This window comes from Nonomuraea sp. NPDC051298 (genome assembly GCF_055586305.1).
The window spans coordinates 519,406-634,748 of sequence record NZ_JBVJIM010000004.1; the positions used below are offsets into that span (position 1 = coordinate 519,406).

A 115,343-nucleotide genomic window follows, 5' to 3' on the forward strand; every position below is an offset into this window, starting at 1 on the left:
CCCTGGTCGTCACCTCCGACAAGGACGGCGACGGCACCCCCGGCGGCTCCGCCTTCGACCGTGAGCTGGCCGACGCCGACGTGGTCATCTCCCAGCCGTTCTGGCCCGCGTACCTGACCGCCGAGCGCATCGCCCGCGCGCCCCGGCTCAAACTGGCCATCACCGCCGGAATCGGGTCAGACCACGTCGACCTCGACGCCGCCATCTCCCGTGGCGTCACCGTCGCCGAGGTCACCTACTGCAACAGCATCAGCGTCTCCGAGCACGTGGTGATGATGATCCTGTCGCTGGTGCGCAACTATCTGCCGTCCCACCAGACGGTGCTGGACGGCGGCTGGAACATCGCCGACAGCGTCGCCCGCTCGTACGACCTGGAGGGCATGCACGTCGGCACCGTCGCCGCCGGACGCATCGGGCTGGCCGTGCTGCGCCGGCTCAAGCCGTTCGACGTCCACCTGCACTACACCGACCGGCACCGGCTGCCGGAGGAGGTGGAGGCCGAACTCGGGCTCACCTGGCACCCCGACACCGCCTCCATGGTCCCGCACTGCGACGTGGTCACCGTCAACGCCCCGCTCCACCCGGAGACCGAGGGCCTGTTCAACGACCGGCTGCTGGCCACCATGAAGCGCGGCGCGTACCTGATCAACACCGCCCGCGCCCGGATCGCCGACCGCGACTCCATCGTCCGCGCGCTGGAGAGCGGGCAGCTCGCCGGTTACGCCGGAGACGTCTGGTACCCCCAGCCCGCCCCCGCCGACCACCCCTGGCGGACCATGCCCCACCACGGCATGACCCCGCACATCTCCGGCTCCTCGCTGTCCGCGCAGGCCCGCTACGCCGCCGGCACCCGCGAGATCCTCGAAGCCTGGCTGGACGACAAGCCCATCCGCGACGAGTACCTCATCGTCGACGGCGGCGCCCTGGCCGGAACCGGAGCCCACTCCTACAGCACCAGGACGTGACCGAACTTGTCCCTTCGGTCCCGGCCGTTGCCTCCGGGACCGAGGGGACAGCCCATGCGTTTGCGTGCGCCCGGCCGCCCTCGACCTCCATGGAGTAGCAGTGGTCACCAAGCAGGAAGCAGCCCAGGCCGTCCGCCATGCCAAGGAGGTGACCGGCGTGACCTGGGAACAGCTCGCCCAGGCCGTCGGCCGGCCCCTGGCGTGGACCACGGCGGCCCTGCTCGGCCAGCACCCGATGAGCAAGGACGAGGCGGCGACGGCGGCGGCCCTGCTCGAACTCGGCGACGACGTCGCACTCGCCCTCAGGATGCAGCCCACCCGTGGCGGGCTGGAGTCCGCCGTCCCGGTCGATCCGACCATCTACCGGCTCTACGAGGTGATCCAGGTCTATGGACCGGCCATCAAGGAGCTGATCCACGAGCAGTGCGGCGACGGCATCATGAGCGCCATCAACTTCCGTCTCGACGTCAGGCGGGTCCCCGACCCGGCGGGCGACCGGGTCGTCATCACCCTCGACGGCAAGTACCTGCCCTACCAGTGGTGACCGTCCCGGCTGTCGCGGGGGGCGGGCGGGCCCTGGCGGATCAGACGCCGTCGGGGGCCGGTGGTGGCGTCCCTTCTGCGGTGCCGTCCTCGTCCTCGTCCTCGCCCTCGTTCTCGGCGTCGTGCGGGGTGAAGGCGTCGAACGGGGTCGTCGCCGGGGGGATGACGATGCGTTCGAAGGGACCGGTGTCGACGAGCGACTCGAACGACTCGGTGGGGGTGACGACCTCCAGCGGCTCGGTCAGTGCGTCCTCCTCCTGGGCGGCCGATTCCGAGTCGGGGTTCTCCTGCTGGGCGTGGGGCGGGTCGTCGTCCTCCTGACCGGGCGCGGTGGTGTCGAGCGGCAGGACGGCGGCGGCCTCGATGGCCTCCAGCAGCTCCCGCCGCCACATCGAGCCCTCGTCGGGCTCGGCAACCCCGTGACGTGGGGCCAGGGTCGGGGCCGGGGTCGGGATGGACGGGCTCGGCGCCGGGTACGCGGTGGCGGCCGAGCGGGCGCCCGCACGGGTCTTGAGCACGGCGAACACCGCGAACAGAGCCAGCACGGCCACCACCGCCGTGGTGACCAACGTCGGGGTGGACATGCCCGGCAGCGGGCCGGAAGCCGAGGCTTGGAGCTGTGTGGGGAAGGCGGTCGCGGACGTGGTGCCGGTCACCTTCGCCGCCGTCCCGGCGTCCTCATCCTCGACCGAGGAGAGAGTGGAGGCGGCCGTCGGCTCGGACTTGGACGTGGCCGCCGCCTCCGACGGAGAGGCGGTCGGCTCGGGTTCGGGGGAGGCGGCGGGCTCGGTCGACTCGGTCGCCTCCGTCGGCTCGGCCGACTCGGTGGCGGTGTCGGTCGGCGAGGCGGCGGTGGTTTCCGGAGCTGTGGTTTCCGGTGCCGACGTCTCCGGAACAGCGGTCTCTGGAGCCGTGGTCTCCGGCGACGTCTGCGGCACGGAGGCGGTGGCCGTGGCCGAGGGCGTCTCGGAGGTCGGGCTCGCGGTGGCTGTGGGTGAAGTCGTCTCGGAAGGGGTTGGCGTGGTGCTGTCCGTGGGGGACGCCGTCTCCGAAGGGGTTGGCGTAGAGGTGTCCGTGGGGGACGGCGTTTCGGAGGTCGGGGTTTCTGTGGGTGTGGGGCTGGTGGTCGGCGTCCCGGTGCTCTCGGTGGCGGTGGGGGTCGGGGTGGTCGGCGCTTCGGAGGTCGGGGTGGAGGTGGGGGTCGATGTGTCGGACGACGGGGTGGCGGCCGGGCTCTCGCCGGAACTCGGAGCCGGAACCGCCGTAGCAGCCGGAACGTCGCCGGAACTCGGAGCCGGGACAGCCGCCGACGGGACGTCAGCGGAGCCCGGAACCGGGACGGCCGTGGCGGACGGGACGTCACCGGAGCTTGGGGCCGGGGCGACCGTGGCGGGCAGGTGGTCTTCGGTGCTCGGGGCTGGGGCGGGCGCGCTCGGCGGGGCTTCCGAAGCCTGAGCCGGTGCGTGGGTGGGGCGTGCGTCGGTGGAGTGGGAGTCGTCCCGCGCGCTGTCCGAGCCCGGAGAGTCGGCCGGCTCTCCTTGGGAGGGCGGTCCGTCTGCGGCGTCCGTACCCGGGCGGTCGGCGGTGGGCCGGTCGCCCGTTTGCGTCGGGTGGTCGTCGGTCGCCTGAGAGTTCTGGTCGCGAGTTCCCTGGACGGTGTTGTCGCCGGGCTGGCGGTCCTCGCCCGTACGGCCGCCGGACGGCTGGCGGGGTGCCCGGTCGGTGGGCTGTTCGCCGGTCGTGTACGCGTCGGACCGCGTGTCGGAGGGGCCTTGGCCGGGTTGTCCCTGGGTCATGTGGCTGTCAGAGGTCTGGTCGGCGGGTCGGTCTCGGGACGTGTCCTGGCCGGGCCCCGCTTCGCCCGGCCGGTCGTCGGCCTGCTGCCGGGGCGCCTGAGGGCCGGACCCCGCCTGGACGGGGCTGCTCTCGGACCCCGCCTGGACAGGCTGGGTGCCGGACCCTGCCTGGACGGACTGGGTGCCGGGCTCGGCCTGGTCGCCGGATCTCGCCTGGACCGCCTGGATGTTGGCCTGGGTCTCGTCCTGGCGGGACTTGACCAGCTCCGGGTAGCCGTAGCCGACGACGCTGCTCGTGTCGCGTTCCCTGCGCTGTACGACGCCGCCGCCGGTGTTGCCCTCGATGGTGAGGATCTTGTCGCCCTTCACCTTCGTCACGACGCCGACGTGGTCGATGTTGTCGATCTGACCGGTGTCACTCCAGTCGAAGAAGACGAGCGCGCCGGGCTCCGGGGTCTTCCCCCAGGCATGCTGTTGCCGGAACCACTTCGCGTGGTCCACCGTCCACGCGAACTGCCCGATCCACTCCTGGTAGCCGAGCTTGTGCGCCGCCCACGAGAGGTACATGTCGCACCACGGGGCCGAGTTGTACTCGGCGTCGAACCCGACGTTGTTGCCGTACCATTCGCCGAACTTGGTGGACGAGCCCTTGTCGGCATAGCCGACCTGGCTCTGGAGCAGTTCGATGAACCTCTGAATCTCTGGCGTCATGGAAGTGAGGGGACCTCCCGAACAAGACCGGATTTATGCACATAGATCCTGACAAAATTGGTAATCAGGTGACCTATGTGAATAAACCGGAAATCTGCGATAGGGCGAGGGTAGCCTGATGTTTCCGCAGGTCAAGTGCACCCCAAGAGCGGTTCAACAGCCCTTTGGAAGGTAAAAACGCCAGGTCAGAGGGCATGTCCGATGTGTCCCATCGTGGGCGATTCCGGGAAAAGATCTACCAAAATTCAGGCGCCCGACGCCGCCGACCAACCCCTGCCCAAGGCTCCGGAACCACCACTCCACGGCGACCTTCACTACTTGACATGAAGCAGCAAGTACTTGCTATCGTTCGTCAAGTGAGTACGCGCGAGCACGTCGCCCTGGTCCGCGAGCTGGTCGATCTCGTGGAACGCCGGATCACCGACCCCCTGGAGATCCTGCTCGGGTCGGACGACGAGGTGACCCCCGTCCGGCGGCGGTTGCGGATCGAGGCCGAGGTGTGGGCCGCACAACTCCTGGGGCCCGACGACCGGCTCGCCGTCCACATGGCGGCGCGGCTGGTCGCGGCGCTCTTCCCCGGGGACGGCCCGTTCGATCCGCCCGACGAGTGGTGGGGCACGGCCTTCGGCAGGGCGGTGGCCAGGAGCGCCGGCCACCCCGGCAAGGAGGCGGTGCCGTTCGCCACGGCGGGGGCCATGCTCGGCATCACCCGGCAGGGAGTCCACGACCTCGTCAAACGCGCCAAGCTCGACCGCCATCAGGACGGCGGGGTGACCACGGCCTCCGTCCACGCCCGGCTGAACCAACCACAGGAGCCTCATGCCACACGACGTGATCGTCACTGACCACGAGATCGCCCTCGCCGTACGCGACCATGGCGGCGACGGCGAGCCCGTACTCCTCCTGCACGGGCTCGGCGGCACCCTGGAAGCCTGGGACGCGCTGCGCCTCGACGGCCACCGCGCCGTGGCGATGGACCTGCGCGGCCACGGCCTGTCCGGCGACGGCCCGTGGGAGTGGGCGCGGGTGCTGGACGACGTCGAGGCCGTGGTACGCCACCTCGGCCTCGGCAACCCGGCGATCGCCGGGCACTCACTCGGCGGCATGCTGGCCGTCCAGTGGGCGCTGCGCCATCCCGAGTGCCCCGCCGTCGTCAACCTCGACGGGCTGCGCTCGGCCGAGAGCGACCCGGCCAACTACCCGGGGATGGACCCCGCCCTGCGGGACGAGGCGCTGGGGAAGCTCAAGGCCGCGTTCGACGCCCAGGCCGCGGCCATGGGGCAGCCCCTGCCCGCGGAGCTGCGGGCGATGTTCCCCCGGCGGGCCCTCGCGGAGCGCGGCGGGCAGACGTACGCCAGGCCCGGCGCGGACCTCCTCGATGCCGTCAGGTACACGCCCGAGTTCCGCGACACGATCCCGCTGCTGCGCCGGGTGACCTGCCGCGCGCTGGTGGTGATCCCGACCCAGGACCCGCCGGGCATGCCGGGCGGGGAGCTGATGGCGGCGTTCCGGCGAGGAGTGCGCCGCGACCTGGCCGACCTGCCGCCCACCGTCGAGGTCAAGGAACTGGACGGCAGTCACGACCTGCTCGCCGAGCAACCGGCGACGGTCTCCGCGCTCGTCACCGGTTTCCTGCGCGCCCGGTAACCGATCGAGACGTCCGGCCCGGTCATGGGGGGTCGGCTGTCGGGCGGGAGGTTCGTCGCATCCACCCGCTAGGGGCCGCCCTCGTCAGCCCTGGTCCGCGCGTCGCAGGTGGCGCAGGGTGCCGATTTCGGCGGCGTTCTTCATGAGTTCGATGTTCGCCCACGCGAGCACGTGGCCCAGGGAGAGCGTTCCGTCGGCGAACCAGCGGCTGCGTTCGGTGGAGTCCAGGTCCTCCTGGCTCAGCGACTCCACCGCGCCGCTCCACCGATCGCGGCACTCGTTCAGCCATTTGACCGCCGACGCGACGTCCCCGGGCCACGGCGTCAGCGACGCGGCCTGCGACCAGTCGATCCCCGCGGCCGCCGCCTCGGGGTCCCCGAAGCACCGCGTGTGAGCGTGGCTCCACCAGAAGCCGATGTGCCACATCACCCAGCCGACCGTGAGAGCCGGGATGGGCTCGGGCTCCGGCACGGCCCAGTCGGCCGCCCACGTCCCGTCGGGCTGCCGCCGGACGTTCCAGCAGTTCGCGGCGGGCTCCCACAGGGCGTCTTCGTCGGTCACCCGGTCCAGGTGCAGGGACAACAGCGACCAGGACACATCGAGTTGCCAGCGCAACCGTGCCAGTTCGGACATGTACGGATCCTAGTGTCCGAGTCAGGACGATCAATCGAATTACCCGCCGGTCACCCCGGCTGGATCTGGGCCGTCATCGGCTGCCAGGGCGAGGCGTCGAACAGCAGCAGGATCGAGACGATCTTGTCGCCGTCCAGGCGGAAGTGTTCGGCGGTGCGCTGCGTGCCGACCGGTGTGGCGGTGTGCACGTCGTAGACGAGCGTCGCCTCGGCCTCGCCGTACAGCTCGCTGATGAGCTCGACCCCGGTCACGATCGACACGAAGCCCGGCAACGTGGCCAGATGTCCCGTGCGATCCTCGGAGCTGATGAACGGGCTCTGGAACCGGAACGGCTCCCCGAGGTGCGCCGCGGCAGCGGGCACGTCGCCACGGAAGCGGGCCTCGTGATAGCCGCGTACGGCGCGGCGCGTCCGGTCCTGCGCGGTCGTGGTCACGGCTGGGATCCGATCTGGCGAAGGTGGTCGGCGAGACGGTGTTGATTGGCGGCCAGCCGCAGGCACAGGTCACGGAAGGCGAGCAGGTCCTCCGGCGTGAAGCCCGCGAACATCGCCCGCATCGCGAGCCGCGACGGCTCACGGAATGCCGCGATCCACTCCCGCCCGCCGGAGGTGATCTCGGCCAGGACCGACCGCCGGTCCTGGGGATCGGGAACGCGGCGGGCCAGCCCGTCGCGCTCCAGGGTGTCCACCAGCCCGGTGACGTTGCGAGAACTGACCCCGCAGGCGCGGGCCAGGTCGCCGATGCTGATGCCCCGGTCGGCCGTGCTGAGCCGGATCAGCACGTCGAGAGCGCCCGCGCTGACGCCCCTGCCCTCGGAGCCGTGGGCACGCATGCGCTCGACGGCGTGATAGGCGGTGCGGACGGCGGCGCCCGCCTCGAAGGCGAGCAGGTCGCCATCCGCGAGCTGGGCCATCGCCGCCCTGACCCGAGGGTCGTAGAGGAACCCGTCCTGATCGCGTTCATAGATGTGTACGTCCTTCATAATAAAAAAAGAGACTAGTACATACTTCCCGACCATGCCAGCCAACGCCACACATCGAACAGCCGAGGAAGCACAGTGCCCACCTTTGATCTTCTTCTCCGCGGCGGCATCGTCTACGACGGCACCGGCGGCCCAGGGCGGCCCGCCGACGTGGGCGTCCTGGACGACCGGATCGCCGCAGTCCTTCCCTCCGGCGGCGACACCGAGGCCGCGGAGGTCCTGGACTGTGCCGGCCTGGCCGTCGCGCCCGGGTTCATCGACCTCCACTCGCACGCCGACCTCAGCATCACCCACAGCCCGGCCGCCGAGTCCTGCCTGCGCCAGGGAGTCACCACCCTGGTCACCGGCAACTGCGGAATCTCGCCCTTCCCGACCGTCGCCGACGCACCCGGGAGCCAGGGCGGCGGGGCCTCCGCCACCGGCCCGTGGCCGGACTTCGACGCCTTCGCCGCGGCCGTCGAGGCGTCCGGCCCTGCGGTCAACCTCGCCGCCCTGGTCGGGCACGGCGCGCTACGCGGTGCGGTGGTCGGCGCCGAGCGGCGGGAGGCGACCGGCGAGGAGGTGGCGCGGATGCGGCGGCTGCTGGCCGAGGCCGCCGACCAGGGTGTCTTCGGCCTCTCCACGGGGCTGGTCTACGCTCCGGGGTCGTTCGCCGGTGCCGACGAGATCACCGCCCTGGTCGCCGAGACCCGGCAGCACGGCCTCCTCTACAGCACCCACATGCGCGACGAGGGCGACCGGCTGATCGAGGCGGTCGAGGAGGCGCTGACCACGGCCGCGAGCACCGGCGTACGCCTGCAGATCTCGCATCTCAAGGCGATGGCCCCGGCCAACCACGGCAAGGTCCGCGAGGCGCTGCGGCTGATCGACGCCGCCCGCGCCGAGGGGCTCGACGTGGCCTGCGACGTCTATCCGTACACCGCCTCCTCCACCTGGCTGACCGCGCGGCTGCCGGACTGGGCGATGGACGGCGGCCCGCAGGCCCTCCTCGAACGCCTGCGCGACCCGGAGGCCCGGCAGGCGATCGCCGCCGACCTGCGCGCCCGCGCCGGACGCACCTTCCGCCCCGAGGCGACCGTGCTGGCCACGATGCCCGAGGGCCGCTACAGCCGCTGGACCGGCGAGACCCTCCAGCGCCTCGCCGACGCCGAGGGCATCGACCCGGCGGAGGCGGTGCTCGCCGTGCTGGAGGAGCATCGGGCCGATGTTGTGATCGTGAACCACGCCATGGCCCAGGACGACGTCGACACGGTGCTCCGCCATCCCACCAGCGCGGTGGTCAGCGACGGCTGGACGCTGGACGTGTCCGCCGGCGGATATCACCACCCGCGCAACTTCGGCGCCTTCGCCCGCGCGCTGGCCCTCGGCCGCGATCGCGGGCTGCTCCGACTCCCGGAGGTGGTGCGGAAGATGACCGCGCTGCCCGCCGCCCGGCTGGGCCTCGCCGACCGGGGCGTCCTCACCGAGTCCGCCCGCGCCGACCTGGCCGTCTTCGACCCGGCGACGGTCGCCGACACCGCGACCTACGCCGCTCCCCTCTCCTACGCGACGGGCGTGCGGCACGTGGTGGTCAACGGCCGCCCGGTCGTCCGCGACTCCGTCGTCACCGGGGAGCGTCCTGGGCGGGTTCTTCGACGCGTCCGGACGGCCGCGTCCGCCGCCCGGTGAGCCCTGCCGGGTGAGCCTGCTCCTGCGCGTCTCGCCGCCTCTCGAAATGATGGGTGATGTACGCACATAGGCGTAGGTGTCCGAGTAATTGAGCCGATGAGGAGACTCACCATGGGAACCGCCCGTGGATGACGAACGGCTGGCCAAGTTCGAGGCCGCCTACGCCCTGGCCTACGGCCAGATCACGGCCTACGCCGTACGCCGCTGCGACTCGCCGCAGGACGCCGCCGACGTGGTCGCCGAGACCTTCACCGTCGCCTGGCGCCGGGTGGACGAGCTGCCCGAGGGCGCCGAGGCCACGCTCTGGCTGTACGGCGTGGCACGCAAGGTCCTGGCCAACCACTTCCGTGGCGACAACCGGCGCCGGGCGCGTACGGCCGAACTGGACGCCGAACTGGCCGACCTGTACGGGCACTCCCCGGACACCGAGGTCGAGCTGGACGCGATCGGCCGGGCGTTCAGGAGCCTGCCCGACGACGACCGGGAGCTGCTGTCCCTGGTCGCCTGGGAGGGCCTGGAGCGCGAGGAGATCGCCAAGGCGCTGGGGCTGTCGCGCAACGCCGTACGCATCAGGCTGCACCGCGCCCGCAGGCGCCTGTCCCGTGCGCTCGCCGCGGCGGGTGTGCACGTCCACGCGGAGAGCCGGCTGGTCCCGGCGGAGAGACCACTGTGAGGAGCACCGTGAAGAACAGCGACGAGATCGACGCGATCAGGCCGCTGGCCCGGGTCGAACCCGGTGGTCGCGGAGGTGAGCCGTCCGGCGCGGGGGCACGGGCGCTGCTGGCCGAGATCACCGCGCAGGAGCCCGCCCCGGCGGCCACCACGGCGCAGGGGCCCCGCCGCCGCCGGTACACGCGCGGGCGGCTGGCGTTCGGGATGGCGACCGCGGTCGCGCTCGCCGCGGGCATCGTGGCCGTCCCCATCGTGTTGCAGGACGGGGTGCCCAGCTCGTACGCCGTCAACCTGGACGACGGGATGGTGACGATCCAGATCCGCGACTTCGACGACGCCGAGGGGCTGGAGAAGCGGCTGCGGGAGTTGAACGTGCCCGCGATAGTGGACCACGTCCCCGAGGGCATGATGTGCCGGGAGCCGCGCGGGAAGCACGTGGAGAACATCCCGCGCGGTCTGTACAGCGTGCCGGAGAACATCCCCGGCGAGTCCGAGGGCTGGCAGATGCGCATCAACACCACGCTGTTCCGCCCGGACCAGACGTTCGTCTGGTCCATCAGCGGCAAGAACGGAGCGACCACCTCGTATCTGATGGAGGGCCCGATCGCGCCCTGCGAGCCGGTGCCGGAACCCCCGCCGGTCAAGTACGAGCCGGAGTTCCGCCCCGCGACCTTCAAGGGCGGCTCGCTGGAGGGGTTGCGCGTGGACGAGAAGACCGTCGGCGAGGTGCTGCCCGAGCTGAGACGCCGTGACAAGAAGGTGGTCTTCGCGGTCATCGCCGTCCCGCCGGGGAACCCCGGTGGGTACGGCATCAGCTACACGCAGGATGAGCCCGTCGGCGACCACTGGGTCGTCTGGGAGGCGCAGGAGAACGCCAAGGGCGTGATCCAACTGCTCGTGACAGAGCAGCGCCTGGACAAGAACCCCGTCTACGGCGGCCCCCGCGACGCGATCATCAAGGACTGAGCGGCCCCGCACAGGCTGCCGTCCGGGAGGAGGTGAGGACGCGGGCGGGCGCGATGGCCGTGGCCGCCCGGCGACGTGGCCCTACGCCGCGTAGACGGGCGCCAGGTCGACGAAGATGCGGTAGTCCGTGATCAACCCGTCCTCGCCCGTCTGCCAGATGGACACGGCCACGACGCTCGCGTCCTTGCCGTCGAGGCGCTGGTAGGTCACTTCGGTCTCGGCCACGGTGTCGGCCTCGACCTGCCAGCTCCTGACGATCCGGTGCCGGAGCCCGGCGATGGTGGCGTAGAACGCCCGCAGCCCGGCGGTGATGGCCTCGTGCCCCACCAGGGGCTCGGCGTTGCCGAACACCATCCTGGCGTCCTCGGCCAGCAGTCGGACGAACTCGTCCGGCTCGAACGTGTCGACCGCCTGGAAAACGCGCTGTGCTGCCTCGTCGGCCATGACCGATCACTCCTCACGTGGCGGGTACCGCTGCTCGGGGGACGATGCCGACAACCATGATCCACGACCGTGGATCATGGTTGACCACCGGCTGCTCTCCTTCTGAGAGCGCTGGTCCGCGTCGAGATACGCGCCACGAACCTGGGGAGGGCGAGCAGCCGCGCGAGGGAGGTCAGTCCCCGTGGACGGGGTTCTTCGCCACCCGCTTCTCCGACACCAGCAGACGTACCGCACCCTCCCGGGACGGCTCGGCCGCCCAGACGATCCAGTGGTCGCCCACCTTGGCGGACTGCGCCTCAGGGCTCGCCGAGAAGCCGTCCCCGCCGGGGCGGGGTTCGATGATCTGGAACGTCACCTCGAGCCCGCGCCTGCGCGTCTCGGCCAGGACCTCGGCGACCGTGCGCCCGTTCGGGTCGTAACCCTCCAGAGACTCGCCCTTCTTTCTGGCGTCCGCGTTGTTCTGGTACGCCTCCCCCGGTTTGGCCGGGCGGCCCAGGTAGATCGTGCCCTTGCCGCTGAAACCCTTGGACACGGTGACGGTGAGGGCGCAGCCGGGCTGCCCGGGAGTGCAGCCTTCCGGCTCCAGGCCGCCGCCGATGCGGTCCTCCCTGGTGGTGCCGTCGAAGCCGAGCCGGAAGATCTGGCCGACCTTCGTCGGGGAGGCGGGCCGCAGGTCCAGGGCCACGTTCAGGCCCATCGCCTGGAACGCCTCCGTGTAGAGCGCGTGGTCGGCGAACGGGTCCTTGATCGTGGCGACGTAGTCGTCGCCACGCAGTTCGATGTCGATGGCGGAGTTGGCGTAGGCGGTGGGGCCGGATTCCTGGCCGACCAGTATCGGGCCCAGGACGGCCGCGGCGGCGAGCGCGGCGGTGGCGACCAGACCGGCGAACACGAAGCGGCCACGAGACCTGGGCCGGGGAGAGGGGGCGGTGGCCAGCGCGTTCATGAGGCGGGTCTCCTGGGCGGTCAGGGCGTCCTGGGTGGGCGAGGGCACTGCGGAGCGGAAGCGTTCCAGCTCGGTCAGCTCATTCATGGACGGGCTCCTCACTGATGACGGCCATGGGATTGACTCCTCCGAGTTCTTTGCGCAGCCTTTCTCTGGCCCGGTTGATGCGTGAACGCACGGTTCCGAGGCGTACGTCCAGCGCCTCCGCGATCTCCGGATACGTGAGACCGGCCCAGGCGACCAGGAGCAGCGCGTCACGGTGCCCCTTGGGCAGCGTCGCCAGCGCCCCGGCCAGGCGGCGGCGGGAGGACTCGGCGCTCACCCGGTCGTCGCTGTGGTCGGTGAAGGGGGCCGTCACCGGGTCGGCGCCGGTCCGTTCGAGCACGCGTAGCTGGTGCACCTCCGTACGCACGTGGCGGCCGATGAGGTTGGTGGCGATGCCGTACAGCCAGGGGCGGGCGTTCGGACGGGACAGGTCGTAGCGATCGCGCTGCCGGAACGCCGTGAGGAACGTCTCCATCACCACGTCGTCGGCGGCGTCCGGCCCGAGTCTTCTGGTGACGTAACGGGTGAGATCGGCGGCGTACCTGCGAAAGACCTCGGCGAAGGCTTCCGGTTCGCGCCGGGAGCGTTCGAGATGAGCGGCGTCATCGCCCTCCGCTCGGTGAGTTTCGCGCATGTTGTGGCCTTTCGGCGATAAGTCAGGACAGCAGTTGTTGCCAAGTCGGCGGCGAACGGTTCCCGACTCCCCATGGCAGGGGTCGCACTATGGCCGGCGCGGGGTCATGGCGTGGCTCCCGTCGATGCCGGGCAGCACGGTGATCTGCGGCAGGCCCGTACGGGGATGGGCGGTCACGTCGGCCTCCACCTGGTAGACCTCGGCCAGCAGCGCGGGCGTGAGGACGTGGTCGGGCGGCCCGTCGGCGACGATGCGGCCGGCGTTCATGACGCAGATCCGGTCGCAGAAGGCGGCGGCCAGGTTGAGGTCGTGCAGCGCGAGCACGGCGGTCAGGCCCAGGCCGCGCACCAGCCGCAGCACGTCGAGCTGGTGGCGCAGGTCGAGGTGGTTGGTCGGCTCGTCGAGCACGATGGTCCCGGTCCGCTGGGTCAGGGCGCGGGCGATCAGGACCCGCTGCTTCTCCCCTCCCGACAACCGGTCGAACGGCGCCCGCGCCAGCCCGGTGACGTCGAGCGCGGCCAGGGCGTCCAGGATGATCTGCCGGTCGTCGGGGTCGTCGCCCTGGAAGGCCCGCTTGTACGGGCTGCGTCCCATGGCCACGACCTCGTACACGGTCAGCTCGAACTCCCCCGGCGACTCCTGCAGGACGGCGGCCAGCCGCCGGGCGAGCCGTCTGCCGCTCATCCGCCAGACGTCCTCGCCGTCCAGCAGCACCCGCCCCGACGTGGGCCGCCGGGCATGGTAGAGGGTGCGTAACAGGGTGGACTTGCCCGCCCCGTTCGGCCCGACCAGAGACACCACCTCGCCGGGCGCCACGTCCAGGCAGGCGTCACGCACCAGGGCCCGACCGGCGACGGCCACGCCCACGTTCTCGACGCGCAGCGCGCCCGGGGTCATCGGGCCGCCCTCCGTCTCATCAGCCACAGGAAGAACGGTCCGCCCGCCAGCGCCGTCAGGATGCCGATCGGGATCTCCTGCGGAGCGACGAGCGTCCTGGCCGCCAGGTCGGCGGCGATCATGAAGGCCGCGCCCAGCAGCGCCGCGGCCGGGAGAGCGCGCCGGTGCTCGGCGCCGACCAGCAGGCGGACGACGTGCGGGAGCATCAGCCCGACGAACCCGATGGCGCCGCTGACCGCGACGACCGCCCCGACCACCAGGGCGACGAGGACGAACAGCCAGCCGCGGAAGCGGTGCACGTTCAGCCCCATCGAGGCGGCGGCCTCCTCGCCCGCCAGGAGCAGGTTCAGCGGGCGTGACACGCCGAGCAGCGTCACCGTGCCGAGCAGTACGGCCGCCGCGGGGATCGGCACCAGGTCCCAGGTGGTGCCGCCGAAGCCGCCCAGCATCCAGCGCAGCGCCGACTCGGTCTTGCGCGGGTCGCCCGAGGTGATGACGAGGTAGCTGGCCACCGCGGAGAGCACCTCGGCGGTCGCCACCCCCGCCAGGACGAGCCGTACGGTGGTCATCCGCCCGCCGGAGCGGGCCAGGAAGTACACCAGCGTCAGCGCGCCCAGCGCCCCGGCGAACGCGGCCAGCGGCAAGGAGAACGCCCCCAGCAGCGAGACGTTCAGCACCAGGACGAGCACCGCGCCCACGGTCGCCCCCGAGGAGACGCCCAGCAGCATCGGGTCGGCCAGCGGGTTGCGCACCAGCGCCTGGAGCGCCATCCCGCACACCGACAGTCCCGCCCCGACGACGCCGCACAGCAGCACGCGCGGCACCCGTACGTCCATCACGATCGTCTCCCTGACCGGCGGCCAGGTGGGCTCGACGAGCGCGGGCGCGAGCCGGTGCAGCACGATCCCCCACACGTCACCGGCGGCCAGCGCGACGGACCCGGCCGCGATCCCGGCCGTGGCCGCGACGCCGACCACCGCCGCGAGCAGGGCCAGGACCAGCCAGTACGACAGGCGCGCACGGGCCCGCGGCGCCGCCGTGCCGATCACGCGAAGTGGTCCGGGTGAAGCTGGCGGGCCAGCGACTCGACCGCCTCCGGCGCGCGTACGCCGAGCACCGTGGACGACAGCGGCAGCACCGCGAACCGTTGCTCCTTGACGGCGGGCACGTCCTTGAGCGCCGGGTTGGCCAGCAGGAACCTCTTCTTCTCCGCCGCCGTCTGGTCGCCGTAGTCGTAGATGACGATCACGTCGGGCGCGCGCTCGGCGACCTGCTCGAACGACACGTCGCCGAACGCCTTGGCCAGGTCGGCGAAGAGGTTCACGCCACCGGCCCGGCCGATCAGGTCGTTGCCGATGCCCGCGCCGCCCGCGGTGAAGGCGGTCTTGTCGCCGCTGTCGTAGACGAACACCTTGACCGGCTCGACCCCGCCCAGCTTCTCCTTCACGCCCTCCAGCACGCCACGCTGCTCGGCGACGAGTTGCTCGGCGCGCTCGCGCACGCCGAAGACCCGGCCGATCGTGCGGATCTCCTCCTCCAGGAGGTCCATGGTCACCGGGCCGGACGGGCACGCCTCCAGGCTGAGATAGGAGTCGATCCCGGCCTCGGCCAGCGCCTTGCGGCCGCGTCCTTCCTGGTCGTCGAAGGCGCTGGTGAAGCCGCCGTAGACGAAGTCGGGCTCGGCCGACAGCAGCGCCTCGTACGACGGGTACTCCTCGGCGAGCACCTTGACGCTGCGGTAGGCGGCCTCGTACCGGGGCGGGATGCGGTCGTCGAGGTACGCGGTGCCGGCCATCGACCTCTCCAGCCCGAGCGCCAGCATGATCTCGGTCACGTGCTGGTTCATGGTGACCGCCCGCCGCGGCGCCTGCCGGTAGGTGGTGGTGACGCCGCAGTTGGTCACGGTGACGGGGAAGCCAGCGCCGGTCGACGGGGTGCCGGTCGACGGGGTGCCGGTCGACGGGGTGGCCAGGGGCGGGGAGGCGCCGGGCCGGGCATCGCCGCACCCGGCGACCAGCCCGAAGATCAACAGCAGTGCGAGCGGGAGCGAGCGTCGGCTCGTCATGGGCGGTACCCTTCCTGACCGGCCTGACGGAGCGGGATCGTTGGAGAACGCCCCGCCCCGGCTGAGCCGGGGCGGCGGGCAGCGGGAAAGGCGTCACGCCGAGCGCGCGGCATGCCGACCACCGTCCTCTCTTGGGGAGATCCGCCCCAATTTCCACGAGGAGGCGACCGCGTGAGTCTCCTGGCTCTCGGGTCGACGCTCACCCCGGCCTTCCCACCCATGGGCAGTGGCCTTGTCGGGGCTCGCTCACCGATCACAGTGGCGGGACCGCGCCGGATTCACACCGGCTTCCTCGTTCCGCCGTCGCCTACGTCCGGCATCGTCTCATATGCGGGCCAGCTCCAGATGTCACCGGGGGTCCGTTGACGCGAACGGGAGGAAAGGATACGTTCCGGTAGATTTCACGGTTGTCCAAGGGAAATCCGGTGAGATGCCGGTGCGGACGCGCCACTGTATCCGGGACGTTGATCCCGGGAGCCAGGTCGCTTGGCCACCGTGACCTCGCGAAATGGGACGCGTCACCCTGAGGAGGCTCACATGAGCGGGTTGTCCAGCCCGTCCACGATTCCCTTTCCGCGCCTGCGGCCCTGGCTGCTCGCCGTACCGGTGCTGCTGCTCGTGGCGTACCTGGTCCTGATGGACAACGGCGCCGTCTCCCAGACGGGCGCCTTCCTGCACGAGCTGATGCACGACGGGCGGCACCTGCTCGGCGTGCCCTGCCACTAGGGGGCGGGGTGGTACGCACTCTCCTGGCCAGAGGTCTGCTCGTGGGACTGCTGGCCGGACTGATCGCGGGCGGCTTCGCCTTCGTCTTCGGGGAGCCTCGCGTGGACCACGCGATCGCCCTCGAAGAGGCGGCGGCGCCTGCCGCCGAGCAGGCCGCGCACAGCCACGGCGAGGAGGCCGAGGTCAGCAGGCCGGTGCAGAAGGCCGGGCTCTTCCTGGCCACCGGGCTCTACGGGCTCGCGGTGGGCGGCGTGTTCGCCCTCGTCTTCGCGGGGCTGCGGGGGCGGGTGGGGCCGCGTTCTGACGGGCGGCTGGCGCTGGCCGCCGCCGGCACGGCGTTCGCCGCGGTCATCCTCGTGCCCTTCGTGAAGTATCCCGCCAACCCGCCCGCCGTGGGCGATCCCGCGACGATCAACAGCCGCACACTGCTCTACGTGGTGCTGATCCTCGTCGGGCTGGCGGCGACGGCGGTCGCCGTGGCCACGGCCCGCCGGATCACCGGGGATCCCTGGGCGCGCGGGCTGTCGGCGGTGGCGGCCTTCCTCGTGCCCGTGGTCGCCGCGTGGTGGCTGCTGCCGCCGGTCGACGAGGTGCCCGACGGGTTCCCCGCGACGCTGCTGTGGGAGTTCAGGCTCGCCTCGATCGGCACGCAGCTCGTGTTCTGGACGGCGTTCGGCGTGCTGTTCGGCTGGGCGAGCGACCGGGCGGCGCGGCGTACGGCGGCTCCGGCGCGAGTGGCGGCGCCGGGCTGAGCGAGATGCTGTTCGTACGGCACGCCACGACGCCGGGGATGCGGGCCGCGTTCTTTCCCGTCGACGAGGACGCCGACGCGGCCGGTCTGACCAGGGCCGCCGCGTTGCGGCCCGCCACGGGGGCGGCCTGGGTCGCTCCCACCAGGGCCGCCCGGCAGACCGCCGCCGCCATGGGGCTGGCGGCCCGCGAGACGCCCGCCCTGGCGGAGGCGGACTGCGGGCGGTGGCGCGGCCTGCCGTACGAGCGGGTCGCGCTGGAGGAACCGGAGGCGCTGGCGAGCTGGCTGGCCGACCCGAACGCCGCCCCGCACGGCGGCGAGTCCCTGGCCGCGCTCGCCGCCAGGGTGGCGGGCTGGCTCGACGCGACGCGCGGCGAGCCCGAGCGCGTCGCCGTCTGCGACGCGGGCGCCATCAGGGCGGCGCTCGCCCACGCGCTGGGCGTCGGCCCGCTGACCACCGCCCGCTTCGACCTGGCGCCCCTGTCCACCACCGAGCTTGCCACCACTGGGCTTGCCACCACCGGGCCGACCGGCTGGCGGGTGGCTCACGTCAACCGGAAGGTCTGAGTTTTGATCGTCACGTATCCGTTCAGCGCCGTCGTCGGCCTCGGCGACCTGAAGCTGGCGCTGGTGCTGAACGCGGTCTCGCCCCGGGTGGGCGGGGTGCTCGTACGCGGGGAGAAGGGCACGGCGAAGTCCACGATCGTCCGCGCGCTGGCGGCCCAGTTGCCCGCGGTCGCGGTGGTGCCCGGCTGCCGGTTCGCCTGCGACCCCGCCGCGTCCGACCCGGGATGCCCGGACGGGCCGCACGAACCCGGCGTCCAGGGCACGGAACGACCGGCCGCCCTGGTCGAGCTGCCCGTCGGCGCGTCGGAGGATCGGCTGGTCGGCTCGCTCGACGTGGAACGGGCGCTGACGGAAGGCGTGAAGGCGTTCGAGCCGGGCCTGCTGGCCGCCGCCCACCGCGGCGTCCTGTACGTCGACGAGGTGAACCTGCTGCACGACCACCTCGTGGACCTCCTGCTCGACGCGGCCGCCCTGGGCACCTGCTACGTCGAACGCGAGTCGGTGTCGGTACGCCACGCCGCCCGCTTCCTGCTGGTCGGCACCATGAACCCGGAGGAGGGCGAGCTGCGCCCGCAGCTCCTGGACAGGTTCGGGCTGACGGTCGAGGTCAGGGCGTCCCGAGACCCCGGCGAACGGGCCGAGGTGGTGCGGCGGCGGCTGGCCTTCGAGTCGGACGCCGCGGCGTTCGCGGCCCGCTGGGCGCGCGAGGAGTCGGCGCTGGCGGCCCGGATCGCCGTCGCCCGCTCCAGGGTGCCCGGCGTGCGGTTGCCGGACGCGCGCCTGCGGCAGATCGCGACCGTCTGCGCGGCCTTCGAGGTGGACGGCCTGCGCGCCGACCTGGTGACGGCGAACGCGGCCATCGCGCACGCCGCCTGGCAGGGGCGCGACGTGGTGACCACCGAGGACGTACGCGCCGCGGCCCGGCTGTCGCTGCCCCATCGCAGGCGGCGCGACCCGTTCGACGCGCCGGGGCTGGACGAGAGGCTGCTCGAGGAGCTGCTGGAGCGTACGGCGGAGGACGACGACCAGCACGACCCTGAGGACGACCGCCCGAGCGGCGACCCCGACGATGACGGCCCTGACGGTGACGGCCCTGACAGCGGCGGCCCTGACGGCGGCTCGGGCGGCGGCGGGCCTGGCGGTCTCCAGCCCGACGTCTCCGGCTCCGACGGCGACGGCGGACCGGCGCGGACGCCGCCCCCGGCCGAAGGCGCCGACCCTGCCAAGCGCACCCGGCCGGGTGGCGCCGGGCCGACGCCGGACGACGCGAATGGCCCCGAGCCCTCGTCCAACGGCGGACAGCCGGGGGAAGGCGGTGAGGAGGCGGCCGGCACAGTGGCGGGGGTGACGGCGCCGTACCGGGTGCCGCTGCTGGAGGTGCCGGGGATCGGCGAGGGAGCGGTCGGCCGCCGGTCGCGGTCGCGGACCCGGCGCGGCCGGAGCACCGGCGCACGCCGCCCGTCCGGCCCGGTGCGCGACCTGCACGTGCCGGCGACGCTGCTGGCGGCGGCTCCGTACCAGCGGGAACGCGGTCGCCGCGGCCCCGGGCTGGTGCTGCGCGGCGACGACCTGCGCGAGGTGGTGCGCGAGGGCCGGGAGGGCAACCTCGTGCTGTTCGTGGTGGACGCGAGCGGCTCGATGGCGGCCCGCAGGCGGATGACCGCCGTCAAGACCGCGGTGCTGAGCCTGCTGCTCGACGCCTACCAGCGGCGGGACAAGATCGGGCTGATCACCTTCAGGGGCGCGGGCGCGGAGGTGGCGCTGCCGCCCACGTCGTCGGTGGAGGCGGGCGCGGCCCGGCTGCGTTCCCTGCCGACCGGCGGGCGTACGCCGCTGGCGGCGGGGCTGGTGCGCGCGGCCGAGGTGCTGCGCGTGGAACGGCTGCGCGACCCGGCCAGGCGTCCGCTGCTGGTGCTGGTGACCGACGGCCGCGCGACGGCGGGCGGCGACGTGGACCGGGCCGCCGCGCTGCTCCAGGGCACGGCGGGGGTCGTGGTGGACTGCGAGAGCGGGCCGGTGCGGCTCGGCCTGGCCGTCCGGCTGGCCTCCCGGCTGCGGGCCCGGCTGCTCCCCCTCGACTCGCTCACCGACCTCGGCACGGCCGTCCGCGACCACAGAACCGGCCACGGGAGCCTCCAGCACCACGGGAACCCGCACCACCACAGGAAGGCGGTCTGAGCATGCCGCAGGGGAAACCGGCCGTGGTGCCCGACGACGGGCTCACCACGCGCCAGCGGCGCACCCGTCCGCTGCTGATGGTCCACACCGGTCCGGGAAAGGGCAAGTCCACGGCCGCCTTCGGGATGGCGTTGCGGGCCTGGAACCAGGGCTGGCCGATCGGGGTGTTCCAGTTCGTGAAGTCGGCCAAGTGGCGCATCGGCGAGGAGCGGGCGCTGAGGGTGCTCGGCGACTCGGGCGAGGGCGGCGCGGTGGCCTGGCACAAGATGGGCGAGGGCTGGTCGTGGATCCAGCGGCCCGGCGCCGAGGAGGACCACGCGGCCGACGCGCGTGAGGGCTGGGAGCAGATCAAGCGCGATCTGGCGGCCGAGACGTACCGGTTCTACGTACTGGACGAGTTCACGTACCCGCTGAAGTGGGGGTGGCTGGACCTGGACGACGTGCTGGCGGCGCTCACGAGCCGGCCGGGGAGCCAGCACGTCGTGATCACCGGACGGGACGCGCCCGAGCGGCTGGTCGAGGCCGCGGACCTGGTGACGGAGATGGGCAAGGTACGCCACCCCATGGACGCCGGGCAGAAGGGCCAGAAGGGCATCGAGTGGTAGTCCCCCGGCTGGTGATCGCCGCCCCGTCGTCGGGCAGCGGCAAGACGACGGTGGCCACCGGGCTCATGGCGGCGCTGCGGGCGCGCGGGCTGCGGGTGTCGCCCCACAAGGTGGGCCCCGACTACATCGACCCGGGCTACCACGCGCTGGCCGCGGGACGTCCTGGGCGCAACCTGGATCCGTGGCTCGTCGGGGAGTCGCTCGTCGCCCCGCTGTTCCTGCACGGCGCGGCGGGATGCGACGTGGCGGTGGTCGAGGGCGTGATGGGCCTGTTCGACGGCAAGGGGGTGACGGACTTCGCCTCGACCGCGCACGTCGCGAGGCTGCTGGACGCGCCGGTGGTCCTCGTCGTGGACGCGGCCAGGCAGAGCAGGTCGGTGGCGGCGGTGGTGCACGGGTTCGCCACGTTCGACCCGCGCGTACGGGTGGGCGGGGTGGTGCTCAACCGCGTGGGCTCCGACCGGCACGAGGAGCTGTGCAGGGCGGCGCTGGCCGCGGCGGGGGTTGCGGTGCTGGGCGCGATCCGCCGGGACGACGCGGTGTCCACGCCGTCCCGGCACCTGGGGCTGGTGCCCGCGGCGGAACGGGAGGCCGAGGCGGTCGCCGCCGTGGACCGGCTGGGCGCGCTGGTGTCCCGCTCGTGCGATCTCGACGCGCTGCTGCGGCTGGCGCGGTCGGCTCCCGCTCTGGACGCGTCCGCCTGGGAGCCGCCGCACCGTGAGGCCCGCGTCAGGCCGGTGGTCGCGGTGGCGGGCGGCGCCGCGTTCACCTTCGGGTACGCCGAGCACGTCGAACTGTTGCGGGCGGCGGGCGCGGAGGTGGCCGTCTTCGACCCGCTGCGCGACGAGCGGCTGCCCGGCGGGACAGGCGCGCTCGTGATCGGCGGCGGGTTCCCCGAGGTTTACGCCGCCGAACTCGCCGCCAACGAACCCCTGCGCGAACAGGTCGCCGCCTTCCCCGGCCCGATCGCGGCCGAGTGCGCCGGGCTGCTGTACCTGTGCGACGAACTCGACGGCCGGCGCATGTGCGGGCGCGTCCCCGGCCGGGCACGGATGACGTCCCGGCTGACGCTCGGCTACCGGGACGCCGTCGCGCTGCGCCGTACGCCGCTCACGAGGGCGGGCGAGCGGCTGCGCGGGCACGAGTTCCACCGCACCGCCACGGAGTACGCGGGCGAGCCGCTGTTCCGCTGGGACAGCGGCCACGACGGCTACGGCGACCCCGGCGTGACCGCGTCCTACCTGCACCTGCACTGGGCCGGTGCGCCCCACCTGGCTCAGCGGCTGGTGTCGTCCTCCAGGTCGCCTTCGGTCTTGAGGTAGACCTCCTGCAGGCCACGCAGGATCTCGGGGTCGGGGTGCTGCCACATGCCGCGCTCGGCGGCCTCCAGCAGGCGTTCGGCGATGCCGTGCAGGGCCCAGGGGTTGGCGCGGGCCATGAACTCCTGGTTCTCGGGGTCGAGCACGTAGGTCTCGGTGAGCTTGTCGTACATCCAGTCGGCGACCACGCCGGTGGTGGCGTCGTAGCCGAACAGGTAGTCGACGGTGGCGGCCAGCTCGAAGGCGCCCTTGTAGCCGTGGCGGCGCATGGCGGCCAGCCAGCGCGGGTTGACCACCCGCGCCCGGAAGATCCGCGAGGTCTCCTCCGACAGCGTACGGGTGCGTACGGCGTCGGGGCGGGTGCTGTCACCGACGTACGCGGCCGGGGCCTTGCCCGTGAGCGCGCGGACGGTGGCGACCATGCCGCCGTGGTACTGGAAGTAGTCGTCGGAGTCCGCGATGTCGTGCTCGCGGGTGTCGACGTTCTTGGCGGCGACGGCGATGCGGCGGTAGGCGTCCTCCATCTGCGGGCGGGCGGCGACGCCGTCGAGGTCGCGGCCGTAGGCGTAGCCGCCCCACACCGCGTACACCTCGGCCAGGTCGGCGTCGTCGCGCCAGTTGCGGCTGTCGATGAGGGGCAGCAGCCCGGCGCCGTACGCGCCGGGGGCCGAGCCGAAGATCCGCATGGTGGCCCGGCGCTCGTCGCCGCCGGTCGCGCTCACGTGGGCGCGTACGTAGTTGTCCTCGTCCGGCTCGTCCAGGCTCGCGGCGAGCCGTACGGCGTCGTCGAGCATGCCCACCACGTGCGGGAACGCGTCGCGGAAGAACCCGCTGATGCGAACCGTCACGTCGATGCGCGGGCGGCCCAGCTCGGCGAGGGGGATCGGCTCCAGGCGGGTGACCCGGCGCGACGCCTCGTCCCATTCAGGGCGGATGCCGAGCAGCGCCAGGACCTCGGCCACGTCGTCGCCCGCCGTACGCATGGCGCTGGTGCCCCAGACCGACAGCCCGACCGAGCGCGGCCACTCGCCGGTGTCGGCGCGGTAGCGCGTCAGCAGGGAGTCGGCCATGGCCTGGCCGGTCTCCCAAGCCAGGCGGCTGGGCACCGCGCGGGGGTCGACGGAGTAGAAGTTGCGGCCGGTCGGCAGCACGTTGACCAGGCCGCGCAGCGGGGAGCCGCTGGGTCCGGCCGGGACGTAGCCGCCGTCCAGGGCGTGCAGGACGTGGTCCAGCTCGTCGGTGGTGCGGGCCAGGCGCGGCACCATCTCGGTGGCGGCGAAGCGGAGCACCCGCTCGACCCTCTCCTGAGGCAGGTCCCCGCGCTCCTGAGGCAGGTCCCCGTGTTCCCGCGGAAGGTCCCCGCGGTCCTGAGGCAGGTCCCCGTGTTCCCACGGAAGGTCCCCAAGGACGGCGCGGGCCACCTCCGCCGCCGCGTCCACCGCCCAGCCGCGCTCCTCCATGCCCTCCACCAGCGCCCGCGCCGTGGCCTCCGCCCGGTCGACCGCCCCCAGGGCCGCCGTGCCGTCCTCGGCCAGCCCCAGGGCTTCGCGCAACCCGGGCAGCGTCTCCCTGCCCGACCACATCTGCCGGGCCCGCAGCATCGCCAGCACCAGATCCACCCGTACCTGCCCGACCGGCGCCTGCCCGAGCACGTGCAGCCCGTCGCGGATCTGCATGTCCTTCACCTCGCACAGCCAGCCGTCCACGTGCAGGATGAGGTCGTCGAACTCGCTGTCGTGCGGCCGGTCGGTCAGCCCGAGGTCGTGGTCCAGTCGGGCGGCCTGGATCAGCGTCCAGATCTGGGCCCTGATCGCGGGCAGCTTGGCCGGGTCCATGGCGGCGATCGTGGCATGCTCGTCCAGGAGCTGTTCCAGCCGGGCGATGTCGCCGTAGGTGTCGGCGCGGGCCATCGGCGGCACCAGGTGGTCCACCAGGACGGCGTGCGCCCGCCGCTTGGCCTGCGTGCCCTCTCCCGGGTCGTTCACGAGGAAGGGGTAGATCAGCGGCAGGTCGCCGAGTGCGGCGTCCGTGCCGCAGGCGGCCGACATGCCCGCCGACTTGCCGGGCAGCCACTCCAGGTTGCCGTGCTTGCCGACGTGCACCATCGCGTGCGCGCCGAAGTCGGCCGACAGCCAGCGGTAGGCGGCCAGGTAGTGGTGGCTGGGCGGCAGGTCGGGGTCGTGGTAGATGGCGATCGGGTTCTCGCCGAAGCCGCGCGGCGGCTGCACCATCACGACCAGGTTTCCGGCCCGCAGCGCGGCCAGCACGATGTCCTTCCCACGGTCCTTTCCGTGGTCGCTCTCGTGGACGAACAGCTCCCCCGGCGGCGGCCCCCAGTGCCGCTCCACCTGCTCGCGCAGCTCCGCGGGCAGCGTACGGTACCAGCGCTCGTAGGAGGCGGCGGAGATGCGCACCGGGTTGCCCGCCAGGTGCTCCTCGGTCAGCCAGTCCTGGTCCTGCCCGCCGGCCGCGATCAGGGCGTGGATGAGCGCGTCGCCGTCCTGCTCGGCCGCGCCGGGGAACACGCCGGGGAACCCGTCGCCCAGGTCGTAGCCCGCCTCGGCGAGCCGGGCCAGCAGCCGGACGGTGCTGGCCGGCGTGTCCAGCCCGACGGCGTTGCCGACCCGCGAGTGCTTGGTCGGGTACGCCGACAGCATCACGACCAGCCGCCGCCGTTCCGGAGGGGTGTGCCGGAGCAGGCCGTGGCGTACGGCGATGCCCGCCACCCTGGCGGCCCGCTCGGGGTCGGCGACGTAGACGGTCAGCCCGTCCCTGTCGACCTCCTTGAACGAGAACGGCACCGTGATGATCCGCCCGTCGAACTCCGGGATCGCCACCTGCGAGGCGGCGTCCAGCGGCGACAGCCCGTCGTCGTTCTCCTCCCACGCCCGCCTGGAGGTGGTCAGGCAGAGGCCCTGCAGAATGGGCACGTCGAGGGCCGCCAGCGCGCCCACGTCCCATGCCTCGTCGTCGCCGCCCGCGCCGGCGGTGGCCGGGCGCGAGCCGCCCGCCGCGAGCACGGTGACCACCAGCGCGTCCACCGTGCGCAGGGTGTCGAGCAGCTCCGGCTCCGCCGTGCGCAGGGAGGAGCAGAAGATCGGCAGCGCCTGCCCGCCCGCGTCCTCGACGGCGGCGCACAGCGTCTCGACGAACGCGGTGTTGCCCGCCATGTGGTGCGCCCGGTAGTAGAGCACCCCCACCACCGGACCGCTCCGCGACCGGGCGGGCCGCTCCAGCCGTCCCCAGGAGGGCGCCGCCGCGGGCGGCTCGAACCCATGACCGGTCAGCAGGACCGTGTCGGACAGGAACGCGTGCAACTGCGCCAGGTTGCCCGCTCCGCCGTGCGCCAGGTAGGCGTGCGCCTCGGCGCAGACCCCGCCGCTGACCGTCGACAGCTCCATCAGCTCGGCGTCGGGCGCCTGCTCCCCGCCCAGCACCACCACCGGGCGCGGCCCGGCCAGCAGCGCGTCGAGGCCCTCCTCCCAGGCCCTGCGCCCGCCCAGCAGGCGTACGACGACGAGGTCCGCTCCGGCCACCAGACCGGGGACGTCCTCGGCCGTCAGCCGGGCCGGATTGCCCAGCCGGTAGCCCGCGCCACTGGCGCGCGCGCTCAGCAGGTCGGTGTCGGAGGTGGAGAGCAGCAGGACGGTACAGCGGTCGCCAGGCACGACGCATTCCTCCCTCGGGGTCCTCGCCCCGGTCGTGGGTGACGCGACGGCCGGAGTCTCCTGGCTCCCGGATCGACGCTCACCCCGGCCTTCCCACCCGTCGCCGGGCAGTGACCTCGTGGTGGGGTTCGCTCCCCGGTCACAGTGGCGGGACCGCGCCGGTTTCGCACCGGCTTCCTCCCATTGCCATCGCCTACTGCGAAGCTTACGGCAGGAGCGACGCCCCCATAAGTGGCGTTACGCTCCTCATCGTGCCCATAGCTGACTTTTCCGGACGCATGCGTCCCGACGCCTGTCCGGGGGCGCTCCAGGTGCACGAGGCCGCCGACGGGCCGCTGGCCCGCGTCCGCCTGCCCGGCGGCGCGGTCTCCGCCGCGCAGCTCCACGAGCTGGCCTCGTGCGCGGCCGAGCTGGGCATCGGCGTGCTCGAATTGACCTCGCGAGCGAACGTGCAGGTGAGAGGGTTGAGTCGGCCCGAGGTCTTCGCCGGGCGGATCGCCTCGGTGGGCCTGCTGCCGTCGCCCGCGCACGAGCGGGTGCGCAACATCGTGGCCTCCCCGCTCAGCGGGCGCGGACCGGCCGGGGTGCTGGACGTGCTCGCGTCGGCGGACGCCCTCGACCGTGCGCTGTGCGCGCGGCCCCGGCTGGCCGGGTTACCGGGGCGGTTCCTGTTCGCCCTGGACGACGGCACGGGCGACGTGCTCGGGCTCGGCGCGGACGTCACGTTCGCGGCGACGGGGCCGCGCGACGGGCGGTTGCTGCTGGCGGGGACGGACACCGGGCTGACGGCCGGGACGGACACCGGGCTGACCGCAGATCCCGGCTCGGCGATCCCGCTCATGATCCGCGCCGCCGAGGCGTTCCTCGACGAGCGGCCCGGCGACGCTCCCCGCGCCTGGCGCGTCCACGAGCTGGCGAACGGCCCCGCCCGGATCACCGCCCGCCTGCGCGACTACCCACCGCCCCCGGCGAACGGCCACACCTCCGAACCCCGGCAATCACCAACCCCAACGGACGACTCCGCCTCCGAACCCCGGCCCGCACCGCCCACGGCAGGCCGTCTCCCCGGTCCGCGGCCGCCCGCCGCCATCGGCGGGCGGCGGGCTGGGCGGGTCGCCCAGCGGGACGGCCGGGTGGCGGTCGAGGCCGTGGTGCCGCTCGGCCGGTTGACGCCCGCCCAGGCCAGGACGCTCGCGGACGCCGGTCACCCCGTCCGCCTGACCCCTTGGCGGACCACCGTGCTGCTGGACCTCTCCCCCGCCGAGGCGGACCGGGCCACGAAGGCACTCGACGCCGCGGGCCTCGTCACCGACCCGGACTCCCCGTGGTCCGCGGTCACCGCCTGCACCGGACGTCCCGGCTGCGCGAAGGCGCTCGCGGACGTGCGGGAGGACGCGCGGCGCTGGGTGGAGAGCCTGGCGGGCGCCCCCGGGACGCCCGTTCACTGGGCCGGTTGCGAGCGGCGCTGCGGTCTGCCGCGCGGCCGGGTCGTCCAGATGATCGCTACCACAGACGGATACGAGGAACGCCAGGAGTGACCGACTACCTCCGCGACGGCGCCGAGATCTACCGGCGTTCGTTCGCGACCATCCGCGCCGAGACCGACCTCACGGGCATGCCGCCCGAGGTGGCCCAGGTGGCGGTGCGCATGATCCACGCCTGCGGCATGACCGACCTGGTCACCGACCTGGCCTGGTCCCCGTCGGTGGTCGCGCGGGCCCGCGCGGCCCTGCGCGGCGGGGCCCCGGTGCTGTGCGACGCCATGATGGTCGCCTCGGGCGTGACCAGGCGCAGGCTGCCCGCGGCCAACGAGGTGCTGTGCACGCTGGGCGACCCCCGCGTGCCCGAGCTGGCCGAACGGCTCGGAACCACCCGCAGCGCCGCCGCCCTGGAGCTGTGGCGCGACCGGCTCGACGGCGCGGTGGTGGCGATCGGGAACGCGCCGACCGCCCTGTTCCGGCTCCTGGAGCTGGTCGCCGCGGGGTCGGGACGGCCGGCCGCCGTGCTCGGCATCCCCGTCGGGTTCATCGGGGCGGCCGAGTCCAAGCAGGCGCTGGCGGACAGCGACCTGGAGTACCTGGTGGTGCACGGCCGTCGCGGCGGCAGTGCGATGACGGCGGCGGCGGTCAACGCCATCGCCAGCGAGACGGAGTGAGCGCGATGACAGGACGCCTGTACGGAGTCGGCCTCGGCCCCGGTGACCCCGAGCTGGTCACGGTCAGGACGGCCCGGCTGATCGGCGAGGCCGACGTGATCGCGTACCACGCCGCCAGGCACGGCCGCAGCATCGCCCGTTCGATCGCCCTGCCGTACATGCGCGCGGGGCAGGTCGAGGAGCTGCTGCTCTACCCGCTGACCACGGAGACCACCGACCACCCCGGCGGCTACCAGGGCGCGCTCGACGACTTCTACGCCGACTGCGCCGAGCGGCTGGCCGCCCACCTGGACGCCGGCCGGACGGTGGTCGTGCTGGCAGAGGGCGATCCGCTCTTCTACGGCTCGTACATGCACCTGCACAAGCGCCTGGCCCATCGCTACCCGACCGAGGTGGTGCCCGGCGTCACCTCGGTCAGCGCCGCCTCCGCCGTGCTGGGGCGTCCGCTGGTGGAGCGGGACGAGGTGCTGACGGTCCTGCCCGGTACGCTGCCCGCGCAGGCGCTGGCGGAACGGCTGCGCGACACCGACTCCGCCGCCGTGCTCAAGCTGGGCAGGACCTTCGAGAAGGTCCGCGACGCCCTGGCCGAGGCGGGCCGCCTCGACGACGCCTGGTACGTCGAGCGCGCCACCATGGACGCCGAGCGGGTCGCGCCGCTCAAGGACGTCGACCCGGGCGGGGTCCCGTACTTCTCGCTGGCCCTGCTCGCCAGCCCGGCCGAGCGCACGTTCGTCCCCGAACGGCCGGCGGCCGAGGGGCGGGGTGAGGTGGCCGTGGTCGGCCTGGGCCCGGCCGGGCGGCCGTGGCTGACCCCGGAGGCGCAGGAGGCGCTGGCGGCCGCGACGGACCTCGTCGGGTACGGCCCGTACGTGGACCGCGTGGCCCCCAACCCGCGCCAGCGCCGCCACCGTACCGACAACAGGGTCGAGGCCGAACGCGCCAGGCACGCGCTGGAGCTGGCCCGCGACGGCGCTCGCGTGGCGGTGGTGTCGTCGGGCGATCCGGGCGTGTTCGCCATGGCCAGCGCCGTGCTCGAAGCCGCGGCCGACTTCCCCGGGGTGCCGGTCCGGGTCGTACCCGGGCTGACCGCCGCCCAGGCGGTGGCCGCCAAGGCGGGCGCGCCGCTCGGCCACGACTACTGCGTGCTGTCGCTGTCCGACCTGCTCAAGCCGTGGGACGTGGTGGCCGGCCGGCTCACCGCCGCCGCGCGGGCGGACCTGGTGCTGGCGATCTACAACCCGGCCTCGCGCAGCCGTACGTGGCAGGTCGCCGCAGCTCGGGACCTGCTGCTGGAGCACCGGGCACCGGCCACCCCCGTGGTGATCGGCCGCGACGTCGGCGGCCCTGAGGAGAGCGTCACCGTCACCACGCTCGGCGAGCTGGACCCGGCCCAGGTGGACATGCGCTGCCTGCTGATCGTCGGCTCGTCCACGACCCGCGTCGCGGAGAACGGCGTCGTCTACACCCCTCGCCGCTACCCCTGAACCCAGGACACCGCCGCCGCCACGTCGTGGGCCACTCGAACGCCCGGGTGCGGCGGCGGCCGGTCCACCATGATCACCGGCAGCCCGGCCTCGCGGGCCGCGACGAGCTTGGCCGTGGTCAGGCGACCGCCGCTGTCCTTGGTCACCAGCGCCTCCAAGCGGTGCTCCCGGATGAGGGCGCGCTCGCCCTCGACGGTGTACGGCCCGCGGTCGAGCAGGACCCGCACGTTCGCGGGCACGGGCGGCTCTGGCGGGTCCACCGACCTGGCCAGCAGCCACACGCCGGGCAACGAGGTGAAGACCGGCAGGCTCCGGCGACCGGTGGTGAGAAAGACCCGCACCGCACCCGCCAGCCCGGCCCCGCGATCGCCGGTCGACCGCGGCTCGCCGCCCTGGCCGGGGCCGGGACCGCCGGTCGGCCACGGCTCGCGATCGAATCCCTGGCCGGGATCGCCGGTCCGATCAGGGCCGCGGGCGCCCGTTCGCCAGCCGCCGGTCGCGAGGAGGTCGGCCGCCGCCCGCAGGGAGCCGACGCGCAGCCAGGAATCGCCCGGCTCCTCCCGCCACCCCGGCCGCCGCAGGACGAGCAGCGGCACCCCGACCGCCTCGGCGGCCGTGACCGCCGACGCGGTCATCCGCTCCGCGAACGGATGCGTGGCGTCCACCAGCGCGTCGATCCGCTCGCTCACCAGCCAGCCCGCCAGCCCTTCCGGCCCGCCGAACCCGCCCTCGCGCACCTCGCCCACCGGCAGGCGCGGGTTGCTGACCCGTCCCGCCAGCGAGGACACGACGCGCAGCCCCGGGTCGGCGACGAGTTCGGCGGCCAGGGCCCGCGCCTCGGCCGTGCCGCCCAGGATCAGGACCCGCCGCACGCCCGCTCCCTGTCCGCCCGCTCCCTGGCCGCGCTGTAGAGATGGCTGTCGGGGAACTGCGTCGCCGACAGCACCCGCCCGACGACGATCACCGCCGTCCGCCTGATCCCGGCCTCGTGCACGCGCCCGGCGATGTCGGCCAGCGTCCCACGCAGGATCACCTCGTCGGGCCTGCTCGCCCGCGCCACCACCGCCACCGGGCAGTCCGCTCCGTACGAGGGCAGCAGCTCGGCCACCACCGCGTCGATCCGCTGCACGGCCAGGTGCAACACCATCGTGGCCCGGCTCACACCGAGCGTCGCGAGGTCCTCGCCGTCCGGCATGGGCGTGGCACGGGCGGACGTACGCGTCAGGACGACCGTCTGGCCGACGCCGGGCACCGTCAACTCCCGGCCGAGCGCGGCCGCCGCCGCCGCGAACGCGGGCACCCCCGGCACCACCTCGTACGGCACGCCGAGCGCGTCCAGCCGGCGCATCTGCTCGGCCACGGCGCTGAAGACGGACGGGTCGCCCGAGTGCAGCCGCGTCACGTCGAGGCCGTCGCGGTGGGCGGCGGCCAGCTCGGCGACGATCTCGTCGAGGGTCAGCTCGGCCGTGTCCACCAGCCTGGCCCCGGGCGGGCAGGCGTCGAGCAGTTCGCGCGGCACCAGCGAGCCCGCGTACAGGCACACCGGCGACGCCTCCAGCCGCCGCAGGCCGCGCAGCGTGATCAGGTCGGGGGCGCCGGGCCCCGCGCCGACGAAGTACACGGTCACGGTCGGTCCCTCTGCTCGGTAGTTTGCTTGGTGACCGACCACACGGTCACCGGCATGGCCGCCCGCCACCCGGTGAACCCGCCCACGGGCGCGGCCCGCTGAACGGCCAGGCGTACCAGGTCGCCGCCGAGCCTGGCGTACCAGTGCGCGAGGACGGTCTCGGACTCCAGGGTGACCGCGTTCGCGACGAGCCTGCCGCCGGGGCGCAGGGCGGACCAGCAGCGTTCCAGCAGGCCCGGCGCGGTCGCGCCGCCGCCGACGAACACCGCGTCCGGCTCCGGCAGCCCCTCCAGCGCGCCGGGGGCCCTGCCCTCCACCACGCGCAGCGCCGGCACGCCGAGCCGCTCGGCGTTGCGCCGGATGGCGGCGGCCCGGTCGGCCCTGTGCTCGATCGCCACGGCCGCGCACGACGGGTGGCCGCGCAGCCATTCGATGGCGACGCTGCCCGCCCCGGCTCCCACGTCCCACAGCAGTTCGCCGGGGATCGGGGCCAGGCGGGACAGGCTCACGGCGCGGACCTCCCGCTTGGTGAGCTGCCCGTCGTGCTCGTACGCGCCGTCCGGCAGCCCCGGCACCCTGGCCAGCGGTTCGGCGTCCCTGGCGAGGACGCACTCGACGGCGATCACGTGCAGCGGGGACACTTCGGGGGCCGTCCAGCCGTCGGCCGTGCCCCGCCGCTCCGACTCCGACGGGGCGCCCAGGTCCGACAGCACGGTCATCGGGCTGGGGCCGTACCCGTGCCCGGCGAGCAGCTCGGCGACCACGGACGGGGAGTCTGGGCCCGCGCCGAGCACGATGACCCGGCGGCCGGGCAGGAGGGCGGCGGCCAGGGCCGCGGGCGGGCGGCCGACCAGGCTGACCACGTCGACGTGCTCGACCGGCCAGCCGAGCCGGGCGCAGGCCAGCGACAGGGAGGACACGTGCGGCAGCACCCGGACGCGGTCCGCGCCCAGCAGCCGTACCAGGGTCGAGCCGATGCCGTGGAACATGGGGTCGCCGCTGGCCAGCACGCACACCTCGCGGGCGGCGTGGGAATCCATGAGCGCGGGCAGGGCGGGCAGCAGCGGGGACGGCCAGGCCACCCGTTCGGCGGCGGGGGCGGGCACGAGGTCGAGCTGCCGTACGCCGCCCATGAGCACCTCGGCGCCCTCCACCGCCCGCCGCGCGGCCGGGGTCAGACCGTCCCAGCCGTCCGCCCCGATCCCGACGACGGTGATCACACGTTGCCCAGCACGCGGGTCACCTGGATCTCCACGACCACCCGCGACGGGTTGACCCGGGGTGGTTTGTAGCGGGCGGCGTAGCGGCGCTCCGCGTCGGCCACCTGCTCCGGCTCGGCGCGTACGACGGCCCGGCCCTCCAGGGTCGACCAGCGGCGGCCGTCCACCTGGCAGAGCGCGACCTGCGCGCCCGAGGCACCGATGAGCCCGGCCTTGTGGGACGAACCCGAGGTGATCACCCTGGCGATGCCGGTGGCCAGGTCGAGCGTCGCGCCCACGGGCACGACGTGCGGCGGGCCGTCGGAGCGGGCGGTGGCGAGCGTGCACAGGTGCCGCTCCTGCCAGAAGGCGGCGAACGCGTCGCCCTGCGCGGCCAGGTCCACGATCCTCCTCGGGCCTATGGGGTCTTTCGGCTGGCGGGTAGCTAGCGGGGTAAATCGTATATCCGGCGTTCTGGCAGACTTTTCCGGGTGAAGCGGCTACTCGTCATCGGGATCGGCGCTGGCGATCCCGACCATCTCACCCTGCAGGCGGTCAAGGCCATCGCCGCCACGGACGTGTTCTTCATCGTCGACAAGGGCGAGACCAAGCACGAACTGGTCCAGCTCCGCCTCGACCTGATCGCCGAGCACGGCCGCGGGCCGTACCGGATCGCCGAGGCCCGCGATCCGGAGCGCGACCGCGTCTCTCCCGCCTACACCGCCGCCGTCGAGGACTGGCGCTCGCGCCGCGCGCTGGCGTGCGAGGCCCTCATCCGCGACGAGCTGGGCGCGGACGAGACCGGCGCGTTCCTGGTGTGGGGCGACCCGGCCGTGTACGACAGCACGCTCGCCATCCTCGACGAGATCCTCCTGCGCGGGAACGTCGCCTTCGACGTCGAGGCCGTCCCCGGCATCAGCAGCGTGGCCGCGCTCACCGCCCGCCACCGCGTCGGCCTCACCCAGGTGGGGCGGCCCACCCACCTCACCACCGGCCGCCGCCTGGCCGAGCGGGGACCCACCGCCGACGACGTGGTGGTCATGCTCGACGCCCACTGCTCGTTCGCCGGGCTGGACGACTTCCACATCTACTGGGGCGCCTACCTGGGGACGCCGGACGAGATCCTCGCGTCGGGGCCGGTCGCCGAGGTCGGCGACCGGATCCGCGAGCTGCGCGACGAGGCCCGTGCCCGCAAGGGCTGGATCATGGACACGTACCTGCTGCGCCGCATCCCGGCGGCGGACCACTGACCTGGCCCACCCGGGCGCGCATGTTTGCAAGTTTGCGCAATTATCTGGCAATGTGGCTGGGTACGTCGTCACCGCAGATGAGTTCCGAGCCGGACGGTCCCGGCCACCTCGTGGGTGCGGTCAGCGGGAGAGGGGCCGCGCGATGGGCCTGCTGCGGTGGCCGACGGGCTCCGACCGGCCGGGAGAGGGCACCGCGCGCCGGCGTACGCGCTGGTCGTGGCCCGACCTCGTGGTGGCGCTCGGCATGCTGGTGGCCCTGTATGTGGTGATCAGGGTCGGTGAGGGCACCACGACGTCCTTCACCCCGTCCAGGACCCCGGAGATCGACACCGACCCGGCCAACCTGCCCTACTACGCGGCGCGCAGCCTGCTGCGGATGTTCGCCGCACTGGCCCTGTCGCTGGCCTTCACCCTGGTGTACGCGTACGTGGCGGCGCATTCGCGCAGGCTGGAGCGGGTCCTGATCCCGGCGCTCGACATCCTGCAGTCGGTGCCGATCCTCGGCTTCCTGACGGTCGCGGTCTCCGCCCTGCTGGCGTTGTTCCCCGGCTCGATGCTCGCACTGGAATGCGCGGCGGTGTTCGCGATCTTCACCTCGCAGGCGTGGAACATGACGTTCGCCTTCTACCACGCGCTGCTCACGGTGCCCAGGGAACTGGACGAGCTGTCGCGGGATCTGCGCCTGACCCGGTGGCTGCGGTTCTGGCGGATCGAGCTGCCGTCGGGGGCGATCCCCCTGGTGTGGAACGCGATGATGAGCTTCGGCGGCGGCTGGTTCTTCCTCGTCGCCTCCGAGCTGATCACGGTGTCGGGCACCGACTACACGCTGCCCGGAGTCGGCTCGTTCGCGGGTGCGGCCATCGCCGAGGGGAACCTGGCCGGGATGGGCTGGGCGATCGCCGCGATGGCGGTGCTGGTGACCGGGGTGAACGTGGTGTTCTGGCGGCCGTTGGTGGCCTGGGCGGAGCGGTACAAGGTGGAGCAGACCGAGGCGAGCCAGGTCCAGCGTTCACTGGTGCTGGACTTCCTGCGCCGGGCGCATTGGCCGCGGCTGCTGGCCCGCGCGTGCGCGCCGCTGCGCGAGCTGGCGATGCGGGCAGGACGCGTCCTCGGCCGGGACGACGGGCCGCTGCAGGTGGATCTCCGGCGGCGGCGGGCCGGTGACGTGGCGTTCTGGGGCGTGACAGGGGCGCTGCTGGCCTGGGGGCTGGCCGGTCTGGTCGGCTATCTCGACGATCACGGCGGGTTGTCGGTGTTCGTCGAGCCGCTGCTGCTGGGGTCGCTGACGTTGGCGCGGGTCGTGGTGCTGGTGGCGGTGGCGACGCTGGTCTGGGTGCCGATCGGCGTGTGGATAGGCTCGTCGCCGCGGCTGACCCGGATCGCCCAGCCGGTGGTGCAGGTCCTGGCCAGCTTCCCGGCCAACTTCCTGTTCCCCCTGGCCACCTGGGTGTTCGTGCGGACCGGGCTGTCGCTGAACGTGGGCGGCATCGTGCTGATGGCACTCGGCGCGCAGTGGTACATCCTGTTCAACGCGATCGCCGGGGCCATGGCGATCCCCACCGACCTGCGCGAGGCCATGGACGACCTGGGTGTGCGCGGGTGGCAGCGGTGGCGACGGCTGATCATTCCGGGGATCTTCCCCGCGTACGTCACCGGCGCGATCACCGCTTCCGGCGGGGCCTGGAACGCCTCGATCGTGGCCGAGGTGGTCACGTTCGGCTCGGCCACGCTGACCGCGTCCGGGCTCGGCGCCTACATCGCCCACGCCACCCAGTCCGGCGACCATCCCGAGCTGCTCGCCGGGATCGCGGTCATGTCCCTGTACGTCGTGGCGCTGAACCGGCTGGTGTGGCGGCGGCTGTACCTGCTGGCCAAGACCCGTTACGCCTGGTGAGAAGGGAGGCCCCGCGGATGCGCACGGAACTGCTGAGTGTACGCGGCCTGACCAAGAGCTACGCGGGCGCGGACGGGGAGCTGCCGGTGCTGGCCGGGATCGACCTGAGCGTCGCCGAGGGGGAGATCGTCGCCCTGCTGGGCAAGAGCGGCTCGGGCAAGTCCACGCTGCTGCGCTGCCTGGCCGGGCTGATCCCGCCCAGCTCCGGCACGGTCTCCTATCGGGGCGAGGTGCTGCGTGGCGCCAACCCCGGCGCGGCCATGGTGTTCCAGACCTTCGCCCTCCTGCCGTGGCTGAGCGTGCTGCAGAACGTCGAGATCGGCCTTGAGGCCCGCGGGGTGCCCGCGGCGCGCCGCCGCGAGGCCGCGCTGCGGGCCATCGACCTGATCGGCCTGGACGGGTTCGAGTCCGCCTACCCCAAGGAGCTGTCGGGCGGGATGCGGCAGCGGGTGGGGTTCGCCCGGGCGCTGGTGGTGGAGCCGGACGTGCTGCTGATGGATGAGCCGTTCTCCGCGCTGGACGTCCTGACCGCGGAGAACCTGCGGGGCGAGCTGATGGAGCTGTGGGAGTCGGGCCAGTTCCCGACCAAGGCCATCGTGGTGGTCACGCACAACCTCGAGGAGGCCGTGCTGATGGCCGACCGGGTCGTCGTGCTCGGCTCGCGGCCGTACGGCACCATCCAGGCCGGCTACCGGGTCGAGCTGGAGCGGCCCCGCGACCGGGGCGAGCCCGCGTTCGCCGCGCTGATCGACGAGATCTACCGGACGATGACCGGCCGCGGGCCTGCCGAGGCACCGCTGCCGCCGTTGGGCCGCGACCTGGAACCGGCCCGCCGCACCCCGGCCAACACCCCGCTGCCGCCCGCCGGCGTGGACGCCCTGTCCGGGCTGGCCGAGATCCTGCTCCAGCACGAGGGCAGCCTGGACCTGGCCGCCCTGTCGGAGGAGCTGAGCCTGGAGGTCGACGACCTGCTGCCGCTCGTGGACGCGCTCGACCTGCTCGGGTTCCTGTCCGTGGACGGCACGCTGCTGGCGCTCACCGGCACCGGCCGGGCCTTCTCCACGGCGGACGTGCAGGAGTCGAAGAAGATCTTCGCCGCGGCGGCGCTCACGCTGCCACTGATCCGGCTCATCACCACCAGCCTGGCCCACAGCGCCGACGGCGGGCTGCGGTACGGCTTCTTCCGGGACATCCTGGCCGGTCACTACACCAGCGAGCAGGTGGCCCAGCAACTGGAGGTGGCGACCGACTGGGGCCGCTACGCCGAGCTGTACTCCTACGACGCCCTCCACGAGGAGTACACCCTCGACCCCGGCCACCGGCCAGAGCCGGAGACCTAGCCGGGCGGCGTCGGGCGGTGCGGCGTCAGGCGCCAGCCGGGCGCGGCGGGGTCAGCTTCAGTTGCCAGGTGGGCCGGGCGGCCTGCGGCGCCGTCGCCACGGCGCCGGTGCCTCCGCCGTCGTCGGGTGGGTCGATCACCCCGGTGACATAGCCGGCGAGCAGACCGGCCTCCGTCAGCAGGGCCGCGACCTGGGCGTTGGCCGCCCGGTAGAAGATCCGGGTGCCGTCGCGCCGCCCGATCACCAGCCCGGCCGCGCGCAGCTTGGCCAGGTGCTGCGACACCGCCGCGATGTGCGCGCCCACCAACTCGGCCAGCTCCCGCACCCCGCACTCTCGCTGGGAGACCGCCGACAGGAGCTGGAACCGGGTCGGATCGGCGATCGCCTTCAACACCTCCACGATCGCATCGACGGACACGACCGGTGAATCCGAAGGAACTTGCGCAACCATGCAACAATTCTACGCCCACAGTGCGACCCCGGCACCAGGACGGGCCCTCCTCGGCCGCCGCACGGCTGCCCGTTGCCGCCCGGTCTACCCGGCCTCCAGCGCGCGGCGTGCGAGCGCCAGGGCGAACTGGAGGCCGAGCTGCGCGAGCAGTCCAGCGCCGAAGGCACCGGCGATGGCCAGGACGACCGACTCGGTCAACGGGAACAGCCGGCGTACGGCCTCGGCGAGCCCGTCCGGCAGCGGCAGGTGGGCGAGAGTGATGGTGATGGTCATGATCGGGACCTCCTCGCAACGCTTCACGCGCACGCGGGCACCCGCCGCGACACGGCCAACAGGCCGACGGCTCAGAGAAGTCCGCAGGTCACAGATGGCAGCGTACGTGCGATGTTGACGCGGATACGGATGGCTGGGACGGCGAGAGGAGACTCCAGCACCTTCAGTGAACCTCCACCCGCAGTCCGTTGTCAAGCGATTGCGCAAATAAGAAAACATAGCGTAGGAAGGAAGGGGGACTCCGCTCAGCGCAGCCAGCCCTTGCGCCGGATGTACCACAGGGGAATCAGCGCCGCGATCAACGTCAGCAGCGTCGTGACCAGGAAACCGTGCTCCCAGGCCAGCTCCGGCATGACGGTGAAGTTCATGCCGTAGAACGTGGCGATCAGCGTCGGCGGCAGGAACACCGCGGTGATGATGGTGAACACTTTGACGATCTGGTTCTGCTTGACGTCCAGCGAGGTCATGATGGACTGCTGCAGATAGCGCACCTTGTCGTGCTCATAGCTGGCGTGCTCCTTCACGCCGTCGATGTCGGCGATCAGGATGTCCAGCAACCCGGCCAGGCGGACCTGTTCGACCTCGAGTTCCGCGCGCAGGTGACGGGCGGCGCGGGCCAGCAGCAGTTGCGTCTCCTGCGACCGCGACACGATCTCCTCGGCCTCGTTCATCCGGGCGATGGTGTCCTGCATGTCGCTGACGCCGATCTCCCTGCCCCGCCGGTTGTAGCCGTTGGTGGCCATGGCGATCTCCTCGTTCATCGCCTCCAGGGCGTCGCCGGCGTGGTCGATCACCCGCTCCGAGGCTTCGTTGAGCGCGTACAGCAGGGCGTACATCACCCCGTACGGGCTCTCGGCCAGGTACGGCGTGCGCCGCATCCGTGCCAGCGCCTTGTCGAAGACCGGGAATCGCGCGCTCGGCTGCAACGTCACCAGCACCTCGCGCCCGAGCGCGAACACCACGGCCTCGCGCCGGACGGTCTCCCCGTCGCGCAGGTTCACCACGACGGGCAGGTAGACGAACGCGTCCGTCTCCCACACCCGTCCGGCCGCGGCGGCGAAGTCCACGCCGGTGGTCTTGGCGACCCTGGCCAGCTCTGGCTCGTCGTCGGCGGGCGCCCGCACCCACCGGCGGTCCAACACGGCCGGGTTGTACCCGACCGCGACCACACGATTCCGCATCTACACGTCTCCTTCCGGTTTCACAGGGGGTCGCGGGTCAGGAGCCCGGGTTGTACGGCGAGGTCGACGACGTCCCCGAGTCACCGGGCGGCGTCGCGGGTGCGAAGTAGTGCACGGCGAGCAGGGCGGCGCAGATGAACAGGTACAGCCCGATCGTGAACGCGATCGCCTGACGCTCCAGATTGGGCCGGTTGACCTGCGGCTTGCCGGTGCCGTTGGGGACGAGCGTGGTCATGACGTACTCCTCACGGGTGAATCACGCGACAGACGGAAGCAGGCGGGCGGCAAGGACAAGGCGGGGGCGCGCGGACGTCCGCGCTCACCCCGGAAACGGGCCGGCGGGCGCGATCAGGAAGCCATTCGGGACTATACGCATAATTTGCATACATACGCAAATAGCTGGCGATGCCGCCCACGGCCACCGGCTCCAGCGGCTCCAGCGGGCCCAAGGGCGGGCCCCCGGGACCGGCGCCATGGCGAGCGATCCGCACATGGACCGAGGGCCGCCGGTGTGATACTGAACCACATATGCGCTTCTTCAATGTGCACGCCAAGGGCTTGCCGGCGCGGCTCATCGGACGGACGCAGACCATGACCGGCGAAATTCGGGCGGCACGGCCGGAGGCGACCCCCGGCCCCGGTGAAAACACCTCGCCGACACCGCGGGCGAACCAGGACGAGATTTTAAAGGATTTCGCATTAGAGCGGTACAAATACATTCTTCAGCAGATCCACGCGTCGAACGAGAACGTCTACAAGTTCCTCGCCATCTACCAGGCGATGGCCAGCACGCTGGCGACCGCCGGCATCGCGCTCTTCATCGGATACAAGGGGTGGGGAATCACCCCCGTGGTGACCAGGGCGGGGCTCCTCGGCCTTTTGTCGCTGATCACCGTCATCGGCGTGTTCACGATGCTGCTCGTTTTCGTCGGGGTCCTCACCTGGCTGGACTACCGGAACGAGGAGTGCGAGCTGACCGACGAGGTCGTCCACCCGGGGTTCAGGAAGAAGCCCAGGGTGCGGAACCTCTTCCGCTGGTACGAGACGTACATCATCGCGTTCATCGCCACCTCCATCGCATTCATGTGGTGGTTCGCGGCCACGTTCATCCTGCCGTTCGTCAAATAGAGGGAATGCGTTTCATGGGCCGTCCGGGTTTCGATTACGTCGGCGTGGGGGTCGGGGCCGTCATCTTCGGCCGGGGAAATCGGGTGTTCCTGGCCCGGCGCGGGCCGAGGGCGCGCAACGAGCCGGACACGTGGGAGTTCCCCGGGGGCGAGGTCGAGCTGGGCGAGCCGCTGGAAGACGCGATCAGGCGTGAGTTCCGCGAGGAATATGGCATGGAGATCGAGCTGACCGACGCCCTGGGTGCGTTCGACCATTTCCTTCCCGGAGCCGAGCACTGGGTGTCGATAACCTATTGCGGCAGGCATGTTCGCGGCGAGCCGGTGATCCGTGAGCCGGACAAGTGCGCGGAGATCGGCTGGTTCGAGCCGCATGACCTCCCGGAGCGGCTCTCGGAGATCACCAAGAAGAACGTGGCGGAGCTGCGTCGCCAGAAACGCCTCCCCGAGGAGACCCCCGCTCCTTGACCTCAACCGGGGTTGAGATTGCACGATGAGTCGCCGGAGCGCGCCCTGTCCGTGGCCCTCGCCACAGTCGGCGGGGCCTTTCCCGAAAGGAACAGCACCGACGATGGACATCGGAATCGGGTTGCCTGGCCATGCTCCGTGGAGCGATGGCCGCGCCCTGGTCGAGTGGGCCCGTCGCGCGGAGAAGCGCGGGTTCTCCACCCTCAGCGTCAGTGATCGCCTGGTCTGGTCCACGCCCGAGCCGCTCATCATGCTGGCCGCCGCGGCGGGCGCCACCTCTCGCATCCGGCTGCTCACCAGCGTGCTGCTGGCGCCGTTGCGTACCAACCACGCGTTGTTCGCCAAGGCCGTCTCGACGCTGGACCGGCTCGCCGGTCCCGACCGGCTGCGGCTGGGCCTGGCCCCGGGGGTCAGGGAGGACGACTTCGTCGCGGGCGAGGTCGAGTACGGCGTCCGGGGCAAGCGGTTCGACCTCCTGCTGGATCGCCTGGCCGCGATCTCGGCGCCCGGCGATCCGGTCGGACCGCGACCGGCCACACCGGGTGGGCCCCCGTTGCTGTTCGGGGGCGGCTCGGCGGCGACCCTGCGCCGCATCGCCACCCACGGCACGGGGTGGATCGCCGGAGACGCCACCGTCCAGGACGTGGAGGACTTCGCCCCCCGCCTTCGCCGGGCGTGGGCCGAGGCGGGCAGGGCCGGATCCCCTCGTCTGGTCGCCTCGATGATGTACGCCCTCGGCCCTGACGCCGAACAGGCGGTCTCCGACGCCATCGGCCCCTACTACGCCTTCGCCGGCGAGGAGTACGCACAGTACGGCGTCTCCCTCGCCCACACCTCCCCGGAGCAGATCACCGCCGCGATCAGCGATTTCGAACGCATCGGCTGCGACGAGCTGATCTTCATGGGAAACGATCCCGACCCCGGACAGGTGGACCGCCTGGCCGACACGATCGGCCTCTGAGCGCCGGCGGTCAACCGGCCCGGGCGGCGATGACCCGCGCGCACTCCAGGGACTCGGTGCGGGTGGTGTCCACCTCCAGGTCGTAGCGCACGCCCTGGTGCACCGACTCCGCCTGCGAAGCGGCCATTCCCCGGGCCCGGTCTCCCCGCGCGATCTCGCGACCGGCCGCGACCGTGCTCTCGCACCTGACGCCCACCCACAACACGTCCAGGCCGACGAGCGCCTTCTGCCACCGTTCCTGGGAGGCCGCTCCGCCGAGGAAGACGTCGTCGATGATGATGCGCGCGCCCGCGCGGGCCATGGCGGCGATCCCCTCCGCCCACGCCGCGTCCAGGGCCCGGAACTCCGGTCCGACGTTGACCCCGCCGTCCGGAGCGAACTCGATGCCCGTCTCCGACGCCTGCATGGCGGCGGGCAACGCGTCGACCAGGGTGTCGACCCCGAGCGCGAGCCACGGATCGGGCAGGACCGCCTGCAGGCACCGGACGATGCCGGATTTGCCCGAGCTGGACCCGCCGTTAAGCAAGATCACCTGAGTTGTCACAACGCCACACTAAGGCGTTCCCGCCAAGGCCCGTGCCGGGCCCTGGCGCCACTCCTCGGAACGGCGTTCAGCACGTCGTGAAACAGCCCGCCCACGGCCACCGACGCCGCGACCAGCGCGTTGTAGCGGGTGACGGCGGCCGTGGTCCCGGCGAGACTACGTGGACGCGCGGGCCCTGCGGGGCAACAGGCGTTCGAACCAGTGGCGGTGGGGCCGGCCGTCCACCGAGGCGTTTCAGTCGTCCTCGTCGTCCCAGTCGTCTTCGTCGTCCTCGTCGGTCCACAGGTCGCTCTCCGGCAGCGGGTGGTCGGCGTCGATGAGGGAGCTGTCGACCGAGCGGCGCCAGGCGCGGCCCTCGTCCGGGTCGGCCCAACTCTCGTCGCTGATCCGCGGGATGGGGATGGCAGCCTGCTGGTGGTCGACCATCCAGGAGTTGCGGAAGAAGTCGAACCGGAGGTGGTAGCAGTCGGCGGACTCGGTGTAGATGATCGGCGGGACGAGGAACCGCGCCACGCCGACCTTGCCTGCCACGATCACGTAGTCATCGGGGATGGATTCGTCGTTCCAGCAGGCGGCGAAGTTCACCGGCTCGAGTGCACCCTCGCCGAGCACGTGGATCAGACCGTCCCTGATGACGAACCGGTCGGGGTCGAGGGCGACGTCCTGGCCGAGCATGAGGATCGGCGCGGGCAGGACGTGCGCCTGGGCGAACGACCGCGCGTCGGCGTACAGCTCGATGATCTCGTCGTGGCGCGTGGGATCGTAGCGTCCTGAGGTGTGGAACGGGCAGCAGAACTCGCTGTTGGGCCGCTCCGGCTCGGGGAAGAACGCCGACTTGTCCACCCGCGTCATGACCGGCCCGCTCTGCCTGGCCCGCAGGAACTCCGGGATCCAGGCGGCGTCGTCGGCCTCGATCACCTCTGTCCGGCAGAGCGCGCGGAACGCGGTGTCGCCGAGCTTGCAGTTGAAGTAGTCGAGCAGGGTGAGCGCGGCGCACTCCGCCAGCGGCAACGCGCCGGTCTTGGGGAACCAGAAGTCGTAGCCGTTGGCCACGAAGTGCACCCCGCGGAACTCCTTGTGGACGAAGGTCTCGCGGGCGGGCCCCGCCCCCAGGCCGCCCCAGTGGGCGGCGGCCACCTGGTTGTAGTACGCGTCGGCGTGCCGGGCCAGCTCCGGCGCGAACACGCTCTCACCGGTCAGGTAGCACGCCTTGCTGAACAGCTCACCGATCTCCGGCGCCTCGGTGACCTCGTCGGCGGTGAAGATGAGTTCGGTACGCAGGAACACCTTGCGGCCGTCGCGGTAGGGGGCGCCCTCGTGCTCGTACCGCTGGTCGAAGATCACGCAGGTGAAGTCGCCGATCTCGCCGAGCGCGACGCCGCCGACCAGGTCCAGCGCGGGCGACCCCGTGCCGCCGGTCAGGTACAGCAGCACCGTGTACCGGGAGATGTGCTGCCGGGCGGCGTCGTAGTAGGGCGTGTCCCGATGCCGGTGGAAGTTCGCGTCACCGGGCTCGAACCGGTTGCACCGGAACACCGGGTTCACGTGCGAGAACCCCTTCGCCACCGCCGGCGGCAACGCGTCGGCCACCACGGCGGTCAACGCCTCGGCCAGCAGTGCCGAGTGGAAGATGAACCGCTGGCCGCCCCGGGTCGCGGCGTTCAGCGGGGGCACGTACAGGTTCAGCTCGTCCAACCGGGTCAGCCGGGCCCTGGCCTGCGGCGTCAACCGCAGTGAGAACGAGAGGACCCCCTCCGCGAGCTCCACCGGCTCGGCCGGCTCCGCCTCCAGCGGCACGTCCTCGAACAGGCGGTCCAAGGGGACGATGTTCTCGAAGGTGCGGAACGACAGCTCGCACGGATCGACGAACACCGCCGCCAGGTAGGGCGCGTCCGCGCTGGGCCGGGCGAACAGGCCCCGTACCCGCTCGTCGATGCGCTCGGCGTCGATGAACCGCACCGACTTGAACCGGGCCGACGGATGCCAGGAGAGGTCCAGCCCGTCCACCGTGGCGGCCGGCTCGGCGTCGGTCGCGTCCACCTCCGCCCGGTAGCGGGCGGCCTCCTCGGCGGACGTGTCCCCGGCCGACAGGGCGAAGAACCGGTCACGAAGCTCGATGCTCACACGTACCTCCACATGCTGCGCAACCCCGACGGAAGACTCTCGGCGTGCGCCAGCATCCGCACGCCGCCCTCGCCGACGTCGGAGTCGTAGAGCCACAGCCGCGCGAGTGACCCGGCGAACGGCGCGGCGAGCAGGGCCTCGACGCCCGCCGTGCCGATGCCGTTGTAGCGCAGATCCAATTCGGTCAGCTCCGGGAAACGGTGCAGGGACGGCATGCCGTCGGCGCTCAGCCCGTTGTACTGCAGGTGCAGGCGGCGCAGCCCGCTCAGGTACGGGGACGCCGCGAGCGCCGCCAGACCGGTGTCGCCGATCCGGCAGTACCGCAGGCCCAGCGCCCGCAAGCGGTCCGCGCGGAGCGAGGTGGCGAGGAGTTCGGCTCCGTCGTGGCCGAGATCCAGGTAGGAGAGGTCGAGCTCGACGAGTCGCCGGGCATCCAGACCTTCGAGGGCCTTCACGCCCAGACGCCCGGGGCGCGGCCCGGGCGCCGGACCGCCTTCCCCCTCCTCGTCGTCCTCGTCCTCGTCGTCGTCCCAGTCTTCCCAGTCTTCGCCTCTGCCCACGATGTTGTGTCTGTCGGCCTTCGCGTCCGGGGTGATTCTCAGCGTGGTGACGAACCGGCCGCGCAACACCTGCTCCACGACCTCGCGAACGTCATCCGACCACTGGACGGCCACCTCCGTGGTGAAGCCGTACCGGCGTGACAGCACGGTCGCCGACTCCGGCCACCCGTCGTCCCACCCGCCCTCGTGCTCCGCGACGAGGTCGGCGATCTCACGTTCGACGGCCGGGCGATCGGCGGGACGGGTACGCGCGAGGCGCCGCTCAAGGCGGATCAACGTGCCCCGGGCGTCACCCTGCTCCACCAGCCAGTCGCTGTAGGCGAGCCACGAGGCGAGATCGTCGGGACGAGCGCGTAACGCGTCTTCGACAGCGGTCGCTTGCATTTGTACGAATGTACGGAGATCGGCTGTTCTGTCAAGCCGCTGCGTCAAGACGGCGAACGGGCCAAGAATGTCGGCGCCGCCGGGTATCGTGCTGGCCCGAGTGATGATCGCCGACGTGGTGAGGCCATGCGGCGCGGCGTACATTACGGCGTCCTCGCGCTGAGTCAGGGGCCGCCTCGACAGGAGGTCTCCACCGTGCATCCACCGGCTCCGGCCCGTTCGACGACCGGCGAACCGGAAGCGGCCCACCCGTCCGTGGCCGAGCCCGGCAAGCGGAGCCGGGACGGGAGGCGGGCATGGGAGTCCGCCGCCCGCGCCTGCTACCGGGAGATCGGCATCCCGTTCCCCGAACGGGTCCTGTGGGTGTCCTCGCCGCTCGTCGGCGCGTTCGCGGCGCCGATCGCCGCCTGCCTGAGCACCGGTCACCGCAACACCCGGGTCCTCGACTCCGTCTACCGCGCGGTGCACGACACGGCCGGCCCGTCCGTCGGCCGCGCCGTCCGCGCCGCGGTCGAGGCGCTGACCGACGGCACGGTGCGCGATCCCGTGCACGGCGCGGCGGCCACCGCCCTGTTCACCGAGATCGACGCGAGGATGAAGGCGGCGAAGGCCGCGGCCGTGCGGGAGACGGGCCCCGTCCCGGCCGCCCGCGAGCAGGGCCCGGGTACGGTGCCCGTCGGCGCGTCGGCCACGGTCGCCGAGGCGGCCCACGCGGCCGTGCGGGCGGCGGTGGACGCGGCGGTGGGCGGTCCGCGGCACGACACGATCCGCGGCGAGATGCGCCGGTTGTGGCGGTCCTACCTGGCGGGCCAGCGGTCCGCCACCTGGCTGTCCCTGGTCGACTGCTTCGATCAGAGCACCGCGCTTCCGTCCAAGGAAAACCCGTCGGAGCAGCCCGTGCCTGCCGGCTGGTGCTGGTGGCCCTTCCGGGACTTCGTCATCTTCTGTCCGCGCCCGGCCGAGTCGCACGTCGAGCAGGTCGGCGAGGGTAGCTGGGCGACGCTCCGGCCGCACCGCGCCGACGGTCCCGCGATCGGCTGGGCCGACGGGTTCGGGCTGTACTTCTGGCACGGCACCCCCGTCCCCCGGGCCGTCATCGACGACACCCTCACCGCCGACGAGATCCTCCGCGAGCCCAACGCCGAGGTCCGCCGTTGCGCCATCGAACGCCGGGGCTGGGACCGCTTCACCACCGAGGCCGACCTGGCCCAGATCGGGCCCGCCATCCCCGACCCGGGCAACCCCGGCCAGACCCTCACCCTGCACGACGTGCCCCACGGGGTCTACACCTCCCCCGTACGGGTCCTGTTGTGCACCAACGGCACCGTCGAGCGTGACGGCACCCGCCGCCGCTTCGGCCTCACCGTCTCCGCCGACTGCACCGACCCGCTCCAGGCCGCCGCCTGGACCTATGGCCTCACTCCGGCGGAGTACGCCCAGGCACAACGACGTTCCTGACGTCGCCCGCCCGCAGACGACCCAGCCCCAGCCCTCCGGTAAAGGAGCCCGATGCCCACCATCGAACAGGCCATCGCCCTCTTCGGCGTCGCCGTCGACGATCATCTCGACCGGCAGGCCGAGATCCCGGTCCTGTCCGGGCTGCAGTTCCAGGGCGATGTCGCCGTCGTGCCGGCGAACCGGGATCCGGCCCGTACCCCTGTCCCCGAGAGCGGCGTCCCGATCGTCCGTGGCCAGAACGAGGCCAACACCCACCTCCTCCTCGCCACCGGCAAGGCGTACTTCACCCCGGAGCGCTCCCTCGGCCTGATGGTGCTCGGGGTGCTGACCGTCCCGGAGGGTGCGACCGCCTACCTCGCGCACCCCGAACACGCCTTCACCGGCATCGCCCCCGGCACCTACGAGCTACGCCGCCAGCGCGAGCAGGGCGACCGGGCCCGGTTCGTCGCCGACTGAGCACGCCCTGCTGAGCACGCCCCGCTGAGCACGCCCCACTGAGCACGCCCCCGAGCGGTCCCCGGCGGCCGTCCCGCACGCGTCCCTACGACTGCGCGGGGACGGAGGCGTCCTCGGCGTCCGACGGCGTCCCGTCCTCCGGCCGCCCGGGTTCGGACGGCCCGGGTTCGGACGGCCCGGGTTCGGACGGCCCGGGTTCGGACGGCCTGGGCGACGACAGTACGGTGGCCGCGAGCAGGAACGCGGCGACGAGCAGCCCGGCCGCGACGCCGAAGGCCAGGTGGTAGCCCTCGGTGAGAGCCGCCGCGGTCGCGAGGTCGCCGCCGGAGCCCGCGCCCTGCGCGTGCGAACTGGCGAGGGTGGCCAGGGCAGCGACGCCGATGGCGCCCCCGATCTGCTGGGTGGTGTTGAGCAGCCCGGAGGCCAGGCCCGAGTCGGCGGGCGTGGCACCCGACATGGCCAGCCCGATGACCGCGGGAAGCGCCAGACCCCCGCCGACCCCGAGCAGGATCACGGCGGGGAGGACGTCCACCGCGTAGGCGGCGTGTATGGGAACGCGGGCGAGCAGCAGGAGGGCGACCGCGGTGGACGCCAGGCCGGCCAGCAGCACCTTACGTCCGCCGAAGCGGGTCATGAGCCGCGCGACCAGACCCAGCGAGATCACCGCGATCACGATGGGACCGGGCAGGTAGGCCAGGCCGGTCTCGATGGCGGTGTACCCGTTGACCGACTGCAGGTACAGGGCCAGCAGGAACTGGAAGCCGAACAGGGCGGCCACGAACAGGATCTGGACGACGTTGGCCCCCCAGAGGTGGCGCGACCGGAAGAGGCGCAGCGGCAGCAGCGGGCTGGCCGCCTTCGCCTGCCGCAGCACGAACCCCGCGAGCAGCACGATCGACACGGCGCCGAAGCCCAGCGTGTGGGCCGAGCCCCAGCCGTGCACCTCGGCCTGGTTGATGGTGTAGACCAGCAGCATCAACCCCGACGTGACCAGGAACGCGCCCAGCAGGTCGGCCCCCGCGCCGAACCCGAGCCCGCGGTCGGCCTGGAACAGCCGGGCGGCCAGGGCCACGATGACGATCCCGATGGGGACGTTGATGTAGAAGATCGAATACCAGCCGACGGCCTGGGTGAGCACTCCTCCGGCGATGACGCCGATCGAGCCCCCCGCCGCGGCCACGAAGCTGAAGACGCCGATGGCCTTGGCCTGTTCGCGCGGCTCGGTGAACATCGTCACGATCATGCCCAAGGTCACGGCGCTGGCCATCGCGCCGCCGACCCCCTGGAGGAACCTCCCGGCGATCAGCACCTCCTGGCTTCCCGACAGTCCGCAGAGCAGGGAGGCCGCGGTGAACAGCGTGATGCCGGCCAGGAACATGCGCTTGCGGCCGATGAGGTCGCCGAGCCGTCCTGACAGCAGGAGCAGGCCACCGAACGCGATCATGTACGCGTTGACGAGCCAGGACAGGCTGGTCTGGGAGAAGCTCAGGGCCGAGCCGATCGTGGGCAGCGCCACGGTGACGATGCTCCCGTCGAGCACGATCATCAATGTGCCCGCGCAGAGCACGTACAGTGCCGGCCAGCGCAGGCGCTCGGCCCGGACGGCTGTCTCGCCCATGGGTCACCCTCATTCCTAGGTAGATGACTTGTTACCGAGGCCATCATTTGTGACCATAGAGGTCGAGCGGAAGAAGGCACATTCATGGTTCAGCGGAACACCGATGTATCAGTGCAGGTCAGCGGCTCGCACGACACGGCGGCCTGCACGGTCATCGAGGTGCTCGACCGGGTCAGCGGCAAGTGGGCCATCGGGATCCTGATCGCGACCGCGCACGGCCCGGTGCGGTTCACGGAGCTGGAGCGGAGCATCAAGGGCATCAGCCGGCGCATGCTGACGCTCACCCTGCGCAACCTGGAGCGCGACGGCCTGCTCGTCAGGAAGGTCTATCCGACGGTGCCGCCCAAGGTCGAGTACACCGCCACGGACATCGCCCTCGAACTGTACGAGTCCCTGGCCTCGCTCACCTCCTGGGCGGAGCGGCACCGTACGGCGATCGCCGCCGCCCGCGACGCCTACGACCACGCGGAGCGGTAGGCGGCGTACGTCAGCACCACCCCCAGGCCGGACCCGTCACTTCAGGCCGTACGCGCGGTGGACGGTCTGGTCGACGCTGTTCCCCTCGCTGTCGGTGGCCTGGACCCTGAGGCCCACGGCGCCCGTCGTCCGGTTCAGCGCGGGTGGGGTGATGGTGGCCTGCCCGGAGCCCGAGGTGCGGACCGGCGTCCAGTGGGCGCCGTCGTCGAAGGTGACCGCGAGCGTGAGGTCGGTGACCTTCGCGTCCGCAACGCCCAGCGAGCCGTGGTAGCCGGTGACGGTGATCCGGTGCGGCGTGCCGGCCTTGACCCGGTTGTCCAGGTCGAGGGGCACGTCGTAGCGGAGGTTCAGCCGCCTGGCCGGCTCGCACGGCGCGGCCTTGCCGGTGACGAACCACGCCAGGCAGAGCCCCTCGTCCGGCGTCGTGATGCCGCCGGTCGGCCGCTTCGAGCGGAACGTCCACGTGCTCTCGACGTCCCTGGCGTACAACTGCGACGGGTTCGGGGTGCGGAAACGGTCGGTGAGCCGGTACTCCGCGTCCCGCTCCGGCAGGTCGAAGGTCGGCACGGTCACCGCGAAGATGCCGAGCACCGCCTGGGCCTCGGTGAGCGGGACCTCCTGGCCGTCGCGGTAGAGGCGCAGTTCGTCCTTGCCGCCGTGCACGTCGCTCTGGAAGTTCGCGTTGTACGCGAACGCCTCCTGGTGGGCGGGGACCGGCCCCATGATCGGGAGGGCGGCCACGAAGAGGTCGTCGGTCCGGCACGGGAAGCACTGCGCGGTCCCGGCGTCGAGCACCGCGCCGGAGACGACGAGGTTCCCCGGCACGCGAGGCTGGCTCCCCCACGCCTCGGTACGCGAGCCGGCGGAGGCGAAGACGTCCATGGCGGTCGCGGCCAGCGCGCGCCGGCTGTAGTAGTCGGCGCCCTCGTCGTAGGTCATCGTGGTCGCGCGGGTCCACACGACGTCCGGTGAGACCGGGCCGACGTACTCGGTCATGGTCGTCCGCGCGCGCCGGTCGTGGTCGAGCGACCAGGGCCCGGCGTACTTGCCCGGGTGGGTCAGCAGGGTGACCGACGTGCTCAGCCCCACCTGGCCGGGCCGGTCGGCGTGGAACCGGTCCTCGATCCGCTGCAGGTCACGCGTGCCGACCGTGTATCCGAGATCGGCGGGGACCCGGCCGCGCTCGGGGAACGCCAGCGAGTACAGGTACGGCGTGGTCGCCGTGCCCTCCGCCCTGACCGTCACCGGGCGACGCCCGGCGAGCGCGGCCAGCGCCCGGCCCTGCTTCGCGGTCAGGCTCATGGTCGGGACGGGATACGTGGGCCAGCTCGCCCCCGGGTCGAGGAAGGCCCGGTTGACGGCCCCGTACCCGAGCACTCCCGCGGCGCCGGCCTGCTGGGCGGCCTTGACCCGGTCGAGGGCGTTGCCGGAGCAGGTCATCGTGGGGCAGAGGTCCGACAGGTCGAGCAGGACGAGCCTGCCGCGCACGTCCAGGCCGGTGAGGTCGGCGCCCGTGCCCGCGTCGACCACCTGGAACGTGCTGCGGCCGTCGAGCTTGGGGGTCTGCGGGTCCACGTTCTGGTAGCGCGGCGTCAGCTCGGGCCCGCCGGGGACCTTCATGGTGATGGCGGGGGCGCCGAGCTGGAAGCGTCCGGCGAGGGTGAACGTCCCCTGGGTGACCTTGCGGGTGGGCAGCAGCACGTAGTTGTGCAGCCCGTACTGCGGGTAGAGCGCGTTCACGTCCACGGAGGCGACGCCGTTGGCGGCGGTGCGCCGGTAGGCGTAGTGCGAGGCGTACGTCTCGGAGTCGCGCGGCGTGCGTACGGACACCTCGCGCGCCTTGCGCAGGTCGAACGTGACCGTGGTGTCCTCGGTGACGTCGAGCTGCGGCTCGGCGGGCAGCGACTGGACCCACTCGCCGTCCGCGCCGCGCCAGGCCAGCGCGGTGGCCACGTGGTAGGTGCCGGGGTAGACCTCGGTCTCGGTCTGCGCGCCTGAGGCGGGGTAGTAGGCGTACTGGAGGTCGTCCCTGTCGTCGGTGCGCATCAGCATCCACGGGATCTCCGTCGGGGCGCTCGCGCCGTCGGGCAGCACCAGCCGGGTCCGCACGGTGACCTTCCTGGGCTCGACGAACGCCCCTACCGCCGTGCTCACCTGGATCTCACCGGCGGCGTCCGTGGCGCGGACGAAGCCCTCGTACCAGGTGTCGGGGCTCGCGGGCGTGAACGTGACGGCGACCGGGGCGGTGCCGTGCGCGGGGACGGTGACCGTGTCGCGGTCGAGGGAGAGCGTACGCTCCGGCAGCGGGCCGCCCCGGTGCGCCGAGACGCCGGTGCGCAGGGTGAGGGTCACCGGCTGGTCGCCGTCGTTGGCGTAGGTGAGGGTCTTGGTGACCGGGCCGTTCTGCGGCGAGGCCAGGAAGCCGAAGTCGACGTTGCCCGACGCGCGTACCTGTTGGGTGACGGCGCGTGCCACGTCGACCCGGCCCGCGCCCTGTTCGTAGGCGCCCTGGCCGTCGCCGTGGACGCTGCTGGTGAGCGCGGCCTTGAGCTGGGTGTTCGTCCAGTCGGGGTGCTGCTGGGCGAGCAGCGCGGCGGCGCCCGCGACGTGGGGGGTGGCCATCGACGTGCCGGAGGCGGCGGTGTAGCCGTCCTCGGCCGGGGTGCCCATGGACGTGCCGTCCGCGCGGGCGGCGACGATGTCCACGCCCGGGGCGCTGAGGTCGGGCTTGAGCCCGTAGTCGATCGCGGTGGGACCCCTGCTGGAGAACCACGCGAGCGCGTCCGAGCGGTCCACCGCGGCGACCGTCAGCGCCGACGCGGCCGTGCCCGGCGAGCCGATCATGCGGTTCTCGCCGTCGTTGCCCGCGGCGACCACGAACAGCGCGCCCGACTCCGCCGAGAGCTGGTCGACCGCCTGGTCGATCGGGTTGCCGGGGCCGGGGCAGCAGGCGCCCAGGCTCAGGTTGACCACGCGGGCCCGCTGGGAGACCGCCCACTGCATGCCGGCGATGATGTCGGACTCCAGGCCGCTGCCGCGGTCGTTGAGCACCTTGCCCACCAGCAGCGAGGACTCGGGCGCGACCCCCGTGTACCTGTCACCGCCGCCCGCGATGATGGAGGCGACGTGCGTGCCGTGGCCGTGGCCGTCGCGCGCGCTCGACTCCGAGCTGAAGTTCTCCGCCGCCGCGATCCGGCCGGCCAGGTCGGGGTGCGTGCCGTCGACGCCGGTGTCGAGCACGGCCACCTTGACGCCCGCGCCCTTCAGCCCGGCCGCCCACGCGCGCGGCGCGCCGATCTGCTCGACGCTGCGGTCGAGCGCGACCTGGACCTTGCGATCGAGCCAGATCTTGGTCGGCCCGGCCTTGGCGGCCGTGTCGATCCCGGACCAGAACCGGGTGGCGGTCTTCTTGTCCACCTTCACGGCCGCGCCGTCGATGCTGGCCAGGGTGCGCGCCCCCGCGACCTGCCCGTGCTGGACGATCAGCGGCAGGGTGGCGCTCTCGGCGTCGGCGTACCCGTTGCCCGCCAGGTAGGCCACGTCGAAGAGGCCGCGGTCCAGGCGTCCGGACGAGACGAGGTCCATGGCGTCGGCCGGGTACACGTAGTAGGAGTCGCGCTCGCGTACGGACAGGAAGAAGACCGGCGCCCCGCCCGGCCGCTCGGCCGGGTCGACGGTCGCCTGCGGGCTCCCGTCAGTGCCGGTGCCGTAGGTCACGACGTCGCCGGTGATCAGAGTGATCTTCTTCGACCGCTCGCCCTCGACGCCGGCCACCGGGGGCGGCGCCGCGGGAGGGACGGCGGGAGTGGCCATTCCGGTGGAGAACAGCAGGCCAAAGGCGACGAGCGACCGGCGGATCATGGGTCTCCTCAGAGATCATCGTGTCCCTGACGAACCATGACAGATCACCGTAAATCCGCGAAAGATAGGACTGCGTCCTCTTTCCGCCACCTACGGAAATAGGACATGCTGGGACCGTGCTGGAGATCATCGGGCTCTCGCACGCCGAACAGGCTCTGTACGAGGCGCTGGTCGAGCGCTCTCCGGCCACGCTCGGCGAGCTGGGCCACGCCGCGCCCACCGCCGCCAGGCTGGAGCAGCTCGGGCTGATCACCCGCCTGCCGGACGACCCGCCGCGCTACGTGGCCGTCTCCCCGGAGACGGGGCTCGACGCGCTGATCCGGGCACGCACCAGAGAGCTGGCCGCGGCCCGCCACCGCGCCGCCCAGCTCGGGGCCCGCTTCCACGGAGCCGCGCCCGGCCAGGACTCCACCGACCTGGTGGAGGTGGTGGTGGGCAAGGACGCGGTCACCCGCGCCTTCCAACGGCTCCAGGAGAGCGCCCGGCGGCTGATCCGCGTCCTGGACGCGCCGCCGTACGCGACGCCGGTGGGCGGGAACGCGGTGGAGTTCGAGCTGCTGGAGCGGGGGGTCGAGTACCGGGCGCTGTACGACAGGCGGGCCATGGAGGTGCCGGGCACCCAGTCGCTCATCACCCGCTACGTGGCGGCCGGCGAACAGGCCCGCGTCGGCGACGTACCGGTCAAGCTGGCGCTCAACGACCACCCGATGGCGATCATGCCGTTGCGGCACGACGGGCACGACGTGGAGTCCGCGCTGGTGGTGCACGACTCGACGCTGCTCGACGCGCTGGCCGCGCTGTTCGAGATGTGCTGGGAGCGGGCCGTGCCGCTGCAGGTCAGGCACGGACGCCTGGCCGAGGCGACCGGCCCGGCCGACGCGCGGCGCGACCTGCTGCCGCTGCTCGCCGCCGGGCTGACCGACCCGGCGATCGCCGCGCACCTCGGCTGGAGCGACCGTACGGTACGCCGCCACGTCCGCGCGATGATGGTCCGGCTGGACGCGCAGACCCGCTTCCAGGCCGGTTACCAGGCGGTCGTCCGCGGCCGGCTGGACGAGCCGTGACACCCTGCCCGCCGCCCACCGCTCGCGGTGCGCGGTCGTGACCTCCCTCTCGGCCCTCGGGTTCGGCCCCGACGAGGAGGCGCTGTACGAGCTGCTGGTCGACCACTCCCCCGCCACCCTGGACCAGCTCTTCGCGGCCTGGCCGCGCGCCGACCTCGTGCCCCTGCTGGCCGCGCTGGAGGCCAGAGGGCTGCTCAGCACCTCTCCCGGCCCACCGGCCCGCTACGCCGCGGTCGCCCCGGAGGTCGCGCTCGACGTCCTCCTGCTCGCCGCCGAACGCGATCTGCTGCTGGTCCGCGAACGGGCCCGCGAGCTGGAGGAGGTGTTCCAGGAGCGCGCCAGGAAGCGAACTCCCCCGGTCGTCGTCGAGGTCGTCACCGGGCGGCGGGCGGTCGAGCAGCGGCACGCCCAGATCCAGCGGGCGGCCAGGCACCAGCTCCGATGCCTGTCCAAGCCGCCCTATTTCGACCCGCTCGGCAGCGTGACCGCCCAGCGGGAGCTGCTCGAACGCGGCGTCACCAGCCGCATGATCTACGAACGGGACTTCGTGGCCCGCGCGGGCGCGCTGTGGCGGATCGAGGCCATGGTCGAGGCCGGCCAGCAGGCCCGGGTGCTGCCCGCCGTGCCGATGAAGTCGTACGTCGTGGACGACCGGCTGGCGCTGCTCCTGCTCAGGCACGAGCCCCCGGACGCGCCCGCGGCGCTGGTCATCCACCCCTCGGGGCTGCTGGAGGCGTTGATCCGGCTGTTCGAGGGGCTCTGGCAGCGGGCGCTGCCGCTGGGCGGCCTGGCCCCGTCGGATCACGATCCGCCCACGGACGACGCCCGGCTGGTCGCGCTGCTGCTGTCCGGGCTCACCGACGAGGCCATCGCCCGCCAGCTCGGCGTCAGCTCCCGGACGGCCGAGCGGCGGATCGCCGGGCTGATGGCCCGGCTCGGCGCGCGTACCCGCTTCCAGGCCGGTGTCCTGGCGGCCAGGTCGAAGGAGCGGGGCGGAGCCTCCTAGGAGGCCGCGAGTCGCGGCGTGCGACCTGTGCAGATATATGGGCGATTTGCCGGAAATTCATGCAGAACCGGAAAGTTCCTTAACCTGAATGATCACTGGAGTGGCCAGGCTCTCCTGGCAGATCGACGTCACACCCCTGGAGTCACCTCGTGCCATCCCGTTCGTTCCGTCTCGCCCTCGGCGCCGCCGCGCTGCTCACGGCGAGCGCCTTCCTCACCCTCCCTTCCTCCGGCGCGAGCGCGGCGGACAGGTCCGCGCGCAACGACGTGCGGATGAACCAGATCCAGGTGATCGCCACGCACAACAGCTACCACCGCGAACTCACCGACGCCGAGAAGGACGTCCAGCGCAGGACGGACGCGAACTGGTGGAACCTCGCCTACTCCCACGCCTCCCTGCCCCTGCAGTTCTCCCGCCAGCAGGTACGCGGCATCGAGCTGGACGTCTTCCCCGACCCCCAGGGCGGCCTCTACTCCGCCCCCCTGGTACGCCGCGACGCGGGCCTCGGCCCCATCACCGACCCCGCCATGGCCACGCCGGGCATGAAGGTGCTGCACTGGGCCGACCACGACTACGGCACCTCCTGCGCGACGCTCGTCACCTGCCTGCGACAGGTACGTGACTGGTCCACCGCCAACGCCGGCCACGTGCCGATCCCGATCCTGCTGGAGCTGAAGACGACCGACCCGAAGAAGGAGGCGGCGGGCGGGGCCAAGAGCCCCAAGTGGGACACCACCCTGCTGGACCAGCTCGACGCCGAGATCCGGTCGGTGTTCTCCGACAACGACCTGATCACCCCCGACGACCTCCGCAAGAAGGGCCTGACGCTCGAACAGTCCGTGCTCGAGCACGGCTGGCCCACCCTCGACTCCGCCCGCGGCAAGGTGCTGTTCCTGATGGACAACCAGGACCCCGCCGTGCAGGGGCCCTACCTCCAGGACCGGCCGAACCTCGAGGGCCGCGTCCTGTTCGTCAACTCGCGGCCGGGCAGGCAGGACGCCGCCTTCGTCGGCTGGAACGAGCCCGCCGGCACCAACACCGCGGTCATCCAGGACATGGTGCGCAAGGGCTACTTCGTCAGGACCCGCTCCGACGTGCCGTTCACCGAGGCCCGCTCCGGGGACACCTCCCGGCTGACCGCGTCCCTGACCAGCGGCGCCCAGGTGATCAGCACCGACTTCCCCGTGGTCGGGCTGGCCGCCCGCAACGGCAGTGACTACGTCGCCGAGCTGCCCGACGGCGGCACCGCGCGCTGCAACCCGGTGAACGCGCCCCGCAAGTGCGACTCCGACCGCCTCGAATCCCTGCGCACCCGTTGACCACCGAGGCGGAGGCAGCCCGCGCCGTGGTGCGGCCGCCTCCGCCGTCGCGGTCATCTCCCCGAGGTGATCGCCGGTTCGCGGTGCTCCTGCGGCGCGGGGGCCAGCCGTTCGTGGAATCCGCCGTCCGGGGAGCGCGTGATGATTCCCGTCTCCACTCCGTGCTCGGCCACGTGGCGGTCCGAGTGCTGGAGCGCGAGGCAGATCCACCGGGCGACGACGAAGGCGATGACGGGGCCGATGACCACGGCGAACCTGAAGAAGATCGTCACGGCCTCGACGGTGAGGTGGAACTGGTGGGCGATGTGGTCGTTGGCCGCGGCCGCCCACATCAGGCCGTAGAACGTGACGCCGGCGACCGCGAGAGCCGTCTTCACCGGCGTGTCCCGTGGCCGGTCGAGCAGGTCGCGCGCGCGTCTCTCCCCGGCCACGCGGCTCGTGGCCTTGGGGCGGCCGAGCGCGTCGCGGCGACCGCGCCGCTCGAGGACGAGACGCTCGGCCATCGGGTACGCGGCCAGGGCCGTGAAGAACACCCCCGGGACCACCAGCGTGGGGACGAGGACGGCGAGGCTGAGCGTGTAGTCGCCGAGGGACAGCTCCCACCCGGGCATGATCCGCAGGGCCCCGTCGAGGAACCCCATGTACCAGTCGGGCACCGAGCCGGCCGAGATCTGCGTCGGCCTGGCGGGGCCGTACAGCCAGATGGGGGCGATCTGGAACCCGAACCCGAGGATGATCAGCAGGCCGACCGTCGTGGCCGCCATCAGCGGGCGCGCGCCGCGCCGCGCCGGCAGCGAGGCGACGAACCGGGAGTGGCCGTGCCGTCGCACCAGCAGCTCGCGGGCGACCAGCAGCGCGGCCAGGACGGCCGAGACCAGCAGGTGCCCGCCGTACATGACCGGGACGACCCTGTCGCCGGGGAACTCCGGGCCGAACAGCAGCGACACCGCCCAGCCTCCCACCACGGGGACGGACTGCGCGACCGACATGATCAGCCACATGCTCCCGCCCGACAGCAGGTCGTCGGGCAGGACGTTGCCGGTCTCGCCCGCCACCATGCCCAGCGCGAGCTGCGTCACCCAGATCAGCCACTGCCCGGTACGCGGGCGGCGGAACGCCCCGGTGAGGAACATGCGCAGCAACTGCAGCACGACGGCCGCCACGAAGACGAGCGCCGCCCAGTGGTGGACCTGGCGGACGAGCAGCCCGCCGCGCACCTCCAGGCTCAGGTGCATGGTCGAGTCGAAGGCCGCGCTGACGAAGAGCCTGCGCAGCGGACCGTACGAGCCGTCGTACCTCACCTGCGACATGCCGGGGTCGTAGAACACCATCAGCACCGCCCCGGTCACCGCCAGCACGACGAACGACCAGACGGCGATCTCCGCGAACATGAACGACCAATGGGAGAACTGGAACGAGCGGCGCTTGGCCGGCGACGAACGCATTTGAGCCCCCTAACCTTCCCTCACCCACGAAGACGGGATCGGGCCGGGGCTTGTGACAGGGTTGGGGCGCGGGCGACGGTGATTCCCGTCACTGTCGCCGGCTCCCCTGGTCAGCCGGTCAGCCGGTCAGTGCCATGGGCCGGTCGCGGCACCGGGCGTGATGAGCCCCGTCTCGTACGCGGCGATCACCGCCTGCACCCGGTCGCGCAGCCCGAGCTTGGTGAGCAGGTTGCTGACGTGGGTCTTCACCGTGTGCTCGCTGACCACCATCTCCCGCGCGATCTCGGCGTTGGACAGCCCTCGGGCGATCATCCACAGCGTCTCCCGCTCGCGTCCGGTCAGCGCCGAAAGCCGGTCAGAGCTGGACAGCACTGCGGCCGGGGGCGCGGCTCTGGAGGTGAAGTCGGCGATCAGTTTCGTGGTGATGGACGGGGCCAGCAGCGACTCGCCGGCCGCGACGACGCGTACGGCGTGGACGAGGTCGTCCCGGCGGACGTCCTTGAGCAGGAAGCCGCTCGCGCCCGCGCGCAGCGCATCGTAGACGTAGTCGTCCAGGTCGAACGTGGTCAGCATGAGGACGCGGCAGTCGCCGTCGGCGCAGATGACGCGGGCGGCCTCGATGCCGTCCATGGTGGGCATGCGGATGTCGAGCAGGAGCAGGTCGGGCCGGTGCGCGCGGACGGCGGCGATCGCCTCTGCCCCGTCGCCCGCCTCGGCGACGACCTCGATGTCCGGCTGGGCGTCGAGGATCATGCCGAACCCGGCGCGTACCAGCTCCTGGTCGTCGGCCACCACGACGCGGATGCTCATGAGGCGGCCCGCGGGAGGCTGACCCGTACCAGGAAGCCGGGCGCGCCCTCGCGCGGGCCCGCGACCGCGCTGCCGCCGCACGCGGCGGCGCGTTCGCGGATGCCGATCAGGCCGTGGCCGCCTGAGGGGAGCGCCGGGTCGCGTCCGTGCCCGTCGTCGGTGATGTCGATCATGAGTGCGTGGTCCTGCCAGGTGAGGGCGACGTCGGCGCAGGTGGCGTCCGCGTGCTTGACGATGTTGGTGAGGGCTTCCTGAACGATCCGGTACGCGGCCACCTCGGTGTCGGGCGACAGCGGCCGGGGCTCGCCCGTGGTGGAGTATGTCACGTGCAGTCCGGTGGTCCTGACCTGCTCCGCCAGGGAGGGCAGCGCGCCGATGGTGGGCTGGGGGCCGCGGGGCCCCTCTTCCTCCTTGAGGACGTTCAGCAGGCGGCGGAGCTGGTCCATGGCGTCGCGGCCGGCGGTGGCGATGGCGTCGAAGGCGGCGACCGCGCGGGCCGGGTTCGCGGTGACGGCCACGGGGCCGGCCTCGGCCTGCACGACCATGACGCTGACCGCGTGGGCCAGGATGTCGTGCATGTCGCGGGCGATCCTGGCCCGCTCGCGCTCGGCGGCGCGTTCGGCCTCGATCTCCCGCTCGCGGGTGAGCCGGGCGGCGCGCTCCTCCAGCGCCGCGGCCTGGGCGCGGGAGGAGGCGGCGGCGCGGCCGATGGCGTAGGCGGCGACGAACAGCACGATGCCGCGCAGCGCGGTCTCGGACGAGCCGACGACGAGCAGGCCGCCGGCGATCGTGACGGCGAACATCGACCAGCGGACCCACCGGGTTCGGGTGGCGGCCACGGTGTAGAAGGCCGCCAGGCTGGCGTACCAGATGGGCTGGCGGGCCACGTCGTCCACGACGTCGTACGAGGCGGTGGCGAGCAGCGTACAGACCAGGACGGTCACGGGCGCGCGACGCCGCCAGACCAGCGGCGCCGAGGAGGCGACCACGGCGGCGTAGCCCCACCAGTGCCACGGCCGCCCCGACAGGTTGTCGGTGGCGAGCAACGGCCACAGTTGCACGCCCAGCACCAGCGCCGCGAGGGCGGCGTCCACCAGCATCGGCGGCAACGCGGCCGACCAGCGGCGGAAGCGCATGACATACCTGGACTCGGACATAAAGCCCATTTTTCCCCGTGGTGTCACGAGACGGCGACGGCGTGGCGTCCGACGGGAGCCTGACGGGCGAGCGAGACGAACGAGATCAGCAGGAAGAGCGCGCCGAGCGGGATGAGGTCCTTGTCGACGAACGGCAGGCTCACGTCGAGCAGCACCAGCACGGGCATCCACGCCTTGACCCGGCGCCGCACGGCGAGCTGCACCATCAGCGCGGGCAGCGCCAGGGAGAACAGGGCCGGCCCGCCGCTGTAGACGACGATCGAGACGCCGGGAACGCTCTGGACGCCGTCGAACAGCACGCCCATGCCCTCGTGGTCGGCGGCCAGGAACCCGACCACGACGTCGATCCCGAACTGCGCGAGCAGCGTCGCGACGCCGACGGTGCCGGCCACGGCGCTCACGGTGGACAGCGCGTCCCGCCCGGCCATGGCGCGCAGCCGCCAGAAGATCTGGGCGAACAGGACGAGGGCCGCCATGAAGGCGAGGTGACCCGCGGTCCAGGCGAAGCCGGGGCCGCGACTGCCGTCGAACCCGTCGACGATGCGCAGGACGCCGTAGGCGAAGACGAGCAGGGGTGCGGCGAGGTAGGCGAAGCGGGAGTTCATGGAGGGAGATCCTGCTCCTGGGAACGGGTGGCGGACATCGCCGGTGAGAGGGATCCGCGGGCTCCCTCTCGGGAGCGAGCCGCTGTTTTGACATTCACCACAGCTAACCGCTAACTATTAGCTAGCCGTTAGGGGGATGGAAGTGCAGGACGCAGTGCTGGCGATGCTCGCCAAAGAGCCGTCGCACGGGTACCACCTACGCGCCCGGCTGCGCCAGAGCCTTGGCCCGCTGGGCGAGTCGATGAACCCCGGTCAGATCTACGTGACCCTGGCCCGGCTGGAGAAGGCCGGGCTCGTCGTCTGCGAGCGGGCCGACGGCCTGCCCGAACGGCCCGAGCGCAAGGTCTACGCGCTGACGCCGGCCGGGCAGCAGCGGGTGGCCACCTGGCTGGCCGAGGTGGGCTGGCCGAAACCGGACCTGGCGGAGTTCCACCTCAAGCTCGCCGCCGCCGCCGCGGCCCGGCTCGCCGACCCGGTCGAGCTGGTGGCGGCCCAGCGCCGTGAGCTGCTGCGCCGCCTGCGTGAGGCGCAGCGCGCGGTGCTGGCCGAACCGGCGCGGTCGGCCGCCGGCCTGCTGCTGGAGGGGGTCGTGCTGCGCCTCCAGGCGGACCTGCGCTGGCTGGCGACCTGCGAACGAGCCTGGTCCGACGCCGCAGAGAGAGCCGAGGACGAGTGAACGTGGTACGTGACGTGGTCCAGGTCCGCGGCCTGGTGAAGCACCACGGTCAGGGGCAGAGCCGGGTCCGCGCGGTCGACGACGTCGACCTGGAGGTGCCCGAGGGGCAGATGCTGGCGATCATGGGGCCCAGCGGCTGCGGGAAGTCCACCCTGCTCCACCTGCTGGGCGGCCTGGAGCGGCCGACCGACGGGGAGATCTGGCTGGCCGGGCGGCGCGTCGACACCCTGAGCGAGCGGGCTCTGGCCCGCCTGCGGCGCCGGTCGGTGGGGTTCGTCTTCCAGGCGTTCCACCTCATGGACGAGCTGTCGGCGGCCGAGAACGTGGAGCTGCCCGCGCTGCTGGCCGGACGCTCGCGGCGCGAGGCCAGGCGGCGCGCGAGCCTGCTGCTGGACCGGGTCGGGCTCGCCGGCCGCGCCCGGCACCTGCCCTCGCAACTGTCGGGCGGGCAACGCCAGCGGATCGCCATCGCCCGCGCCCTGGCCAACGACCCGCTGGTCGTCCTGGCCGACGAGCCCACCGGCAACCTCGACACCGCGGCGACCCGCGAGGTGCTGAGGATCTTCGAGGACCTGCGTGGCGCGGGGCACACCCTCGTGATCGTCACGCACGACGAGCGGGTCGCGGCCACCGCGGACCGGCTGATCTCGATGCGCGACGGGATGTTCGTCGACGACACCCGGCTGGCCGGCTCCCACCCGCGCGGGCTCGGCGGGCTGATCGGGCTGGAGGGCTGAACGTCATGGGCTCCATCGTGCTCGTCGTGCGCCTGGTGCTGGCCGACGTGCGCCGGCACCGGGCCCAGGCCGCGATGCTGCTGCTCGCGGTCACCGTGGCCACCGCCACGATGGCCCTGGGCCTGTCACTGCGCGGCGCGAGCGACGCGCTGTACGAGCAGACCCGCGCGGCCACCGCCGGGCCGGACCTGGTGGCACTCTCCGACAACACGGGCCCGGCCGTGACCTCGGCCCTGGCCTCGCTGGCGGACGACCCCGAGGTGGTCGCCCACCACGGCCCCTACCGCATCGTCTATGCCAACCTCACCACGCGCGAGTCCACCACGTCCCCCGTGGTTGTGCACGGCTTCGCCGAGAAGCCCGGCGCGGTCAACCGCCCGCTGGTGACCTCGGGTCAGTGGGTACGCCCCGGCGGCACGGTCCTCGAACGCGGCTTCGCCACCGCGCTGGGCGTCGGCGTCGGCGACCGCGTCACCGTCGCCGGCCGCTCGTACCCCGTCGTCGGGATCGCCGTCACCGCGGCCACCTCCGTCTACCCCGGGGCGGCGCAGACGGGCCCCGGCGGCGGCCCCGTCGACTACAGCGGCCTGGCCTGGATGACCCGATCGGATGCCAGGCGACTGGCGTCGTCCCAAGACCTCCCGGTGATCCTGGCCATGGACCTCAGGCTGCGCGACCCCGCCGCCACCGAGACCATCATCGACGCCCACCGCCTCTCGTCCACCAGGGTGAGCTTCCACTCCTGGCAGTTCACGGCCCAGCAGGACATGGCCATCCTCAGGAACAGCCAGCCGATCCTGGTCGTCGGTAGCTGGCTGCTCAGCTTCCTGGCCATCACCGGGGTGGCGGCGCTGGCCGCGGGACGCGCGGTCGAACAGACGCGCCGGGCGGGGCTGCTCAAGGCCGTCGGCGCCGCGCCGGGCCTGATCGCCACCGTCCTGCTCACCGAGTATCTGGCGCTGGCGCTGGCCGGCGACGCGCTGGGGCTGGTGATCGCCCGCCTGACCGCGCCCGCCATCGCCAGCCCCACCGCCAGCCGGATCGGCGACGTGGCCGGGCCCGATGGCGCCACCGTCATCACGACGACCGTGCTCGCGGTGGCGGTGGCGGTCCTGTCGACGCTGCGTCCCACGCTGCGGGCCATGCGTACGGCGACCGTCACGGCGCTGTCCGCCACCGCGCACCAGCCCCGCCACCGCCCCTGGCTCACCGCGCTGTCCGCGCTGCTGCCCACCCCGCTGCTGCTCGGGCTGCGGCTGACCGGCCGCCGTCCGGGCCGCGCCGTGCTGCAGGCGTGCTCCACCGCCACCACGGTGATCGCGATCGTCGCCCTGCTGACCCTCTACGCCCAGCCGGTCAGGGGCTACGGCCTGAACGGCTCCTTCGATCTGCCCAACCTGCGGGTCGAGCACGACCGCCAGATGATGTTCGCCGTCACCGTCCTGCTGATCGCGCTCGCCGTCGTGAACACCCTCACGTTCACCTGGACCACCGCCATGGAGGCCAGGGCGGACATGGCCATCGCGCGCACGCTCGGCGCCACCCCGGGGCAGATCACCGCGGGGCTGTCCACCGCCCAACTCCTGCCCAGCCTGCCCGGCGCCGTCCTCGGCATCCCTCTCGGCACCGGCCTGCTCTCGTTCTTCGCCGCCAGGAACGCGGTGGAGGCCCCCTTCCCCTGGCTGCTCGGGGCCGCCCTCGCGACCCTCCTGGCAACGGTGGCGCTCACCGCCCTGCCCGCGCGCCTGGCGGCCCGGCGGCCCGTGGCCCAGGCCCTCAGCGCGGAAACGGCCTGACCGCCCTTGCGCGGCGCCCCGTCGGGCGTCAAGCCGCAGGGAAGGGAGAGGGGGAGGTCGCGGGCGGTGCCGGCGTCCGTACCGGGTCGCCCATCAGGATGACGTGCCGGACGTGCCGCCAGACGGGGTCCCTGCCGTACTCCTTGGTGCCGCGCAGCAAGCCTCCGCCGGCGGCCGCGATGGTCTCGACCTCGTGCCGCGGAATCGGGTGCATCCGCATGGGAGCGGGATAGCGGAGCACCATTCGCTGAATGAGGCGCAGAAGTGATTGGGGAATCACCCGCGCGGCCAGCCCCACCAGCGGATTTTTCGCCCGGTCGGGAATGCCCACGACCACCGCCCCGCCGGGCCTGGCGACCCGGAGGAGTTCGCGAAGATAGTCACGGGCCAGGTCGGGCGGAAGATGTTGCAGGACCCGGTCCGTGTAAACCAGGTCGAAACTCTCGTCGTCGAAGCAGGCGAGGTCGGGCGCCGTTCTGTGCACGAAGCGCACCCGGCCGCCGCCGCGGTCGAGCCGGCGCGCCTGCTCGAGCATGGGCTCGGAGATGTCCACGCCGACCACCTCCGAGAAATGCCTGGCCAGCGCGCTCGTCAACCGCCCGGCGCCGCAGCCGAAGTCGAGCGCCCGGCCGCCGGGGACAGAGATTCCGTGTCGTCCCAGCCAGGCCAGGTCACCGTCCACCTGGCTGATCCCGGTGGCCATGAATTCTTCGTCCGACCATTTACCGTGGCGTTTTCCCGGTTCGGTGAGAACCGCCCACAGCGGGTCGCTCCTGCCTAGCTCGGTCCAGTCTTTCCCGATCTCGTTCAGGCTCACGCTTAGCACCGTAGCCAGCCCTTTACCGCGTTCTCTTCGACACGGAGAAGGAATTGTCAGGCAACGGGTGTTGCGTCGCGCGTCATTCTCGCGGAGGAGCGCCCGCGTCGTGGGCGGGGGTTATCCTCGACGTACGCCATCCATGGGACCTTCGCAAAGGACGCTATGCGATACCCCCGCCGGGCCAACGACGTCCTCCTCACGGTCGGCGCGACCGCGTGCCATCTGCTCGTCTGGACGGCGAACCACGAGCCGCGGCTCTCCGCCACGCCGTTGACGGTCCTGGTCCTGGTCGCCCCGACCGTCCCGCTGCTCTGGCGCCGGACCCACCCCCAACTCGTGTTCGTCGCGGTGGCCGTCGCGTGCGTGGCCTGGTCGGTGCTGGTCCGCCCGTACACGGACGTGCAGATCGCCCCGCTGTTCCTGGCCGTGGCGCTGTACTCGCTCGCCCGCCACGCCCCGACGGCGCGTGCGGTGGCCGGGCTGATCGGAGTGTGCGCCCTGATCGTCGTCGACGTCGTCGCCTCGTCGTGGCCGGACGGGCTGTCGGCCGCCGTGGGCACGCTGGTGGTCCTGCTCGCCTTCCCCATCTGCATCTGGCTGCTCGGGCACGGCCGGCGCCGGATCGGCATCGACGTCCAGCGGCTGCGCGAGCTGACCGGCCGGCTCCGGGCCGAGCGGGAGCTGAGCGCCCGCAGGGCGGTCGTCGCCGAGCGCGCCCACATCGCCCGCGACCTGCACGACGTGGTCGCCCATCACCTCAGCGCCATCGCGGTGGTGGCGCACGCCAACGCCGAGGTGGCGGCGGACGACAATCCGGTGCGGAAGGGGCTGACCACGATCGCCGCCACGGCCGACACCGCGTTGGCCGACATGCGGCGCCTGCTCGGCCTGCTCGCCGCCAGCGACGAGGCCGGGGAGCCGTCGCCGGAGGCGTCCCTCGGTGACCTGCGGCAGCTCACGGAGGCCGCGCGGGGCGCCGGGTGCACGCTCGACGTGAGCATGGACGACGACCTCGACCTGCTGTCGCGCTCGCTCCACCTCACCGCCTACCGCATCGTGCAGGAAGGGCTGACGAACGTCATCAAGCACGCGGCCCCGGCCGACGTCACCCTCCGCGTCCGGCGACAGGGCCCCGAGCTGCGCATCAGTCTCACCAACGGCCCGTCCCGCGCCGTCCGGCACCGCATCGGCGGCGCGGGAATGGGCCTGACCGGGTTACGCGAACGCGTCAAACTGCTCGACGGCACCCTGCGGGCCGGCCCTGCCGACGACGGCGGCTGGCGGCTGCTCGCCACGCTCCCGCTCGGTCCGGAGGCCGGGTGACGAGGCCGCCGCTGCGCATCGTCCTCGCCGACGACCAGTCGGTCGTCCGCGCGGCACTGCGGATGGTGATCGAACGCCGCGCGGACCTCCAGGTGGTGTCCGAGGCCGCCGACGGCGCCCAGGCGGTCGCCGCCGCCTTCGAGTTCAGGCCGGACGTCGTGGTCATGGACGTGCGCATGCCCGGGATGACGGGGGTCGACGCCACCAGGGCCATCGTCAGAGACTGGCCCCACGCGGACCCCCACCCGAAGATCCTCATGCTCACCACGTTCGACCTCGACGAGTACGTCCACGCCGCCCTGCACGCCGGCGCCGCCGGTTTCCTGCTCAAGAACAGCCAGCCCGACCAACTGGCGGACGCGATCAGGATCGTCGCCGAGGGCGAGTCCGTCCTGTCGCCGTCCACGACCCGCCGCCTCATCAACGTCTTCACCCGCCTGCCGACCGCACAGCACTCGGCGGCGGGGCGGGACGACCTGGTCGGCCGGCTCACGGAACGAGAGCTGGACGTCCTGGTCCTGCTGGCCAAGGGCCACACCAACACGGAGATCGCCGACAGCCTCGGGCTGACGGAGTCGAGCGTCCGCAGCCGCGTCAACCGCATCCTGACGCGGCTCCGGCTCGACAACCGCGTCCAGGCCGCGCTGGCCGCCTACCGCGCCGGGCTGATCCCGGACGACGAGCCATGACGACGAGCCATGATGCGCGGCCCCTCGGTCACGTCGCGCCCGACTTGCCCGCCTCGATCACCATGGCTCCGCTGCTCAGCCGGTGGCGGGCGCGCACCTCGAAACCGGCCTCGGAGAGCAGCCGGCCGAACTCCTCCGCCGTTCGCTCGCGACCGTCGACGACGGACATCATGTACAGGTCCATCAAGCTCACCATCCGCGCGTGCGGGCCGCGCGGCGCCCGTTCGTCGGCCGTCCGCTCGATGATCGCGAGCGTGGCGCGCGCCGGCATCGCCCGGCGGCAGACGGCCAGCAGGTCGAGGCACAGCTTGTCGGTCCAGTCGTGGAGGATGTCGCGCAGCACGTACAGGTCGCCGCCCTCGGGCACCTCCGCGAAGAAGTCGCCCGCCACGACCGCGCACCTGTCGCCGACCCCCGCCGCCTCGACCCGCACCCGCGCCTTCTCCACGACGGCCGGCCGGTCGAACAGCACGCCTCGCGAGGCCGGCGCCGCGATCAGGAGGTGGGCCAGCAGGGCGCCGTCGCCGCCGCCCACGTCCACGATCGTGGGATGGTCGGCGAAGCCGAGGGTTTTGAGCTGCTCCAGCGTGACCTCGATGTCGGACGCCTGCGAGGCGTAGAAGACCGATCGCAGCTCGGGATCCCGGCCCAGGTAGGTGAAGAAGTCCAGGCCGAAGATCTCGTCGAAGGCGGGCCGGCCCGTGTGGAGGGTCTCCAGCAGCCCGTCCCACGACCGGCCGACCTCGCCGCCGGCGAGCCTCGCCGACGCCCACGCCGACCCCGGCACGTCGCTGCGCAGGGTCGTGCCGAAGGGCGTGAGCGCGAAGGCCCCGTCCGGCTGCTCGTCGAGCACCTCGAACGCGACCAGCGCGGTCAGCAGCCTGCGGAGCGGGTGCGGCGGTGTGCCGGTCCGCAGCGACAGCTCCGCCGCAGTCAGCGACCGCTCGCTCAGCAGATCCGGGATGCGCAACGCAGCCGCGGCGGACACCGCCGAGGACGCGAGGCGCCCGAGGATCAGCATGCGCATCTTGACGGCGTGGTCGTAATGCCCGGAGTCCAATTCCACCTTCTCCTTCACGCGTCCGCCAGCGACTGCCTGGCCGCCGCTTCCGCCCGCTCCAACTGTGCCGTCCAGTGCTCGTTGAGCCGCCCGTCGAATAGTCCCCGGTAATAGCCGAGATAGGTGAGCAGCCGCTGCGGGGTCGGTTCGTGTTTGGCGAAGAACAGGACGTCGGCGGGGACGATCGGGCGCATCCCGAGGAGCGGGACGGGGCTGGCGAACGGCCGGAAGTCGTCGTTGTGCAGCCCGGGCAGCTCGTGGTCGGGCCAGAAGTCGCCGGCCATGAACCCGGCCTGGACGAACTCGGGCCGCAGCGTGGCGTGGACCCGGTCGACCATCGCCTTCAGCTCCGGTTCCTGCAGCCCGTACGGCACGACCATCGACACCAGGTACGTCCGGTTCGGCCCGAGTGCCGCGCCGCGCCGTACCATGTCCGCGCGCAGGGTCCTGGCCAGGTCCACGAGGGCGTCGTCGCCCCTGGTGGCGTCGTACGACCGCAGGGTCACGTAGTCGTGACGCAGTGCCCGCACCATGAAGGGGCACACCACGCCGTCCCGCCCGAGGTCCGGGTGGGGGTTGGGGGTGTACTCGCTGATCCATCGGCGGGCCAGCTCCATCCGCTCGTCGGGCACGGGGAGTGACACGGGGGCTGACACGGAGGGTGACACGGGGAGTCTCCTTTCGTCATGCGCTGATATGCCGGAGCTGTGGCCACAGGCGACTCCACCGCTCCTTGGGGTCGTGGCAGACGAGCACGGGCTCGTTCTGGAGCCCGAATCGGCCACGTTCCTCACACCTGTCGAACAACTCCGTGAAGTCGGGCTGGACGTTGACGGCGATGACCACCGTCCTGTCGTCAGCGGGCCGCGCGAAGGCGTGCATCGAGTTGTGCCCGCTGTAGACCGGCGGCAGGGCGTTCTCCGGCCCGTACCGGGCGAGGGCGCCGGCCTCGGCGTACGTGCCACCGAACAGCACCGCGCGTTCCCGCTCGCCGGGCGGGAGCGAGCGGTACACGGCGCCGACCTGAGCGGCCAGTTCGGGCCAGCCGATCTGTTTCGTGGTGATCTGAGCGATGCCGAGCACCGGATACCGCGCCAGCCACGACTCCGGGATGACCGGCAGGCCGGCCACCGCCGTGTAGACGCCGTTGCCGGCCAGCGCGGCCACCAGCGCCACGCGGCGCAGGACCCCCGACGTCCATCGCGCCGCCGGCACGCATCCGGCGGCGACCAGCGTGACCAGGCAGCCCATCGCGTAGTGCACCTTGCCCGCGCTGAGCACCACGAGCGCGGCCACGATCAGGAAGCCGACGCCGAGCGCGCGATAGCGCCGCCACCGCGGCCACCGGAACAGCGCGAGCAGCCCCGCGACCCACAGCGGAGTGACCAACGGCCCGATCAGGACGACCTGGAGCGGCAGGAACATCACCCGGGTGGCGGTGCTCCCGATCGCCCCGATCTGCTGGGCCATCTCCAGTTGCGGCCACCCATGGACCGCCTGCCAGGCCAGGGCCGGCGCGGCCACCAGGGCGGCGCAGCCGATCCCGGCCCACAGGTGCGGACCGCGCAGCACCCGCCGCGGCCCGGCCAGCAGTATCCCGCCCACCAGGCCGATCGCGAGCAGCACGACCAGGTTCTTGGCGAGCAGGCCGACGCCGCCGACCAGGCCGGCGACCAGCCACAGGCGCGGCTCCCCGGTACGCAGGATCCTGATCACCAGCCAGCTCATCGCCACCCACACGGGGATGTCGACGGTCGCGGTGTGCAACATGTGGCCCACCGCCGTGGGGAACATCGAGACCGCGGTGGCGACGGCGGCGAGCACCTGGGCCCGGCGGGCGCCGCCGAGTTCCCTGGCGACCAGCGCGGCCAGCAGCACGGTGAGCCCGGCCAGCAGCGCCGGTATCACCCTGATGGCGATCACGGTGTCGCCGAACAACGCGATCTGCAACCGCGCGAGCAGTGGCACGAGCGGCGGCTGGTCGACGTATCCCCAGTCCAGGTGCTGCCCGGCGACGCGGAAGTACAGCTCGTCGGCGTCGTAGCCGTACCGGCCGCTGAGCGTGAGCAGCAGCGCGGTCAACGAGCCGCCCACCGCCGCCACCGGCCGCCACGCCACGGAAACGAGACCGGGGCCTGTCGCCGCGCCCGCCTTCGTACGTGTCCCCGTGCGTGTCCCCGTGCGTGTCTCCGCCACCGGTCAACTCCTTCCCGCGCAGTGCTCGGCGATCCGCTCGAGCGCCAGGAGGAAATCCGCGGCGACGGCCCGGACGGCGGCCTCGTCGTAGCGGTCCTTCGCGTAGCGCCAGGTGAACCGCAGCCGCCCGCCCTCGGCCGCCCCGACGATCTCCACCGGATGGACGGCCCGGTCGGCCGGGCTCTGGTCCTGCCCCAGAGACGGATGGAAGGCGTGGTACAGCCCGTCGCCCGCGCCGCTCTCAGGGAGCGTCCACTGCCCCAGGTAGTTGAACGCGACCTCGGGCTCGGCCGCCCTCGGCCCCGCCAGCTCGGGCCGACGGCCGAGATACCTCAGGAGGCCGAAGCCCAGCCCGTTGCCGGGGACGGCGCGAAGCTGCCCGCGAACCGACCGGACCAGTCCTGGCCAGTCCGTCTCCTGGACGGTCAGGGCGACCGGATAGGCGCTGGTGAACCAGCCGACCGTACGGGTGAGGTCGACACCGTCGAAGATGTCCTCCCTGCCGTGGCCTTCGAGGTTGACCAGCACCCGGTCCCGCCCGGTCCAGCGCGACAACGCCCAGGCCAGGGCCGCGAGCAGGACGTCGTTGATCCGGCTGCGGAAGACCGCGGGCGCCTGCCGCAGCAGCGCGTCCGTGTGCCGCTCACCCGCCTCGACGGAGAGCGAGCCCGTCGACGGGCCGGCCTCCGGGGAGGGGACGAGGCCGGAGACGACGTCGCTCCAGTGGCCGAGTTCGTGGTCCAGCTCTCCCTTCTCCACGTGCCGCGTGAGCCGCTCGGCCCAGTGCTGGAAGGAGGTGGTCTTCTCGCCGAGGTCGACCGGCTCGCCGGAGCGCGCCTGCCGGTAACCCGTCTCCAGGTCCTCGGTGAGGATCCGCCAGGACACCGAGTCGACGACGAGGTGGTGGATCGTGAGGAACAACCACAGCCGCCCGCTCTCCCGCTGCTCGAACACGATCGCCTTGGCCGGCGGTCCCGCCGTCAGGTCCAGGGACGACTGCGCGGCCACCGCGGCCCGCTCCATCTCCGGCCACCCGGTCACCACCCGGCGGTCGAGGTCGATCGACCGGTCCAGGTCGCCGTGGTACTGCCGCCAGCTCCCGTCCTGGCGCTCGAACCGCAGCCGCAACGCGTCATGGTGGGCGACGATCCCGTGCAGCGCGGTACGCAGTGCCGCTTCGTCGGCGCCCTCGGCCAGCTCGACCAGCATCGACTGGTTGAAGTGCCACGGGCGGGCCCGATCCGTCCCGAAGAACCAGTGCTGCACCGGGGTCAGCGGCACCTCGCCGTCCACCGGGGCGTGCTCGCCGACCGGCGACCCGGTCACCTCGCCCGCGGCGGCGGCCAGCTCCGCGACCGTCTGGTGGGCGAACAAGGTCTTCGGGGTCACCTGGACACCGGCCCGCCTGGCGCGGGCGACCATCTGGATGCCCAGGATGGAGTCGCCCCCGAGGTCGAAGAAGTTGTCCAGGACGCCCACCTCGGCCACGCCGAGCACCGCGGCCCAGATCTCGGCGAGGACGCGTTCGGCCTCGGTGCGCGGCGGCACGTGGTCGGCCGTCCGTCTCACTCCCGCGGGCTCGGGAAGGGCGCGGCGGTCCACCTTCCCGTTGGCGGAGAGCGGAAGCCGGTCGAGCAGCACGACGGTGGACGGCACCAGGTAGTCGGGCAGCGACGCGCGGGCGTACTCCCGCAGGCCGTCCGCCACAGTGTCCGCCACGGTGTCCGGCGCGGTGTCCGGCGCGGTGTCCGGCGCGGTATCCGCCACGGTGCCCCGCGCGGCCACGGCGTAGGCGACCAGGTGGGCGTGCCCGGCCTCGTTCCGCCGGGCCACGACGGCCGCGTCCGACACCTCGGGATGCGCACGCAGGACCGCCTCGACCTCGCCCGGCTCCACCCGGAAGCCACGGATCTTGACCTGGTCGTCGGCCCGGCCGACGAACTCCAGTTGTCCGTCGGCCCGCCACCGGACCACGTCGCCGGTCCGGTAGATCCGGCTGCCCGGCGGGCCGAAGGGATCGGCCACAAACCGTTCGGCCGTGAGCCCCGTCCGCCCCGCGTAGCCGCGGCCCACGCCGGCGCCGCCGACGAACAGCTCCCCGTCGGTCCCCGGCGCCACCGGGCGAAGGTCCGGGCCGAGCACGTACACGCGCACGTTCGCCAACGGCGTGCCGATCGGGACGCGGGTCAGGCCCGCCGTCGCCTCCGGCCCCCGTTCGACCAGCCACATGGCGGTGACCAGGGTGCACTCGCTCGGACCGTAGAAGTTCGCGAACCGCGTACGGCGCGACCACTCCCCGGCCAGTTCGACCGGGCAGACGTCGCCCGCCGACGCCACCGTCTCCAGGCTGGGCAGCGTCTTCGCGTCCAGCGTGGCCAGGAGCGCCGGTGGCAGCACCACGACCGTGACGCGCTCCTGCCGGATCTGCTCGCCGAGGTCCTCATCCCGGCTCAGGCACAGGGTGCCGCCCGCGACGAGGGTGGTGAAGATGTCCCAGATCCCGCCGTCGAAGCTGATCGGCAGGTGCTGGAGCACCCGGCTGGCCGGGCCGAGTGCGAACCGGGTGGCGTACTCGGTGGTGATGTTGACCAACGACCGGTGGCTGATCAGCCCGCCCTTGGGGCGTCCGGTCGAGCCCGAGCTGAACACGGCGTATGCGAGGTTCTCCGGGCTCACCACGACGTCCGGCGGCGTGTCCGGAAGGGCCGGGTCCAGCAGGTCCGTGTCCAGCGGGACGATCTCCACGTCGGCGGGCGGGAGCCGGTCGCGCAGCCGTCCCTGGGCCAGCACCGTGGTGACCCCGGTGTCCGCGACCATTCCCGCCAGCCGCTCCACCGGATAGCCCGGGTCCAGCGGAACGTACACGCCACCGGCCTTCAGCACGGCCAGTGCCGCGACGACCAGCTCAGGCTCCCGCCCGGCGCAGACGCCGACCGGCGTCTCCGGACCGACGCCGTGCGCGACGAGGCCGTGGGCCAGCCGGTTGGCCCGCCGGTCCAGCTCCGCGTAGGTCAGTTCCCGCGCGCCGTGCAGGACCGCGACGGCGTCCGGATGGGTCCGCGCCCGCGCCGCGATCAGCTCGTGCACGCCCTGCCGCGCGGGGTACGGCGCGGCCGTGTCGTTCCACTCCACCAGCAGGCGGTGCTCGTCCGCCCCGGACAGCCAGGGCAACCGCGACAGCGACCGCGCCGGGTCCGCCGCGACGCCGGACAGCAGCACGCGCAGGCGCTCCGCCACCCGTTCGATCGTCGCGGGGTCGAACAGGTCGGTGTTGTACTGCAGGGCCGCGTGCAACCTGCCGTCCATCCGGCCGAACTGCACCACCAGGTCGAGGGTGGAACTCCTGACCGGCAGCGGGAACTCCTCGATCCGCAGATCAGGCAGGCTGGGCGGCGCCCCTGGGGTGTTGTGCAACAGCACCATCGCCTGCACCAGCGGAGGCCGGGAGGGGTCCCGGTCCGGCTGCAGGGCGTCGACCACCACCTCGAACGGGGTCTCCTGGTGGTCGAAGGCGTCCAGGACCGTGTCCCGCACCTGCTCGAGGAACTCGCCGAACGCCTGGTGGGGCCGCACCGGGGAACGCAGCACGACGACGTTGACGAACAGCCCGACCAGGCTCTCCAGCTCGGCCCGGTCGCGGCCGGACACGGCCGTGCCGACCGACACGTCGTCCTGCCCCGACCAGCGCCAGAACAGCACCTGGCAGGCGGCGACCAGGGTCATGAACAGGGTCGCGCCGCGCTCGCGCCCGATCTCCTCCAGCCGGTCGGCCACGTCGGCGGGCAGCTCGAACCGGAGGGTCGCACCGTTCCCGGTCTGTACGGCCGGCCGCGGCCGGTCGGTCGGCAGCTCCAGCGGCGTCAGTCCGGTGAGCGCGGCCCGCCAGTGGGCCAACTGGCGCTCCAGCTCGGGGCCGGTGAGCCGGTCCCGTTGCCATGCGGCGAAATCGACGTACCGGACCGGGAGTTCGGGCAGCCGGGCGTCGCGGTGCTCCAGCGCGGCGGCGTAGAGGTCCTGCAGCTCCGTACTGATCACGCCCATCGACCATCCGTCGGTCACGATGTGGTGCAGGCACAGGACCAGGACGTGTTCGTCGGCGGCCGACCGCACCAGCAGGACGCGTACCAGGGGGCCGCGCCGCAGCTCGAACGGGCGGGTCAGCACCGACTCCACCAGCCGGTCCAGCTCGGCCGCCCGCGCCCGCTCCGTCAGCTCCGACAGATCGGTGACCGTCAGCGGCAGCTCCGCCGGCGGGTGCACGACCTGCACCCCCCGGCCGTCGGCCGAGTCGACCGTGGTCCGCAGTGACTCGTGCCGGGCGACCAGCGCGTTCAGCGCCCGGTGCAACGCGGCCGGATCCAGCCTGCCCCGCAGCCTCAGCCCGAGCGGCGTGACGTAGTCGGCGCGGCCCGGCTCCAGCTCGTCCAGGAACCAGAGCCGCTGCTGGGCGAAGGACAGCGGCAGCGGGCCGCCGGGATCCACCACCGGGATGGGGTCCTGGGCGGCCTGCCCGGCGGGCAGCTTCGCGGCCAGCGCGGACACCGTGGGGTTCGTGAACAGTTCGCGGGGCGAGAGGTCCACGCCGAAGGCGGTCCTGATCCGGGAGATCACCTGGATGCTGAGGATGGAGTCGCCGCCCAGCGCGAAGAAGTCGTCGTGGACCCCGACCCGGTCCACGCCGAGCACCCCGGCCCAGATGGTCGCGAGCGTGCGCTCGACGCCGGTCCTCGGTGCGGTGTAACCGGTCTCGATCTCCGGACGGCTCCCCGGCGCGGGCAGGGCCGACCGGTCGATCTTCCCGTTCCGCGTCAGCGGCAACGCGTCGAGGCTCACGAACGCGGCCGGCACCATGTGGTCCGGCAGCGCGGCCGCGGCGCGCTCGCGGAGGTCCGCGACGCCCGGCTTCGCGCCGCTCCGGGGCACCAGGTAGGCCACCAGGCGCGACAGGTCACCGTCCGACCGGGCGACGACCGTCACGTCGGCCACGTCGGGGTGCGTGGCCAGCACCGCCTCGATCTCGGCGGGCTCGATCCGGAAGCCGCGGACCTTCACCTGGTCGTCGGCCCTGCGCAGGTAGTCGAGGCCGCCGTCGGCCCGCCTGCGGGCCAGGTCCCCGGTCCGGTACATCCGCGTCCCCGGAGCGCCGAACGGATCGGCCACGAACCGTTCCGCGCTCAGCGGGGCGCGGCCCAGGTAGCCCCGTGCCAGCCCGGCGCCGGCGACGTACAGCTCACCGGCGACGCCGACCGGCACCGGGTTCAGGCCGGGGTCGAGCACGTAGACCCGCAGGTCGGGGATCGGACTCCCGATGGGGCTGCCAGCCGTTCGCGGGCTCGTCCCGTCGAGGGGCGCGTACGTGACGTGCACCGTGGTCTCGGTGATGCCGTACATGTTCACCACCCGCGGCCCGCCGTCCTGATGGCGTTCATACCACGGGACCAGCCGGCTGACCTGCAGCGCCTCGCCCCCCAGGATCACCGAGCGGAGGGCGAGCGCGGAGTCGTCCTCCCTGCGCGCCTCGGTCAGTTGGGAGAACGCGGTCGGTGTCTGGTTGAGCACGGTCACCCGCTCGCGCGCCAGCAGCCGCAGCAGCCCGCGCGGGGAGCGGGAGACGTCTCTCGGCACGATCACCAGGCGGCCGCCGTGGAGCAGAGCCCCCCACATCTCCCACACGGAGAAGTCGAAGGCGCTGGAGTGGAACAGCGTCCAGACGTCGTCCTGGCCGAACCCGAACCACTGTTCGGTGGCGGAGAAGAGCCGGACCACGTTCCCGTGCGGGATCAGCACGCCCTTCGGCCGCCCGCTCGACCCCGACGTGTAGATGACGTACGCGGCGTTGTCCGGCAGCACGGCGACGTCCGGATTCGTCGTGGGACGCTCCGCCAGCGGGCCGTCCACCGCCAGCACGCCGATGCCCGGCTCCAGCCGTTCCGCCTGACGGGAGTCGGTGACCAGCAGGACGGGCGCGGCGTCGTCCAGCATCGACCTGAGCCGCTCGGCCGGGTACTCCGGATCCAGCGGCAGGTAGGCGGCGCCGGCCTTCAGCACCGCCAGCAGGGCCACGATGAGGTCCGCCGACGGCGGCAGCGCCACCGCGACCAGCCGTTCCGGTCCGGCGCCCCGCTCGATCAGGTGGTGGGCCAGCCGGTTCGCCCTGCTGTTCAGGTCCCGGTAGGACACCTCGACCTCGCCGCAGGAGACGGCGACCGCCTCGGCCCTGTCCGGCACCCGGCCTTCGAACAGCGCGTGGATCGTGGCCTGCGCCGCCTCGGCGGGCTCCCGGCCGGTGCCGAGGAGGTACCGCCGCTCGGCCTCGGTGAGCCAGCGCAGCCGGTGCAGCGGGCGCGACGGATCCGCGGCCAGCTCGCCGATCAGGAGGCGGAGGCGTTCGCCCAGCGTCTCGACGGTCGCCCGGTCGAAGAGTCTCGGGTCGTAGCCGAGGCGGAGCACGAGACGGCCGTCCACGTGCGCGTTCACCGTGAGCGGGAAGGTCGTGGTGTCGGTTCCGCCCAGGTTGCGGGCCCGCAGACCGCGCGCCCGGACCTCGTTCTCGTCGAACGGATAGTTCTCGAACGCGACGACGCTCTCGAACAGCGGGACGTCGGCGGGCAGGTCGCTCCACGCGCGCATCTGCGCCACCCCGACGTGGTCGTGGTCGCGCGCCTCGACCTGACCGGCCTGCAGTTCCCCGAGCCAGGAGAGCGCGTCCCGGTGCGGGTCCACCCTGACCCTGACAGGGAGCGTGTTGATGAACAACCCGATCATCGAGTCCACGCCGGGCAGGTCGGCGGGCCGTCCGGCGACCGTGACCCCGAACGTGACGTCCTCTTCCCCGCTGTAGCGCGACAGGGCCAGGGCCCAGGTCCCCTGCACGACGGTGTTCAGCGTCAGCCGGTGCGCCCTGGCCATCTCCTGGAGCCGGTCGAACTCGGGGCCCGCCACGGCCAGGGTGACGGCGGCCGTGGACTCGGCGCGATGCGTCTGCGTCGGTGGCCGGTCGTACGGCAGCGGCGTCGGCGTGTCCAGGCCGGCCAGCACGTTCCGCCAGTGACGTTCGGCGTCGGCGGGGTCCTGTTCGGCGAGCCAGCGCACGTAGTCGCGGAACGGCGCCCGGACCGGGCGGTCCCGCGCTCCCACGTATTCGTCGAAGACGTCGGTGACCAGGTGCACCGTGCTCCAGCCGTCCACCAGGAGGTGGGGCGAGGACCAGACCATGTCCACGGTGTCCGCGTCGATGCGGGCGATGGCCACCCGTACGAGCGGCGGCTCGGTCAGGTTCATGCCCCGCGCGCGGTCCTCGCGCAGCAGGGCGTTCCTGCGGCGGTCCCGCTCGGCCTCGGACAGGTGCCGCCAGTCGTGGTACGTCACCGGCACCGTCACCCCCCGGTGCACGACCTGCACCGGCTCGCTCACCTCCTGCCACGCCACGCTGCTGCGCAGCACCGGAGTGCGGTCCACCGCGCGCTGCCAGGCCGCGCCCAGGTCCTCCGGCCTGCGCACGCCGCCCACCCGCAGGACCAACTGGTTGTGGTAGGCCCCGGAGCCGGGCGTGACCAGGCTGTGGAACAGCATCCCGACCTGCATCGGGGTCAGCGGATAGACGTCCTCCACGGCCCGCCCGTCACCGACGAGCCGGTCCACCTCCGACTGGCTGAGCCCGGCGAGCGGGAAGTCCGACGGGGTACGCCCGCCCGCCTCCGGCCGGTCGCAGTGCGCCACGATCTCGTCGAGGGCGCTCACCACGTCAGCCGCGATCCGCCGGGCGGTCCGCTCGTCGTGCACGTTGGCCGAGTAGGCGAGGTCGAGCCGCAGCCGACCGTCCTCCACCACGCAGATCAGGTCCAGCAGGCTTGCTCTGATCGCGTCCGGGTCCTGGTCGCTGCCGAGCGGCCGGGCCCGGCTCAGGCCGAGCGCGCCTCCCGCCTCGGCCTCGAACTGCCCGTGGTAGTTGACGGTGACGGGCGGCTGCGGACGATCCCGCAGCGCCGCACCGGCCTCGGTGAGGTGGCGCAGGGCTTCGTAGCCGAGTCCGCGGCCGGGGACGGCGCGCAGTTGCTCCTTCACCGACTTGATCGTCTCGCCCCAGCCGCCGGTGGCGGGAATGCGCAGCACGACCGGGTACTGCGCGGTGAACCAGCCGACCGTCCTGGTCAGATCGACGCCGTCGAACAGCTCCTCCCTGCCGTGCCCCTCCATGCCCAGCAGGACCCGGTCGTCCGCGGTCCAGCGGGAGAGCACCCGGCCGACGGCGCTGAGGAGGAGGTCGTTGATCTGCGTCCGGTACACCCCAGGCGCCCTGCGCAGCAGGGCGTCCGTCCGCTCGGCCGGCAGCTCCGCCGAGACCGTCCGCACGGAGCCGGCCGTGTTCGGCCCGTCCAGGTCGACCGGCAGGCCGACCGGCGGCGCGGCCCGCCACACCCCGCTCCAGTACGACAGCTCGGCGTCCAGCCGTCCCTGCCGGGCGTGCCTGGCCAGCCGCCGCGCCCACTGCGCGGGGGTCGTGGTCTTCGGCCCCAGGTCGATCGGCGCTCCCGTGGCCGCCTGCCGGTAGGCGGTCTCCAGGTCCTCCAGCAGGATCCGCCAGGACACGCCGTCGCAGACCAGATGGTGCACGGTCATCAACAGGACGGGACGCGCCCCGGCACCGGCGTCGAACAGCGCCGCCCTGATCACCGGGCCGTGCCACGGGTCCAGGCCGGACTGCGCGGCCGACGCCAGCTCCTCCATGGCGGCCCGCCGCGACTCCTCGTCCAGAGCGGACAGGTCGTGCAGCGCGCACACCTCCGCCGTCTCGGCCGGGACGACGACCTGCCGCAGGTCGCCGTCCACCGCCTCGAATCGGGTCCGCAGGGCGTCGTGCCGGGCGACCAGCGCGCCGACCGCGCTCATCACCGCCGTACGGTCCGCGTCCTGCGCGAGTTCGACGGTGGTGGACATGCTGAACCGGTGGGAGCCGGCCGCGTGCGTGTCGAAGAACCAACGCTGGATGGGGCTCAGCGGAGCCGGACCGACCGGTTCTTCCTCCTGAGTCACGGTGTCCGCCCGGCCGGCGGCGACCGCGAGCCGGGCGACGGTCTGGTGCGTGAACACGTCCTTCGAGGTCAGCGGGAAGCCCGCCTGCCTGGCCCGCGCGACCAGCCGCATGCTGAGGATGGAGTCGCCGCCGACCTCGAAGAAGTTGTCCTCCACACCGACCTGGTCGAGGCCGAGCACGTCGGCCCAGATCCCGGCGAGCGTTCGCTCGGCCGGCGTGCGGGGCGCGACCCGGTCGCTCCCCGCCTGGTCGCCGGGCGCGGGCAGGGCCCGGCGATCCAGCTTGCCGTGGCTGGTGAGCGGCAGGGTCTCCAGGGAGACGAAGCTCGTCGGGATCATGTAGTCCGGCAGGCTCCGGCCGAGGAAGCCGCGCAGCTCCGCGGCCGTGGGCGGCTCGGCGTCCTGGCTCGGCACCACGTACGCGACCAGCCGCTCGTGCGTCGCGCCGTCCTTGCGGGCGACCACCGCCACGTCGGCGAGGCCGCGATGCGCTCCGAGCGCCGTCTCGATCTCGCCCAGCTCGATCCGGAATCCGCGGATCTTGACCTGGTCGTCCGTCCGGCCCAGGTACTCCAGCAGCCCCTCCGCGTTCCAGCGCACCACGTCTCCCGTGCGGTACATGCGCTGTGACGTGCCGAACGGACTGGCCACGAACCGCTCGGCGGTCAGGCCGGGCCGGTTCACGTATCCCCTGGCCAGTTGCACGCCCGTGAGGTACAGCTCACCGGCCACGCCGACGGGGACCGGCCGCAGCGCCGCGTCCAGCACGTACGCGCCGACCCCCGGCATCGGCCGGCCGATCACCGGAGCCCGGTCGTCCAACCGGTGGATCACGGCGTCCACCGTGCACTCGGTGGGGCCGTAGTAGTTGTAGCCCGTCGTCCCCGGGGTCGCGTAGATCTCCTTCCACAGCGTCTCCCCCAGCGCCTCGCCGCCGACGGAGAGCACGGCGACGCGATGGCGGCCCGGGTCGAACAGTCCGGCGGCGATCAACTGCTGGGTGTAGGTGGGGGTGAGGACGACGTAGTCGATGCGGGCGCGGTCGAGGTAGTCCACCAGCAGTTCGGGCGAGCGCCGTACGTCGTCGCCCACCAGGTGCAGCTCGTGACCGGCGAACAGCCACAGCAACGAGTCCCACGAGGCGTCGAACGAGAACGCGGTCGCCTGGGCCACCCGGAAGCGGCCTTCTGCGTTCGCGTACACCTCGTCCCGGTGGCTGCGGAAGAGGTTCGCGATCGACCGGTGCTCGATCAGCACGCCCTTCGGCCTGCCGGTGGAGCCCGAGGTGTAGATGACGTAGGCCGGGGACTCCCGCCGCAGGGGCGTGATCCGGTGGGCGTCGGTAGGGCAGACGCCGGGATGGGCCCTGATGGCCTCCAGGACCCCGGGTTCGTCGAGCACGCGGACCGGCGACACGTCAGGGACGCGCGCGGCCGTCTGCGAGGTGGCCAGGACCAGCGCGGGGGCCGCGTCACCCAGCACGTACGCGATCCTGTCGCGGGGCTGGGCCAGGTCCACCGGCAGGAACGCGGCCCCCGCCCCCAGCACGCCCAGGATCCCCACGATCATGTCCACCCCGTGGGGCAGCGCGAGCGCCACGACGCGTTCCGGGCCCACGCCCTGCGCGATCAGCCAGTGCGCGAGGCGTCCGGCACGGGCGGCCAGCTCGCCGAAGGTCAGCGTGCCCTCCTGCGACACGAGCGCCGTCGCGTCGGGGGTACGGCGAGCCTGCTCGGCGAAGAGCGCGGGCAGCGTCGGCGTGGGCGGCTCGTGGCCGTGGCCCTGCCACTCGGTGAGCAGCCTGCGGCGCTCCTCCTCGGAGAGGAACTCGAGGTCGAGCAGCCGGCTCTCGGGACGCTCGCCGACGAGGCGCAGCAGCCGCACCAGATGGGTGATCATCCGCTCGATCGTCGGATAGTCGAACAGGTCGGTGTTGTAGTTCACGACACCGGCCAGCTCGCCGTCGCGCTCCCGGAAGTCGACGGTCAGCTCGAAGCTCGCGACAGACGCCGGCAGCGCGTACTCCGACACCCGCAGGCCGGGCAACGCCGGCGGTTCGCGGTGGGCGTTCTGCAGCGACACCATGGCCTGGACCAAGGGGGTGCGGCCGGGGTCGCGTTCGGGCGCGAGCAGGTCCACGAGCCGGTCGAACGGCACCTCGTCGTTGGCGAAGACGTCGAGCATGCCGGTCTTGACCTCGTCGAGGAACTCGGCGAAGGTCAGGCCGCCGAGCACCTGCGACCGCACCACGACCGTGTTGACGAAGAAGCCGACGAGCGGCCGCAGCTCAGGACGGTTGCGGCCGGACGTCACGGTGCCGACCGCCACGTCCTCCTGGCCGGTGTACCGGGCCAGCCACACCTGGCACGCGGCGAGCAGTGTGGTGAACAGCGTGGTGCCGTGCGCGCGGCCGAGCTTCTCGACGGCCGCCGCCGTCTCCGCGGGCACGGTGAACTCGTGGAGCGCGCCGGCCGTGGTCCGCACCTTGGGCCGTGGCCGGTCCGTCGGCAGCTCCAGCGGCGCGACGCCGTCGAGCCGGCGCCGCCAGTACGCGAACTGCCCGTCCAGCGCCGAGCCGGCCAGCCGGTCGCGCTGCCAGGCGGCGAAGTCCGCGTACTGGAGCGGCAGGTCCGGCAGCGACGGCGGCTCGCCGTCGTGGTCCCGCAGGAGCGCCGCGCCGTACAGCGCGGCCAGGTCGTCCAGCACCACTCCCATCGACCAGCCGTCGATGACGATGTGGTGCGCGCTGAGGACGAGGAGATGTTCCTCGGCTCCGGTACGCACGAGCAGGGCGCGGAACAGCGGTCCCGCCTTCAGGTCGAACGGCCGCTCGATCTCCGTCCGCACCAGGTGGTCCAGATCCCGCAGGCTCCCCTCGACCACCGGCAGGGCGAGGCGCACCTCGTCGTGCACGATCTGCACGCCGGAGCCGTCGGCCGAGTCGAAGGTGGTGCGCAGCGACTCGTGCCGGGCCACGACGCCGTTGACGGCGGCGGCGAGGGCGGGGACGTCCAGCGGTCCCGACAGCCGCAGCGCGATCGAGGTGTTGTAGTCGATGCCGCCCGGCTCGTAGTCGTCCAGGAACCACAGCCGTTGCTGGGCCGGTGACAGCGGCAGGACACCGTCCCGTGGCACGGGCCGGATCTCGTCGGCCGCCTCGGCGGCGCCCGCCAGCCTGCGGCGCAACTGGTCCCGCAGGGAAGCGGGCAGGGCCGCGATGCGGTCCTCGCGTGACGAAGGTGTGCCCATCTACTCTCCTCCAGTCCTGGCGGCGTGTTCGAGGTCGAGGAGCACCTTCTCCTCCACGAGGTCGGCCAGGGCCGCGACGGTTCTCGCCGACAGCACGTCACCGGGCGACACCGTCACGTCGAAGGCCGTCCTCATGCGGAAGGCGACGTTGAGGCTGAGAATGGAGTCGCCGCCCAGCTCGACGAAGCTGTCGGTCACGCCGACGCGGTCCTCCGACAGGCCGAGGACGCCGGACCAGATGGTCACCAGCGCCCGTTCTGTCGCGTTCCGTGGCGCGACCTGGCCCTCCTGCGGATCGGGCGCGGCCGGGGCGGGCAACGCGCGCCGGTCCACCTTTCCGTTGGGGCTGAGTGGGAGACGGTCGAGCGGCACGAACAGCGACGGCACCAGGTGGTCGGGCAGCGTACGGCCGAGGAACTCGCGCAGTTCCGCCCCGCTCGGCGCGGCCCGCCCAGGCACGACGTAGGCGACCAGCCGCGCGTACCCGCCCGTGCCGGTCCAGGCGGTCACCGCGGCCCCCGCGAGATCCGGATGCTCGCGCAGGGCGGCCTCGACCTCGCCGGGCTCCACCCGGAAACCGCGGATCTTGACCTGGTCGTCCACCCGCCCGGCGAACTCCAACCGGCCGTCCTGACGCCACCGCGCCCGGTCGCCGGTCCGGTACATCCGGCGCCCCGGCGCGCCGAACGGATCGGCCACGAACCGTTCGGACGTCAGCTCCGGCCGGCCCGCGTACCCCCGGCCCACGCCGAGGCCGCCGACGTACAGCTCGCCCGGCACGCCCGGCGGGACCGGCCGCAGATCGGGCCCCAGTACGTAGGTCCGCACGTTTGGCATCGGCGACCCGATCGGCAGCGAGCGGCTGCCCTCGACCGGCGAGCCGACCCGGAACATGGTCGTGACCAGCGTGCACTCACATGGCCCGTAGACGTTGACGAAGTCGGTGTGACGGGCCCACTCCGCGGCCAGCGGCACCGGGCAGACGTCGCCGCCGGACGCCACCGTCGTCAGGCTCGGCAGCCCTTCTGGGTCCAGGGTGGACAACAGGGCCGGTGGCAGCACCAGGACGGTGATCTCCTCCTGGCGGATCTGCTCGGCCAGGTCCACCGGCGCCGCCCGGTCGTACGCCCGGCTGAGGCACAGCGTGCCCCCCGACACGAGCGTGGTGAACAGGTCCCAGATGCCGCCGTCGAAGCTGATCGACCGATGCTGCAGCACCCTGCTGTGCGGCCCGATCCGATACTCCCGGCCGAACGCGGTGGTGATGTTGGCCAGCGATCGGTGGTCGATCATCGTCCCCTTGGGGCGTCCGGTCGATCCCGAGCTGAACACCACGTAGGCGAGGTTGCCCGGACGCGCCCGCCGGTCGAGTGCCGCCCCGTCCGCCTCGGGGAGGTCGCGGTCCAGGCAGATCGCCGTCACCTCGCTGCCCGCCAGGCGGTCGAGGAGCCGCGTGTGCGTGAGCACCAGCGCCGCGCCCGAGTCCTCGACCATGAGGCTCAGCCGTCTGTCCGGATAGTCGGGGTCGAGCGGCAGGTACGCGCCACCCGCGACGAGCACGGCCAGCGCGGCGACCACCTGGTCCGGCCCGCGTTCCAGGCAGACGCCGACCACGACCTCCGGCCCGACGCCGTGCCCGGTCAACTGCCGCGCCAGTCGTTCGGCCCGCGCCATCAGCTCGGCGTAGGTGAGCCGGTGCCGCCCGTGCACGACCGCGACGGCGGACGGTTGCCGCCGTGCCTGTTCGGCCACCAGCTCGTGCACGCACCGGTCCGCCGGGAACTCCCGCGCCGTGTCGTTCCACTCCACGAGCAGCCGGCGCTCCTCACGCTCCGGCAGCCAGGGCAGCCGCGACAACGTACGCCCCGCGCCCGCCCCATCGGCCGTCATGCCGGTCAGCAGGACCCGCAGGTGCTCGGCCAGCCGCTCGATCGTCGACGCGTGGAACAGGCCGGCGTCGAACGTGAACCGCAACGCCAGCCGTTCGTGCGGGTAGACCGCGACGACGAGGGGGAAGTTCGCGCGTTCGCGCACTCGTAGCTCCGACAGCCGCAGGCCGTGCCTGGCCGCCGCGTCCTCGTCGACCGGGTAGTTCTCGACCACGACGGCGCTGGTGAACAGCTCGGTGCCCGCAGGAGCCCCGCTCCAGGCGCGTACCTGCGCGAGCGACACGTGCTCGAACTGCCCGGCCCGCGCCTGCTCCGCCTGGAGACCGCGCAGCCAGGCCGTCAGGTCGGCACCGGGGTCCACCGTCACGCGCACCGGCAACGTGGTGAGGAACATCCCCAGGATCTCGGCTGCGCCGGGCAGGTTCACGGGGCGGCCGGAGACCGTCTTGCCGAAGCACACCTCGGACCTGCCGCTGTGACGTGACAGCGCCAGCGCCCAGGCGCCCTGCGCCAGCGTGCCCACCGTGACCCGGTTGTCCCTGGCCCACTCGTACAGGGCCGCGCTCTCCCGTTCGGACAGGGCGAGCACGAACCTGCCGGTGGCGCCGGACGGCCGCCCGTCGGCCGGCAGCGGGGTCGGCTCGTCGAACCCGGCCAGCGCACGCCGCCAGTACGCCTGCGCGTCCGAGGTCTCCTGACCGGCCGACCAGGCCACGTGGTCCCGGAACGGCCGCCGCCTGGGCAGGTCCGCCGGCCGCCCGCCGCACAGCGCGGAATAGCACGCGAAGACGTCTTCGAGCATCCGCGCCCCGCTCCACCCGTCCATCAGCAGGTGGTGGAAGCTCATGAACACCCGTACCGAGGTCTCCGACAGCCGGGCGATCGTCACCCGCGCCAACGGCGGCGTGGACAGGTCGAAGGGCTCGGCCAGGTCACGCTCGAACAGCGCGTCCAGTTCCTCGGCCCGTTGCCGCTCGGACAGGCCGGTCCAGTCGGCGTGCCGGATCGGCACCACCGTGTGCCGGTGGACCATCTGCAGCGGCTCCCCTGCCTCCCGCAGGGCCACCGACGTCCGCAGCACCGGCGTACGGTCCACGACCATCTGCACGGCCCGGCCGAACAGCGCCGGATCCGCCACCCCGTGCAGGACGAACGCGTTCTGCTCGTGGTAGAAGCCGGACCCGGGCTCGTCGAGGCTGTGGAAGACCATCCCGGCCTGCGTCGGGGTGAGGGGGTAGACGTCGTCCACGCCGTGCCCGTCCCCGACGAGCCGATCCACGGTGGCCTGGTCGAGGCGCGCGAGCGGGAAGTCAGAAGGAGAGCGCCCACCGGCGGCGGGCGACGCGCAGTGCCCGGCGATCTCCTCCAGCGCGGTGCAGAACGCCTCGGCCAGCCCGTGCACGGTCTCCTCGGTGTGGCACTCGGCGGAGTACACCCAACTGGTCTCCAGCCGGCCGCCCCGGACCTGGCAGATCACGTCGAGCAGGTGCGGCCGGACCTCGGCGGGATGCTGGTCGAGCCCGAGCTCCACCTCCGTGCCGGGATCGAACTGGCCGAGGTAGTTGAAGCCCACCTGGGCCGCGGGGGCGTCGAGACGCCCGCCGGACTGACGCAGCGCGCCGAAGCCGAGCCCACGGCCGGGGACGGCCCGCAGTTGTTCCTTGACCGACAGCAGGGTGGCCCGCCAGCCGCTCTCGCCGGGTACGCGCAGGGCCACCGGATACTGGCTGGTCAACCAGCCGACGGTCCTGGACAGCTCCACGTCGTCGAAGATCGTCTCGCGACCGTGTCCCTCCAGGTCGATCAGCACCCGGTCGCGGCCCGCCCACGAGGTCAGCGTCCGGCCGAGCGCGGCCAGCAACACCTCCTCCGCACCGGCGCGGTACGCCGCGACCGCCCCTTGGAACAGGGCCCGGGTCCCGGCCTCGGAGAGCCGTACGGTGTGGCTGCGCAGGTCCTCCACCGTGTTGCGGCCGTGGCCGTCCACGGGAACGCGCGGGTCGCACCCGTCCAGGGCGGCCGTCCAGTACGCCACCTCGCCATCGAACCCGCCGGAGGCGGTGTGACCGGCCAGGCGGGCCGCCCACTCCCGCGCCGGCGTCCCGGCGGCGCCCAGGTCGGGAGCCTGCCCGCGAAGGGCCTGCGCGTAGGCGGTCTTCAGGTCGTCGAGCAGGATCCGCCACGACACGCCGTCCACGACGAGGTGGTGCGCGGTGAGCAGCAGCCGCGGCCGCCGCCCGTCGCCCAGCAGGAACAGCACCGCCGCCAGCAGCGGCGCCCGATCCAGCGCGAAGCCCGGGTCGTGGCCGCGCATCCGACGGGACTGCTCGTCGGCCGCCGACCCGGACAGGTCGACGCGCTGGAAGGGCACGTCCGTCCCAGGACCGGCATCGTGCTGCGCCCAGCCGCCCTCCACCCGCCCGAACCTCGTCCGCAGCGCGTCATGGCAGGCCGGCAGCGCGCGCACGGCCGTGCGCAGCGCGTCCTCGTCCACGTCGGGGTCGAACTCCACCAGCGCCCACTGGTTGAACCGCTCGGGGGCCACCTGGAAGGTGTCGAAGAACCAGTGCTGAATCGGCGTCAGCGGCGCGGGACCGGTGTCCGCCTGCCGGTCGCGCTCCACCGTCCGGTACGGCTGAGCCGCCACGGCCAACTCCGCGACCGTCTGCCCGAGGAAGACGTCCTTGGCCGTCACCGCGAGCCCGGCCTGGTGAGCCCTGGAGGCCACCTGCATGCTCAGGATCGAATCGCCGCCGAGTTCGAAGAAGTTGTCCTCGACGCCGACGTCGTCCACCCCGAGCAGCTCTGCCCAGATCCCGGCGAGCAGCCGCTCGGGTTCGGTGCGCGGCGCGACGTACCGGCCCGAGGCGACGCCCGGGTCCGGCTCGGGCAGCGCGCGGCGGTCGACCTTCCCGTTGGGCCCGAGCGGCAGCCGCGTCAGCGTCACGAACGCCTGCGGCACCAGATGGGCGGGAAGCGACCGGCCGAGCGCCCGCCGCAGCTCGGCCGGATTCGGCGCCCGGCCGTCGACCGGCACCACATATCCGATGAGCCGCTGGTCGGCGCGCACCGCCGCGACGGCCGAGGCCACCGAGGGGTGTTCGCGCAGCGCGGCCTCGACCTCGCCGAGTTCGACCCGCAGCCCCCGCACCTTGACCTGGTCGTCGCCGCGGCCGACGAACTCCAGGTTCCCGTCGGGTCGCCATCGCACGATGTCGCCGGTGCGGTACATCCGCTCGCCCGGCGGCCCGTACGGATCGGCGACGAAGCGCTCCGCGGTCAGCCCAGGCCGGTGCAGGTATCCGCGGGCGAGCCCGATTCCCGAGACGTACAGTTCGCCCGCCGTGCCGGGTGCGACCGGCCGCAGATGGGCGTCCAGGAGGTGGACGCGCACGTTGGCCAGTGGACGCCCGATCGGCACCGCGCCGCCCTCGTGCCGCCCGGCCCACCAGGTGGCGTGGATCGTGGTCTCGGTCGGGCCGTAGCCGTTGACGAACAGCCGCTCGCGGGACCAGAACTCGGCCAGCTCGTCCGGCACCTGCTCCGCGCCGGTCAGCACCGCCCTCAGCCGGGGGAGCGCGACCCTGGGCAGGCTCGCCAGCACCGAGGCCGGGACGTGCACATGGGTGATCTCCCGTTCGGCGAGGAAGTCCGCCAGCTCCCGCCCCGCCAGCGCGCCCGGCGGGATCACCAGGCAGGCCCCTGACAGTGACGCGAGCAGCAGTTCGGCGACGGACACGTCGAAGCTCGGCGAGACGAACTGCATGACTCTGCTGGTGGAGTCCACCTGGTACGCGGCCCGCTGGTGCGCCGCCACGTTCGCGATCCCCCGGTGGGAGACGACCGTCCCCTTCGGCCGCCCGGTCGACCCCGACGTGTAGATCACGTAGGCCGCGTCGAGCAGCCAGGACCTGCCCGGCGGGCGGGCGGACGAGCGGGCGCGGATCGCGTCCGCGGTGGTCTCGTCGTCGAGCACGACGCGCGCCAGCCCGGCGTCCGGCAGCGTCGCCGCGATCGCCGCCTTGGTGATCAGCGCGGCCGGTCCCGCGTCGGAGAGCAGGTAGGCGATCCGTTCGGCCGGATACTCCGGATCCACCGGGAGGTAGGCGGCGCCGGCCTTGAGCACGCCGAGCACGGAGACGAGCAGGTCCGCGGAACGCGGCAGCGCGAGAGCCACGAGGTCGCCCGCGCCGAGACCGCTCGCGACCAGGTGCCGCGCCAGCCGGTTCGCCCGCGCGTCCAGCTCCCGGTACGTGACCCGGAGCCCGTCGGCCTCCAGCGCGTCCGCCGCGGGTGTCCGGTCGGCCTGTGCCTCGAACAGCTCCTGCCAGGTCGCCTCCGGCACCGCGCGCACCGGCCCGGTCAGCTCGGCGGCGACGCGGTCTCGTTCCGCCTCGGTCAGCGTCGGCAGCCCGGCCACCCGGCGGTCGGGATCGTCGGCGATCGCCCGCAGCAGCACGCTCAGGTGCCCGGCCAGGCGGTCGATCGTAGGGGCCTCGAACAGGTCGGTGTCGTACTCGATCACGAGCGTCAGCGAGTCGCCGTCGGGCCAGAACTCCAGCAGCAGGTCCAGCCGTGAGCCCACGCGCGGCATCTCGTACTCGCTGATCCGCAGGTCGCCGCTCAGGCGCGGCTCGCACAGCGGGTTCTGCAGCGTCACGCCGACGTCGACCAGCGGGTGCCGGCTCGGGTCGCGTTCCGGCCCAGCGGCGTCGACCACCTGCTCGAAGGGCACGTCGTGCTCGAAGGCCCGCAGCGTCGTCGCCCGCACCTCGTCGAGCAGTTCGCCGAACGACAGCGCCGGGTCCACGTCGCTCCGCAGGACGACCAGGTTCACGAACAGTCCGACGACCCGCTGCAGCTCCGCGCGGTCGCGGCCGGAGGTCACGGTGCCGACCGCGACGTCCCGCTTGCCGCTGTACCTGGCCATCAGCACCTGCACCGCGGCCAGCAACGTCATGAACGGGGTCGCCTGGCGCGCGTGGCTCAGCCGCCTGAGGTCCGCCATGAGCCCGGCCGGGAGCCGGAAACTGCGGATCGCGCCCGCGGACGTCGACACCGCCGGGCGCGGCCGATCGGTGGGCAGGTCGAGCGGCTCCAGGCCCTTCAGCTCACCCTTCCAGTACGCCGCCGAGCCGGTGGTCCCCGTCCTGGCCCGGTGCCAGGCGGCGTAGTCGGGGTAGCCCACCGGCGGTTCGGGCGGCCACGTGCCCGCGTACAGGTCGCCCAGCTCTTCCACGAGCACCTCGGCCGATCGGCCGTCGCCGACGATGTGGTGCAGGGTCAGGCCGAGCACGTGCGCGTCGGCCGCCAGGCGGATGAGCACGGCGCGGATCAGCGGCCCGCGTCGCAGGTCGAAGGGGTGGGCCGCGTCTTCGGCCAGCGCCCGGCGCACCAGGGCGGCCTGGTCTCCGTCTGCGCCGGACAGGTCCAGCACCCGCGTCGGCACTTCACCGGCCTCGTGGACGATCTGGATCCCCTGGCCGTCCTGCCAGTCGAAGGTGGTGCGCAGCGACTCGTGCCGGGCGACGAGGGCGTCGAGCGCCCTGGTCAGCGCGTCGGTGTCCAGCACGCCGTCCAGGCGCAGCGCGACGGAGGCGTTGCTCCCCCCGGTCTGGGACGGGAACTGCTCCAGGAACCAGAGCCGCTGCTGCGCGAACGACATGGGCAGCGGCCGGTCCCTCGGAATCCGAGGGATCACCGATTCCTGCCCGGCCGGTTCCCGCCCGGCCGGTTCCTGCCCGGCCGCGTCTTGGCAGGCCCGCAGCGCGGCAGCCAGCGCGGCGATCGTCGGGTGGTCGAACAGCGTGCGGGTGGTCAGCTCCACGCCGAGTTCCGCCCGTACGCGCGTCACGAGCCGCAGCCCGAGGATCGAGTCGCCGCCCAGCTCGAAGAACCGGTCGTGCACGCCGGGTTCCGCCACCCCGAGCACCTCGCCCCAGACCTCGGCGAGGACCTCCTCGGCGCGGGTGCGCGGCGCCACGTACGCCGTGCTCGTCTCCGGCTCGGGCGCGGGCAGGCCGCGCCGGTCGACCTTGCCGTTCGCGCCGAGCGGCAGGGCCTCCAGCGCGACGAAGGCGGAGGGGACCATGTGGCCGGGCAGGGTGCGGCCGAGGAACTCCCGCAGCCGCCGCGGGCTCGGTGCGGCCCGGCCCGGCCGGGGCACGACGTATCCGACGAGCCGCCGGTGGCCGCGCGTGCCTTCGACGGCGGTGACGGCGGCCTCGGCCAGGTCCGGGTGCCGCCACAGCGCGGCCTCCACCTCGCCCGGCTCGATCCGGAACCCCCGCACCTTGACCTGGTCGTCCACCCTGCCGACGAACTCCAACTGCCCGTCCGCCCGCCACCGCACCAGATCGCCGGTACGGTACACGCGCGTTCCCTTCGGACCGTACGGCGCGGCCACGAACCGCTCCGCGGTCATGGCGGGGCTGCCGACGTACCCTCGGGCGAGCCCGGCCCCGGCGATGTACAGCTCGCCCGCGACACCGACGGGGACGGGGCGGAGCCTGCCGTCGAGCACGTAGTGCCGCACTCCCGCCAGGGGCGAGCCGATCGGCAGGCTGGTGTACGTGCCGGCCTCGTCCAGCGGCCGGTCCAGGTGGAACATCGTGGACACGAGGGTCGTCTCGCTGGGCCCGTAGATGTTGGCGAAGGAACGCCCGCGTGACCAGGCCCGCGCCACCGCGACCGGGCAGACCTCCCCACCGGACATCACCGTGCGCAGGCTCGGCACGGTGTCGGGGTCCAGCTCCGCCAGCCGCAGCGGCGGCAGGCCGACGACCGTGATCTCCTCCTGCCGGATCTGCTCGGCCAGGTCCACCCCGCCGTGCCGGTCGTCCGCGCGGCTCACGCACAGCGTCGAACCCGACAGCAGCGTCACGAGGACCTCCCACACGCCGCCGTCGAAGCTGAACGACAGGTGCTGGAGCACGCGGCTGGCCGGTCCGAGCCCGAACCGTCCGGCGAAGTCCGCGACGCTGCCGCAGAGCGACCCGTGCCGCACCATGACGCCCTTCGGCCGGCCGGTCGAGCCGGAGGTGAAGACCACGTAGGCGAGGTTGTCGGGCCCGATCCGCGGGTCCGGCGCCCGCGCCGGGCGCGCGGCGATCCGGCCCTCGTCCCGTTCGAGGCACACGACGGCCACGTCGTCGCCTACGGGCAGCCGGTCGAGCGTCCGCTCCCGGTCGACGACCAGCACGGGCACGTCGCCCACGCCCACCATGTAGGCCAGCCGCTCGGCGGGATAGCCCGGGTCCAGCGGGACGTAGACCCCGCCCGCCTTGAGCGTGGCGAGGGCGCCGATCGCGAGGTCGAGGCCGCGTTCCATGGCGATCCCGACCAGGACCTCCGGGCCGACGCCCAGCCCGACCAGGTGGTGGGCCAGCCGGTTGGCCCGTTCGTCCAGTTCGGCGTAGCTCAGGCGGTGCTCGCCGTGCACGACCGCGGTCGCGTCCGGGTGGGCGCGTACGTGCCCGGCGAACAGCTCCGGCGCGCACGTCCGCGCGGCGGGGCCGGTGTCGTTCCACGTCACCAGCAGGCGGCGTTCCTCGGCGGGCGTGAGCAGGCGCTGCCGCCAGAGCGGCCGGTCGGGTGCGGCGGTGCCGCCGGCGAGGATCTCCCCGAGGTGCCCGGACATCCGCTCGATCGTCGCCGCGTCGAACACGTCGGCCCGATACTCGATCACCAGCGACGCGCGCCGGCACCGGATGACCAGGTCCAGGGAGCCGGGCAGCTCCGGCGGGTCCCCCGTTCCGAACGTCACCACGACCCGCGCTCGCTCCGCCACCGCCGCGTCGGCCCCGGGTTCGGCCCCGAGTTCGGCCCGGATCCGGGCCGTCAGGGCGGCGAACGACTCCTCCGGCGCGTACCGGCAGCGCAGCACCCGGAGGCGCGCGGCCTCGGGAGTCCACACGCCCAGCGCGAAATCGTCCTGGCCGGTGTGCCGGGCCAGCACCACCTGGCACGCGCCCACGATGACGGCCGCCGCGCAGCCGCCGAGGTGGTCGGGCAACCGAAGCTCATGGACGGCCCGGCCGAGGTCGGCCGACGCCGCGTTACCAGTGATCACAATCCGTCCCCTTGTCGGCGTGCCAGGCGACCGCCCACCACGATCCGGTCGATCCGTCCCGTCCCGGCCGCACCGAGGAACCGGCCGGTGAACATCACCTGCTCCGTACGCAGATCCGCCATCGCGAACACCAGGCCGGGATAGAACGTCAACCGTGCGAACGGCTTCCCGTTGTTGGCGAGGTAGCAGCCGCCGTCCTGGTCGGTCACGAAGGTGTACTCGGTCTCACCGTTGACGTAGCGGCCGAGGCACTCCCGCGGAGGTTCGATCGGGCTGCCGTCGGGAACCCCCGCGTGGCTGCCCACGTCCAGCCCGGCCATCCGCAGCTCCGCCACGAGGTCCTCCCACAGGGCCAGCCCCGTGTTGGCGTTGGTGGTCAGCGCCACCACGTGACGTCCCGCGGGGTCGAAGCGCAGGTGGCAGGACGTCCCGTCGGCCGTTCCGTCGTGGCCCCACCAGTCGGCCCCGCCGGTGCGGAACAACGCCAGGCCGAGCCCCCAGCCGTCGGCCGCGCCGAACGGCTCGGCCGAGGGGATCGCCGTCCGCATCTCGGCCAGGTGCGCGGCGTCGAGCGGCGCGGACCCGCCGCCGGGCAGGTGCGGCCGGGCGAGCCGGGCCAGATCGGCGGCGCTGAGTGCCAGCGCGCCGGTCGGCCCCTCGGCGTACGAGATCATCTGATCGACCCGGACCGCCCTGCTCCTGGCGGCCGTGACGGAGTGCCCCGACACGAACGGACCGCCCGCGACCCGCGAAGGGGCCACCACGAAGGACGGTTCGATCCCCAGGGGCCGCAGCAGGATCGACTCCATCGCGGACCACCAGCTCATCCCGGTGATCACCTCGATCAGGTGCCCGGCGAGCACGTACCCGATGTTGGAGTACGAGAACGCGGTGCCCGGCTCGAACAGGGCCCCGCGAGCGCAGCACCCCATCGCCAGCCGCCGGGGCGTGGCGTGGTCGGCGCTCGCCGGTCGGTTCGCGATGACGCCACCGGTGTGGCTCAGGAGGTGGCGCAGGGTGGCGCGGGTCGCCAGCTCCCGTGAGGCGCGGTGCAGCTCCGGCAGGTACTCGCCGAGGGGGACGTCGAGCTCGATGTCCCCCTCGGACACCAGCGCGATCGCCAGCGTCGCGGTGAACGCCTTGGTGATCGAGCCGATCGGGAACCTGGAGTCCGCAGTGACGGGCTCGCCCGTTCCCGACTCCACCTCGCCCACGGCCGCGACGGCGCGCACGCCGTGGTGCTGGAGGACGAGCTGGGCGCCGGGCACTCCGTGCCGGGCGGTCAGCTTGGCCAGCAGCTCCTGCAGATCGAATTCGGTCACGTATCCCTCCCAGCCGGCTCAGTCGTCGGGCCACTCGGCATATCTGCGCAGTCCGTACAGCAGTGGTCGCCGCCTCGACACCACGGCCACCTGGAGCACCTCGCCGAAGACGACCACGTGGTCGTTGATCAGCTCGGCCCGGCTGACCCGGCAGTCGGCGATCACGTGCGAGTCGTCCGGCAGGTGCGGACCGCCGCTGTCGGCGGGCTCGCTCCACCGGACCCGCGCGAACCGGTCCTGCGCGCCGGAGGCGAACAGCTCGGCGGTACGGCGGGCGCTGTGATGCAGCAGGTTCACCGTGAAGGTCTCCCTGCGCACCAGCGCGTCCAGGGTCGGGCTGCCGTCCCGCAGGCACACCAGCAGGGTCGGCGGATCCAGCGAGACGCTGCACAACGACGAGCAGGTCATCCCCCACGGCCGCCCCTGCGCCCCCATCGTCGTCACCACGCAGACCCCGGTGGGGAACCCGGCCATCAGCGACCGGAACCGGTCGGCGGTGGCCCTCGGCTGGTCGACCGGCTGACTGATCGGTTTCACCATGACGCGCCCCGCTCCGACGCGGAGACCCGCAGGGCGGGCACCCGCACCCGTCCTGGCCGGTCGATGAGAGAGAGCAGCGGTCCGGTCATCGCGGTGGTGGTCAGCGCCATCACGACCAGGGCGAGGTACAGGACGGGCGTGAGGACGCCCAGGCTGTAGCCCGCCTGCAACACCGCGATCTCGGTGAGGCCGCGGGTGTTCAGCAGGACGCCCAGCCGGACCGCGGTCACCCGGGGCTCGCCGCCGCGCCGCGCGAGGACGTACCCGCCGCCGATCTTGGCCAGGACGGCCAGGACGGTCGCCGCGATCGCCGTGACCAGCACGACCGGCGGGGGCACGCTCGCCGAAGCGGTCCACATCGTCAGGCCGGTGTGCACCAGGAAGACCGGTATCAACCAGCCGCCGACCCTCGACACCATCCCGGCCGGCAGCCCCCAGCGGGCCCCCTCGGGCCCGGTGGGAATCGCCAGTCCCACCACGAACGCCCCGAACACGGCGGTCAGCCCCCACGATTCCGCGGCGACCGCGGCGCCGAGCGCGCACCCGGCGATCACCACGGCCACGCTCCTCGGCGCCCGCGCGCAGCCCGCCAGCACCCGAGGGGCCGTGAGCAGGCGGCGGACGAGCAGGGCGACGGTCAGGCCGGCCACCACGATGCCCGCCGCGACCACGACGCCGCCCGCTCCCCCCTTGACGATGCCGGCCACCACCGCGAGCAGCAGCCACGCGACGGCGTCGACCGCGACGGCCGCGGTGATCGCCAGCCGGCCGGTCCGCGTCGCCGACAGGCCGCGGTCGACGAGGATCCTGGCCAGCACCGGCACGGCCGACACCGCCAGCGCGATCGTCATCAACAGGAGGAAGGCCGCGGGCGGCGCGTCGCCGCGCAGCTCGGAGCGGCCGGTCCAGAGCACGACACCGCCGAGCAGCGCGCCGGCCAGCGCCGACGGCACCAGCGCGCCCACCGTCACCCAGCCGACGGCCCTGTCCCGCAGCGCCTCCCGGTCGAGCCGCAGCTCGTGGGCGACCCCGACGATGAAGAGCGCGAGCCCCGCCTGCCCGACCAGGTGCACCAGGTCCAGAACCGGCCCCGGCAGCAGCACGTCACGGGCCAGCGGCACGGGGGCGGTCAGCAGCGCGAGACCCAGCAGCAGGCCCACGGCGATCTCACCGACGACCGGGGGCTGACCGAGCCGGCGGGCGGCGGCCCGCCCGCCGGACGCGGCGAGCAGCACCGCGCCCAGCACGACCACCGCGTGGCCGACCGTCATCACGAGGCGTCCGCTCGTTGTTCCGGCGGCAGGTCGTGCAGGTGGGCGAAGTAGCTGTACTGGGACGGCAGCCGGTTGACCAGGTCACGGGCCTGGTCGCCGATCGCCTGGAACTCCTTGGCCGCCGCCGTCCCGTCGAGGAGGCCCAGCGCGGGCGGCGGCCGCAGCGGGATCCCGCCGAGCCCCAGCAGCATGCTCGTGTAGGAGTAGGGCTCGAAGCCGTGGAAGTACGGGAAGATCGACTCGGTGTCGGGCAGCCTGGTCTGCCACTGTTCGAGCCGCTCGGCCAGCCCGTCCGGCAGCGTCCGGGTCTTCGCGTCGCGCCAGTAGGCGTTGTCCGCGCGCGCCGCGCCTCGATAGTGCAGCACCAGGAACTCGCGGACGCCGTCCATGCACCGGGCCATCCGCTGGTTGTAGGAGTCGCGCTGGCGCTCGTCCCAGGTCTCGGCGGGGAAGTGCTTCACCAACTGCTCGATGGCGTGCTGGATGAAGAAGATGCCGGTCGACTCCAGCGGTTCGACGAACCCGCTGGACAGCCCGACCGCCACGCAGTTGTGCACCCACGACCTGCGGCTGCGGCCGATCCGCATCCGGATGTGGTTGGCCTCCAGGTCGTCCGCCGCCGGGCCGACGAACTTGCGCAGCGTGCTCTCGGCCTCCTCGGGCGTGCAGTAGTCGCCCGCGTAGACGTATCCGGTGCCGATGCGGCCGTACAGGGGGATGGTCCAGATCCAGCCGGCGTCCATCGCGGAGGCGGTGGTGCACGGCCGGATGCCGGTCTTGGCCATGTCCACCGGCACCCGCAGCGCGACGGCGCGGTCGTTCGGCAGCGTGTCCTGGTAGGACTCGAACGGCTCCGCGAGCGCCTGGTTGATCAGCAGGCCGCGGAAGCCCGTGCAGTCGATGAACAGGTCGCCCTCGATCTCGCCGAAGTCGCGGGTGACGATGTGGCTGATCCAGCCGCGCTCGTCGAGGACCACGTCCACCACGTCGTCCACCACGTGGACGGCGCCGCGCTGCTTGGCGTACTTCGCGAGGAAGCCCGCCAGCAGGCTCGCGTCGAAGTGGTAGGCGTAGGGGAACTGCGTGTCCTGCTCCGCCAGCGTGGTCCGGTACACCGGCTGGTCGCCGTTCTCCACGAAGTCCTGCTCGAACAGGCGGCCGCTCTGGTGCCGGGGCGAGCGCATGGCGTCGCACAACGACGCGATGACGAAGACGTCCTGGTCGAAACGCTCCGACGGCCGCTGGTGCAGCCACCACTCGCTCAGCGGGAATCCGTCGACCACGCGCAGCCGTTCGAAGGGGTGGTAGAAGTGGTGGCCGGGCCTGCGCCAGTTCTCGAACCGGATGCCCAACTTGTAGGTGGCGTGGCACTCCGGCATCCACTCGCGCTCGTCCAGGCCGAGATACTCGAAGAAGTGGCGGATCGTGCTGAACGTCGCCTCCCCGACCCCGATGGTGGCCACGCCCGACGATTCCACCAGGGTCACCGAGATCCGGTCGCCGAACGTGGCTCGCAGGTAGGACGCTGTCATCCAGCCGGCAGTGCCCCCGCCGACGATCACCACTCTGCTTTGCATGTCACATCTCCTCCGACTATGTCGGGCGACTTGGTCAGGACTTTTCGGGATTTTCTGGGTGGCTCACTCTCGGACGAGCAGATACAGCCAGGTCGACGGCGAGCCGAACTGCTCGCGGCGTTCGACCCGGAGCCCCGCTCCGGCGAAGGCGTCCAGGTACGTGTCCGCGCCCACGATCGGCGTCTCCATGTACGCGTGCAGCAGCTCGAACCCCAGCGAGAACGCCGGCAGCGGCCCTTCGTGCCCGGCCCAGTTCACGGCCGCGGTGTCGGCGATGAGGAATCGCCTGGCATCGGGAAACACCTCGATCAGCTTCCTGACCGCGTCGGCGGGCTCCTCGACCGCCGCGAACAGGTCGTGCAGCATCAGGAAGCAGGTCACCAGGTCGACGCCGGGGAAGCGACGGCCGTCCCACCGCCGCGCGTCGTCGCGGACGATCGTGACGCGATCGGAGAGCCCCGCCTCCGCGACGGACTTGGTGGCCGCCTCGCAGGCCCGCTCGTCCGCCTCGACCCCGAGCCCGCGCCGCGAGCCGTCACGGCACATGCGGATCAGGCGCGAGCCGTCCCCGCAGCCGAGATCGGCGACCGACTCGAACGCGATCCCGTCGAGCACCTTCCGCTCAATCGGGCGCGTCAGCATCCGGCCGACCAGGCCCGAGCCCTCAGCCACCTTCTCTCCGTCCCTGCCGAGGTCCCGCCCGAACGTCGCGGCGCCGAGCGCCACGTCGGCCAGCCTGCGGAGCAGCTCGCCGTGGCCGCCGACGGCCCAGGTGAAGAAGCCCCGCTGGGCGGCGAGATCACGTCCTGCCGCCGTCAGGGCGACCGAGCCGGACCGCCACTCGACGTAGCCCAGCAACGCGGCGACCCGCACCAGCGGGAGGAGCTTGGCCGGATCCGCCCGCGTCTCGGCGGCCAGCGACGCCACCGGCCGCGCGCCGTCGAGCAGGTGCTCCCAGACGCCCAGCTCGTTCAGCGCGAACACCGCGTTGGCTCCGACGTAGCTGTTGAACAGCTCCGTGGGGCCGACGGCCGCCAGCGTCGGGACCGGCGAACCCGAGCGGTCGCCCAGCCCCGCGAGCGTCGGGACCGGCGAACCCGAGCGGTCGCCCAGCCCCGCCGACGCCGCCCGTGAAGAGGGCTTCGACGTCGTGGCGGCCAGGGCGGCGCAGAACCGGTCCACCTGCTCGGGCGTGCCGACCGTCACGCGCAGGTGGCCGGGCAGCCCGAAGGCGGCGAGGTCCCGTACCAGCACTCCGTGCTCGTCGGCCAGACGGGCGGCCAGGGCGGCGCTGTCGGAGGACGCGCGAACCAGCACGAAGTTCGCCGCCGACGGCACGAACTCCGCCCCGAGCAGCTCCAGCCCGGCGCACAGCCGTTCGCGCGCCGCCACCGTACGTCTCCGCATCTCCTCGGCGAAGCCGTCGTGGTCGAGGGCGGCGATCGCGGCGCGCTGCGCGACCCGGTTGACGCCGAACGGCAACGTCTGCCGGCTCCTGCCGATCCGGCCGATCAGGTCGGGCGGGCCGAGCGCGTAGCCGACGCGGAGCGCGGCCAGCCCCCACAGCTTCGAGAACGTGCGCAGCACCAGCAGCCTGCGCCCGGCGCGAACGGCGTCGACGGCGTACTCGTACTCGGGCCCCGCGAACTCCATGTACGCCTCGTCGAAGACCGGGATCACGCCGGCCACCTCGGCGCTGGTGAGGATCCGCTCCACCTCGGCCCGGTCGAGCACGGTTCCGGTGGGGTTGTTCGGGTTGCAGATGAAGACCAGCTTGAGCTCTTCGGTCAGCGCCGCGCAGATGGCCGGTGCGGAGATGCGATATCCGTCGGCGGGAACAGTGCGGACCTCGGCGCCCGCCATGGTGGCCGCCATGGCGTAGCCGGGAAAGCTCATCTCGCTCACCAGCACGGGGTCGCCGGGCCGCAGGAAGGTCAGCGCGGTCAACATGATCAGGTCCTCGGACCCGTTGCCGATCGCCACCGACTCCGGGTCCACGCCGAAGTGCCGCGCGACCCGGGTGCGAAGCGCCGTGCACCCGCTGTCCGGATACGCGGCGCACCACTCCTCCAGCTCGGCCCCGGCCGCCAGGACGGCTCCGGGCGGCGGGCCGTACGGGTTCTCGTTGCAGTGCAGCCTCAGCAGGTCGGCGGCCGGGGCGCTCATCGCTCCCCCACCGGCTCCAGCTCGAAGACGACCTCGCCGACCGCGATGTCGATCAGGTTCCGCTGGACCACGCGCCAGCCGCTCTCCGCGAACGCGGATTCCCACTCCTCGACGGTCGGCAGGTAGACGCCCATCAGGTCGTGACCGAACTCGAAGCCGAGCGTGAAGACCGGCAGCCGGTCGTCGGGGACCCCCACGGTCCTGGTGGCGTCGCCGAGCACGAACCGCCGTACGTTGGGGAACGCCTCGCGCAGCCCGCGCAGCAGCGGCACGCACCGCTCCTTCGGCCAGAAGTCGTGCCCCATCATGAAGCAGGTGAGCAGCTCGACCTCGGCGAAGTCCGGACGGTTCGGCAGGTCGAGCACGTCGGCCTCGATCAGCGTCACCCGGTCCGCCAGCCCGGCGGCCTCGACGTCCGACGCGGCCACCGCCAGGGACGGCCTGGCGATGTCGATTCCCAGCGTGCGGGCCTTCGGGTAGCGCCGGCTCAGTTGGATGACCCGGCCGCCGCTGCCGCAGCCCAGATCGGCCACGGTCGTGACGTCGAAGTCCACCCGGTCCAGCGCGGCCAGGAACGCCGGGTCGTAGCAGTGGATGTTGATCTCCCGGCAGGCGAAGGCGATCGCCGCGGCGTCCCTCTCGAAGTACTCGCCCGTCCTGTTCTCGTTGCGCATCACGTGGGGTATCTGGGTGAACAGCGCGGCGGAGCCGCGGCAGAGCCAGTGGAAGAACGCGCGGTTGCGCAGGACCTCCTCGAAGTTCGCCCCTACCCTGACCGTGTTCTCGCCCCGTTCGACCACGTGCACCGCGGCGAGCGAGCGGAACAGCCCGATCGTCGACCGCAGGTCCAGGTCGTGGTCCTCGGCGAACTGCTCGACCTTGAGCTCTCCGCACAGATCCAGCTCGTCCAGCAGGCCGACCTCCCATGCGGCGCTGATCGCCCAGGCCGCCACGGTGGAGTTGTAGATGTCCGCGACGGCCCTGCTCCGCTCGTCGCTCACGATGTCCGTCACTGGCCCGGCCTCTCGCTCCGTCCGTCATGGGCAGTTCCGGCCGCGGTCTCCGCCATCGACTCGCGCAGACTCTTCGGCCGCAGGTCGGTCCAGTGCTCGTTGACGTAGTCGAGAGCCGCGCTGCGCGCGGCGGGGCCGTACAGGGTCCGCCATCCCGCCGGGACGTCGGCGAACTCCGGCCACAGCGAGAACTGCTCCTCGTCGTTCATCAGGACGAGGTAGCTGCCCTCGGGGTCTTCGAACGGATTCGTCGTCACCAGTAGCCCTTTCCCGTGATCCGGAGAGACCCCAGGCGGCAGCGAGCCACCGCAGGGGTAGCCGAACATTTGTCTGCATGCGTTTCCGGCCGTGCCGCGGCCGACTTTGTCCGGGTTTACCAGGCGAAACGCGCTCTCAGTTCGTGCTTGTCCGTCCAAGCACGCCGAACCGATCTGGGGCAGACGTTACCCAGAGGGCGGGCCTAAAGGCACGACACTTGTTCAGGGAACACGGCGAAAGATGAAGAAGCAGCTTTCCACCGCTCATGTACTGTATTAACAGCAAAGCGGGAAAATCACTCCTGGGAAGCCGTGGCCGAGTGGAGAGCTCGACAATGACCCAGAGAACTGGCAGCCACCAAGCCCCCGAAGGTCCGGCGGCCGCCGGGGTTCAGCGGGTGGCGACGAACATCGCGGTATGGATACGCCTCAGCAGCGCCGCGGTCGGGGGTCTCGTCGCGGTGGTCGGCGCGGCGCCGCCCGCCCGTCCTCACTGGGTCGCGATTAGCGCGACGACTTTTCTGGTATGGGCGGGCACGTTCGCCTACGTCGCACTGAAACGCGGCCTGTCGATTCCCTTGGTCGGCGTCGATGTATTGGTGGTCGTGGGGATCTGCCTGGTGTACGGCAACGTCGTGCCCGCCGGAGCGCTGGCGTCCGTGGCCGGCACGAGCTGGGTGGACCTGGTCGCGAGCACCGGCGTCTTCGTGGCGCACACCGGCCTGCGGCTGGCGCACGGCGCGCTGGCCACGGTGATCATCGCGGTCGCAGCCGCCATCGGCAGGTCCGTGGTCAGCGAGGTGCCGGTCGTCCTGGTGCTCCAGGGGGTCCTCGCCGGCGGGATGATGGTGCTGCTGCGCAGCGGCGCGGAGGCCGCGGACACCGCGCTGGCGAAGCGGGCCGCCGCGTTCGTCGACGCGGCCTCCCGCGCCGCGGTGCGCGCCGACGAGCGCGACCAGCAGCGCCGCCTGCACGACACCGTCCTGGCCACGCTGACCATGATCGGTACGGGCGCCATCTCGCGGGGCTCCCCCATCCTGCGGGTCCGCGCCGCCGAGGACCTGGCCACGGTGAACCAGCTCCGCTCGTATCCCGACATGGAAGCGGGCGGCTCGCAGTGTTCGCGGCTCGATCTGGCCCTGCTCGCGGCGAGGTCCGTGCCGCGGCCGGGGCTCAGGCAGCTCGACGTGGACCTCGACGCGCCGCCGATCGAGCTGCCCAGGCAGGTCACGGCCGGGTTCGCCGACAGCGTCGCCGAGGCGCTGACGAACGTGGCACGGCACGCCGACACCGGCTCGGCCGTCGTACGCGCCAGCGACCGTCCTGACGGCGTCGTCGTCGAGGTCATCGATTCGGGCCGCGGGTTCGCCACCGACTGGATCCCCCCGTACCGGCGGGGATACCGCGACTCGATCGCCGCCAGGATGAGGGCGATCGGCGGCGACGCGCGGATCACCTCCCGCGAAGGCGTCGGCACCCTGGTGACGCTCTGGTGGCCGCATGATTAGCGGTCACGGCGAGCTGGTCGCGGTGCGCATCACCCGCGCCGTGAACATCGGGGTGGCCGGGGTGGTCTCGATCTGGCACTTCGGCTACCACGGGTCGAAACTGATCACGCACTGGTCCGACTACCAGTCGCAGGCGGCGACGCTCGCCTCGTGGACGGCCCTGGCCGTGATCGACGTCATAGGCTCGGTCGCCCTGCTGCGCCGCCAGTCGCACGCCGCTCTCGCCCGCACGCTCGCGGTGGCCATCCTGGTCGTCGGCTCCATCGGCACGGCGGCCGGTCCGCCGGGCGGCGCGATCGCCGACTCCAGTTGGGCGTGGAGTTCCGTGGGCTGGTTGGGGGTGCTCGTACTGCTCCGGCGGCCGATCGTGGAGCTGGGCGTCCTGCTGACCGCCAACCTCGGTGTCACCGCCGCCTTCCTGGCGCTCGACAACGCCTTCGACGAGCCGATGATCATGCGATTCGTCACCGTGACCTGCATCGCCGTCGGGGCGAACGTGATCGTCGCGCTGGCGAGCCGGTTGATGCAGGAGGCGGCCCAGCAGACCACGGAGATCGCGGAGGCGGAGGTCGAGTCGTACGCCCACAAGCAGGCCGCGGACGAGGTGCACGCCAGGCGGCAGGAACGCTACGAGTACCTGCGCGGCCAGGTCGAATCGGTGCTCCGGGGCCTGGCCGACGGGACCCTCGACCCGGCCGACCCGGCGGTGCAGCGCCGATGCGCGATCGAGGCCGCGCGGCTGCGCCGACTGTTCGCGGAGAACGACGACGTGCCCAACCCGCTCCTGCACGAGCTGCTCACCTGCGTGGACATCGCCGAACGACGGCAGGTCGAGGTGGACCTGTCCACGTTGGGCGACCTGCCGTCGATACCCATCGCCATCCGACGAGGGCTGACCGAGACTCCCCTGGCCGTCCTCGCCACGGCGGTGTCGAGCGCCCGGGTGACCGTGGTCAGCAACCGGGACGAGGTCATCGTCAGCATCGTCGCCGACGCTCCCCCCGATGCCCAGATCACCTGGACCACCTGCCCCGCTCTGTCCACAGTCCGCTATCGGGAAGGAGCCAATTTATGGGTGGAAACACGCTGGAAGCGCCCGTCACCGTTAGCATCGTTGACGACCACCCCGTAACCATCGAGGGAATCCTCACCTGGTTGCGGGCGGAGCCCAGAATTCAGGTGATAACGACCGGGGCGACGATTGAAAGTCTCGGACCGAGTGCCATTCCACGGGCACGGGTGCTGCTACTCGACCTTAACCTGGATGGCCGGCTCGCCATCCCTCATGTTGCCGAACTGGCCGACGCGGGGCACCGGATAATCGTTTATTCGCAGTTCACGGAGCAGAAATTGATTATGGCGGCGCTGGACGCGGGCGCCCGGGAGTTCGTGGCCAAACGCGAAGGACGAACCCACCTGGTGAATGCCATTCTTGCGGTCGCCGCCGACCACCCCTACGTGACGCCGACCGAAGCAGGGGTGCTGGCCGAGGACCATCGCGAAAATCGTCCCGTGCTGTCCGATCGCGAACGGACCGCGTTGCTGCTGTGGTTTCGTTCGACGTCGAAAGCGGCGGTGGCGCGGCGGATGGCCGTCTCACCGCACACCGTCGACATGTTCATCAGGCGGGCGCGGCTGAAGTACGCCCAGGTGGGCAGATCCGCCGTCACCAAGTCGGACCTGCTGGCCCGCGCCATCGAGGACGGCCTGATCCGTCCCGAGGAACTGGCGAGCTGAAGCTCCGCGGCCTCGCGGTCCCTGGGGGCCGCGTCGCGCGCCCGCCGGAAACCTGATCCCGGCCGTCGGCACTGAAGTCATTCGCTCTGCGGGACACGTGCGGGGTGTCGGACACACCGGCCCCGCAGAGGAAGTGGTTTCGTGCGACCACCCGGCGCCTGCTCGTCGGCCTGCCGCTCGTGGCGGCGGCGACGGCCGTCGCGGTGGCCGCGTTCTCGTCCGGGTGGGTCGGGCCGCAGCGCGCCAAGGCGGGCGGCGCTCTCGTTCCAGCGCGAGGACGGCTACCTCGTCGTGCGGGTCCAGGACCCGAACGCCGATCCCGAACGTTACCGGGAGGAGTTCCGGCAGCGAGGTATGGACATCCGACTCGAGCTGGCCCCCACGAGCCCCGACCGGGCCGGCAGGGTCCTCTTCCTGGAGGACCGTGCCGACGACCCGGCCGGCCGGATCGAGGCGGTCGAGGGGTCGGTGGACTACCGGTCGTACGCCAACATCGTCTTCGGCCGTTCGGCGGAGCAAGGAGAGATGTACGACACGGGTCCGGGAGACGAGCCGGGCGCGGGCATCGGCCTGCCCGGCATCGACAGGTACACCGTGGCGGACGCGGTGGCCATCCTGCGCGCGCGTAACGTGGCCGTCGAGTACCGGTACCAGTACCGGGGCTCCGACCAGCCGTACCCGAACGGGGTCCCCGCCGACAAGGTCGAGCCCGGCTGGTACGTCCACGACGGCCTGCGCGGCTCGGCGGACCAGGCCATCCTGTTCGTGGGCCCGGACCCCGAGGGCTGACGGCACGCGGCGCTCGTCGGTGCTCGTGAGTGCTCGTCAGTGCCGCAACAGACCGTCCACCTCATCGGCGAACAGCAGCGAGGGGTCGATGCCCATCCCGCCGAAGTGGCCGGCCAGCTCAAGGGACAGCACCCCGTGCAGCCGGGTCCAGAAGGTCAGCGCCCGGCGCAGGACCGCCGCCGGCGCCGACGGGTCGGCCACCCACTCGCGGTGACCGTCGAGATGGGCCTCCAGCGGACTGCCCGCCGACGGGCCACCGGCCTTGCGGAACGCGTCGATCAGCACGGTCATGATCTCGTTCGAGATCGCGGTGGTGTCGGCGGGGGCGTGGTAGCCGGGCACGGGGGTGCCGTAGATCAGGAAGTACCTGTGCGGGTCGCTCAGCGCCCATTCGCGCACCACATGAGCCAGCCCGGCGACGTCGGCACCCGAGTCGTACGCGGCGCGGACGGCGTCGGCGAGGCTGCGGTAGGCGTCCCGGATCAGCTCCGTGACCAGCTCGTCCCGGCCGGCGAAGTACCGGTAGAGGGCGGGGCCGCTCATGCCCAGGTGCTTGGCGATCGCCTTGAGCGACAGCGCCGACACGCCCGTCGTGGCGATCTGCCCCCACGCGTGCTGCTTGATCTCCGCCTGCACCTGCGCTCGGTAGCGCTCGCGCGGGCTCGTCACGTCTGCGTCCATTGGCGCCTCGCCGTCCACTGCTCACCATGGCTGGTTACAGGCTATCACCGTTGCTATTGACGGCAACGGACTCCGGTAATAGCGTGTAACTAACGCGAGCCCGGCTAACCAAGCCTCGCAGGATCCCACCCCTTCGCATCGAGGAGAAGACGTATGTCCCGCTTCCGCCGCCAGATCGGCCGCTCAGCCGCGCTGCTCCCCCTCCCGCTCGTCATGGCCGGCGCCCTCGCCGTGGCCGCACCGTCATCCGCCACCACCCACCAGGCCCAGAACGCCACCACCAGCCCGACCCCGAACACCACCACCCCCGGCCAGGTCCCGGCGAAGAGCCCCAGCGGGACGCCGCTGACCTGCGGCGGCCAAGGCGTCGACCCGGCCGCCAAGATCCGCTACCGCGCCGAGACCCTGATCAAGGCGCCCCTGCACACCATCTGGAAGCTGCAGACCGACGTGGAGCGCTGGCCGTCGTGGCAGCCGCCGGTCACCAGTATCAAGCGCCTGGACCCGGGCAAGCTGCGCGCGGGCTCACGGTTCCGATGGACCACCCCAGTGCCGGAAACGCTCACCACCCCCGCCACGACCCTGGTCATCACCTCCACCGTCCAGCAGATGGAGAACAACCGGTGCCTCCGCTGGACCGGCCCCGCGATCGGCGAGGGACTGCGCATCGACCGGGGCGTCCACGTCTGGACCTTCACCAAGGTCAAGGGTGGCGTGCTGGTGCGTACCGAGGAGACCTGGACCGGCGACCAGGTGGAGGCCGACGTGCCCACCTCCACCGCCTACCTCGGCGCCGGTCTCGAAGCCTGGCTGACCGACCTGAAGACCACCGCCGAGTCCATGGGCTGACGCTCACCCGCCCAGCGAGCCGCCCCTCCGGCCCACCCGCGGCGCGCGAGGCACCACTCGCGCACCGCGGGCCAGACATCAGACCGCCGAGGGCATCCGGGACGCTGCGACAATGGCCCCGACAAGGGCTCAAGGAATGAGCGGCAATTCCCTCGCCATACAATTACCCGCGCTACAGCATCGGCGCACGGGATCCGTCAGGGCTGAATATTGATGAAGGGGTCCCAGTAGTAGTAACCCTGCTTCTCACCCCGATGGTTGAGAATCATGAAGCTGAAGTTGTAGGTGACCGTCCCCGTGTCCAAGACCTCGCATTCCCAGTAGTAACTGTTGACCTTCTGGATCGTGGGGTTCAAAGGGTCGTTACTGTTCGGCTGCGGCTCGTTGAGAGACACCGACCTCGGTACGGGGGCACTGATCAGATCCTGTCCGGACAGGGCGTTGAACCTGTAGAGGACGCTGGTGTACTCCGAGTTGAGCGACAGCGTCGTCTCTCGCCATCTGATGATGTCCATGGGAGAGGCGTTGACCGTCAACTCGCTGCCCGGGCTGCTCCCGAGCTGGTTCTGCCGGGTGGTCATGTAGATCAGGTTGCTGCTGTCGGGGATCGACGTCGGCTCGTTCGGATCGGTGTTCTTGCCGAACTTCCCGATGATGGTCTCCGCGTCGATGGCGATGAGGACGTTGATGAACTCCGACATACAGAAATTCTCCCTGTCGTATCCGAAAACAGGCCGTAGCACAGAATCCAGCAACCAGGAATGGGCCGCGCACGTCACCGCGAAGCACGCGGGAAACGGGGGGCGACGCACGGGGCCGAAGGCGGCTGGACGAACGCCTCCACCATGGACTTTGCGTAAAGTGCTGTCAAGGCCGCATATCGTGACGTAATAGGGCCGCATATCCTGTAACGCTTCGAGCCGACGCGATGAGCAGCCGGAATGCGCCATTGGAGACCACGAGCACGCGCCCCGCCCCGGGCAGATGTGGCAGGCAAGTCAGATGTGCATTACCCGGGCGTTCGACTCCACTTTTAATATGTAAGTTTTTCACTCCTTCTGGGCCGCGCGCCCGAGGGACCTGGGCCGGATCTTGATCTCGCGCAGGTCGGTCACCGCGAGCCGCAAGATCTCGTACGGGTGCCCGTGCGCCTCCAGCGCGGCCATCGCGCCGAGCGCCGCCTCGTCCTGGCCGTCGTCAGGCCCAGCCTGTACCTGGCAGCGGAACGTGAAGGCCGTGACGCCCTGGTCGTGGGTGAACGTCCCGGCCTCGGTGTAGGCGGTGCCTCCCGCGTCCAGGACGGCGGCCCGCCCGGCGTCGTCGAGCCCGGTGAACTTCCCTCTGATCGTCACCCTGAACAACTGCTCATTCCTCTCGTACGGCATAGCCGAGCAGGCGCTCCCCCATGAGCCCCGCCGCGGCGTCGATCAACTCCAGCACGTCCCCTGCGATGACACCCGGCCGATCACCGGCCGCGGTCCGCCGGCCGATCTCCGACAGGACCATGGTGTGCAGGCCGCCGAGCTGCCAGGCGACGGCCCTCGGCAACGGGTCGCCAGGCGCGGCACCGGTCTCAGCGGCCAGTTGGCCGGCCAGCTCGGCGATCATCTCGTGGGCGAGCCGCTCCAGCCGGGCGGTCAGCGTGGGCGCGGCTCGCATCATCTCCAGCACACGGCCGAACCCCTCGCTCAGCCCGAGCCTGCGCTCGCGCCCGCGCACCTCCTGCCGTAGCCGCGCCAGGACCGCGTCGGCCGCCGACTGGCCGACCCGACGCTCGCGCACGATCTCGGCCAGCCGCCGCGGGGACGCCTCCTCCGGCGGCAGGACGAGGTCCTCTTTCGCCTGGAAGTAGTTGTAGACGGTGTTGACCGACACTTCGGCGGCCACGGCGACCTCGGCGATCGTGACGTTGTCGAAGCCGTGCGCGACGAACAGATCGAGGGCCACGCCAGAGATGCGTTGCCGGGTCTGTCGCTTCTTGCGCTCACGCAGCCCTTCTGACATGACTGCAGTCTACTCCAAATTTGGAGTCGACTGCAGATTTTTTCGGCGCGGCCTTTCACGACAAGCCAAGGCGAGCCCTCCTCGCTCACCCCGGCGCCCCACTGCCGACAGTCCGGCCTCCTCAGCAGTTCGTCGGCCGCCGCGACCGCTAGACGAACTGGCTCTTGTAGAAGACGCTGGCCTGCCGCACGCCGTCGGTGTTGGAGTGGAACCCGAACGCCAGCCGCGGGCCGCTGGAGTGCGTCCAGATGGCCATGCCCTGCGGCTCACGGCCAGGCAGCGACTGACCGGCCGTGGTCTCCGCCCGGTCGACCACGGTCGACTGCCCGACGCCGTTGAGGTCGACGACGGAGAGGTACGACGGACCGTTGGCCCGGCCCTCCAACAGATACGCGTAACGGCCATAGGCGGCGAAACCCTGGAACGGGTTGTCGCTCCCCCACGCGCCCCGGGACGGAAGGGCCCGCTCGGCCAGGCGGTACGAACCCGACAGCCGCCCGGCGCGGGCGTCGCTCAGCTTGAAGACGACGATGCGCGGCTGGTCGGCGCCGGTCTTGTAGCGCACGAGCAGCCGGTCGGTCCCGGGGTCGATCGAGGGCTGCGGATTGATCATGGCGTCGCCGATGGAGGGCGTACGGTCCTGGATCGCACCACTGGTCTTCTCCAGGACGGCGCCGTCCTGGAACGCGAACCGCCCGACCTTGGTGCCGAACCCGCTGTCGCTCGACATCCACTCCGTCCACAGGTACACCGACCCGTTGTACGGCTCGGCCGCGATCGACACCCCGTGCCCGAAGTTGTGCAGCGCCATCGACCCCAGTTGCCGTCCTGTCGTGTCGGTCTTGGTGATCCACAGGTCGCCGACGTGGTCCGGATCAGAGTTCTGGGAGTTCGTCTGCGCGAAGTAGATGTGCTGGTGGACGCTGTCGTACGCGAAGGACTGCATCACCCAGTTGGCGTGCAGCGACTTCTTCCAGACCGGGTTGCCGCCCGCGCCGCCCAAGTCGAAGCGCACGGAATCCGGCACCTCCGCGTGCGCCGGGCCGGCGCCCACGAGCAGACCGGCGGCAGCCGCCGTGAGACCCCCGCCGACTCTGAACAGCCCTCGTCTGCTGACGGCGCGACGGTCTCCGGGAGAAGGGACGTGACTCATGGACTACCTCCACGGCGCAGGACGCTTTCTTTGACGATCATCGTCACACACGACCGGCGGTGATGGTGAGCCTGCGCCGAACCGATGATCGCCTCCTGCCATCGGCGAAGTGGCGGCGGCGAAGAGGTGGCCGGACGGCCGGGACCGGATCAGCCGTTGACGGGCGGCCCCAGGAGTTCGGCCAGGGCGATGTCGATCAGGGTCGTGGGGTCTTCGTGCACGATCGCGAGCCGGCGCAGCGCGGCGATGCCGAGGTAACTGGCGTATCCGGCCAGGACGCGGCGGCGCGCCTCGGGCTCGGGCCGACCGGTCTCGACCAGGGTGGCGCACATGAAGGACATGCGCCGCTCGTTCACCCGCTTGGCCACCTCGGCGATCCGCGGGTCGTCGGCCTCGCTGATCAGGCGGAAGGAGATGGCCGCCGCCGCAGGATCGGCGAAGGCCCACTCCAGCAGGGTGCGCAGCCGTTCGCGCGGGTCGGGGATGCGGTCGAGACGAGCGGTGATCTTGTCGGTGTCTCTTTCCCAACGCTCCAGGGCGGCCTCGACGAGCGCCTGCCGGTTGGGGAAGTGCCAGTAGAAGCTGCCCTTGGACGCGCCCAGGCGAGCGGCGAGCGGTTCCACCGCCACCGCGGCGAGGCCGCCCTCCGCCAGCGCGGTCAGCGCCGCCCTCGCCCAGTCGTCAGCGCTCAACCTACCCATCCGGACAGCCTGCCATACGGCAGCGTATAGTCGAACCATACGCCACCGTATGGAGGTCCATTTCATGGTCTGCAACGTGCACGAACGCGTCATACCCGGCAGCCCGGAAGAGGTCTGGGCGGTCCTCGTCGGCATCGAGCAGCTCTGGCCCGCGGACATCGGGTCGTTCCGCCTGCCGGACGGCGTCCACCCGGGCGCGCCGGTCCACCACGGCCCCTGGCGTTACGTGGTCGGCGCCGTCGAGCCGGGTCGCAGGCTCTGGTTCGACACCGGCAAGGTGATCAGCGAGGGGCACGGGTTCGTGCTGATTCCCGTCGAGGGCGGCACGCTCGTACGGCACCAGCTCAAGGGGAGGCTGTCGGGGACGTTCAGGCTCCTGTGGCCGCTGGTCGTCCGGCGCCTCCACGACAAGGTCGTGGAGCACATCCTGGAGGCGCTCGAACGCGAGGTGACCCGCAACCACGCGCGCTGAACAGGCCACGGATCTGGGCGCGCTGCGGGTGACCTCGATGACGTGTCCGACGTTACGGTCTCAGCGGACGCCGAAGCTGACCCGCCGTCACCTCGAATCCGGCGACGCGGTGCCGCCCCGGACGACATCGCAGCTCGCTGGGGGTTGCCCTGCCCGCAGCGCTTCAGCCGGGCGTTCAGGAGGGCCTACGGCATCGCGCCACGGGACTACCGGCGGTTGACCTTGTACGGCGGAGACGTTCGCGAAGAAGGTCTCACGTAAGGAGGCAGCGGACGCCTCCCGCCGGGCGGTGTCCCCTGTACCGCGACGCGCCTGGCACCCGGAAGGCCGCTTCAGCCGAGTTCAGGTTCGCTTCAGGGTTCGCTGGCGAAGGTGAAGCCCCATGACCGACTTCCGAACGCCGCTCGCGATCGCCGCGGCGGCGGTTGCCGCCCTCACCGGTTGCGCTCCCTCGGGCGGGACCCAGCCGTCGGCGACCCCCTCCCCGGACCGCGCCAACCAGCAGCGCCAGAGCCAGGCCCAGCTCGCCACCTGCATGAAGGGCAAGGGCTTCGCCTACCACCCGATCGTTTCCCCGCCGGAGCTGCCGGAAAGCGTCAAACAGGAGATGTCAGGCGACTACTCAGCCATGCGGAAATATCGGGAAAAGTACGGCTTCGGGATGGCCGCCTCCTTCGTCTATCCCAACGAGGGGATAGGCCGGGTGTCCCGTCAGGTCGGCGACGGCAACGAGGGCGAGAGCGACGACCCCAACATGAAGGTCATCGCCGGGCTGTCGAAGACGCAACGCGAGGCGTACTTCAACGCGATGAACGCCTGCACGCTCGAGATGGTCAACAAGGCCACCGGCAAGAAGCTGAAGTCGATGGACGAGCTGTTCAAGGCCCAGAGCGAGCTGGTGAAGCAGGTCATCGGCCGCGAGATCGACGGCGACGCCAAGCTGGTGGAGCTGGCGGGCGCGTTCGCCGACTGCCTCAAGGGCAAGGGTTACCGGGTCACCTCGCAGCGCCCCTCGGAGATCGTGCGCAGCACCGAGGACCCGTTCATGAAGGAGCTGGGCGCGTTCGGCCAGAAGAATCCCACGGCGGACGAGGCGCGGCCGATGCTGCGGCGCGAGATCAAGGCGGCACTGGACGACCTGGAGTGCGGCAAGGAGTTCTACGCCGTCTACCGGCCCAAGGCGAACGAGGTCTACCAGCGTGCCCAGCTCATGCCCGGCGTCGGCATGGCCATGACGGCCACGCGGTAACGTGCGCAGATCCAGAGTGCTCGCCCTCGTCGTGGCGGGAGTGCTGGTGGTCGCGGGCGCGGGCTGGGTGGTCGGTTCCCGGCTGCGTTCCCCGGCCGAGGAGGCGGCAGCGCGCCGCCCGCCCACGCCCTCCCTCGTCACCGCGCCGGTCGAGCGACGCAAGCTCACCAGCACCGTCACGGTCAGCGGCACGCTGACGTACGGCTCGCCGCTACCGGTCACGCTGGCCGGGACGGTCGGCGGGACGATCGGCGGGGCCGGCGGCGGTCCGAACGGTTCCCCGCAACGCGTCACCAAGGCCCCCGATCCCGGGCCGATCCGCGCAGGTGACGTGCTGATGCAGGTCAACGGGCGACCGGTCTTCGCCCTGCGCGGGAAGCGGCCGATGTACCGGACCCTCGTGCCCGGCACCCAGGGCGACGACGTCAAGCAGCTCCAGCGCGCGTTGCGGGTGAAGGCGACCGGCGTCTTCGACGCGGCCACCGTGGCGGCGGTGAAACGCTGGTACGACAAGCGCGGATACCAGGCACAGGAGCCCGACCTGGAGTCCCGCAAGTCGCTGCAGCAGCTCCGCCAGGCCGTACAGACCGCAGAGGAGACCCTGGCCGCCGACAGGAAGGCGCTGGACGAGGGCCTCGACGTGCGGCCGTTGCGGCTGCGCCACGACAACGCCCGCCGCGACCTGAAGGCCGCGCCTACACCGTCATCGGCATCATCGGCGGGCTGAAGCGCGAGCAGATCCTGGCCAGCGCGGTGCTGGTCCCGCCCGGCCTCGGGCCCGACTTCGGGCTGAAGGACGTCACCCGCGTCCTGGTCGCCACCCAGCTCGGCGCCGCCGAACTGATCGCCGGCCAGGCGCCGCTCGCGCTCAGCCCCAACCGCAGCGGGGAGCTGCAGGTGAACGCCCCGCCGAGCCCGAAGCGGGCGCGCGACGGCGCCCAGGACGATGTCAACGGCCTCTTCCTCGTCCTCGGCCTGGTCTCCCTGGTCGTCGGCGCGGTGGGCATCGCGAACGTCACCCTGGTCACCGTCATGGAGCGGGTCGCCGAGATCGGCCTGCGCAGGGCGCTGGGCGCGGCCCGCCGTCACATCGCCGCCCAGTTCCTGCTGGAGTCCAGCCTGACCGGGCTGACCGGCGGGGTGATCGGGGCGAGCCTGGGCATGGTGACCGTCGTCGGGGTGGCCGCCGTACGCCAGTGGACCCCGGTGCTCGACGTACGGCTGGCGCTGGCCGCGCCCGTGGCGGGTGCCCTGGTCGGACTCCTGGCGGGCCTGTATCCCGCGTTGCGGGCCGCGCGGATGGAGCCCGTCGACGCGCTGCGCTGAGCCCGTCCGGCGGGGGCGCGGTCAGCTCGAGGACGGCCTCGTCCGCGTCGCGGTGGGCTGGGAGGCGAGCCTTGACGAGGTCTTGGCCGGTGCGGCCGCGCTCGACGCGGGTGTGCCGTGCGTGAGGATCCGGGTGAGCGCGGACTTGACGTCCTGGAGACCGTCGGTTCCGACGACGACCGCCCACCGGGTCTCCAGCTCGGCGAAGTAGGCGGCGCTGACCTCGGCGGCGCGCGTCCCCCGGTCGGCGAAGACGACGACCCGGCCCCGGCCGTCGGTCGGGTCGGGGACGCGTCGCACGTAGTCGTGCTGTTCCAGGTAGCCCACGAGTTCGCTCATCGCCTGCGGGGTCATCCCGGCTCTGCGGGCCAGGGTGGTGGGCCGGGTGCCGTCGCAGTCCATCAACCGGAACACGTTCAGGTAGTGGGTGGGGCGCAGATCCTCGTAGCCGTAGTCGACGAGGTGCTGGTAGAGCCCGTCGAGGATCAGGTTGAACGCCTGGCCGATGAGCTGCGGCAGGAACGGGTCCGCGGTTGTGGATTGTTCGGTCACCTTATAACCTAACCTTCTAAAGCTCCCTTAGTACTTTTATCCTACCGAAGGTGAACCGATGCCCCAGCCTCGCCCCGTACGACCAGGCCCGCTCCGGGCCGTGAGGATCGTCGGTGGGACGCTCCTCACCCTGCTGGGTCTCCTGTGGATCCTCCAGGGTGCCGACCTGATACGGATCGATCCCGTCCTGTGCGTCGCCGAGTGCCGGCCCGTCACCGGCGGGTCACCCGCCTGGCTGGCCATCGGGGTGGTCGCCGCCGCGGTGGGGCTCGCGCTGGTGGTCGTGCGCCGGCGTCCGCGCCGGGGCGTTCACGAGTAGGGCGTGCGGTCGCCGGTGCTGTCGTTCGGGCGGAAGATGAGGTGCGGCGTGCCGGTCCCCGGGGTGGAGGTGACGTGGGCGTCGACGCCGAACACGTCCCTGATGAGGCGCGGTGTGAGGAGGTCGCGGGGAGGTCCGTTCGTGATGACGCGTCCCTCGGCGAGGACGTAGAGGTGGTCGCAGTAGGTGGCGGCCAGGTTCAGGTCGTGCAGGGCGGCGACCACGGTGACGCCGGTCGAGGTGACCAGGTCGAGCAGTTCGAACTGGTGGCGGATGTCGAGGTGGTTGGTGGGCTCGTCGAGCACCAGCACGGGCGCCTGCTGGGCGAGTGCACGGGCGAGCAGGACGCGCTGCTTCTCGCCGCCGGACAGGGTGGCGTGGCGGCGGTGGGCCAGGTGGGCGACTCCGGCGTGGGTGAGGGCGTCGGCGACGATGGCGGTGTCCTCGGCGGTGTCGGGGGCGAAGGGGCGTTTGTGCGGGGTGCGGCCCATCGCGGCCATCTCCCAGGCCGTGACGTCGAAGTCGGAGCGGGTCTCCTGGGGCAGCGCGGCGACCAGTTGGGCGGCGCGGCGTGGGGTGAGCCGCCACAGGTCCGCGCCGTCCACGGTGATGTGCCCCCGGGCGAGGGGCAGGTGCCGGTACACGGCCCGCAGCAGGGTGCTCTTGCCGCTGCCGTTCGGGCCGATGATCCCTACCCGGGTGCCGGACGGCGCGGTGAGGTCGACGCCGGTGACGATGGGGGTCCCGGCGATGGTGACGTGCACGTCGTGCAGCTTCAGGGTGGGCATGGCGGTCAGAGTCCGGTGGTGTCGCGGGCGCGGGAGTGTACGAGCCAGAGGAAGAGCGGGGCGCCGACGACGCTGGTGACGACTCCGACCGGCAGTTCCCGCGGGTGCAGGGCGGTGCGGGCGGCGAGGTCGACGAGCACGAGGAAACCGGCGCCGGCGAGGGCCGCCACGGGGAGCAGGCGGCGGTGGTCGCTGCCGACGAGCAGCCGGGCCGCGTGCGGGACGATCAGGCCGATGAAGCCGATGCCCCCGGCGAGGGCCACCATCACGCCGGTGAGCAGGGCGATGAGCAGGAACAGATGGCGGCGCAGGCGGGTGGCGGGGACACCGAGACCGGCGGCGGTCTCGTCGCCGAGCAGCAGGGTGTTGAGCGGTCTGGCCTGGGCGAGCAGGGCGATCACCGTGGCCGCGAGCACGACGGCGGGCAGCCCGAGCGCGGCCCAGTTCGCCTCGGCGAGGCTGCCGAAGAGCCAGAACAGCACCGACTGGGTGGTGCCGGGGTCGTCCGCCTGCAGCACGAGGAAGCTGGTGACGCCGGACAGCGCGTAGGTGACGGCCATCCCGGAGAGGATCAGTCTGAGCGGGGCGAGCGTGCCTCCCGCGCGGGCCAGGACGTAGACGACGGCGAACGCGCCCAGCGCGCCGACGAAGGCGGCCACCCCCGACGAGACGCCGCCGAGCGGGGCGAACCCGGTGACGATGACCGCCACCGCGCCCACGGCCGCCCCGTAGGTGAGGCCCAGGACGTACGGGTCGGCCAGCGGGTTGCGCACCAGCGCCTGGGTGGCGGCGCCCGAGACGGCCAGGCCCGCGCCGACGAGAGCGGCGAGCAGGGCCCTGGGCAGTCGCAGGTTCCACACCACGGTGTCCTGGCTGACGGTCCAGGTGGCCGGATCGCCGTGCCCGGTCAGGTGCCAGGCGAGGATGCGGGCCACGGTGCCGGCGGGCACGTCGACGGTGCCGACCAGGATCGAGGCGGCCACGCCCACGACCAGCGTCCCGGCCAGAACGGCGTACGGCGCGACGCGGCGGCGGGAGGGCCGCGGCCGGGCGGTCGCCGCGAGCGGGCCGCGCTGCGAGGCCGTCATCCGGCGGGGGACAACTGTGCCGCGAGCTGGACCACGGCCTCGGCGTTGTTGACGCCGCCGACCGAGGCCGCCTCGTAGGTCAGCCGGGCGAACCGTTTGCCGGTCACCGCGCGTACCCCGCGCAGCGCCGGGCTGCCGAGCAGGAACCGCTCGGCCTCGGCGAAGCGGGCGTCGTTGGCGGCGGGGCTGCCCTGGTCGTAGATGATGACCAGGATGACCTGGGGATCACGGGCGACCACCTCCTCCCAGCCGACCTTGACGTACGCCTTGTCCTGGTCGCCGAAGAGGTTGTGGCCGCCGGCGGTCTCGATGACCGCGTTGACCGCCTGCCGGTTGCCCGGCGCGTACGGGGTGGCGGTGCCCTCGTCGTACTCGAAGGGGAAGACGGTGGGCCGATCGGCGAGCTGGGCGACCTTGGCCTGCACGGGGGCGATCTTCTGTTTCATCTCCGTGACGACCCGCCGCGCCCGATCGGGCACCCCGAAGATCCGGCCGAGGTTCTCCAGGTCCCGCCACACCAGGTCGAAGCCGGTCTGCGGGCCGGTCACGGCCGACTCGCAGGCGGTGGACAGGGCCAGGTAGGACGGGATCCCGTCGGCGGCCAGCTCCTTCTGGGACATGGCGCCGGGGGCGTCGAAGTTGCTGCCGAATCCGCCGAGCACCAGGTCGGGCCGGGCGGCCAGCAGTTCCTCCCGTGGCACCGGCTGGTAGCCGCT

General features: G+C 72.4%; 94 protein-coding genes and 2 riboswitches (2 of these 96 only partly in view). Of the genes, 43 read left to right on the plus strand and 51 right to left on the minus strand.

Annotated elements, in window-relative coordinates:
- Window positions 1-965: the 3' portion of an NAD-dependent formate dehydrogenase gene (locus ACZ6S0_RS15985; protein ID WP_465917385.1), read on the plus strand. Its footprint begins 208 nt before the window's first position; 965 of the gene's 1,173 nt are visible here — the last part of the coding sequence; its start codon lies beyond the left edge, outside the window; its stop codon occupies window positions 963-965.
- Between the two features lie 100 nt (window positions 966-1,065).
- Window positions 1,066-1,509, plus strand: coding sequence for a cyanase (gene cynS / locus ACZ6S0_RS15990; RefSeq protein WP_344876228.1), 444 nt, complete (start codon window positions 1,066-1,068; stop codon window positions 1,507-1,509).
- A gap of 40 nt (window positions 1,510-1,549) precedes the next feature.
- Here the strand turns inward: cynS and ACZ6S0_RS15995 are convergent, their stop codons facing one another.
- Complete coding sequence (locus ACZ6S0_RS15995) at window positions 1,550-4,015, minus strand: CHAP domain-containing protein (protein WP_465917390.1); 2,466 nt, start codon at window positions 4,013-4,015, stop codon at window positions 1,550-1,552.
- Between the two features lie 356 nt (window positions 4,016-4,371).
- Here ACZ6S0_RS15995 and ACZ6S0_RS16000 point away from each other — a divergent pair, with 356 nt between their 5' ends.
- Both ACZ6S0_RS16000 and ACZ6S0_RS16005 read left to right on the plus strand, forming a co-directional pair.
- Entirely contained in the window at window positions 4,372-4,860 is a 489-nt protein-coding gene (locus ACZ6S0_RS16000; RefSeq protein ID WP_465917394.1) for a hypothetical protein, read from the plus strand.
- On the plus strand, window positions 4,835-5,662 hold the full coding sequence (locus ACZ6S0_RS16005; protein ID WP_465917397.1) for an alpha/beta fold hydrolase: 828 nt from the start codon (window positions 4,835-4,837) through the stop codon (window positions 5,660-5,662). Before ACZ6S0_RS16000 ends, ACZ6S0_RS16005 begins: the two co-directional genes overlap by 26 nt.
- Window positions 5,663-5,746: 84 nt before the next feature.
- Here ACZ6S0_RS16005 and ACZ6S0_RS16010 read toward each other — a convergent pair whose 3' ends face one another.
- From ACZ6S0_RS16010 to ACZ6S0_RS16020, 3 genes are read right to left on the minus strand one after another with little or no spacing between them, the layout of a single operon-like run.
- On the minus strand, window positions 5,747-6,295 hold the full coding sequence (locus ACZ6S0_RS16010; RefSeq protein WP_465917401.1) for a DinB family protein: 549 nt from the start codon (window positions 6,293-6,295) through the stop codon (window positions 5,747-5,749).
- A gap of 50 nt (window positions 6,296-6,345) precedes the next feature.
- Window positions 6,346-6,729: a hypothetical protein gene (locus ACZ6S0_RS16015; RefSeq protein ID WP_344876216.1), complete on the minus strand. Its 384-nt coding sequence runs from the start codon at window positions 6,727-6,729 to the stop codon at window positions 6,346-6,348.
- The gene (locus ACZ6S0_RS16020; RefSeq protein ID WP_465917407.1) at window positions 6,726-7,277 is read right to left on the minus strand and encodes a MarR family winged helix-turn-helix transcriptional regulator; all 552 of its coding nucleotides are present in this window, start codon (window positions 7,275-7,277) and stop codon (window positions 6,726-6,728) included. Before ACZ6S0_RS16020 ends, ACZ6S0_RS16015 begins: the two co-directional genes overlap by 4 nt.
- A gap of 75 nt (window positions 7,278-7,352) precedes the next feature.
- Here ACZ6S0_RS16020 and ACZ6S0_RS16025 point away from each other — a divergent pair, with 75 nt between their 5' ends.
- The 3 genes from ACZ6S0_RS16025 to ACZ6S0_RS16035 all read left to right on the plus strand — a co-directional run bounded on the left by ACZ6S0_RS16025 (window position 7,353) and on the right by ACZ6S0_RS16035 (window position 10,583).
- Entirely contained in the window at window positions 7,353-8,945 is a 1,593-nt protein-coding gene (locus ACZ6S0_RS16025) for an N-acyl-D-amino-acid deacylase family protein (protein ID WP_465917411.1), read from the plus strand.
- A gap of 124 nt (window positions 8,946-9,069) precedes the next feature.
- Entirely contained in the window at window positions 9,070-9,618 is a 549-nt protein-coding gene (locus tag ACZ6S0_RS16030; RefSeq protein ID WP_465917415.1) for an RNA polymerase sigma factor, read from the plus strand.
- Between the two features lie 8 nt (window positions 9,619-9,626).
- Complete coding sequence (locus ACZ6S0_RS16035) at window positions 9,627-10,583, plus strand: hypothetical protein (protein ID WP_465917419.1); 957 nt, start codon at window positions 9,627-9,629, stop codon at window positions 10,581-10,583.
- An 81-nt stretch (window positions 10,584-10,664) separates the two neighbouring features.
- Here ACZ6S0_RS16035 and ACZ6S0_RS16040 read toward each other — a convergent pair whose 3' ends face one another.
- The 6 genes from ACZ6S0_RS16040 to ACZ6S0_RS16065 all read right to left on the minus strand — a co-directional run bounded on the left by ACZ6S0_RS16040 (window position 10,665) and on the right by ACZ6S0_RS16065 (window position 15,614).
- The gene (locus ACZ6S0_RS16040) at window positions 10,665-11,027 is read right to left on the minus strand and encodes a nuclear transport factor 2 family protein (RefSeq protein WP_465917423.1); all 363 of its coding nucleotides are present in this window, start codon (window positions 11,025-11,027) and stop codon (window positions 10,665-10,667) included.
- A 172-nt stretch (window positions 11,028-11,199) separates the two neighbouring features.
- On the minus strand, window positions 11,200-12,060 hold the full coding sequence (locus ACZ6S0_RS16045) for a hypothetical protein (RefSeq protein ID WP_465917426.1): 861 nt from the start codon (window positions 12,058-12,060) through the stop codon (window positions 11,200-11,202).
- Window positions 12,053-12,652 (minus strand): RNA polymerase sigma factor, encoded by a 600-nt coding sequence (locus ACZ6S0_RS16050; RefSeq protein WP_465917430.1) that lies wholly within the window; start codon window positions 12,650-12,652, stop codon window positions 12,053-12,055. The genes ACZ6S0_RS16045 and ACZ6S0_RS16050 overlap by 8 nt, the downstream gene beginning before the upstream one ends.
- An 87-nt stretch (window positions 12,653-12,739) precedes the next feature.
- Window positions 12,740-13,549: an ABC transporter ATP-binding protein gene (locus ACZ6S0_RS16055; RefSeq protein WP_465917858.1), complete on the minus strand. Its 810-nt coding sequence runs from the start codon at window positions 13,547-13,549 to the stop codon at window positions 12,740-12,742.
- Window positions 13,546-14,595, minus strand: a complete 1,050-nt coding sequence (locus tag ACZ6S0_RS16060) for a FecCD family ABC transporter permease (RefSeq protein ID WP_465917859.1) — start codon at window positions 14,593-14,595, stop codon at window positions 13,546-13,548. The genes ACZ6S0_RS16055 and ACZ6S0_RS16060 overlap by 4 nt, the downstream gene beginning before the upstream one ends.
- Complete coding sequence (locus ACZ6S0_RS16065; protein WP_465917433.1) at window positions 14,595-15,614, minus strand: ABC transporter substrate-binding protein; 1,020 nt, start codon at window positions 15,612-15,614, stop codon at window positions 14,595-14,597. The genes ACZ6S0_RS16060 and ACZ6S0_RS16065 overlap by 1 nt, the downstream gene beginning before the upstream one ends.
- Window positions 15,615-15,771: 157 nt before the next feature.
- Window positions 15,772-15,944: riboswitch (cobalamin riboswitch) on the minus strand.
- 207 nt (window positions 15,945-16,151) lie between these two features.
- Here ACZ6S0_RS16065 and ACZ6S0_RS16070 point away from each other — a divergent pair.
- The 6 genes from ACZ6S0_RS16070 to ACZ6S0_RS16095 are packed head-to-tail and all read left to right on the plus strand — an operon-like array spanning window position 16,152 to window position 21,763.
- A complete protein-coding gene (locus ACZ6S0_RS16070; protein ID WP_465917437.1) occupies window positions 16,152-16,340 on the plus strand; it encodes a CbtB domain-containing protein in 189 nt (62 codons plus the stop codon).
- A gap of 8 nt (window positions 16,341-16,348) precedes the next feature.
- Window positions 16,349-17,092, plus strand: a complete 744-nt coding sequence (locus ACZ6S0_RS16075) for a CbtA family protein (protein ID WP_465917441.1) — start codon at window positions 16,349-16,351, stop codon at window positions 17,090-17,092.
- Between the two features lie 5 nt (window positions 17,093-17,097).
- Window positions 17,098-17,658 (plus strand): histidine phosphatase family protein, encoded by a 561-nt coding sequence (locus ACZ6S0_RS16080; protein WP_465917443.1) that lies wholly within the window; start codon window positions 17,098-17,100, stop codon window positions 17,656-17,658.
- Between the two features lie 3 nt (window positions 17,659-17,661).
- Window positions 17,662-19,836 (plus strand): VWA domain-containing protein, encoded by a 2,175-nt coding sequence (locus ACZ6S0_RS16085; RefSeq protein WP_465917446.1) that lies wholly within the window; start codon window positions 17,662-17,664, stop codon window positions 19,834-19,836.
- Window positions 19,837-19,838: 2 nt separating this feature from the next.
- Entirely contained in the window at window positions 19,839-20,441 is a 603-nt protein-coding gene (gene cobO, locus ACZ6S0_RS16090) for a cob(I)yrinic acid a,c-diamide adenosyltransferase (RefSeq protein ID WP_465917450.1), read from the plus strand.
- Window positions 20,442-20,449: 8 nt separating this feature from the next.
- Window positions 20,450-21,763 (plus strand): cobyrinate a,c-diamide synthase, encoded by a 1,314-nt coding sequence (locus tag ACZ6S0_RS16095; RefSeq protein WP_465917860.1) that lies wholly within the window; start codon window positions 20,450-20,452, stop codon window positions 21,761-21,763.
- Here ACZ6S0_RS16095 and cobN read toward each other — a convergent pair.
- A complete protein-coding gene (gene cobN, locus ACZ6S0_RS16100; protein ID WP_465917454.1) occupies window positions 21,718-25,428 on the minus strand; it encodes a cobaltochelatase subunit CobN in 3,711 nt (1,236 codons plus the stop codon). The two genes, ACZ6S0_RS16095 and cobN, sit on opposite strands and share 46 nt — an antisense overlap.
- A 31-nt stretch (window positions 25,429-25,459) precedes the next feature.
- Window positions 25,460-25,664, minus strand: a riboswitch (cobalamin riboswitch).
- A 15-nt stretch (window positions 25,665-25,679) separates the two neighbouring features.
- On the opposite strand from cobN, the gene cobG reads away from it, so the two are divergent.
- From cobG to ACZ6S0_RS16115, 3 genes are read left to right on the plus strand one after another with little or no spacing between them, the layout of a single operon-like run.
- Entirely contained in the window at window positions 25,680-26,966 is a 1,287-nt protein-coding gene (cobG, locus tag ACZ6S0_RS16105) for a precorrin-3B synthase (RefSeq protein WP_465917457.1), read from the plus strand.
- Window positions 26,963-27,583: a precorrin-8X methylmutase gene (locus ACZ6S0_RS16110; RefSeq protein WP_465917461.1), complete on the plus strand. Its 621-nt coding sequence runs from the start codon at window positions 26,963-26,965 to the stop codon at window positions 27,581-27,583. Before cobG ends, ACZ6S0_RS16110 begins: the two co-directional genes overlap by 4 nt.
- 5 nt (window positions 27,584-27,588) lie before the next feature.
- The gene (locus ACZ6S0_RS16115) at window positions 27,589-29,067 is read left to right on the plus strand and encodes a precorrin-2 C(20)-methyltransferase (protein ID WP_465917465.1); all 1,479 of its coding nucleotides are present in this window, start codon (window positions 27,589-27,591) and stop codon (window positions 29,065-29,067) included.
- On the opposite strand, the gene ACZ6S0_RS16120 is transcribed toward ACZ6S0_RS16115, so the two are convergent.
- From ACZ6S0_RS16120 to ACZ6S0_RS16135, 4 genes are read right to left on the minus strand one after another with little or no spacing between them, the layout of a single operon-like run.
- Entirely contained in the window at window positions 29,058-29,939 is an 882-nt protein-coding gene (locus ACZ6S0_RS16120; protein ID WP_465917469.1) for a cobalt-precorrin-6A reductase, read from the minus strand. The two genes, ACZ6S0_RS16115 and ACZ6S0_RS16120, sit on opposite strands and share 10 nt — an antisense overlap.
- The gene (gene cobM / locus ACZ6S0_RS16125) at window positions 29,924-30,694 is read right to left on the minus strand and encodes a precorrin-4 C(11)-methyltransferase (RefSeq protein WP_465917472.1); all 771 of its coding nucleotides are present in this window, start codon (window positions 30,692-30,694) and stop codon (window positions 29,924-29,926) included. The genes ACZ6S0_RS16120 and cobM overlap by 16 nt, the downstream gene beginning before the upstream one ends.
- Window positions 30,691-31,914, minus strand: coding sequence for a precorrin-6y C5,15-methyltransferase (decarboxylating) subunit CbiE (gene cbiE, locus ACZ6S0_RS16130; protein ID WP_465917476.1), 1,224 nt, complete (start codon window positions 31,912-31,914; stop codon window positions 30,691-30,693). Before cbiE ends, cobM begins: the two co-directional genes overlap by 4 nt.
- Window positions 31,911-32,297, minus strand: coding sequence for a pyridoxamine 5'-phosphate oxidase family protein (locus ACZ6S0_RS16135; RefSeq protein WP_465917480.1), 387 nt, complete (start codon window positions 32,295-32,297; stop codon window positions 31,911-31,913). The genes cbiE and ACZ6S0_RS16135 overlap by 4 nt, the downstream gene beginning before the upstream one ends.
- Before the next feature lie 87 nt (window positions 32,298-32,384).
- Between ACZ6S0_RS16135 and cobF the strand changes: the two genes are divergently transcribed.
- The 3 genes from cobF to ACZ6S0_RS16150 all read left to right on the plus strand — a co-directional run bounded on the left by cobF (window position 32,385) and on the right by ACZ6S0_RS16150 (window position 36,377).
- Window positions 32,385-33,143, plus strand: a complete 759-nt coding sequence (gene cobF, locus ACZ6S0_RS16140) for a precorrin-6A synthase (deacetylating) (protein WP_465917483.1) — start codon at window positions 32,385-32,387, stop codon at window positions 33,141-33,143.
- 142 nt (window positions 33,144-33,285) lie between these two features.
- Window positions 33,286-35,037: an ABC transporter permease gene (locus ACZ6S0_RS16145; RefSeq protein WP_465917487.1), complete on the plus strand. Its 1,752-nt coding sequence runs from the start codon at window positions 33,286-33,288 to the stop codon at window positions 35,035-35,037.
- Between the two features lie 17 nt (window positions 35,038-35,054).
- Entirely contained in the window at window positions 35,055-36,377 is a 1,323-nt protein-coding gene (locus ACZ6S0_RS16150; protein ID WP_465917491.1) for an ABC transporter ATP-binding protein, read from the plus strand.
- A gap of 25 nt (window positions 36,378-36,402) precedes the next feature.
- On the opposite strand, the gene ACZ6S0_RS16155 is transcribed toward ACZ6S0_RS16150, so the two are convergent.
- From ACZ6S0_RS16155 to ACZ6S0_RS16170, 4 genes are all read right to left on the minus strand, one after another.
- Entirely contained in the window at window positions 36,403-36,795 is a 393-nt protein-coding gene (locus tag ACZ6S0_RS16155) for an ArsR/SmtB family transcription factor (RefSeq protein WP_465917495.1), read from the minus strand.
- A 117-nt stretch (window positions 36,796-36,912) separates the two neighbouring features.
- Window positions 36,913-37,101, minus strand: coding sequence for a hypothetical protein (locus ACZ6S0_RS16160; RefSeq protein ID WP_465917499.1), 189 nt, complete (start codon window positions 37,099-37,101; stop codon window positions 36,913-36,915).
- Window positions 37,102-37,346: 245 nt separating this feature from the next.
- Window positions 37,347-38,282 (minus strand): magnesium transporter CorA family protein, encoded by a 936-nt coding sequence (locus tag ACZ6S0_RS16165; protein WP_465917503.1) that lies wholly within the window; start codon window positions 38,280-38,282, stop codon window positions 37,347-37,349.
- A gap of 37 nt (window positions 38,283-38,319) precedes the next feature.
- A complete protein-coding gene (locus ACZ6S0_RS16170) occupies window positions 38,320-38,517 on the minus strand; it encodes a hypothetical protein (protein WP_465917508.1) in 198 nt (65 codons plus the stop codon).
- Between the two features lie 170 nt (window positions 38,518-38,687).
- Between ACZ6S0_RS16170 and ACZ6S0_RS16175 the strand changes: the two genes are divergently transcribed.
- The 3 genes from ACZ6S0_RS16175 (at window position 38,688) to ACZ6S0_RS16185 (ending at window position 40,835) form a co-directional block, all read left to right on the plus strand.
- Complete coding sequence (locus ACZ6S0_RS16175) at window positions 38,688-39,410, plus strand: hypothetical protein (RefSeq protein ID WP_465917514.1); 723 nt, start codon at window positions 38,688-38,690, stop codon at window positions 39,408-39,410.
- A 14-nt stretch (window positions 39,411-39,424) separates the two neighbouring features.
- Complete coding sequence (locus ACZ6S0_RS16180; RefSeq protein WP_465917520.1) at window positions 39,425-39,874, plus strand: NUDIX domain-containing protein; 450 nt, start codon at window positions 39,425-39,427, stop codon at window positions 39,872-39,874.
- Window positions 39,875-39,977: 103 nt separating this feature from the next.
- On the plus strand, window positions 39,978-40,835 hold the full coding sequence (locus tag ACZ6S0_RS16185; RefSeq protein WP_465917524.1) for an LLM class flavin-dependent oxidoreductase: 858 nt from the start codon (window positions 39,978-39,980) through the stop codon (window positions 40,833-40,835).
- Window positions 40,836-40,845: 10 nt separating this feature from the next.
- Here the strand turns inward: ACZ6S0_RS16185 and cpt are convergent, their stop codons facing one another.
- The 3 genes from cpt to ACZ6S0_RS16200 form a co-directional block, all read right to left on the minus strand.
- Window positions 40,846-41,367: a chloramphenicol phosphotransferase CPT gene (gene cpt / locus ACZ6S0_RS16190; protein WP_465917529.1), complete on the minus strand. Its 522-nt coding sequence runs from the start codon at window positions 41,365-41,367 to the stop codon at window positions 40,846-40,848.
- Window positions 41,368-41,613: 246 nt separating this feature from the next.
- Window positions 41,614-43,503, minus strand: a complete 1,890-nt coding sequence (locus ACZ6S0_RS16195; RefSeq protein ID WP_465917532.1) for a hypothetical protein — start codon at window positions 43,501-43,503, stop codon at window positions 41,614-41,616.
- On the minus strand, window positions 43,500-44,447 hold the full coding sequence (locus ACZ6S0_RS16200) for a TIGR02996 domain-containing protein (protein ID WP_465917536.1): 948 nt from the start codon (window positions 44,445-44,447) through the stop codon (window positions 43,500-43,502). Before ACZ6S0_RS16200 ends, ACZ6S0_RS16195 begins: the two co-directional genes overlap by 4 nt.
- A 195-nt stretch (window positions 44,448-44,642) precedes the next feature.
- Here ACZ6S0_RS16200 and ACZ6S0_RS16205 point away from each other — a divergent pair, with 195 nt between their 5' ends.
- Together ACZ6S0_RS16205 and ACZ6S0_RS16210 are read left to right on the plus strand one after the other, a co-directional pair.
- Window positions 44,643-45,905 carry a DUF6745 domain-containing protein gene (locus ACZ6S0_RS16205; RefSeq protein WP_465917539.1) on the plus strand — a complete coding sequence of 421 codons (1,263 nt, stop codon included), beginning with the start codon at window positions 44,643-44,645 and terminating at the stop codon, window positions 45,903-45,905.
- 51 nt (window positions 45,906-45,956) lie between these two features.
- Window positions 45,957-46,361, plus strand: a complete 405-nt coding sequence (locus ACZ6S0_RS16210; protein WP_465917543.1) for a hypothetical protein — start codon at window positions 45,957-45,959, stop codon at window positions 46,359-46,361.
- Between the two features lie 85 nt (window positions 46,362-46,446).
- On the opposite strand, the gene ACZ6S0_RS16215 is transcribed toward ACZ6S0_RS16210, so the two are convergent.
- Window positions 46,447-47,979: an MFS transporter gene (locus ACZ6S0_RS16215; protein WP_465917547.1), complete on the minus strand. Its 1,533-nt coding sequence runs from the start codon at window positions 47,977-47,979 to the stop codon at window positions 46,447-46,449.
- An 84-nt stretch (window positions 47,980-48,063) separates the two neighbouring features.
- Here ACZ6S0_RS16215 and ACZ6S0_RS16220 point away from each other — a divergent pair, with 84 nt between their 5' ends.
- Complete coding sequence (locus tag ACZ6S0_RS16220) at window positions 48,064-48,456, plus strand: winged helix-turn-helix transcriptional regulator (protein ID WP_465917550.1); 393 nt, start codon at window positions 48,064-48,066, stop codon at window positions 48,454-48,456.
- Window positions 48,457-48,492: 36 nt separating this feature from the next.
- On the opposite strand, the gene ACZ6S0_RS16225 is transcribed toward ACZ6S0_RS16220, so the two are convergent.
- Complete coding sequence (locus tag ACZ6S0_RS16225) at window positions 48,493-52,317, minus strand: S8 family peptidase (RefSeq protein ID WP_465917553.1); 3,825 nt, start codon at window positions 52,315-52,317, stop codon at window positions 48,493-48,495.
- 116 nt (window positions 52,318-52,433) lie between these two features.
- Here ACZ6S0_RS16225 and ACZ6S0_RS16230 point away from each other — a divergent pair, with 116 nt between their 5' ends.
- The 3 genes from ACZ6S0_RS16230 (at window position 52,434) to ACZ6S0_RS16240 (ending at window position 55,706) form a co-directional block, all read left to right on the plus strand.
- Complete coding sequence (locus ACZ6S0_RS16230) at window positions 52,434-53,381, plus strand: helix-turn-helix domain-containing protein (protein WP_465917557.1); 948 nt, start codon at window positions 52,434-52,436, stop codon at window positions 53,379-53,381.
- 37 nt (window positions 53,382-53,418) lie between these two features.
- Entirely contained in the window at window positions 53,419-54,387 is a 969-nt protein-coding gene (locus tag ACZ6S0_RS16235) for a helix-turn-helix transcriptional regulator (protein ID WP_465917561.1), read from the plus strand.
- A 149-nt stretch (window positions 54,388-54,536) separates the two neighbouring features.
- The gene (locus ACZ6S0_RS16240; RefSeq protein ID WP_465917565.1) at window positions 54,537-55,706 is read left to right on the plus strand and encodes a phosphatidylinositol-specific phospholipase C1-like protein; all 1,170 of its coding nucleotides are present in this window, start codon (window positions 54,537-54,539) and stop codon (window positions 55,704-55,706) included.
- Between the two features lie 53 nt (window positions 55,707-55,759).
- Here the strand turns inward: ACZ6S0_RS16240 and ACZ6S0_RS16245 are convergent, their stop codons facing one another.
- The 4 genes from ACZ6S0_RS16245 to ACZ6S0_RS16260 all read right to left on the minus strand — a co-directional run bounded on the left by ACZ6S0_RS16245 (window position 55,760) and on the right by ACZ6S0_RS16260 (window position 59,723).
- Window positions 55,760-57,151, minus strand: coding sequence for a cytochrome b (locus ACZ6S0_RS16245; protein WP_465917569.1), 1,392 nt, complete (start codon window positions 57,149-57,151; stop codon window positions 55,760-55,762).
- Between the two features lie 126 nt (window positions 57,152-57,277).
- Window positions 57,278-57,961: a response regulator gene (locus ACZ6S0_RS16250; protein ID WP_465917573.1), complete on the minus strand. Its 684-nt coding sequence runs from the start codon at window positions 57,959-57,961 to the stop codon at window positions 57,278-57,280.
- Window positions 57,958-59,118 carry a sensor histidine kinase gene (locus tag ACZ6S0_RS16255; protein WP_465917578.1) on the minus strand — a complete coding sequence of 387 codons (1,161 nt, stop codon included), beginning with the start codon at window positions 59,116-59,118 and terminating at the stop codon, window positions 57,958-57,960. The genes ACZ6S0_RS16250 and ACZ6S0_RS16255 overlap by 4 nt, the downstream gene beginning before the upstream one ends.
- A 23-nt stretch (window positions 59,119-59,141) precedes the next feature.
- Window positions 59,142-59,723, minus strand: a complete 582-nt coding sequence (locus ACZ6S0_RS16260) for a hypothetical protein (RefSeq protein WP_465917582.1) — start codon at window positions 59,721-59,723, stop codon at window positions 59,142-59,144.
- A gap of 142 nt (window positions 59,724-59,865) precedes the next feature.
- Between ACZ6S0_RS16260 and ACZ6S0_RS16265 the strand changes: the two genes are divergently transcribed.
- Genes ACZ6S0_RS16265 through ACZ6S0_RS16275 form a run of 3 tightly spaced genes read left to right on the plus strand, consistent with a single transcriptional unit; the run spans window position 59,866 to window position 62,932 of the window.
- Entirely contained in the window at window positions 59,866-60,399 is a 534-nt protein-coding gene (locus ACZ6S0_RS16265) for a PadR family transcriptional regulator (RefSeq protein ID WP_465917586.1), read from the plus strand.
- A complete protein-coding gene (locus ACZ6S0_RS16270) occupies window positions 60,396-61,136 on the plus strand; it encodes an ABC transporter ATP-binding protein (protein WP_465917589.1) in 741 nt (246 codons plus the stop codon). The genes ACZ6S0_RS16265 and ACZ6S0_RS16270 overlap by 4 nt, the downstream gene beginning before the upstream one ends.
- Before the next feature lie 5 nt (window positions 61,137-61,141).
- Window positions 61,142-62,932 carry an ABC transporter permease gene (locus ACZ6S0_RS16275; RefSeq protein WP_465917593.1) on the plus strand — a complete coding sequence of 597 codons (1,791 nt, stop codon included), beginning with the start codon at window positions 61,142-61,144 and terminating at the stop codon, window positions 62,930-62,932.
- Window positions 62,933-62,960: 28 nt separating this feature from the next.
- On the opposite strand, the gene ACZ6S0_RS16280 is transcribed toward ACZ6S0_RS16275, so the two are convergent.
- Window positions 62,961-63,749 (minus strand): class I SAM-dependent methyltransferase, encoded by a 789-nt coding sequence (locus ACZ6S0_RS16280; protein ID WP_465917597.1) that lies wholly within the window; start codon window positions 63,747-63,749, stop codon window positions 62,961-62,963.
- A gap of 165 nt (window positions 63,750-63,914) precedes the next feature.
- Here ACZ6S0_RS16280 and ACZ6S0_RS16285 point away from each other — a divergent pair, with 165 nt between their 5' ends.
- Entirely contained in the window at window positions 63,915-65,075 is a 1,161-nt protein-coding gene (locus ACZ6S0_RS16285) for a sensor histidine kinase (RefSeq protein ID WP_465917602.1), read from the plus strand.
- Window positions 65,072-65,764 carry a response regulator transcription factor gene (locus ACZ6S0_RS16290; protein WP_465917606.1) on the plus strand — a complete coding sequence of 231 codons (693 nt, stop codon included), beginning with the start codon at window positions 65,072-65,074 and terminating at the stop codon, window positions 65,762-65,764. The genes ACZ6S0_RS16285 and ACZ6S0_RS16290 overlap by 4 nt, the downstream gene beginning before the upstream one ends.
- A 28-nt stretch (window positions 65,765-65,792) precedes the next feature.
- Here the strand turns inward: ACZ6S0_RS16290 and ACZ6S0_RS16295 are convergent, their stop codons facing one another.
- The 12 genes from ACZ6S0_RS16295 to ACZ6S0_RS16350 all read right to left on the minus strand — a co-directional run bounded on the left by ACZ6S0_RS16295 (window position 65,793) and on the right by ACZ6S0_RS16350 (window position 99,411).
- Window positions 65,793-66,824, minus strand: coding sequence for a methyltransferase (locus ACZ6S0_RS16295; RefSeq protein WP_465917610.1), 1,032 nt, complete (start codon window positions 66,822-66,824; stop codon window positions 65,793-65,795).
- Window positions 66,825-66,838: 14 nt separating this feature from the next.
- Window positions 66,839-67,492 carry a DUF6875 domain-containing protein gene (locus ACZ6S0_RS16300; RefSeq protein ID WP_465917614.1) on the minus strand — a complete coding sequence of 218 codons (654 nt, stop codon included), beginning with the start codon at window positions 67,490-67,492 and terminating at the stop codon, window positions 66,839-66,841.
- Window positions 67,493-67,508: 16 nt separating this feature from the next.
- Window positions 67,509-69,020: an ArnT family glycosyltransferase gene (locus ACZ6S0_RS16305; RefSeq protein WP_465917618.1), complete on the minus strand. Its 1,512-nt coding sequence runs from the start codon at window positions 69,018-69,020 to the stop codon at window positions 67,509-67,511.
- Window positions 69,021-69,023: 3 nt separating this feature from the next.
- Window positions 69,024-81,302, minus strand: coding sequence for an amino acid adenylation domain-containing protein (locus ACZ6S0_RS16310; RefSeq protein WP_465917621.1), 12,279 nt, complete (start codon window positions 81,300-81,302; stop codon window positions 69,024-69,026).
- Window positions 81,303-91,262 (minus strand): amino acid adenylation domain-containing protein, encoded by a 9,960-nt coding sequence (locus tag ACZ6S0_RS16315; RefSeq protein ID WP_465917625.1) that lies wholly within the window; start codon window positions 91,260-91,262, stop codon window positions 81,303-81,305. It lies immediately after the preceding gene.
- Window positions 91,259-92,584: a serine hydrolase domain-containing protein gene (locus ACZ6S0_RS16320; RefSeq protein ID WP_465917628.1), complete on the minus strand. Its 1,326-nt coding sequence runs from the start codon at window positions 92,582-92,584 to the stop codon at window positions 91,259-91,261. Before ACZ6S0_RS16320 ends, ACZ6S0_RS16315 begins: the two co-directional genes overlap by 4 nt.
- An 18-nt stretch (window positions 92,585-92,602) precedes the next feature.
- On the minus strand, window positions 92,603-93,124 hold the full coding sequence (locus ACZ6S0_RS16325) for a flavin reductase family protein (RefSeq protein WP_465917631.1): 522 nt from the start codon (window positions 93,122-93,124) through the stop codon (window positions 92,603-92,605).
- The gene (locus ACZ6S0_RS16330; protein WP_465917861.1) at window positions 93,118-94,395 is read right to left on the minus strand and encodes a cation:proton antiporter; all 1,278 of its coding nucleotides are present in this window, start codon (window positions 94,393-94,395) and stop codon (window positions 93,118-93,120) included. The genes ACZ6S0_RS16325 and ACZ6S0_RS16330 overlap by 7 nt, the downstream gene beginning before the upstream one ends.
- Window positions 94,395-95,975, minus strand: a complete 1,581-nt coding sequence (locus ACZ6S0_RS16335) for a tryptophan halogenase family protein (RefSeq protein ID WP_465917636.1) — start codon at window positions 95,973-95,975, stop codon at window positions 94,395-94,397. The genes ACZ6S0_RS16330 and ACZ6S0_RS16335 overlap by 1 nt, the downstream gene beginning before the upstream one ends.
- A gap of 63 nt (window positions 95,976-96,038) precedes the next feature.
- Window positions 96,039-98,141 carry a histidinol-phosphate transaminase gene (gene hisC, locus ACZ6S0_RS16340; RefSeq protein ID WP_465917640.1) on the minus strand — a complete coding sequence of 701 codons (2,103 nt, stop codon included), beginning with the start codon at window positions 98,139-98,141 and terminating at the stop codon, window positions 96,039-96,041.
- Entirely contained in the window at window positions 98,138-99,154 is a 1,017-nt protein-coding gene (locus ACZ6S0_RS16345) for an SAM-dependent methyltransferase (protein ID WP_465917643.1), read from the minus strand. The genes hisC and ACZ6S0_RS16345 overlap by 4 nt, the downstream gene beginning before the upstream one ends.
- Window positions 99,151-99,411, minus strand: coding sequence for an MbtH family protein (locus ACZ6S0_RS16350; RefSeq protein ID WP_465917647.1), 261 nt, complete (start codon window positions 99,409-99,411; stop codon window positions 99,151-99,153). Before ACZ6S0_RS16350 ends, ACZ6S0_RS16345 begins: the two co-directional genes overlap by 4 nt.
- Window positions 99,412-99,746: 335 nt before the next feature.
- On the opposite strand from ACZ6S0_RS16350, the gene ACZ6S0_RS16355 reads away from it, so the two are divergent.
- From ACZ6S0_RS16355 to ACZ6S0_RS16370, 4 genes are all read left to right on the plus strand, one after another.
- Window positions 99,747-100,919 (plus strand): sensor histidine kinase, encoded by a 1,173-nt coding sequence (locus tag ACZ6S0_RS16355; RefSeq protein WP_465917651.1) that lies wholly within the window; start codon window positions 99,747-99,749, stop codon window positions 100,917-100,919.
- The gene (locus tag ACZ6S0_RS16360; protein ID WP_465917655.1) at window positions 100,912-102,051 is read left to right on the plus strand and encodes a hypothetical protein; all 1,140 of its coding nucleotides are present in this window, start codon (window positions 100,912-100,914) and stop codon (window positions 102,049-102,051) included. The genes ACZ6S0_RS16355 and ACZ6S0_RS16360 overlap by 8 nt, the downstream gene beginning before the upstream one ends.
- Entirely contained in the window at window positions 101,991-102,656 is a 666-nt protein-coding gene (locus ACZ6S0_RS16365) for a response regulator (protein WP_465917660.1), read from the plus strand. Before ACZ6S0_RS16360 ends, ACZ6S0_RS16365 begins: the two co-directional genes overlap by 61 nt.
- Window positions 102,657-102,797: 141 nt before the next feature.
- Complete coding sequence (locus ACZ6S0_RS16370) at window positions 102,798-103,445, plus strand: hypothetical protein (RefSeq protein ID WP_465917663.1); 648 nt, start codon at window positions 102,798-102,800, stop codon at window positions 103,443-103,445.
- A gap of 36 nt (window positions 103,446-103,481) precedes the next feature.
- Here the strand turns inward: ACZ6S0_RS16370 and ACZ6S0_RS16375 are convergent, their stop codons facing one another.
- Window positions 103,482-104,126, minus strand: coding sequence for a TetR/AcrR family transcriptional regulator (locus tag ACZ6S0_RS16375; protein ID WP_465917666.1), 645 nt, complete (start codon window positions 104,124-104,126; stop codon window positions 103,482-103,484).
- 153 nt (window positions 104,127-104,279) lie between these two features.
- On the opposite strand from ACZ6S0_RS16375, the gene ACZ6S0_RS16380 reads away from it, so the two are divergent.
- Window positions 104,280-104,975: an SRPBCC family protein gene (locus ACZ6S0_RS16380; protein ID WP_465917669.1), complete on the plus strand. Its 696-nt coding sequence runs from the start codon at window positions 104,280-104,282 to the stop codon at window positions 104,973-104,975.
- Window positions 104,976-105,172: 197 nt separating this feature from the next.
- Here the strand turns inward: ACZ6S0_RS16380 and ACZ6S0_RS16385 are convergent, their stop codons facing one another.
- From ACZ6S0_RS16385 to ACZ6S0_RS16405, 5 genes are all read right to left on the minus strand, one after another.
- On the minus strand, window positions 105,173-105,676 hold the full coding sequence (locus ACZ6S0_RS16385; protein WP_465917673.1) for an inclusion body family protein: 504 nt from the start codon (window positions 105,674-105,676) through the stop codon (window positions 105,173-105,175).
- Window positions 105,677-106,024: 348 nt separating this feature from the next.
- The gene (locus ACZ6S0_RS16390) at window positions 106,025-106,360 is read right to left on the minus strand and encodes a DUF6204 family protein (protein ID WP_465917677.1); all 336 of its coding nucleotides are present in this window, start codon (window positions 106,358-106,360) and stop codon (window positions 106,025-106,027) included.
- Window positions 106,341-106,979, minus strand: coding sequence for a TetR/AcrR family transcriptional regulator (locus tag ACZ6S0_RS16395; protein ID WP_465917681.1), 639 nt, complete (start codon window positions 106,977-106,979; stop codon window positions 106,341-106,343). Before ACZ6S0_RS16395 ends, ACZ6S0_RS16390 begins: the two co-directional genes overlap by 20 nt.
- A 148-nt stretch (window positions 106,980-107,127) precedes the next feature.
- Window positions 107,128-107,994 carry a phage baseplate protein gene (locus ACZ6S0_RS16400; protein WP_465917685.1) on the minus strand — a complete coding sequence of 289 codons (867 nt, stop codon included), beginning with the start codon at window positions 107,992-107,994 and terminating at the stop codon, window positions 107,128-107,130.
- Between the two features lie 287 nt (window positions 107,995-108,281).
- Window positions 108,282-108,833, minus strand: a complete 552-nt coding sequence (locus ACZ6S0_RS16405) for a TetR/AcrR family transcriptional regulator (protein ID WP_465917690.1) — start codon at window positions 108,831-108,833, stop codon at window positions 108,282-108,284.
- Window positions 108,834-108,897: 64 nt separating this feature from the next.
- Between ACZ6S0_RS16405 and ACZ6S0_RS16410 the strand changes: the two genes are divergently transcribed.
- From ACZ6S0_RS16410 to ACZ6S0_RS16425, 4 genes are all read left to right on the plus strand, one after another.
- Window positions 108,898-109,305, plus strand: coding sequence for an SRPBCC family protein (locus ACZ6S0_RS16410; protein ID WP_465917694.1), 408 nt, complete (start codon window positions 108,898-108,900; stop codon window positions 109,303-109,305).
- A 382-nt stretch (window positions 109,306-109,687) separates the two neighbouring features.
- Window positions 109,688-110,554: a hypothetical protein gene (locus ACZ6S0_RS16415; RefSeq protein ID WP_465917697.1), complete on the plus strand. Its 867-nt coding sequence runs from the start codon at window positions 109,688-109,690 to the stop codon at window positions 110,552-110,554.
- Window position 110,555: 1 nt separating this feature from the next.
- Complete coding sequence (locus ACZ6S0_RS16420) at window positions 110,556-111,281, plus strand: peptidoglycan-binding domain-containing protein (RefSeq protein WP_465917700.1); 726 nt, start codon at window positions 110,556-110,558, stop codon at window positions 111,279-111,281.
- A 26-nt stretch (window positions 111,282-111,307) separates the two neighbouring features.
- Entirely contained in the window at window positions 111,308-111,880 is a 573-nt protein-coding gene (locus tag ACZ6S0_RS16425; protein WP_465917704.1) for an ABC transporter permease, read from the plus strand.
- 21 nt (window positions 111,881-111,901) lie between these two features.
- Here the strand turns inward: ACZ6S0_RS16425 and ACZ6S0_RS16430 are convergent, their stop codons facing one another.
- Window positions 111,902-112,432, minus strand: a complete 531-nt coding sequence (locus ACZ6S0_RS16430; protein WP_465917708.1) for a MarR family winged helix-turn-helix transcriptional regulator — start codon at window positions 112,430-112,432, stop codon at window positions 111,902-111,904.
- 100 nt (window positions 112,433-112,532) lie between these two features.
- Between ACZ6S0_RS16430 and ACZ6S0_RS16435 the strand changes: the two genes are divergently transcribed.
- The gene (locus ACZ6S0_RS16435; protein WP_465917712.1) at window positions 112,533-112,751 is read left to right on the plus strand and encodes a hypothetical protein; all 219 of its coding nucleotides are present in this window, start codon (window positions 112,533-112,535) and stop codon (window positions 112,749-112,751) included.
- Here ACZ6S0_RS16435 and ACZ6S0_RS16440 read toward each other — a convergent pair.
- The 3 genes in view from ACZ6S0_RS16440 to ACZ6S0_RS16450 are tightly spaced (at most 5 nt apart) and all read right to left on the minus strand, a layout consistent with a single transcriptional unit that may run on beyond the window.
- Entirely contained in the window at window positions 112,742-113,539 is a 798-nt protein-coding gene (locus tag ACZ6S0_RS16440) for an ABC transporter ATP-binding protein (protein WP_465917714.1), read from the minus strand. The genes ACZ6S0_RS16435 and ACZ6S0_RS16440 overlap by 10 nt on opposite strands.
- A 5-nt stretch (window positions 113,540-113,544) precedes the next feature.
- Window positions 113,545-114,627 carry a FecCD family ABC transporter permease gene (locus tag ACZ6S0_RS16445; RefSeq protein WP_465917718.1) on the minus strand — a complete coding sequence of 361 codons (1,083 nt, stop codon included), beginning with the start codon at window positions 114,625-114,627 and terminating at the stop codon, window positions 113,545-113,547.
- Window positions 114,624-115,343: the 3' portion of an ABC transporter substrate-binding protein gene (locus tag ACZ6S0_RS16450; RefSeq protein WP_465917720.1), read on the minus strand. Its footprint extends 414 nt past the window's final position; 720 of the gene's 1,134 nt are visible here — the last part of the coding sequence; its start codon lies off the right edge, out of view; the stop codon is at window positions 114,624-114,626. The genes ACZ6S0_RS16445 and ACZ6S0_RS16450 overlap by 4 nt, the downstream gene beginning before the upstream one ends.

Coding starts and splice junctions, on each gene's coding strand:
- ACZ6S0_RS15995 (WP_465917390.1), bottom strand. CDS start 4,015: ATGACGCCAGAGATTCAGAGGTTCATCGAACTGCTCCAGAGCCAGGTC.
- ACZ6S0_RS16005 (WP_465917397.1), top strand. CDS start 4,835: ATGCCACACGACGTGATCGTCACTGACCACGAGATCGCCCTCGCCGTA.
- ACZ6S0_RS16010 (WP_465917401.1), bottom strand. CDS start 6,295: ATGTCCGAACTGGCACGGTTGCGCTGGCAACTCGATGTGTCCTGGTCG.
- ACZ6S0_RS16020 (WP_465917407.1), bottom strand. CDS start 7,277: ATGAAGGACGTACACATCTATGAACGCGATCAGGACGGGTTCCTCTAC.
- ACZ6S0_RS16040 (WP_465917423.1), bottom strand. CDS start 11,027: ATGGCCGACGAGGCAGCACAGCGCGTTTTCCAGGCGGTCGACACGTTC.
- ACZ6S0_RS16045 (WP_465917426.1), bottom strand. CDS start 12,060: ATGAATGAGCTGACCGAGCTGGAACGCTTCCGCTCCGCAGTGCCCTCG.
- ACZ6S0_RS16050 (WP_465917430.1), bottom strand. CDS start 12,652: ATGCGCGAAACTCACCGAGCGGAGGGCGATGACGCCGCTCATCTCGAA.
- ACZ6S0_RS16055 (WP_465917858.1), bottom strand. CDS start 13,549: ATGACCCCGGGCGCGCTGCGCGTCGAGAACGTGGGCGTGGCCGTCGCC.
- ACZ6S0_RS16065 (WP_465917433.1), bottom strand. CDS start 15,614: ATGACGAGCCGACGCTCGCTCCCGCTCGCACTGCTGTTGATCTTCGGG.
- ACZ6S0_RS16070 (WP_465917437.1), top strand. CDS start 16,152: ATGAGCGGGTTGTCCAGCCCGTCCACGATTCCCTTTCCGCGCCTGCGG.
- ACZ6S0_RS16080 (WP_465917443.1), top strand. CDS start 17,098: ATGCTGTTCGTACGGCACGCCACGACGCCGGGGATGCGGGCCGCGTTC.
- cobO (WP_465917450.1), top strand. CDS start 19,839: ATGCCGCAGGGGAAACCGGCCGTGGTGCCCGACGACGGGCTCACCACG.
- ACZ6S0_RS16115 (WP_465917465.1), top strand. CDS start 27,589: ATGACAGGACGCCTGTACGGAGTCGGCCTCGGCCCCGGTGACCCCGAG.
- ACZ6S0_RS16145 (WP_465917487.1), top strand. CDS start 33,286: ATGGGCCTGCTGCGGTGGCCGACGGGCTCCGACCGGCCGGGAGAGGGC.
- ACZ6S0_RS16150 (WP_465917491.1), top strand. CDS start 35,055: ATGCGCACGGAACTGCTGAGTGTACGCGGCCTGACCAAGAGCTACGCG.
- ACZ6S0_RS16160 (WP_465917499.1), bottom strand. CDS start 37,101: ATGACCATCACCATCACTCTCGCCCACCTGCCGCTGCCGGACGGGCTC.
- ACZ6S0_RS16165 (WP_465917503.1), bottom strand. CDS start 38,282: ATGCGGAATCGTGTGGTCGCGGTCGGGTACAACCCGGCCGTGTTGGAC.
- ACZ6S0_RS16170 (WP_465917508.1), bottom strand. CDS start 38,517: ATGACCACGCTCGTCCCCAACGGCACCGGCAAGCCGCAGGTCAACCGG.
- ACZ6S0_RS16175 (WP_465917514.1), top strand. CDS start 38,688: ATGCCGCCCACGGCCACCGGCTCCAGCGGCTCCAGCGGGCCCAAGGGC.
- ACZ6S0_RS16180 (WP_465917520.1), top strand. CDS start 39,425: ATGGGCCGTCCGGGTTTCGATTACGTCGGCGTGGGGGTCGGGGCCGTC.
- ACZ6S0_RS16185 (WP_465917524.1), top strand. CDS start 39,978: ATGGACATCGGAATCGGGTTGCCTGGCCATGCTCCGTGGAGCGATGGC.
- ACZ6S0_RS16200 (WP_465917536.1), bottom strand. CDS start 44,447: ATGCAAGCGACCGCTGTCGAAGACGCGTTACGCGCTCGTCCCGACGAT.
- ACZ6S0_RS16210 (WP_465917543.1), top strand. CDS start 45,957: ATGCCCACCATCGAACAGGCCATCGCCCTCTTCGGCGTCGCCGTCGAC.
- ACZ6S0_RS16215 (WP_465917547.1), bottom strand. CDS start 47,979: ATGGGCGAGACAGCCGTCCGGGCCGAGCGCCTGCGCTGGCCGGCACTG.
- ACZ6S0_RS16220 (WP_465917550.1), top strand. CDS start 48,064: ATGGTTCAGCGGAACACCGATGTATCAGTGCAGGTCAGCGGCTCGCAC.
- ACZ6S0_RS16225 (WP_465917553.1), bottom strand. CDS start 52,317: ATGATCCGCCGGTCGCTCGTCGCCTTTGGCCTGCTGTTCTCCACCGGA.
- ACZ6S0_RS16245 (WP_465917569.1), bottom strand. CDS start 57,151: ATGCGTTCGTCGCCGGCCAAGCGCCGCTCGTTCCAGTTCTCCCATTGG.
- ACZ6S0_RS16250 (WP_465917573.1), bottom strand. CDS start 57,961: ATGAGCATCCGCGTCGTGGTGGCCGACGACCAGGAGCTGGTACGCGCC.
- ACZ6S0_RS16255 (WP_465917578.1), bottom strand. CDS start 59,118: ATGTCCGAGTCCAGGTATGTCATGCGCTTCCGCCGCTGGTCGGCCGCG.
- ACZ6S0_RS16260 (WP_465917582.1), bottom strand. CDS start 59,723: ATGAACTCCCGCTTCGCCTACCTCGCCGCACCCCTGCTCGTCTTCGCC.
- ACZ6S0_RS16275 (WP_465917593.1), top strand. CDS start 61,142: ATGGGCTCCATCGTGCTCGTCGTGCGCCTGGTGCTGGCCGACGTGCGC.
- ACZ6S0_RS16285 (WP_465917602.1), top strand. CDS start 63,915: ATGCGATACCCCCGCCGGGCCAACGACGTCCTCCTCACGGTCGGCGCG.
- ACZ6S0_RS16310 (WP_465917621.1), bottom strand. CDS start 81,302: ATGGGCACACCTTCGTCACGCGAGGACCGCATCGCGGCCCTGCCCGCT.
- ACZ6S0_RS16325 (WP_465917631.1), bottom strand. CDS start 93,124: ATGGTGAAACCGATCAGTCAGCCGGTCGACCAGCCGAGGGCCACCGCC.
- ACZ6S0_RS16330 (WP_465917861.1), bottom strand. CDS start 94,395: ATGACGGTCGGCCACGCGGTGGTCGTGCTGGGCGCGGTGCTGCTCGCC.
- ACZ6S0_RS16335 (WP_465917636.1), bottom strand. CDS start 95,975: ATGCAAAGCAGAGTGGTGATCGTCGGCGGGGGCACTGCCGGCTGGATG.
- hisC (WP_465917640.1), bottom strand. CDS start 98,141: ATGAGCGCCCCGGCCGCCGACCTGCTGAGGCTGCACTGCAACGAGAAC.
- ACZ6S0_RS16355 (WP_465917651.1), top strand. CDS start 99,747: ATGACCCAGAGAACTGGCAGCCACCAAGCCCCCGAAGGTCCGGCGGCC.
- ACZ6S0_RS16360 (WP_465917655.1), top strand. CDS start 100,912: ATGATTAGCGGTCACGGCGAGCTGGTCGCGGTGCGCATCACCCGCGCC.
- ACZ6S0_RS16365 (WP_465917660.1), top strand. CDS start 101,991: ATGGGTGGAAACACGCTGGAAGCGCCCGTCACCGTTAGCATCGTTGAC.
- ACZ6S0_RS16375 (WP_465917666.1), bottom strand. CDS start 104,126: ATGGACGCAGACGTGACGAGCCCGCGCGAGCGCTACCGAGCGCAGGTG.
- ACZ6S0_RS16380 (WP_465917669.1), top strand. CDS start 104,280: ATGTCCCGCTTCCGCCGCCAGATCGGCCGCTCAGCCGCGCTGCTCCCC.
- ACZ6S0_RS16385 (WP_465917673.1), bottom strand. CDS start 105,676: ATGTCGGAGTTCATCAACGTCCTCATCGCCATCGACGCGGAGACCATC.
- ACZ6S0_RS16390 (WP_465917677.1), bottom strand. CDS start 106,360: ATGCCGTACGAGAGGAATGAGCAGTTGTTCAGGGTGACGATCAGAGGG.
- ACZ6S0_RS16395 (WP_465917681.1), bottom strand. CDS start 106,979: ATGTCAGAAGGGCTGCGTGAGCGCAAGAAGCGACAGACCCGGCAACGC.
- ACZ6S0_RS16405 (WP_465917690.1), bottom strand. CDS start 108,833: ATGGGTAGGTTGAGCGCTGACGACTGGGCGAGGGCGGCGCTGACCGCG.
- ACZ6S0_RS16410 (WP_465917694.1), top strand. CDS start 108,898: ATGGTCTGCAACGTGCACGAACGCGTCATACCCGGCAGCCCGGAAGAG.
- ACZ6S0_RS16415 (WP_465917697.1), top strand. CDS start 109,688: ATGACCGACTTCCGAACGCCGCTCGCGATCGCCGCGGCGGCGGTTGCC.
- ACZ6S0_RS16440 (WP_465917714.1), bottom strand. CDS start 113,539: ATGCCCACCCTGAAGCTGCACGACGTGCACGTCACCATCGCCGGGACC.
- ACZ6S0_RS16445 (WP_465917718.1), bottom strand. CDS start 114,627: ATGACGGCCTCGCAGCGCGGCCCGCTCGCGGCGACCGCCCGGCCGCGG.